Consider the following 110,692-nt stretch of genomic DNA (forward strand, 5'->3'; position numbering starts at 1 on the left):
TGGGACGGCACCAACCAGCCCAGCACCGTGACCGTGACCGCAATCATCACCAAGAGCTGCCTGATCAATACCGCCAACAACGTCAACTTCGGCAGTATGGCGCTGGTGGGGCAATTCAACCCGATCAACCAAAGCATCACCCTCACCTGCACCAAGTCGCAGGCGTACAGCTCCTACTTTACCAACGGCAACAACCCCATCACCGGTTGGCGGCAAATGCTCAGCGGCACCAGCAACTTCCTCCAGTATCAGATCTACCTACCCAATACCAGCACCGTGTGGAGCAGCACCAACGCGCAAAGCGGCACCGGCACCGGGTTGGCGCAAAGCATTCCCTTTACCGCCGCCATCAACCCGGCGCAGACCGAAGTGCCGGTCGGCACCTATCAGGATAACGTCAGCTATGTCGTGACCTATTAGGGCGGCCGCTAGCCGCTCAGGAAGAATGTTGCCAGAATGTATTTTTTATGTGGCATTTTTTGCTCATTTGGCTATGCTCATACCGATGACCTTACTGGTCTAACCTCCTACCACATCATTGAGCAAGGAGTTTCCATGAGCAAAACCGTCGTAAAAATTGGCAGCTTCGAGGTCGATGACGCCCATCTTCACGCCACCGCCGATCGCGCCGGCACCCTGAGCATCCCTTGCAAGTCCGATCCGGACCTGTGCATGCAGCTCGACGGCTGGGATGAACACACCAGCATTCCGGCGATCCTCAACGGCAAACGATCGCTGCTGTACAAGCAACACTACGATCGGCAGGCGGACGCCTGGGTAATGCGGCTGGCATGAAAATGCACCAGAGCTGCTGACGACGCGCTGCTTTCATCAGAAACAGCGCGTTTTTTTATGCGATGGCGATGCCGCGGCCGGCAAAGAAATGGGCGAAGCGGTTGAGGGGCAACCGTACCCGCTCCCGCGTCGCCGGGCTGTCGCCCGAAGGATTATGAAAGGTCACGCTCTGCGCGTCGGCGGCGGTGATCAGCACCAGATGCCCGCCCCGCTGCGGCGGTACGCTCTCAGGCCGACGAATCGAAGGATGCACCGAGGCGATAAAGTAGCGGCATTCGCTGAATAGTGCCGGTACCTCGGCGGCCTCCAGCCCTACCTTCACCGTCGCCCGCAGCGCGAACTGTTCGCGCACGTACTCGACGAACGGCGCGTAGATCAGCCCCTTTATCCGTTCGCCTTCGCGTACGTAGGCGCCATAGGGCAGGCTGCGGCGCGCCAGCTCCAGCAGCGACGGCGCTTCACCATCGCGATGGCCCAGCACCATTTTCAGGCACGCCATACCGCACACGTGGTTGGCCCACTCGACGTACTCCGCCCGATCGCGGGCGCCGCTGCGCGCCCAATTCTCGTCTTGCGCCAGCGTGGTGCGACCGGCGATCAGATCGGCGGCCAGCTCCGGGCTCGCCCACTGGCACTCGTAAGGAACGGCGCGCATGAGGTTAGAATTTGTCGACGACTTTGAAATTCATCAGCACCAGCGTCATATCCGGCGAGAACAGATCGTATTCTTCGAAGAAACGCTGCAGCTCTTTGCGCCAATGCGCCAGTGAACGGTCGCCCTCACCTTCAGCATAGGCGTGCGCCTCATCCACCTGATCGTAGGTTTTCATTTCTACCGCGGTCAGTTCAACCGCACAGACCGGCTCGCCCTTGCCGTCCACCACCAGGAACAGATCGCCGGCCTGCGGGATCCCCTCGCCATCCAGGTTGGAACAGGTGGCCGTTTTGGTGCCATTCAGGATCAATTGCACCACTTCATCGGCCTGCTGTTCGGTATCGCCGAACGCCCAGCGCTCAAGGTGCTCGTATTTCTGTGGAATTGCCGTCGCCATGATTATACCTTTTGGAAAAATGCCTTAATGCAGACAGGATAGTACAACGTATTGCCGGCCGTCTGCATCCGTCGCAAGCGCGACTGCGCGTTCCGCCACCGCCGCCTTTACGAGTTTTTACCGTTCTTCGCTGTGCCTGCCGCCCTGCCGGGCGCATACTGTGGTTATTATTCACCCAATGGCGACCCGGCAATGCGACAAGACGACATCGATGCTGACGATACCTTCAGCGATTTACTCAACGGCGTCGCCCTGGCGACGCTTTTTCTCATCGCGCTCGTCGGCGGCTGGTATTTCAGTTAAGGAGGCGTCGTGGCGACAAAACGCATGGGCCACAAGCTCAGTAAAATGGTGGTGGTACTGCTGTTGATCTGCCTGGCGTTGCTGCTGTTGCGCTGGGCGGCGATAGCCTTCGGTTAACTCAGCGAAACGACGCCGGCCAAGCGCCGGCGCCCTGTTCACCGCCGCTGCGGCGCCGCGGTCGGTTCCAGCAATTCTCGCAGATAGGCCAGCCGCGCTTCTCCCTGCGGCAACCAGCGGCGACACAGCCAATGCTGCGTTTCACCCGTGCGGCTGAGGCGGTAATACTCCGCCAAAGTTTCGACCCAGTTCATGATATGTCCTCCTGATTTCAACACCGTCAGTATTGGACGTAAAAACAAGAAGAAATACTGATGGCTTGTTTTTTATGCTTCCTGTTTTAGGCGGCCGGTAGCGAAGCCGCAGTTCAACTGCTACATTGGGCAAAAATCAACCAACCGAGGTAGACCATGACGTTCTCGGAACAGGAGATTAAACCCGTATGGGATGAGGTCGCCCGCCTGATCGGCGACGGCGTGATGCAGCTGCGCCATCGCGGCGAAGCGCTGTCGGTGGAAACGCTGGAAAAACATCTGGCGCGGCAGCTGGCGGACAGCAACGATATCGAACGGCGCATCCTGCTCGGCGCCGCCATCAACATGCTGAAAGGCGGAAAATGAATCGCCAACCGAAAAGGTTGGCGATCCGACAGAAGCCCGAGGTATGCAAGCCCGGCCTTCTGCGCGCTACTATGTCACGCTAATATGACGGAATTAATAGGAATTGTCGGGTTTTTGCCCAAAACGCCCTATTTTTGTTGCCCGATTTAGGCCAGTACAAAATCGCCGGCATCCAGCGGCTGCCCCACCACCTTCACCAGGAAATCGCTGCCGCCAAAAGCGCCGCCCAGGTTGATCGCCACATCGCTGACATGATTTTGCGCGTCATAGCTCAGCTTCGCCTCGCCCGCCTTACCGCTGAACTGATCGACGAAGCGGATGCCCTCGGCGCTGCCGGTGTTGAACAATGTCAGATCGATCTTGTCCTCGCCGCGTACGAAGTCGCGGATCCAGTCCGGCGCCGCCGCCGTCGACTCATCCGCCGCAAAGTAGACGAAGGTGTCCTTGCCAGCGCCGCCCCACAGCTGATCCGCCCCTTTGCCGCCGTACAGCACGTCATCACCGGCGCCGCCCTTGAGCACGTTATCGGCGGCGTTGCCCACCAGCACATCGTTGCCTGAACCGCCAATGGCGTTTTCAATCGTCACGCCCGCCGCGATCGACACGTTGCCTTTCAGGCCGCCGACGTCCGAGAACGCTTTTTCGTTCAGGTTGATGCGCTGATTCTGGCCGAAACCGGAGAAGTCAAAGGTATCGTTGCCGCCGGCATCCCAGGCGGTGAAGATTATTTTGTCCTGCGCGCCGGTGGCGGTAAGGAAGTCGCGGTCGGTGTTGGAGTTGAAACCGTAAACAGTATCACCGGTGCGGGTGTTCATGTTGGCGCCGTAGAAATGCTGGATCGCCGTGATGTCGTTGAGCAGCGGTCCGGACGAGTACGCGCCCTTAAAGTCTTGCCCGGTGTTGCTTTCGCTGAAATAGCTCATCAGGCTGTAGGCGCGGCTGTCCTCGAAATAGGTCGCGTCTTTGCCGTAGGTAATGCTGACGCCCGGCGCGGCGTTATAGTCGCCCGGATGCTGCAACCCCAGCGCATGGCCGATTTCATGGGTAAAGGTCTGGCGACCGTACTCGTTTTCATGTATCCGGTTGTTGACGAAGGTAGAGTTGGTGGCGTTATACCAGGTTTGGCCGGCGACCGAAGGCGAGGAATCCGGGTTATACGCAAAAGCATAGGAGCCACGCGAGCTGTAGTCGAACAGGCCGAATTTGATGTTGGCGGCGGCGGTGTTGCTGGTCTCGGTGAAGGTGATGCTGGCCACGTCAGACCATGACTGCAACGACAGCTTGGCCTGCTCGCGCTGTTCCGCGTTAAAGCTACTGAAGCCGCTGATGCTCATGCTCGACATGTTGCCCGGCGCCTTTTCCCAGAAGCTGTACGTCAGGGCAACCGGCTGGTCGGTCACGCCCTTGTCGTGCCAGCTGCGATCGCCGCGCACCAATTCCAGGCCGGCATTTTCGAACGTTTTCGACGGATGCAGCACGGTAATGGTGTCGTCTTCATCGGGTTTATAAGCGCCCAGCAGGGCTAATACGCCTTCGGCTTTAACGGAAGCATTACTTGATGACATAACCTTATCTCCATATTCGTCAATTCAATCGGGGGGATGCCCCAACTGGCGGATTGCCTGAACGGCAGCGGCCCGGTGTTGAATCAATACAGGGATATCGGTAATGCGCTGGCGCCTTCCCTCGGCACTCTGAATGAGAACGATAATCCCTTAAGAGAAAAGAATAGACACCTTTTCGCCGAGTACAGAATTTTCTTAGATAAAATACGGCTATGCATTTTCGCCACATGAATGATTTTCAAGGTAATAATCAGCATTATCACGATCGGCGAAAAAGACGCATAAAAAAACCGGGGCAATCCAACCCCGGTTATCCATAAGAAACTCTGGACTCAGACTAACCAACCGAGCAGCAGCGTCGCACCAATGACCGTGGAAGCGCCGCCGATACGCGTGGCGATTTGGGCAAACGGCATCAACCCCATACGGTTCGACGCCGACAGGATCGCCACATCGCCGGTGCCGCCCAGGCCGCTGTGGCAACAGGTGACGATCGCCGCTTCCACCGGGAACATCTTCAGATAAGGCGCGATCAGAAAACTGACCAGCCCCATCGACAGCACTACCGAGCCGCAGACCACCACATAACCGACAGAGAACACCGCCACCACGCTTTCCAGCGGCACGTAGAGCATGCCCAGGCCGATCATCAGCGGCCACACCAGCGCCGTGGAGACGAACTTGTAGAAACTGTGCGCGCCGGTCTCCATCGAGGCCGGGATCACCCGGCAGTATTTGCACAGCACCGCAAACAGGATCATCAGCACCGGGCCGGGGATATGCACGATGTGCTCGAACAGGCCGCCGACGATAAAGAAGGCGCAAATCACCAGCAGCCCGCCCCCCATCAGTTGAAAATCGACGTTGCCGCTTTGCTCCTTGATGGCGAACATCGCGTTCTCCTGCGCCGAACGGATCAGCATGCCGTCACCGCTCAGCGCCTTGCGTTGCATACCGATGCGCGCCAGCACCCCGGCGGTGACGATGGCGAAAATGTTGCCCAGCACCGCCGCCGGCGCCAACTGCGCGACATAGACGTCCGGCGTCGAGCCCAGGATCGCCGAATAGGCCAGCGACAGCGGTAAAATGCCCTCGCCGATGCCGCCGCCGATGATCGGCACAATGATGAAGAAGAAGGTGTGATAGAAGGTAAAGCCGAACAGTTTGCCTACCAGCAGCCCGGTGATCACCGCCGTGACCGTGCCCACCACCAGCGGCACGAACATGCGAATCATCCCCTGGATCAGGATCACCCGGTTCATGCCGAGAATGCTGCCAACCACCAGACTGGCGATAACGAAATAAAGCAGGTTGGCGTCTTTCATCAGCAGATGGACGGTGCCCATGACGTTGGGCTGGAACATGTTGAAATAGACCAGCACCGACGGCACCATCAAACACAGAATGGCCGGCCCGCCGATATCGCGCAGCACGGGAATGCTTTTACCCAACTGCGCCAATGCAAAGCCCAGCGTCATTATCACCGCCAGGCCGCCGATCATATTCTTCGGCAGGAAGTTGGCGTAGGCGGAAATCGCCACGATCGCACAAATGGTGATAAACAACGCGATCGGCACCGCACCGATATCTATTTGACGAATTTGATTAATTAACCCTGAAGATTCGGACGAGGCCGTATTTTTATCACAGGCCAGTTCTGCATTTATCTGTTTCATTATTCACCCTGCTGACAAGCGTACAGTACGGTTAGGTTCACCTGGCGCAACGACCCGCCATAGCCAAGCAAAAACAAATGATTACGAAAAATCCTATTGCGGACTTCGCCTTTTCTAATAAGAAATAAAACAGTAGACAGCCCTGACGATATGATAAAAAATAAAAATGCAAAACTAAATTACGCGGGTGGAATTCAATATTGTGACCCTCCGCCAAGGTTGGTTTTAATTAATTATCGTCAGCATTTTGTAATTAAAGTAATCAAGTTTAAATTCGCTGCTATGCTATAGGAGGGCAAAAAAGCCCTCTGTTTTATTAATAAAGAACCGGAAACGCCATTAGCTGAATCCGGTCAGCTTGATCCGATCCTTAATCCTGCGCGCGGCACCGCGCGGGAAAAAGGCATAATATGACTCATAAGGAAGTAGAATATGTCTTCACGCGCTGTTACCCCACAAACCCTCGCTGGTTACGGTATCCATCAGGCCGCCGACATCGTTTATAACCCCAGCTATGAATTGCTGTTCGCCGAAGAGACCCGCGCCGACCTGCCGCCGCTGGAGCGCGGCACCCTCACCCAACTGGGGGCGGTCAACGTCGCCACCGGCGAATTCACCGGCCGTTCGCCGAAAGACAAATACATCGTGCGCGACGACACCACGCGCGACACCGTCTGGTGGTCCGACAGCGGCACCGGCAAGAACGACAACCAGCCGCTCTCGCCGGAAGTCTGGCAGCATCTGAAGACGCTGGTGGGCAATCAGCTCTCCGGCAAGCGCCTGTTCGTGGTGGACGCGTTCTGCGGCGCCAACGCCGACACGCGCCTCAAGGTGCGCTTCATCACCGAGGTGGCCTGGCAGGCGCACTTCGTGAAAAACATGTTCATCCGCCCGACCGAAGCCGAACTGGCGGACTTTGAACCGGACTTCGTGGTAATGAACGGCGCCAAATGCACCAACCCGGACTGGCAGCAGCAGGGGCTGCACTCGGAAAACTTCGTCGCCTTCAACCTGACCGAGCGCATGCAGCTGATCGGCGGCACCTGGTACGGCGGCGAGATGAAGAAAGGCCTGTTTTCGATCATGAACTATCTGCTGCCGCTGCAGGGCATCGCCTCGATGCACTGCTCGGCCAACGTCGGCGAGCAAGGCGACGTGGCGGTGTTCTTCGGCCTGTCCGGCACCGGCAAAACCACCCTCTCCACCGATCCGAAACGCCAGCTGATCGGCGATGACGAGCACGGCTGGGACGACGACGGCGTGTTCAACTTCGAAGGCGGCTGCTACGCCAAAACCATCAAGCTGTCGCCGCAGGCGGAGCCGGAAATCTATCAGGCGATCCGCCGCGATGCGTTGTTGGAAAACGTCACCGTGCTGGCCGACGGCAGCATCGACTTCGACGACGCCAGCAAAACCGAGAACACCCGCGTCTCCTACCCGATTTATCACATCGAGAACATCGTCAAGCCGGTATCCAAGGCCGGTCATGCGCGCAAGATCATCTTCCTGACCGCCGACGCCTTCGGCGTGCTGCCGCCAGTGTCACGCCTGACGCCGGAACAGACCCAATATCACTTCCTGTCCGGCTTCACCGCCAAGCTGGCCGGCACCGAACGCGGCATCACCGCGCCGACGCCAACCTTCTCCGCCTGCTTCGGCGCCGCGTTCCTGACGCTGCACCCGACGCAGTACGCCGAAGTGCTGGTGAAACGCATGGAGGCCGCCGGCGCCCAAGCTTACCTGGTGAACACCGGCTGGAACGGCAGCGGCAAGCGCATTTCGATCAAAGATACGCGCGGCATCATCGACGCGATTTTGAATGGCGACATTGAACAGGCCGAGACCTTCACGCTGCCGATCTTCGGGCTGGAAGTGCCGACCGCGCTGCCGGGCGTCGATCCGTCCATCCTCGATCCGCGCAAAACCTACGCCGACGAATCGCTGTGGCGGGAGAAGGCGCAGGATCTGGCACAGCGCTTTATCGACAACTTCGCTAAATACACCGTCACCCAGGCGGGCGAAAAACTGGTGAACGCCGGGCCGAAGCTGTAACAGAAGCAGGGCGCCGCGGCGCCCTGCCATCAAGGGCCGAATTCTCGGCCCTTTTCTCACGCCGCCGATGGCACGAAGACACCGCGAAAACGCATGTTGCCGGAGGCAAGCCGTTCATAAGCCTCCTGGGCTTGTTCCAGCGCAAACGTCTCGACAATCGGCTTCACTTTGCCTTTCGCCGCCAGGTTCAGCACCTCACTCAGGTAGTGCTGCCCGCCATGGGTCGACCCGATCACCCGCTGACGCATCATATGGAACGGCACCCCTTCCGAAGAGATAGCGAACGGCTTGCTGAAGTCCAGCCCGCACAACACCACTCGGCCATCAACCCGCAAGCCGTTCATCGCTTCCTGCGCGGAGTCGAAGTCATTGGTGGTCACCAGCAGAATATCCGCGCCGCCGCTCTCCCGCAGCGCCTTGCCGGAGGCGACGATGCGATCGGCGCCCAACTGCTTCGCCAGCGCGTGCTTGTCCGGCGAATGAGTGATGGCAACGGTATCGAAACCGCAGGCTTTCGACAGCTGCAGCGCGACATGCCCCAGCCCGCCGATACCCAACACCGCGACCGTTTCATGCGGCAACGGCGCCGCGTCGCGCAGGCCGCTCCAGGTGGTATACCCCGCACACATCATTGGCGCGGCGTCGATATAAGACAGCCCGTCCGGCAGTAACACCGTGCCTTCCGCGGCGATGGCGATATACTCGGCGTGGCCGCCCTGGGCGGCAAAACCGGTGGTGCGCGGCGCCGGGCAGTTCATCGCCGTTTGCCCCGTCAGCGGCCGATTTTCACGGCAATACGGGCAGCGGCCGCAGGCCGATTGCACCCAGGTGGTGCCGACGCGATCGCCGATCTGCCGCGTATGCACGCCGGCGCCCACCTCAACCACTTCCCCCACCACTTCATGACCCGGCGTTTGCGGGTAAATATCGCCGCCGTATCCTTGCGTCGCCCACACGTCGGTGTAGCACATGCCCGAGGCGTGTACTTTGACCAGAACCTGACCCGGTTCTGCGCGGGGCATCGGTACCTGTCTGATTTCCCAGGGACGGTTGGCGCCGGTCATAACTACCGCTTTCATCTTCTTATCCATCATCGATTCCTCGCTGCATTGTGGTGCGGGTTCCGGACGATTGCCCGGCCTCTCCTCATGAGCGTAAGGCAGGCCCCACGCCGCAACAATGCAAGCGAACCTCACTGTCGAGATGAAGGCGGCTCACTAATTGGCGTAGCCGAAAGAAGAACGCATCAGGACTGCGCCGCGCGCAGATACTCGATCAACGCCTTCAGCGCGCCCGAAACGTGGCGATGGCCGGAGTAGTAGAGACACAGCCCCGGATAAGCCGGACACCACGCCTCCAGCACCCGTTCCAGTCGCTCGTCGTGCAACGCCTCTAGCGCCAAATGTTCGGGAACGAAAGCGATGCCGACACCGTCGATGGCGGCCTCCACCATCAGGGGTTGATCGGTCAGCGTCAACGCGCCGGTGACGCCGATCGACTCACTCAGGCCATCGCGTTCGAATTCCCAGCGATAAATCGTGCCGCTGTCGAAGCGAAAACGGATGCAGTTATGACGCAGCAAATCCTGTGGCGTCGCCGGGCGCCCATGGACGGCGAAATAGCCGGGCGCGGCGATGGCGGCGAAACGCACGGGCGGGCTGACGCGCATCGCGATCATGTCCTGCGGCACGGCTTCCGCCAGCCGAATGCCGGCATCAAACCCCTCGGCGACGATATCGCTCAGCTTGCCGTCGCAAACGATGTCCAGATGGATATGAGGGTACTCGCGCAGGAAATCGGCCAGCAACGGACGCAATACCAGCCTGACCGCCCCTTCGCTGGCGTTGATGCGCACAGTGCCGCTCGGCGTGGCGCGCCATTCATCCACTTCATGCAGCGCCTGCGAAATAGACGACAGCGCCGGGCGCAGCTGCGCCGCCAAACGCTCACCCGCCTCGGTCGGCGCCACGCTGCGCGTGGTGCGGTTGAACAGCCTCACCCCAAGCCGCTGTTCCAGGTTTTTTATCGAGTGGCTGACCGCCGACGGCGTCACCTCCAGCTCCACTGCCGCCGCGTGAAAGCTGCGATGGGTGGCAACAGCCAGAAAAACGGTCAAGGCGAACAGATCGCCCTGCTTGAACGGGTAAGCAGCATTCATGTGGGCATCGCGAAAAAGTGATATGGACTGAACAATCAACATGCCACAGATGAATACGGCTCACAATGTGGCGCACTCCGCGTTTTCGCCGCGCAGCAACCCCGGCATCACCAGCGCCACCGCCGCCGCGATGCGTTCGTCGATCGCGCTGCCCGGCGGCAGCAGCCCCAACGTCATCTGGCGCAGCGGTTCGGCGATGGTCATCGCCAGCAACAGGTCGCTGGTTTGCGCCCAGTCGCGCGCAAGCAACCAGCCGTATTGCTGCTGGCGCCGCAGCCAATCCGCCACCGTCGACCGCCCGCGCTGAATGCCGTTGCGCTGGTAGCTGTCCAGCAGCGCCTCACGCCCCGGGAAATCGCTCTGCAGCAGCCGAAACATGCCCACCGCTTCGGCGCTCAGCACCTGCTGCGCCACCGCCTTCAGTCCCGTTTCCAACAGCGGCGCTACCGCCTCCCGCCGCCCGGCATCCTGTGCGAAGGCCGGCTGAAACGCCTCGGTCCAGCCGCTCACCGCCTGCGCCACCAGCTCATCGCGATTAGCGGCAAAGCGATACAGGGTTTTTTTAGCCACTCCAGCGCGTTTCGCCACCGCATCCACCGTTGCCGCGGCGTATCCGCCGTCGAGCAGCAGCGCCAGCGTCGCCTGCGTCAGCGCGGCGCGCAGCGCCGTTTCCGGCGTGGCCGGTCGGCCACGAGCGCGCAGCGGTTCTTCATTCGGGTTCGCCATATTTGTTCCTCACAAGCGTTGACAGACTCAGCATAACGGCATAGCCTTATTTTGGAAACACATTTCGTTTCCAAAATAAAACAGGAACCCATTATGACACATCCTTCCCTGCTGGCGCCCTGGGGCGTCAACGATATCAACGAGTTGCTCAGGCCCGAGCCGCTGCGGCTGGAAATGGGGCTGAGCCGCAGCGCCGACGGCCTGCTCACCGTAGCGGTTCGAACCGATCTGCACGGTTGTAAAGGGCGCATGCTGGACTGGTGGTTCACCTTCTTCGAGAGCACCCAGCACATCAACTGGTGGCACCCGCACGATCACGTCGAACATCGCGGCTGGGATCGCCACTGGAAAAAAGGGGAAAGCTACGTCGGCGCCAGCATCGAAGCGGTCGAATGGCTGGCTGAGCTGCCGCCGGTCGCGGCGCGCCTCAAGTTTCACGCCGCCGAGGACTTCTTCGCGCCGCAGCCGCTGCGCCAGGCGCGCGACGCGCAGGCGCTCTCCGCCGCCGTTTGCGCGCGCATCGGCTTCGGCGATCAGGTGGCGCTGGATGACAACGGCGATCCCTGCGACGGCGAAATGCTGCATCTGGTGCGCGATACGCCCTATGGGTGCGTACTGCGCAGCCGCTTCCTGCTGGGTAAAGCCTGCGCCAACGCCCACGACGAACTGGCGGACGACATCGGGTTTAACCTGATGCGCCACTGCTACAACGAGTTCAGCTATCTGGCGCAGTTCCTGCCCTCGCTGTACTACGCCGAAAATGGCCGCGAGCCGGCGCCGTTGCTCTGGTAATCGCCCTGTGGAGGCCTGTTATTTTTTCGCGATATGGCTATAGTGATTTTCATCGTTTCCCCCGCGCTGATGACGGAGAAATCATGCAAAATCTACGCTATAGCGGCGGCTGCCTGTGCGGACATATTCGCTTTCAGGCACACGGCCTGCCAGGCAACCCGCACAGCTGTTCCTGCGATTTTTGCCGCCGCCACTCCGGCGCGCCAACGCTGTGCTGGGTCGAATTCCCGCGTCAGGCCGTCGAGTGGAACGGCCCTGGCGGCATGCCCGCGCTGTACCGCTCCTCCCCCTACTCCAGCCGCGCCTTTTGCCCGCGCTGCGGCAGCACGCTGGGAGCGGTAGACGACGAACCGACGGTGGCGCTGGCCACCGGCAGCTTCGACCGCGCCGATCTGCCGGAGCTGCGCCCGGTCTCACATGCTTTCGCCGATGTGTGCCCCGGATGGTGGCGCATCGACGGCATGCGCTGATCGCCTCACAGTTCCCGCTGAAATCAATTGATTGTTTTGTCGTATAAATTTAGAACAGACGAACAATAATTCAAAAGTATGGGAACGGGGATGAATCAACAGACTCTCGACGCGCGCCGCTCGCGTCAGGCATTGCTGGCCGGCTCGGTCGGCAACTTTATCGAATGGTATGAGTTCGGCGTATATGGCTTCCTGGCCACCGTTATCGCCGCCAATTTTTTCACCCTGCAGGGTGAAAATGAAATCACCAGCCTGATCCTCACCTACGCCGCCTTTGCGCTGGCGTTTTTCTGCCGACCGATCGGCGCGGTGATCTTCGGCCGCATCGGCGATCGCATCGGCCGCCGGCCGACGCTGATTGCGGTACTGCTGTTGATGACGCTGGCCACCGCGCTGATCGGCGTCATGCCGACCTACGCCTCTATCGGCGTCGCAGCCCCGCTGCTGCTGACGCTGCTGCGCATGTTTCAGGGGCTGTTCGCCGGCGGCGAATTCGGCGGCGCGGTGTCGCTGATGACCGAGTTTGCTCCCAAGGGCAAGCGCGGGCTGTTCGGCGCCTGGCAATCGCTGACCGTCGCGCTCGGCCTGTTGGCCGGCGCCGGACTGGTGGCGCTGCTGGCCGCGCTGCTCAGCGCGCAGCAGCTGCATGACTGGGGTTGGCGCATTCCGTTCTTGCTGGCGCTGCCGATGGGCGCCGTGGCGCTGTGGCTGCGGCTCAAGCTCGAGGAGACACCCACGTTCACCCAGGCGCAGCAACGCGTGGAACAGGCCGCCACACCGCAGGAAGCGAAACTGAGCGGCGTGGTGAAAACCATTCTGATCGGCATCGGTCGCATGATGGGCTGGTCAGCCGCCGGTTATACCTTCCTGGTGGTCATGCCTTCCTATTTGCAAACCTCGCTGCACGCCACCTTCCAGCAAGCGCTGGTGGCGACGGTGCTGGCCAACGTCGGCTTCGCCCTGACCATCCTGCCGGCGGGCATCATCAGCGACAGGCTGGGGCGTAAAACGGTGATGCTGACGGCGGTGGCGGCAGTGATCCTGTTCACCTTCCCGCTGCTGCATCTGTTGCAGGATGCGCAGAGCTCACTGTGGGTCAAAGGGCTGGCGGTGCTGATCGCCGGTGCGGTGGTCGGGCTGCTGGCCGGTCCCGGCCCAGCGATGCTGGCGGAGATGTTCCCGACCCGGGTGCGCTATACCGGTCTGGGGCTGGCTTACTCGCTGTCCAATGCGGTGTTTTCCGGCTCGGCCGGGCTGATTATCACCGGTCTCATCAAGCAGACCGGCAATATCGACATTCCCGCCTACTACGTGGTCGCCACCTCGGTGGTCAGCCTGTTTGCGCTGATGACGCTGCGCCGCGACGACCATCTGCGCTCGCTGAACGATCGTTAATCCTTCGGGGCGCTGACGCGCCCCGCTTATTGCCGTCAGCCGCAGGCGCTGATGTTCGCCCACAGGATAGCGCCGTCAGCCGTCAACGGCTTCACCTCGCCGCTCGCCGCCTGCGCCGCCCACCAGACGCCCTCGCGCGCGCTCAGTTCGCCGCCCCCCGGCAGCGACCAGACCCCGCTCAGCACATACAGCACGCCCGCCCGGTTGGGCGGCAGGGTGACGGGCGCCGTGCTGCGCCGCACCTCGGCCGCCTGCCGGCTGCGGCGCGTCATGATGTTGAAATCCTGACTGGCGCCGCCCAGCAGCGTCGCCTCCAGCGCCACGTCGCCCGAGAATGCGAACGGCTCCCCAACCTGCGCCAGCTGATGATCGATATGCCCGGCGCTGTACAACCGCACGCCGTCGCCTTCCAGCAGCGTAATCGAACGGTCGATGCCCGCAAAGGCGGAAAACGGCCCATCCTGCGCGATGGTGGCGATGCTGGCGCGCCAGTCGAAATTCTGCTCGCCCGGCGGCCAGCTGACGATTTCACGGGTTTCCCCGCCGCCGTTGCGCCATGGGCTGACCGGCAACGCGGCGAAGTTGAAACGGTTCAGGCTCATTACGCCTCCTGCTGGAAGGTTTTCAACACCTGCAGGAACTCGGCGCCGCTCTGCTGCTGCAACGCATGCCGCCCCTGCTCGATCACCTGTCGGCCGCCGACGAACACGTCGCGAATTTGTTCCTTGCCGCCGGCGAACAGCCAACGGTTGAGGATCGAGGCGTCAGGCGCCGCCGCCAGGTACGGATCGTCGCCATCCAGCACCAGCCAGTCGGCGCGATAACCGCTCTGCAATCGGCCGATCGGCGCGCCGCACGCCTGCGCGCCGCCCTGCAGCGCCTGGTGGTACAGCACATCGCCCACCGCCGGCTGCTGCGGCGTGGTCAGGCGGTTGCGGCGCTGATCGCGCAGCCGCTGGCCGTATTCAAACCAGCGCAGCTCTTCCACCACGTTGAGCGAAACATGGCTGTCGGAACCGATGCCCCAGCGCCCCTCCTGCTGCAGATAGGCGTCGCCGGGGAAAATGCCGTCGCCGAGGTTGGCTTCGGTGGTCGGGCACAGGCCGGCCACCGCGCGGCTGCGCGCCAACGCTTCCAACTCGCTGCGATCCAGATGAGTGGCGTGCACCAGGCACCAGCGCTGATCCACCGGCAGATGGTCATACAGCCAGGCCACCGGACGTTGTCCGCTCCACGCCAGGCAGTCATTCACCTCTTTTTGCTGTTCGGCGATATGAATATGCACCGGCAAGGTACGATCCGACGCGGACAAAATCTGCTGCATCTGGCCGAGCTCCACCGCGCGCAGCGAGTGGAAACACAGCCCCTGATTCTGCAGCGGGCGATCCGCCAGCTGGCGAGCAATCACCTGCTGCTGTTGCAGATAGCCTTCGGTATCCTGGATAAAACGTTTCTGCCCCGGCTGCGCCGGCTGCGCGCCGAAACCGGCGTAGCTGTACAGCACCGGCAGCATCGTCATGCCGATGCCGGCCTGATGCGCGGCCGCGCTGAGGCGCCCGGTCATCTCACCGCGATCGGCGTAAGGCTTGCCGTCGGCGTCGTGATGCAGGTAGTGGAATTCGGCCACCTGGGTGTATCCGCCCTTGAGCATTTCGATATACAGTTGACGGGCGACCACCTCCACCTGCTCCGGCGTCAGGCGCTGCACCAGGCGATACATCAAATCGCGCCAGGTCCAGAAGCTGTCCTGCGGGTTGCCCGCCACTTCCGCCAGCCCGGCCATCGCGCGCTGGAAAGCGTGCGAGTGCAGGTTCGGCATGCCCGGCACCGCGTCGCCGTGCAGCCGGATGCAGCCTTGCGGTTCTGCGTTGGCGGTGACTTGAGTCAGATAACCTTGCGCATCGACGTCCAGCCGGACGTTATGCGCCCAGCCCTCAGGGAGCAAAGCGCGTGGGGCAAAATAAGCAGGCATGGCAGTATTCCACTGTTGGTGTAACGGTGAATGAGGCGCGGCGATGGCGCGCATTCAGGAATTTTTTGTCGGTCGTCGGCAAGTTTCTGGCGCGACGGCCCCTAGTTGTATATACATATACATACGCCGACATCAACAGTAAACTGGTGTTATTATTTTTTTATTTGACGAGGTTAACGTCGTGGCTGAACAACAGACCGTGTTACAACTGGCGGCTGCAATGAGCGATGCCCCCGCCCCGATCTACCAACGGGTCAAACAGGCGATCGTGAATCAAATTCGTGCGGGGCATTGGCAACCGCACCAGCGCGTGCCCTCCGAAAGTGAACTGGTGGCGGAACTGGGCGTCAGCCGCATGACCATCAACCGCGCGCTGCGCGAGCTGACCAGCGAAGGTTTTTTGATCCGCATGCAGGGCGTCGGCACCTTCGTCGCCGAAGCCAAGGCGCATACCGCGCTGCTGGAAGTGCACAACATCGCCGACGAGATCGCCGCGCGCGGCCATCGCCACAGCAGCAAAATCCTCGAACTGAAGGCCCGGGCGGCCAGCGATGAAGAAGCGACGGCGCTGGGCATTCAGCCCGGCCAGCGGCTGTTCTATTCGCAGATCGTGCATTACGAAAACGACGTGCCGGTGCAGGTGGAAGACCGCTGCGTCAACCCGCTGGTGGCGCCGGATTACCTTAAACAGGATTTCGACCGCGTCACCCCTTACACCTACCTGACCCAGGCCGCGCCGCTGACCGCCGGCGAACACATCGTCGAAGCGGTGATCCCTACCCGGCGCGAGCGCGAGCTGCTGCAGCTGGAGGATCACGAACCCGGCCTGCTGATCCACCGCCGCACCTGGTCCGGTAAAACCGTGGTGACCTCGGCGCGATTGCTGTACCCCGGCAGCCGCTATCAGCTGTTCGGCCGCTTCACCAGCGAAGTCTGACCCCCGGCGGGCGCGCCCTGCGCCCGCATCTCCGCTGTCGATCACATCCTGATAACAAAATCTCGCCCGCCTCTTGTGGCATCCCGGTGAATGCGTTAGGTTGTTTTTAATTGTATATACAACCATGTGGGAGCTGCGGCTCCGGCGGAGGAAAGCAATGACGTCTGAGATTCACTGCGACAGCCTGTGGCACGGCGCCGATATCGTCACCATGCGCGACGGCAAATATCACACCCTGACCGACGGCGCGATCGCCGTGCGCGACGGCAAGATCGTCTGGATTGGCGAACATGCGGCGCTGCCGCCAGGCCTGATCGCGGACGAAACGGTGAAATTCGACGGCGGCATCATCACCCCCGGCTTTGTCGACTGCCACACGCACCTGGTGTTCGGCGGCAACCGCAGCGGCGAGTTCGAACAACGGTTGAACGGCGTAAGCTACGCCGACATCGCCGCGCAGGGCGGCGGCATCATCTCCACCGTCAAAGCCACCCGCGAAGCCGACGAAGCGCTGCTGCTGGAGCAGGCGCTGTTCCGCCTGCGGCCGCTGCTGGCGGAAGGCGTCACCTGCGTGGAAATCAAATCCGGCTACGGCCTCAGCCCGGAAAGCGAACTGAAAATGCTGCGGGTGGCGCGCAAATTGGGCGAGCTGCTGCCGGTCGAGGTGAAAACCACCTGTCTGGCGGCCCATGCGCTGCCGCCGGAGTACGCCAACCGCGCCGACGACTATATCGATCTGGTCTGCGACACCATCATTCCTCAGGCCGCGGCCGCCGGCCTGGCGGATGCGGTTGACGCCTTCTGCGAACATCTGGCGTTCTCGCCGGCGCAGGTGGAGCGCGTCTTCGCCGCCGCCGAAGCCGCCGGTCTGCCGGTCAAACTGCACGCCGAGCAGCTCTCCGCGCTCGGCGGCAGCACGCTGGCGGCGCGCCATCACGCGCTCTCCGCCGACCACCTCGAATACGCCACCGAACAAGACGCCCGCGCCATGGGCGACGCCGGCACCGTAGCGGTGCTGCTGCCCGGCGCCTATTACCTGCTGCGCGAAACCCAGTGCCCGCCGGTGGAGCTGTTCCGCCAGCACCGCGTGCCGATGGCGATCGCCAGCGACGCCAACCCCGGCACCTCGCCGGCGCTGTCGCTGCGCCTGATGATCAACATGGCCTGCACGCTGTTCCGCCTGACGCCGGAAGAAGCGCTGGCGGGCGTCACTACCCACGCCGCCAAAGCGCTGGGGCTGCAACACAGCCATGGCACGCTGGAAACCGGCAAGGTAGCCGACTTCGTTCACTGGCCGCTGTCGCGGCCGGCGGAACTGGCTTATTGGTTGGGCGGCCAGCTGCCCTGTACGGTGATTTTCCGAGGAGAAGTACGTCAATGACCATTTGCGATCCTTTTAGCTTCCAGACCGGCAGCCTGCCGCTGCTGATCAGCATCCCGCACGCCGGTACGCAACTCACGCCGGCGGTCGAGGCCGGGCTGACCGACGACGCCCGTCCGCTGCCCGATACCGACTGGCACATTCCGCAGCTGTACGATTTCGCCCGGGCAATGGGCGCCAGCGTGCTGGTCGGCAACTATTCGCGCTTCGTCATCGATCTGAACCGTCCGGCGGACGACAAGCCGCTGTACACCACCGCCACCACCGGCCTGTATCCCGACGTGCTGTTCGACGGCCGCCCAAGTTTCCTGCCGGGCCAAGCGCCGACGGACGAAGAACGCGCCGGCTATCTGCAGCAGATTTGGCAGCCTTACCATCAGCAGCTGCAAAACGAGCTGGCGCGCCTCAAAGCGCGGCACGGCTATGCGCTGCTGTTCGACGCGCACTCCATCGCCTCGGTGATCCCGCGGCTGTTCGACGGCCAGCTGCCGGATCTCAACCTCGGTACCAACGGCGGCGAAAGCTGCGCTCAGGCGCTGAGCGATCGACTGGTCGCCTGCTGTGAGCAACAACAACAGTACACCCACGTACTGAACGGCCGTTTCAAAGGCGGTTACATCACCCGTGCCTACGGTCAGCCGCAGCAGCAACAGCATGCGATCCAGCTTGAACTGGCGCAGGTGAACTACATGTCCGAACAGTATCCTTACGCGTTTGAACCGCAGCGCGCCGCCTCGCTGCAGCGTCTGCTCAAGCAGATGATTGAAAGCCTGTTGGACGGCGCCGCCAGACTGAATTAATCCCCCTTTTACAGGCGCCGCAGGGCGCCTGTTTTTCTCCCGCCTTAACCGCAACGCCGCCAGCAATCTGCGCTCTATATCAAAGTTTCGCGTGATTCCTCGCTAACTGGTCTAAACAGCGCACAAAACAGCGGCCGACGAAAAACGCACTGCGCCACAATCAGCCGAAAAGCCCGCGCTCTTCACCAGCACCGGGCGGCGTGTGGCCGAGCTGGCCCGTTTCGAACCATCACTCTGGAGGCCCTATGTCTGTAACACCGTTAAACTGGCGCTCTGCCGGCGCCGTCGCCGAACAACTGTTGGCCGGCTGGCAACGGCGTGGTGAACCCGGCGGCGCCATCGCCCTGTTTGACGCCGAACAACTCCGCGCCACCGCCTGCGCCGGCCTGGCCGATCTGGCGCAAAATACGCCCTTCACCGCCGACAGCGTGGTGCGTTATGCCTCAGTGACCAAGCACATCTTCGCCGCGCTGGCGCTGAACGCCACCGATCGCGCCATTCGGCTGGAGCAGCGTCTGGGTGAGCTGTTGCCCGCTCTGCAGCCCGCGTTGGCGGACGTCACCGTCGGCCAGGCGCTGGACATGACCGGCGGCCTGCCCGACGTGCGCGAAACACTCGGCTTGCTCGGCATATCGCTGCACGCCGTCAGCGAGGCGCAGCCGGTGATGCAGTTTGTCGAGGGGCTGGAAAAGCTGAATTATGAAGCCGGCAGCGAGATCGCCTACAGCAATACCGGCTATCGGCTGCTGGAAGCGGCGCTGCGCAGCAAGGGGTTTGATTTCGACCAGCTGGTGCAACAGCGCATCGCCCAACCGCTGCAGGTGCAAATGCGGGCGCCGGAAAGCTGGTTCGACGTGGTGCCGGGGCTGGTGCCGGGTTACTGGCGGGCGCCGCAGGGCTGGCAGCACGCCAGTGCCGGCCTGCACCTTTCCGCCTCCGGCAGCCTGACCGGCAGCGTCAACGCCCTCACCCGCTGGCTGCAGACGCTGCTGGCCGACGAAGGGCCCGGCCAGGGCGTGCTGGCGCAACTCAGCGCACCGCGCCGCCTCAATCAGGGCCAGCTCAGCGCCTATGGCTTGGGGCTGGCGCAGACGCCGCTGGGCCGCCGCCGCTTGCTGGGCCACGGCGGCTCCCACGCCGGTTACAAAACCTATTTCCTGCTGGCGCCCGACCGCCAGGCCGGCGTGGCGCTGGTGGCCAACCGCGAAGACTGCGACAGCTTCGGTATGGTCTTGCAGGTGATGGCGACGCTGCTGGGCGAACCTTTGCCGCAGCGCAGCGCGGCGATCCCCGATGGCCTCTACGCCACGCTGGCCGAGCCGCACTGGCTGGAGGTCAAAGACGGCAACCTGGCCTATCTGGGCAGCGGCGAACCGCTGTATCAGGGCGAGGACGGCTATGCGGTGTCGCTGTCCGCCCATATGCCAATCAAATTGAAGTGGACCGGCGAAGCGGTCGAGGGCGAGGTCGGCCACGTGGCACGCCGTTTCCTGCCGGTGACGGCCAACGGCGACTGCCTGAAGCATGTGCAGGGGCTGTGGTATCACCCGCACTATCGTACCGCCTTTGAAATTTGCGGCGATCGGGTGCATATCGGCGTCGGCCCGGCGGCACAGACCGGCACGCTCAGCCCGTTGGGCCAGGGGCGCATGCTGGTCGAGTGCCAGGACGGCCCGTGGTTGAAACGCTTTTGCCTCTATTTCCGCGGTTACAACGTGGATCTCATCGCCAACCGCAGCCGAATGCTGACCTTCCGTCGCAGCACCGTCGGCCGCGACTGACGCTCAGCGTGCGCGCGCGGCTTTGACCGCCAACAGCGCATCCGCCAGCCGCCGTTTGTCGGCGGCACTGAGATTCATCTGATCCACGGACGCCATAAACGCCGCCCGATCCGCCTCGTCGAGTGGGCCGGCGCGCAGCCGCTCCGCCAGACGCTGCAGTATCTGGCTGCTCAGCTGCGCGATCTGCGCGCGCACCTGAGCCAACGGGCGCGGTTGCCAACCGGTTTCCGGACTCGCCAGCCAGTCGGCACGATAGCGGTACTGAATCGCCTTGGCGGCATCCATCTGCGCGGCGATAAAAGGCCGCACCGACGCCGGCTCCAGCCCCAAACGCCCCGCCTCCTCCTGCGCGCTGGCCAACACCTTCGCCTCTTGCGCCAGGTCTTCGATCGGCAAATGCTGCTGCGCCTTGTAACCGGCGACGTCTTTCATCAGCGACAAACGTTGGTTCACCAGCTCGCCGAGAGCGGCGGCGCCGTCCGCCAACGCCGGAAAACTGGTCAAACAACAGGCTATCAACAACGCCCTGAACATGGCATCTCCTTATCATCATGTCATGCAGTGAAAACGTCAGGCACAAAGTTCACCACGTCAGCCCGACGCTGGCAAATAAAAAGGCCCCGCCGCAGCGAGGCCTGATCATGCTCCACAGGCGTTAGTTGAACACGCCATTGATCACGGAAGCCACAATCGCGGTGCTGAGCGCAACCAGCACCAGATCATCGCCGGCGATACGCCACTCATAACCCGGGTACTGCGGCAGTTCACGCAGCATCGAGTACGGCACCACTTTTTTGGCGATGCCCGGCGGCAGAGGCTTGCCGCGCGCCAGATTCTTGGCGATGCCCGGCGGCAACGAACGGTAGCCGGTCAGCCCATGGTTGTGCGCCAGCGAACGGGCGCGATCGCGCGAGAGGGTGACGGTGATCAGATTGTTGTCGTTGCGATAGACGCCGTTATCGTATTGGTCTTTATTGCCTTTGTTACCGTGATTGCCATTATTGCCGTGATTACCGTTATTGCCATGGTTACCGTTGTTACCGCTGTTGCCATGGCCGTTACCGTTGCCGTTACCGCCTTTGTCGGCCAAAGCCGGTGCGGATGACAATCCCAGCGATGCAATCAGCGCTAACACCGTAAGCGTCGTACGACCTTTGTTCATGTTATGTATTCCTGCATGGGTGACTCTGTTTACTATAGTTGGCCTTCTCCAGACAAAGTATAAGGAAAACTCCGAGATGGCGGTGCGGTTTTACGGCGATCGCGTCCAAAGCTTGCTCTGACGCAAAATCCCTCGAAAATTCCGAAACCAACTTCGGATTTTTCTTGAAGAAAAATAAGCCTTTCGTTAATTTGGCAGAGTAACAAGAAAGAGTTAGCGTGCTCTTTTTCGTCGCACCTCAAATCTTATTCTTATCATCCATAATGATAATAGCGAACACTTCCCGCCTCTCCGTGCGGGACTCTTTTTACCCTTTCCGCCGCACCAATGTGGTGCTTTATGTTGAGATTTAGTTGCCGATAATTTACATTCGCTGTCTGAGAAACCTCAACCTCCCGCGGTGGCCAGGCTGGCAACGGGTGGGCGTTCAGGAGCAAGAGACGTGCAAATGACCCTCATGGAATACATCACTCGGCACTTTAACGGCGATCTTCATCGTTATGCGCAGTCGGAAGGCGTCAGCCGTGAACAAATCATTAGTTGGATAAATAATGAATGTCACGTGATCAAAGGCAGACTGTTTATGCCGGTGAAGCATCTCCCGGTTGAACAAGCCCAGTGATGACGAAAAAAAACCCCGCCAGGCGGGGTTTTCTGTTTCTGATAACACGGAAAATCAGAAGTTATAGCCAACCACGAGGTAATAACCCCAACCGGTAGACTTGATCGGGCCCTGCGGCGTACCGATATCCGCGCCATCCTGCCACTGGCCGCCGTTATGGAAATAACGCGCCACGAAAGAATAGTGCCAATGATCGTAGTTCAGCGCCAAAATGTGGCTGGAGGCGATCGAGTTGCCGGTGCGCACCTGTTTGCCGGTGCCGTCAACCCAGTGGCTGTCCTTGCCCAGATCGGAGCCGAAGTCGAAGTTGGTGAAGCCGATGTAGCTCAGGTTGCCGCCCCACACCTGGGTCAGCGGCACGAAGTACTTCACCTTGAAGCGGTAACCGTCCCAGCTGTTCTCATTGGCAGCCTGGTAGTTTTCCCACTGGTATTTGGCATAGATGTTCATCGACAGGCTCATCGGCAGGCCGGTGTCGATATCGGTGCCCAGACCCATGTACCAGGTGTTCTGACGGCCGTCGGCGTTATGGCCCAGGTCATAGATGTAGTTGTTGGCGAAGTACCACTCTTTGAACGGACCGAAGCTCAGATCGGTGCCGGTCAGCTTGTCGATGGAGAAGCGCGGTTCGATCTCCATAAACAGCGGCGAACCTTTGTTCCAGATGCCGCGATCCGGCGTGTTGCCCACGCCGAAGAATTTCGGCACGTCAACGTAACCGTAGAAATCGAACCAGTCTTTCTTGGCGAAGGCTTCATATTCGAGATACACGTCGTTGTTCAGCTGCGGTCCGAAGCGGGTGTGGTAGCTGCCCACCACGTTAACGCTCTGGTGCCACCAGTCGGAGACATATTGACTGTCTTTGCTATCAGCCATTGATGATGCACTGTAAGACGCTGCGAGCAGTACACCTGCTGCGAGAGCTATTTTTTTCATTTTATTACCACATGCTTAAAGGGCCATTTCCTGCCCGTTTAGAAAAGATGACAATGAGTCTGCCGACACCTGGCGTTGTCTTCACACAGAAACTCGGATGACGCGCGCATTATAGAAACCACTGACTGTAAGAATCTGTGATCCAGTTACGCATTTCGCGAATAGGTAATCGATTGCGTTCACATTTGTCAAATTATGTTTCATGCAAATTCACATTCGCTGTGATTTTTGTCATGCACATCGATTTTTAGCGCAGTTTTTGAGCCAAATGTCATCAGGGCGTCACCCTGCTCGTCATCGCAGCGTGGAAAAGAAAAAGCCGACGTATAAACGTCGGCATTCATCAGAATCGGGGGAAAACGCGCACAGCGAAGTCAGTTCACCGCCGGCACCGCCTTGGCGATGTTTTCCTGGCGGAACGCCACCTCTTCGCCGTTTTTGACCTCCCAGCTGGCGACCGGAATATCGGTCTTGGGCGCCGCCGCGACGACCGAACCGTAAATCAGCTTGTCGTCGCGGCGCAAAATATACACATCGAGCTGATACTCGTGCCGCAGATTCGCCGTGGTCAGGCGCACGGTATCGCCGCGCTCATAGTGATGCGCGTCGATATCGGGTTGTTGAATAAATTGAATGTCGCTTCTCATCATCGTCGTTCCTTCAGGCAACATGGCTAGTTAAATTCTAGTCCAACATTGCGCTGACGGCAGATAATTTCCGTTAATTTCCGCGAGTTGCCCGCCAACAGATCAGTGAACCGAGGATGACCATCGCCACGCCCTGCCAGAAATTGACGGTCAGCGAGGTGTGCAACACCAGCGCGGCGAACACCGCTGACAGCACCGGGGTAAAATAGGAGACGGTGGCCAGCAGCGTCATGTTGCCGTGCAAAATGCCGACGTTCCAGGCGGCGTACCCCGCGCCCATCGCTACCCCGGCGCACAGCAGCGTTACGGTCACCCCGACGTTGAACTGCATGCCGCTCTCCGTGCTGAAGGCGTACTTCAGCCACAGCGCCAACGCGGTCAGCACGATAAACAGCACCACGCCGTTGCTGCCCTGAGCGATCTTCTTGGTCAGGTTGCAATACAGCGCCCAGATCACCGCGCCGCTGAACGCCAGCGCGTAGCTGAGCGGGTTGCTGCGCACGTTGACCAGCATCTGCGCCGGCGACCAGCCGCCCTCGCCGCTCATGATCCAACCGATGCCGAACAGCGACAGCAGCAGCCCCGGCAGCAGCCACCATTTCGCCCGTTGCCCGTTGAGCGCCAGCGCCATCAGCACGGTGAAACAGGGCCACAGGTAGTTGATCATGCCCACTTCTATCGCCTGCAGGCGGGTATTGGCATAGCCGAGCGACAGCGACAGGCAGATCTCGTAGCTGACGAACAGCAGGCTGCCGACGATCAGGTAAGGCCGAGGAAAGCTGCGCCATTTCGGTACGCCGAGCGCCACCAGCAAGAACGCCGCGCTGACGCTGTAGATCATCGCCGCGCCGCCGATCGGCCCCAGCCCTTCACTGACGCTGCGGATCAGGCCAACGACGCTGCTCCACAGCACGATAGCCAACAAACCGAACAGCGTGGCGCGGGTACGCGAGGGCAAAGCGGGCATAAGACAGGTCCAATGGGTTATTTTTTATCGAGTTTTTCACTCTACTGCCGCACGCGCCAAAAAGAAAGGCGGGAAATTCCCGCCTGTGATTTTATTGCTGCGGCTGCCGCTCGAGCTGCGGCGGCGGCTGGCGAAAACGCCGCGTCAGCCAGGCCAAATAGCCGAAGCCCAGCGTCGCCCAGATAAGCCCCATGGTCAGCGAGCTTTTCTCCAGATTCAGCCACAGCACCCCCACCGTCAGCGCCCCCACCAGCGGTAGGAACAGGAAGTTGAAGCGATCCTTCCAGCTTTTGTTGCGCCCTTCGCGGATAAAGAAGTGGCTGATCACCGACAGGTTGACGAAGGTGAAGGCCACCAGCGCACCAAAGTTGATCAGCGCCGTGGCGGTGACCAGATCGAACGACAGCGCCGACAACGCCACCAGCCCGACCATCAGCACGTTCAGCGCCGGCGTGCGCCATTTGGGGTGGATATAGCCGAAGAATTTCTCCGGGAACACGTTATCGCGCCCCATCACGTACAGCAGGCGCGACACGCTGGCATGCGACGCCAGGCCGGAAGCCAGCGTGTTGATGAAGGTCACGCACAGGAAGATCGACTGGAACAGCTTGCCGCCGACGTACAGCGCGATCTCCGGCAGCGCGGCGTCGGGCTGGTGGAAGCGTTGAATGGACGGGAAAAACAACTGAATGAAGAACGACACGCTGATAAAGATCACCCCGCCGTACAGCGCGGTCAGGAAGATGGCGCGCGGGATCACCTTGGCGGCGTCGGGCGTCTCTTCGCACAGCGTGGTGACCGCGTCGAAGCCGAGGAACGAGAAGCACAGAATGGTGGCGCCGGTAATGATCGGCAACAGGTGGGCGTTCTCGCTGAGGAACGGCCGCAGGCTCCACACCGTGCCCATCCCCTCGCCGTTGTGCAGGCCGCGCACCACCAGATAGATGAACACCAGAATGATCGCCACCTGCGCCAGCACGAACAGGGTATTGAAGTTGGCCACCAGATTGACGCTTTTCAGGTTGATGGCGGTAATCAGGATAACGAAGCCCACCACCCACACCCAGGGCGGCACTTCCGGGAACAGCGCGGTCAGGTAAATCTTCGCCAACAGCGTATTGATCATCGGCAGGAACAGATAATCCAGCAGCGACGACCACCCCACCAGAAAACCGACGTGCGGGTTGATCGCTTTCTGCGCATAGGTGTAGGCGGAGCCGGCGGTGGGAAACTGGCGCACCAATTTGCCGTAGCTGATGGCGGTGAACAGCACGCCGGCCAGCGCCAGCAGATAAGAGGTCGGCACATGGCCGTCGGTGAGGCCGGAGACAATGCCGAAGGTGTCGAACACCGTCATCGGCGTCAGATAGGCCAGGCCCATCATCACCACCTGCCACAGCTTAAGGGATTTGCGCAGCTGCGGTTTGCCCGCCGGGCCGCTGTCGATGGCTTTAATCGTCATGGCAGTTCCCCTCTTGGTCCTCTGCTGTCAACCGTGCAACGTGATTCAGAGAGGCCGCGGGGAAACTGCTGTTCAGGCGGCGGGAAAAACGGTTTGGGGTCACTGTCGGGCGGCCGGCGACCGGCCCGTAGGCACTGCGGCACAGGCAAACGCCTGCGCATGGGGATGACTGAGTCATGGTTATTTCCTCGTCGGCGTCCTGTACGCCGTGATAGAAGAAATTCTGTACCGCAGCGCGCAGCCTCACCGGCCACAGGAGAGCCGATGAAATGCGCCGGACGCGCGCGGTAGTGCCAGGTGAGCGGGATCAGGCGTTTTTCAGCATCCACTCGATTTCGGTTTCGGTGATCAGGCGCTCAAACTGCACCAGCTCATCGGTTTTGCAGGCCAGGTAGACGTGGCTGAAGCGTTCACCCAGCAGCGCATTGAGCACCGGCTGGTGTTCGAACTCGTACAGCGCGTCGCTCTGGCGGATCGGGAACGGCAGCCCGTCCTGTTCCAGACCGTTGCCGGTCACCGGTTCAGGCAGCGGCAGCGCGGTTTCCAGGCCGTAAACGATGCCGGCCAGAATGGTCGCCATCACCAGATACGGGTTGGCGTCGGCGCCCGCCACGCGGTACTCCACCCGGTGGTTGTCGCGATCGCCGCAGGGAATGCGCAGCGCCACGGTGCGGTTGTTATGCCCCCAGGAAGCCTGCGTCGGCACATACATGCCGGGCTGGAAGCGGCGATACGCGTTGACGTTCGGCGCCAGCAGCGCCATCGAGGACGGCATCAGGGCGATCATGCCCGCCAGCGCCTGTTTCAGCAGCGCCGAGTCTTCACCGTCGTCGTCGGCGAGCACGTTGTCGCCTTGCGCGTTCAGCATGCTGATGTGCACGTGCATGCCGCTGCCGGCGTGCTCCTCATACGGCTTGGCCATAAAGGTCGCCTGCATGTTGTGGTTCTCGGCCACCATGCGTACCAGCCGCTTCAGCGCCAGCGCGTGGTCGCAGGCTTGCAGCACGTCGTCGGTATGATGCAGATTGACCTCGAACTGCCCCGGCGACGCCTCCGCCACCGCGCCGTCCGCAGGAATGCCCTGCAAACGCGCCAGTTCGTCGATCTCGCTCAGTACGTCGGCGAAATGGTTCAGGTTATCGACGGAATAGACCTGGCTTTGGGTGTTGCGCTCTTGGGTGCCCGGCGCGCACGGCGGCTGCAGATAGCCCTCCGCATCGCGCTGACGATCGATGAGATAGAACTCCAACTCTACCGCTACCACGGGGGAGAGCCCGCGCTGACGCAAACGCTGCCATACTCGGTTCAGCACATTGCGCGGTTCAACGTCAAAGGGAGTGCCATCTTCATCCAGCATGGTGAGCAGCACCTGCGCAATATATTGCGGATCCGCCGCCGACGGCGTCAACGTGCCCGGCACCGGCACGCACACGTGATCCGGCTCGCCCAGCTCCTGCCCCAGCCCGGCTTCTTCCACCACGTTGCCGAGAATATCCATCGCAAATACCGACGCCGGGAAGTAACAGCCCTTCTCCAGCTTGCTCAGGCCGCCGACCGGGATGCGTTTGCCGCGGAAGCTGCCGTTCAGATCGGTCAACAGTACGTCGACATGTTGCGTTAATGGATAACGTTCCAGGTACTTCTTCACTTCGCGCTGGAACGCGCTACTTCGTCTCTCTTCACTGTGCTGAACAAAGTTTTCCACTTCTACGATGTTGGTCTGCATGGTTCACCCGCCGTTTGTGTTTTGCTGTCGTCGATGTTTATTGACCGTATTGTTCAATATAATGCCCACAAATGAAACGTAGATGAAACAAATTTGTTTTGCAAGTGTTACTTTTGGTTTGAATATTGGCCAATCGACTGCTAGATTTATAGAATATTGAACGAAATAGGCGGTATGGCAGCTTGTCGTTCATAATTTCGAACGTACCAAGGGGATAGCATGGACAATATATTTAACAGACCAGTCATCGGTGTCGTCATGTGCAGGTATAGGTTAAACGGGCACCTCACACAGACCTTGCAAGAAAAGTACCTGAATGCCGTTATCACCTCCGGCGGTTTGCCGATCGCCCTGCCGCACGCGCTGGCGGAGCCGGAAATGCTGGCGGAACTGTTGCCGCGCCTCGACGGCATTTTGCTGCCGGGCAGCCCCAGTAATGTGCAGCCGCACCTTTATGGTGAAAACGGCGATGAGCCTGACGCCGATCCTGGTCGAGACGCGTTGAGCCTGGCGCTGATCCGCCAGGCGTTCGACAGGCGCATTCCCCTTTTCGCCATTTGCCGCGGCATGCAAGAGATGGTGGTCGCCACTCAAGGCACCCTGCATCGCCGCCTGTATGAACTGCCCGAGCTGCTGGAGCATCGTGAAGATCACGACCTGCCGCTGGAACAGCAATACGCCCCCGCCCACGAAGTGATCGTTCAGGAAGGGGGGCTGCTTTCGCAACTGATACCGGATTGCAACAGATTCTGGGTGAACTCGCTGCATGGCCAGGGTGCCAAAACCCTGGGCGCCAGTATTCGCATCGAGGCGCACGCCGCCGACGGGCTGGTGGAGGCGATCAGCGTGCGCGATCAGCCCTTCGCGCTCGGCGTGCAGTGGCACCCGGAGTGGAACAGCGACGAGTACGCGCTGTCGCGCCTGTTGTTTGATGGTTTCATCACCGCCTGTCGGAACTATCAAAAGGAAAAACGCCCATGAGCGACGTCAGCTTGGCACCGGGAAAACGTCTGTCGCAGATCCGTCAACAATTGGGGTTGTCGCAGCGCCGGGTCGCCGAACTGTCTGGGTTAACCCACAGCGCCATCAGCACTATCGAGCAGGACAAGGTCAGCCCGGCCATCAGCACGCTGCAAAAGTTGCTGACGGTATACGGTCTGTCGCTGTCGGCGTTTTTCGCCGAGCCGGAAAAACCGGCAGAACCGCAGATCGTGATAAGCAGTGACGATCTGATCGAAATCGGCAGCCAGGGCGTTTCGATGAAGCTTATCCACAACGGCGACCCGAACCGCACGCTGGCGATGATGATCGAAACCTACGAACCGGGCACCACTACCGGTGAGCGCATCAAACACCAGGGGGAAGAGATCGGCACGCTGCTGGAAGGCGAAGTGGTGCTGCAGGTCAACGGCCAGAGCTATCACCTGCTGGCCGGGCAGAGCTACGCCATCAATACCGGCATCCCCCACAGTTTCAGCAACACGTCGGCGCGCATTTGCCGGATTATCAGCGCCCATACGCCGACGACATTCTGATCAACGGAGCCAGGCATGAACTTTCACCATTTGCAGTATTGGCAACAACGGGCGCAGGCCCTGAAGATTGAGCACCAGCTGTTTATCGACGGCCGCTACCAGCCGGCCGCCGCGGGGAAAAGTTTCGCCGTGGAAGATCCTGCCGGCCGCCGTGAGCTGGCGCAGGTCGCGCGCGGCGAAGCCGCCGACATCGATCGGGCGGTCAACGCAGCGCGCGCCGCCTTTGAGCGCGGCGACTGGGCCCAGGCCGCGCCGGCGCAGCGCAAGGCCACGCTGCTGCGCTTCGCCGAGCTGATGGAGCAGCATCACGAAGAGCTGGCGCTGCTGGAAACGCTGGACACCGGCAAACCGATTCGCCACAGCCTGCGCGACGACGTGCCGGGCGCCATCCGCTGCATCCGCTGGTACGCCGAAGCAATCGATAAGGTGTACGGTGAAATCGCCCCCACCGGTCGCGACGCGCTGGCGCTGATCGAGCGCGAGCCGATCGGCGTGGTCGGCGCCATCGTGCCCTGGAACTTCCCGCTGCTGCTGGCCTGCTGGAAGCTCGGCCCGGCGCTGGCCGCCGGCAACAGCGTGGTGCTCAAACCCTCCGAAAAATCGCCGCTGAGCGCCATCCTGCTCGGCAAACTGGCGCAGCAGGCCGGGCTGCCGGACGGCGTGCTGAACGTGGTACCCGGCTATGGGCACGACGCCGGCAAAGCGCTGGCGCTGCACCGCGACGTCGACGCCCTCACCTTCACCGGCTCCACGCTGGTGGCGAAGCAGCTGATGATCTACGCCGGCGAGTCGAACATGAAACGCGTCTGGCTGGAGGCCGGCGGCAAAAGCGCCAACATCGTCTTCGCCGACTGCCCGGATCTCGATCAGGCCGCCCGCAGCGCCGCCGCCGGCATCTTCTATAATCAGGGGCAGGTGTGCATCGCCGGCACTCGCCTGCTGGTCGAAGCGAGCATTCAGCAAGAATTCCTGCAAGCGCTGCGCAAACACGCGGCGGCCTTCATCCCCGGCGACCCGCTCGATCCCGCCACGGTGATGGGCACACTGATCGACAGCGGCCACTGCGAGAAAGTGGCCGGCTATATCGATCGGGGGCTGAGCCAGGGCGCCGCGCTGTTCCTCGACGGGCGCGACCATCCGCAGGGCGACCACGCCGGCTATCTGGGGCCGACCATCCTCACCCAGGTGAACAACGCCATGAGCGTGGCGCGCGATGAAATTTTCGGCCCGGTGCTGGCGGTGACGGCGTTCGACGACGAGCAACAGGCGCTGCAGCTGGCCAACGACAGCGACTACGGCCTCGGCGCCGCGGTCTGGACCCGCGATCTGGCGCGTGCGCACCGCATGGCGCGCCAACTGAAAGCCGGCACGGTGTTCGTCAACAACTACAACGACGGCGACATGACCGTGCCGTTCGGCGGCTATAAGCAGAGCGGCAACGGCCGCGACAAATCGCTGCATGCACTGGACAAATTCACCGAATTGAAAACCACCTGGATCTCGCTGGAATAAGGGCTTACATCATGACTGAACACGTAAAAAGCTACTATGCGGCCACGGCCAACGCTCATCAGCCCTATCCGCAATTGAAAGAATCGATCGAATGCGACGTCTGCGTGATCGGCGGCGGCTATACCGGCCTCTCGTCCGCGCTGTTCCTGGTAGAGGCCGGTTACGACGTGGTGGTGCTGGAAGCGGCGCGCATCGGTTTCGGCGCCAGCGGCCGCAACGGCGGCCAGTTGGTTAACTCTTACAGCCGCGACATCGATGTGATTGAAGAGCGCTACGGCGCGGAAAGCGCCCGCCTGCTCGGCAGCATGATGTTCGAAGGCGCGGAGATCATCCGCAGCCGCATCAGCCGCTACGCCATCGACTGCGACTATCGCCCCGGCGGCATCTTCGCCGCGCTGAACAACAAGCAGTTCCATGCGCTGATCGAGCAAAAGCGCAACTGGGAACGCTACGGCAATACTCAGCTCGAGCTGCTCGATGCGGATCGGCTGCGCCAGGAGGTCGCCAGCGATCGCTACGTCGGCGCGCTGCTCGATCACAGCGGCGGCCACATCCATCCGCTCAACCTGGCGCTGGGCGAGGCCGAGGCGATTCGCCTGCAGGGTGGGCGCATCTTCGAGCAATCGGCGGTGACGAACATCCGCCACGGCGAACCGGCGCTCATCAGCACCGCCAACGGCCAGGTGAAGGCGCGCTTCGTCATCGTCGCCGGCAACGCCTATCTGGGCGACAAGCTGGAGCCGCGGCTGGCCAAGCGCAGCATGCCGTGCGGCACCCAGGTGGTGGCCACCGAACCGCTGGCGCCGGAGATCGCGCAGGCGCTGATCCCGCAGAACTACTGCGTGGAGGACTGCAACTACCTGTTGGATTATTACCGCATCACCGCCGATCATCGCCTGCTGTACGGCGGCGGCGTGGTATATGGCGCGCGCGATCCGGACGACATCGACAACCTGATCCGGCCAAAGCTGCTGAAGACCTTCCCGCAGCTGAAAGGGGTGCGTATCGACTATCGCTGGACCGGCAACTTCCTGCTGACGCTGTCGCGCATGCCGCAGTTCGGCCGGTTGGAGAATAACGTATATTACATGCAGGGCTACAGCGGCCACGGCGTGACCTGCACCCATCTGGCGGGCAAGCTGATCGCCGAGCTGATGCGCGGCGACGCCGAACGCTTCGACGCCTTCGCCAAGCTGCCGCACCTGCCGTTCTTCGGCGGGCGCAATCTGCAGATCCCGTTCACCGCCATCGGCGCGGCCTACTACACGCTGCGCGATCGTATCGGCGTCTAAAATAGCAGGCCCGGTCATCCTGGCCGGGCCTGTGGGTTAACGCTTAGACGATCTTCGGTTGGCCGTCCGAGGCGGTCGCCCCGCCATCGACCGGAATGTTGGCGCCATTGATAAAGCTGGCGTCGTCGCTGGCCAGGAACGCCATCACCGCCGCCACTTCTTCCGGCTCCGCCGCACGGCCTAACGCGATGCGCTCATTGAACTTGTCGCGGATCTCCTGCGGCCAGCCGTTGGTCATGTTGGTTTTCACCAGGCTCGGGCAGACCGAGTTGATGCGCACGCCGTCACCACCGTGATCCAGCGCCATGGCGCGCGTCAGGTTGACCACCGCGCCTTTCGCCGCGCAGTAATAAGCCGCGCCCCAGTCGCCGCCCAGGCCGGACACCGACGCGGTATTGACGATGCAGCCTTTGGTTTTCAGCAGGTGCGGCAAGGCAAATTTGGAACAGAACACCACGCCGTCGATATCGACCCCGGCGATGCGACGCCAGTCGTCGATGCTGGTTTCCAGCACGCTGCCCGCCACATGCACGCCGGCGTTGTTCAGCAGGACGTCGATGCGGCCCAGCTTTTCCGCCACCTCATTCATCATTTTTTCAACCGCGACGTGATCGGATACGTCGATATGCACCGCCATCGCCCGGCCCTTCGGCAGTGAAGCGGCGACTTTGTCTACCGCTTCCTTGGCCCAGTCGGCCAGCACCACGATCGCGCCCTCGGCGGAGAAACGCCGCGCCGCCGCTTCCCCCATGCCATTGCCCGCACCGGTGATAACCACGACTTTATTGTCAAAACGCATGAGACCTCCTCCATGTGAACGTATTTATATAAGTCATACAAATCTCATGACCCGAGGATAAGTCGCAGTCCCCCTGAGAGCCAGTCAAAACGTGCGGTTTATTAACCAAAAGGAGGTATGTCAGCTATTTCAATGCGCTGGGTTAACCTTTATCGGATTTTGGCCAACATACTGATAGAGAAAATAAAATTACGGGCAGTCACTATTCACAAGCCGGATTGTCAGCCGGCGGAATTATTGCGAATCAGCGGTTATGGTCATACAGAGATAAGCGATGCGAATGAAAAACGGCAGCCGCCCAGAGGCGGCCGCGACTATTTTTTCTCGATGGGGACCACCAACAGATCGACGTTCAGCTCGTTGATCGCCTGGCGAGCCGAAGAGACCAGCCGGCTCCAGACATCGTGATGGTGGCCAAAAATCACCAGATCGAACCCTTTTTCCTGCGCCACCCGGTTCAGTTCTTCCGTCAACGCACCGCGGCTGACGATCACTTCTTCGACCGGATAAGACGACTGCCCTTTGATCGCATTGAGCATGTTCTTCACCCGCTCCGAAAAGGTGCGATCGGTGTAGTTATAATCTCCCACGCCCAGATCGACGTAATAACCGGCGCGATGAATGTCGATGTAGATCAGGGAGAGTTTGGCATTGAGCGCGGCGGCCAACCTGGCGCCCTTGCCCAGCAGGAACTCGGCGTCTTCGCTGAGATCCGTGGCGACAACGATATGCTGATAAGCCATAGTGGCGGCCCTCCGCATCAAAACCGTGAACAGGATGGCGCTCCTTGCCGCATGTTTCTTATGCACCTTAAGTTTAGCCCAGCGCCGGGTCGCTCGCCTGCCCCCTAGGCAAACGCTCGACGGGCGCTATCACCTCGGTGCCCCAGGCATGCGCCGCATGCGTAATTCTCCCCGGCCGCCATCGGGACGCCGGTGCAATTGGTCGAGTGGATTCTGTGCGGGATTCGTTATAAAACTAACGGTACTCTTGTTGTAACAGGCAATCTTTCATGGTCGATATGTCCGCCGTACTCGCCGTTTTCACCGTGTATATTGTCGGCGTGGTGATCCCCGGCCCTAATTTCGTCGCCGTCGCTCACAAAGCCGTTTCCGCACGCCGGGCAGAGGCGTTTGCCTTAGTGGCCGGCATTGTGCTGGTCAATCTGTTCTGGGCGAGCAGTGCCCTTCTGGGCATCGGCGTGGTTTTCGCCCTGTTCCCCTGGTTGGCGGTGGCGATTAAAGTCGCCGGCGCCGGCTATTTAATGTGGTTCGGCTATCGGCTTATCGCCCAGGCGGCGCCCTCTTCCGGCACCCCAGCGGCCGCCGGAAAAAGCGGTTTTCGCGCCGCCTTTTTGCAGGGTATCGCCACCAACATCGCCAACCCCAAATCCATTGCGTTTTACGCCGCCGTCTTCTCATCAGCGGCACCCAGCCATGTTTCTACGCCGACTTTTTTCGCCATGCTGCTGGAAGTCGCGGCGATAGCCAGCTTGTGGTACGGGCTGGTCGCCCTGGTGTTGTCGCACGCGCCTGTCGCCGGCGCCTACCGCCGCAGCAAGGCTTGGATCGATCGCGCCTGCGGCACCTTGATCATCGCACTGGGGCTGCGGCAGTTGCTCAGCCGATGATCGCGATCCCCAGCCGCTCCAGCAGCTGCGCGGCCTGGTGGCTGTCCATTTTGACGCCCTGCAGATCGGTGGTGCGCAAATCCAACTCGCCCAGTTCGGCATTGCTCAAATCGCATCCGGTAACGTCGGCGGCACGCCAGTCGAAACCAGAGAACTCGCCGCCGGACAGATCGGAGCCGCTGAAGTTGGCGCCGAGCACCTGCGCGCCGTGCCAACGGTTCTCCCACAGCTCGCACTTCTCCAGCACCACCTTGGCGAAGTTAGCGTAGCTCAGGTTGCTTTTGGTGATATAGGCGCTGCAAAACCAGGTGCGGCTGGTGATCATATTCATAAAGCTGGCGCCGCGAAAATCGGCGCCCTGCGCGCGGCACTCGCGGATCTCGACGCCCAACGCGTCGGCGTGACGGAAATCCGCCATCGATAAATCGCAGCTTTTAAAACTCGCGTCTTTCAGTATCGCGCGGCTGAAATTGCCCCCCTGCCGGCTGTCGCTATCGTAAAACTGGCAGCCGATAAACTCGGTGCCGGTCAGATCGGCGCCTGAAAAATCGCACAGCATAAAGCTACCGTTTTCAATCTTCGCGCCGGTAAAGCGGTTACGGTCAATCTTTTCACCCTTCAATATCAGACTCATCGCAGCACACCTGTTTATTTATACAGTCAGTGCGGCATTTAATCCTATTCCGGCAGGGTTGGCAACCGGCGTCGATCAGCGTGCCTTTGGCGCAGGCTGTTCTAACGCAACCTTGACGATGCTGAACGTTCTGGTTTTCTCCGCCTGAGCGACGTCGGCAAACAACCGGGGATAACGGGAATTGACCACCCACACCTCGCCATCGCGCAGCGCGGCGCCGGTCGGCCCATCCAATTCCGGCGGCGCGGCAACCGCGGCGGTACGCGCGCTAGCCCAGCCGTCGGACGAGGAGAGCAGCGTCACGTCACCGGACATGCTCCCCTTTTCCCCCGGAAAAGACTGTACGATCACCAGTTCGTTGGCGTTTTTGAGCCGCAACCCGTCCGGCCCTTTTAAGCGTTGCGGCAACCTGATTGCACTTACCGCAGGCGCGTTATCCAGCGTCACTTTCCACAGCAGCCCCCGGGTGTAGTCCGCCGCAATCAGGAAGCCGTCCGGGTGATAGACGATGCCATTGAGATAAGGCTGCGTACCCTGCGCTGCGGCGGGTGCGTCGGCCGGCATCAAACGCGCCGAACGCACCAGAATCGACACCTGGCGCGTTGCACGGTCAATCTTGTAAATCTGCGGCTGGAAGCTGTCGGTCACGTAGATATTACCCTGCGCGTCGAGCGTCAGATCGTTGGCCAACGTCGGGCCATGGCTTAGCGATGAAAGATCGTACCTCTGCTGCAGCACGCCGGTATCGAGGCTGAACTCCAACACCTGCGCTACGCGATTGCGCGTGCCGGCGGCAGAGTGGAGGGACACGCCCACGTCTTCGTTGCACACCAGCACCCGGTTGCGCTCGGCGTCCACCAGCATGCCGGAGGTAGTGATTAACCCCTTGCCGATGGAAAAACGCCGATAGCGACCATCCGGATAGACTAACCCAAGTTGGCCACCGCGCAGGGAGGACACCAGAAACGCGCCGGCGCGCGCATTCCAGGCGATGCCCTCAGGGTAGGCGCCGGCGGGATCCGGCGAAAACTCGATGCGTTGCGTCGCGTTTGCCGGCGGCACGCCGCTGAAAAACAGCGTTACGCCGGCCAGCAGGGTGACGCGCCGACTGAGCGGTAATAAGACAGAAAATAGGCTGAAGCGAAACATGGGCGGGCACCTGATGATGACTGGGATCTTCAGAGTAGAGCCGCGCCGGCAGCCGCACCAGCCGGTAAAAAGGCAATGCGCTACTAAAAAAATCGCAGTAATCAGCGCAAAAAAAACCGCCCGGTATGGACGGTTTAGCTGGCGACAAGCCGTTATTTCAGGGCTTCCTGAATGGCGTCGGCCATCGGACCGATATGCTTTTCCGCCGCCTTCAGCTGAAAGTCCACGCCGTTGCCGTCGTTGGTGTCCGACAGCGTGGCCTTGATCAATTCCAGCGCCGCCTGTACCGCCACCAGCCGTTTGTGCTGCTCGTCCGTGACCGGTTTGGCGCCCATATTCGCTGGGTAGTAATGTTCTAACATCGCGCTCTCCTTTTGATGACGTTAATCTCTAACCTAACAGAAAACCGCGCATTTACTAAGGAAACCGCGCCCGGCGCGGCCGAGTGGCGATAAATTGCACTATACTGGGCAAACACTCTCCCCTGTCACAGGATCATCGCCATGTCATTCCAGGGAAGCTGCCACTGCGGCGCCGTCACCTTCTCCGTCGACGCCGAACTGCCTACCGAAGCCCTCAGCTGCAACTGTTCGATCTGCCGCCGCAAAGGGCTGCTGCTGTCCTTCTTTCCCGTCGCCGCCTTCGCGCTGAACAGCGGCGAAGACCAGCTCAGCACCTACACCTTCAATCAGCACAAAATACGTCATCAGTTCTGCCGAGTCTGCGGCGCCCAGCCCTTCGCCTACGGCACCGCGCCGGACGGCGCCGCGATGTGCGCCGTTAACCTGCGCTGTGTGCCCGCCATTGCGTTGGATACGTTGCAGATCCACGCCTACGACGGCGCCAGCGTCTGAGATAGCGCGTTTTCAGCGATAGACGGAGAATTTCTTGGTCAGTGGCTTAAGTTGCTCGGTATCCCCGTAGAGCGCCACCGCCACGAAATCCAACTGCTCGTAAGGCGTGTTGGCGGTGTCGGCGATCTGCTGCTCGGCGGAATGCGACAGCATGGTGGTGGTGAAGAAGTTGGACAGCACGCCCTCTTCCTTGCACTTCAGGATCAGGTTGCTGAGCTGGCTGCTGTTCTTGGCCTGCAGGATCACGATCGGATAATGGCTCATGTTGGCGCTGACGCCGTCGAGGCTGCTCGGGTAGTGGTGAAACTCGCGCTGTTCGATCAGATCGGTGATGCCCGCCGTCAGATGGCAGGAGGCGTTAAACAGCGTGGCCGGTTCGTGATTGCGGTTGAGGATGATATAAAACTTTTTCTCGTTGTCGCTGTACATACTCTTCTCCTTGAATAGGCAGCCAGTTTTACCCAACCGGCGCACGGTTTCAAGGCGCGATAAGGGGCCGCGTCCGGCCCCGTGGTAGCACTGCCGGCTCAGACCGCGCCTTCGCCAGGCCCCAGCGGCTGGGCCACCTGATGCAGCACGGTGATGTTCTGCAAAATAGTGCCGCCGTCGATAGGCTTCATCTGGCCGTCGCGATCTTTATAGTGCGTCGGCTTGGCGCCGTGGAAGAACAGGCCGGCGTTGACCTGCACCCCCAGATAGCCCGCGCTGGCCGGCAGGCGCTGCACGTCGGTCCAGGGATTGGAAACCGGCACGAACTGGAAGCCCTCGCTGGTCTTGGCATACAGCGGGCGCAGCAGCGTGACAAAGGCCATGATCGGCGACAGCGCCTCTGTAAAGATCTGCACCGGCCGATCGACCGTCATCAGAAAGCCCTGCGGTTGCTCCTCAACCGTGTCGAGGCTCAGGCTGCTGCTGATATCATCGCCCCGGCCGCCATAGCTCCATTCAATGGCCGGCGCTCCACTCTCGTTCATCATCTCTGACATACACTGCTCCTTATAAAATGAATTCAACACGCCTGCTGCGTGCCGGAACAGTAAACCGCTGCAGGGGGGCGAGCGTCCACGCCGGGCGGCACGCTGGCGCACCAAACAACGAAGGCGTACCGTCAATAAAGCTCGAAATGAATAGTTTCCCCACGTGATAGCGCAGCATTTGAACGGCCTTTGCCGTAGCGCAGAGGCATAGTGATGACGTTGCCGCTACTGGAGAGTGTTATGACCGCGATTAAACCGGACGCCATCGACCGCGTTCTCCCCGCCGCCACGCCCTGGCTGGCCGTCATCAACGTGCTGTTCGCCGGCATCGCCGCGGCGCTGCACGTAGGCAAGGCCACCATCGCGCTGCCGGCGCTGCAGGACGAGTTCGGCCGCTCGCTGGCGGCGCTCAGCTGGGTCATCTCGGCCTTTCCCTTCGTTGGGGTGTTCGCCGGCATCGCCGCCGGGCTGCTGGTGCGCCGCTGGGGCGACCGGCGCCTGCTGGCGCTCGGGCTGCTGATCATCAGCGCCGCCAGCTTCGTTGGTGCCACGCTGCACGACTTCAGCGGGCTGATCGTCAGCCGCTTTGTCGAGGGGCTCGGCTTCGTGATCGTGGTGGTCGCTTCGCCGGCGGTACTGAACCGCATCGTCGCTCCGGCGCAGCGCAGCCTGGTATTCGGCATCTGGAGCACCTTTATGCCGGCGGGCATCGCCATTTCGCTGTTTTTCGGTCCGCATCTGGCCGACTGGCAGCAGAGCTGGCAGGCCGGTGCGGCGCTGACGCTGCTGGCCGCCCTGCTGCTGCCGCTGACCACATCCCGCCGCGCCGCCGACGCGCACTCGCCGTCTCTGCCGCTGCGGCAAGCGCTGGGAGCGATGCTGCGGGCGCGTCAGCCGCTGTTGCTGGCGCTGATGTTCACCACATACAACCTGCAGTTTTTCTCGGTGATGACCTTTCTGCCGATCTTCCTGATGCAGCGCATCGGCCTGTCACTGGCGGCCGCCGGCGGCATCAGCGCGGCGGCGGTGGCCGCCAACATCATCGGCAACCTCGCCGCCGGCGTGCTGCTGTCGCGCGGCCTGCCCGCCAGAACGCTGCTCGCCGCCACCAGCCTGTTGATCGGGGTCTTCGGCGTCGGCATTTTCCTGCCGATAACGCCCAACGGCCTGCTGATCCCGCTGTGTTTCCTGTTCTGCGCCATCGCCGGCATACTGCCCGCCACCATTCTGGCCGCCACGCCGGCGGCGACGCCGGAACCGACGCTGCTGCCGCTGAGCCTCGGGCTGGTGATGCAGGGAAACTACCTCGGCCAGGTGATCGGCCCGATCGCACTGAGCGCCATCGTGGCCGCGGCCGGTTGGGCGGCCCCGGCGTGGTTGGTGCTGGCGGCGGCGGCGTCAGGTGCTCTGTTGGCGCTGGCCTCCCGCGCGCAGCCTAAAGAAAGGCGGCATTAGCGGCGTACCGGCTGGGCCGCGCCCGGTTGAACGCTTGCGGAGTCCGTGTATAATCTGGCGCAATTATTAGCAATAAAATCAGAGTAAGCGCCACCACGGCAGCTTGTTTATTGTTCACATTTTTTGATTGTTTTTTCCGCCAAGGATTGCCCCGTGATTAGCGTTAAACTTCAGTTTAAAAAGTCCAACCATATAAATCAGTTTATTTATGGTTTCTCCATGCTCGAAAAAGCAGGGATACTCAAAATCACGGACATTTCAGTCCATGAAGAGATGAGAAAGAACCTGTTGCGCGCGGAAGTGGATGGAATGAAGTTCGTTTACGACGCCGAAGACGGCGATCATATTGAGCGCGGTTTTTTCTCACAGGACGATTATCACTGGTGCGATCATTACTTTAAACGCAGCCACTCTCAGACGTTGGCAAACCGCTATCCGAAATGCGCACCGCTCGGCCTGAACTACTGCCTGAGGCCGACTCGCGGATGGCTGGATGAAATGTCCTGCAAATTAAGAAGGCTATTAGGTAAAGAGGACGTTCTTCACTCCGATTTTGACATTGAGCCGGTTGCCGCTCGCGACCCTAAAATTCTTTTTATTACCGGGCTGTGGGATCCGCAAGAGTTTAATGATGCCGACGTTCGCGAAGAGGTTGAGAAAATTAACCTCACCCGCCTTTCGGTATTAAAACTGTTAAAACGCGAGTTCTCACACTGCGCCACCTTTGGCGTAAACGGCGACAGAGCATTCACCCGAAAAATAGCGGGCGAATTTATCCTGCCCAACACGAAAACTAACCGGCTGAAATTCATAGAAACCATGAAGGAGCACGACATTTGCCTCACTTCTACCGGTTTACACGATTCAACCGGTTGGCGGTTTGGGGAATATGTCGCCACCGCCAGGGCTATCATTTCCGAGCCCCTGCGCTATCAGCTGCCCGGCGGTTTCACCAAGGGGGAGCATTATCTGGAATTTACCGACGATGACTCGCTCTTCAACGCCATCAATCTGATGCTGCATAATGATTCGGCCAGGCAGCAAATGATGTCGGCCAATCGCGACTATTACCAATACTGGTTGCGCCCGGACAAACTGATCTTCAATACCCTGCTTGCCGCCGGCCTGGGGGCAAAGAACGCGACGGAAGCGGCCATCATCCCCGTTTAGCAACGCCGCACGGCCTATCAGCCAAGCCATGGGCGCTGCGCAGCCCGATCGTGACAGTATTTCTCGCGGCAGGCGCGCGCCTGCCGCGAAGGATAAGGCCTGTGAGGGTCAAGGCCCGATGAGGATAAGGCGCCGATCGCACCAAAATAATTCGTCAGGCCGGCGAACGCCTTCGACCATAGCTTATCGATAACGGCCAGCCGCCCGTGTTTGGCCAGTTGCCTCCTTCTTCCTGATATCGGGCAAACGGCGCCCCCTAACAACCACAGCCAGGAAAGCCAGGCGCCAACGTGGCACAGCATCAAACAACATCAATAAATTTTTTTAATTATTTAGCGCTCTTTCTTTCCTTGCGGCGCCCGCCTTGCCCTTAATAACCCTATGGAATACGCCACTAAAAATCCCCTACCGGTTAAGCAAAGGTGATGATAGTGTTGTTTTCATTCAGATCATCTATGCTGAAAATTCATCTTTTGAGGGACGACTATGATGTCTAAAGGCATTTCCAAAGGATTCTTTATTCTGATCCTGTTTATCGTTACCGCCGCCTTTCTCGACGTGCTGGGGCCCTACTACTCCTCGGTGCTGTGGGCGATTATTCTGGCGGTGATTTTCCACCCGGTGAAAAAGAAGCTGAAGCAGTACGTTGGCGAACGCAACGGCGTGGTGTCGCTGCTGACGGTGGCGCTGATCTGCCTGATCGTGTTCACGCCGCTGGCGATCATCGCCTCGTCGCTGGCGATGGAATTCAACGTGATCTACACCAAGCTGCAGACCAACAACAGCCAGTTGCCGACCATGCTGGCGGACTTTATGCGCCACCTGCCCGGCTGGGCGCAGCGCTTTCTGGCGGAGCATAACCTCAACAGCGCCGCCGAGATCCAAAAGCAGCTTTCTGACGTGGCGCTCAAGGGCGGGCAATACCTGGCGGGCAGCGTGTTCCTGATCGGCAAGGGCACCTTCAACTTCGTCGTCGGCTTCGGCGTGATGCTCTACCTGCTGTTCTTCCTGCTGAAAGACGGCCCCTATCTGGTGAACCTGGCGCTTGAAGCGCTGCCGCTCTCCCAGCACGTGAAACACCATCTGTTCGTCAAGTTCGCCGCCGTTTCCCGCGCCACCGTCAAGGGCACGGTGGTGGTCGCCGTGGTGCAAGGTGCGCTCGGCGGGCTGGCGTTTTACTTTACCGGCATCGACGGCAGCCTGCTGTGGGGCGCGCTGATGGCGTTCCTGTCGATCATCCCGGCGGTGGGCTCCGCCATCATCTGGGTGCCGGCGGTGATCTACTTCTTCGCCACCGGCATGCTGTGGAAAGCCATTTTCCTGGTGGTGTTCTTCGTGGTGGTGATCGGCCTGGTGGACAACATCCTGCGCCCGCTGCTGGTGGGCAAAGACACCAAAATGCCGGACTACCTGATCCTGATCTCCACCCTGGGCGGCATGGAGATCTACGGCATCAACGGCTTCGTCATAGGCCCCTTGATCGCCGCGCTGTTCATCGCCTGCTGGAACATCCTGTCCGGCCGCGACAGCGAGGAGAACATCGAAGAGATCGACGAAGCGTTTATCGAGGAAGGTAAAAACCATCCCGACGCGGCGGAGTAACGCTCTCGCGCCGTATCAGGCAGGGGCCCAGTTGGGCCCCTTTTTTTGTCTGTGGTATCCTTGCCCGGCTCACAAGGAAGAACGGGTTTCGTTATGCTTATTCTCTACGCCACGTTGGCCATCGCCTTCACCCTGCTGTGCCTGTTGGCCTTTATTTATTGCGCCTATCAGCTGTCGAAGCACGGCGACGTCAAGTTTTTGGCCTCGCTTTCCGTACTGCTCTTCGCGCTGCTGGCCTTCTATGCCGCTTACGGCTACGTCAGCACCTGGCTGCAACAACAGTCGGTGGATGTCAGGCTGTATTAACGCGCTGGGATAAAAACATCTATAGATGTGACTAAAACACACGCCAAGAAAGGAAAGTATGTCCCGATGAGATTACCGCCAACATCCGTTATTCCCCTGCTGTTTACCCTGCTGCTGGCGGGCTGCCAGTATCACAAAACCGTGTCCCCGCCGCCGTATATCGGCGCCCCGCAAGAGATCAGCACCTACGAAGTGAAAGGGCTGACGTTCGTCACCACCGTCACCTTCAGCGGCCTGTTCGCCGAAGACCTGGTGCGCGAATACGCACAGAAACATCACTATCGCTACTATGTGGTAACGATGCGCAGCAACGGTTTTAAAGATCGGGCCGAACGCGTGAGCGTGATGATGTATCGGTAACCCTGGCGATATATACCGTGAAATAGTGCCAAAAATCCAGGTTCAGCGTAGAAAAGCGCGATACGGAACGTGGCAAAGCCGCAAAGTCACGGGCCGCATGAAAGTGCGACCCGTGACTTTGGTTTAATTATCTAGCATCGCAGTTACCGCCCTTTATTTCACTGCGGGTGAAATTCCAATGTGATTATTTGGAACGCATTATGGATCTCTGGCGTTGGCGGCTTAGGCAGACGCGCATCGGTAACCGCCTTCATCGCCGCACGGCAAAGAGCCGGATCGCCACCTTCAGTTCGAACACCGATTGGCAGGCCGTCCGGCGCCAGCGTGATACGCAATGTACAGCGTTGGCCTGAGTAGATGGCGGCGTCTTTTAAATGACGTTGAATCTCAGCTTGCACCTGAGCCATGTAATGTAATTTCTCTTTTCCCGGCGCAGGCGTCTTTGGGTCGCCGAGGTTGGCGAAAAGATCGTCAACCTCTTTATTTACCGGATCGTTTTGGCTGGGGGTAGTATGCTTGGCACACCCCGTTAATGTCAGCGCGGTCATCGCCGCCAATAATGTGGCGACGCCGGTTTTGTAGCCTGAGTGCATTATTTTCATATCCCTGTCCTTATGGATAAATCGGTGGATAATTGGCCCGCCAGCGTTATCAGGTCAATCGAAATTATCGAATTGCCATAAGCCTTGATAAAGGTGTATCTGCGTCAACAATGCTTAAACATCCGTCATTTACTCCGAATTAACAGCAGCATATTTATCCCGACGTCAACATGGCTAATGTTAGAATAACCGCCAACATACCTATTTTGATGAGGCATTATGATCATCTCCCACACGCCGCGGCTCATCATCCGCACATTTCAGAGCAAAGACGCCAATGCGCTCTTTGACTATCTGTCATTACCCCGAACACCTTGTTTTCATGATGAGAAACTCGCGTCCCCCGCAGAGGCGGTCGAAGAAGTCAAAAAACGCGCTTTCGATGCCAGTCAATTCGCTGTCTGTCTTAAAGAAAACGATGAACTCATCGGTCATCTGTTCGCCGATAACAGCGAAGAACCGGACCCAAATACCTGGAGCGTTGGCTGGCACTTTAACTCGCGCTATGAAGGCCAAGGTTTTGCCACTGAAGCCGTCGCGGCGCTGTTTGATTATTTGTTTACGCAAAAAGATGCCAGACGCTTGTATGCTTACGTTGAAGACTACAACACGGCATCGCAAAGACTTTGCGATCGTCTTCATATGCGCCAGGAGGGCTGCTTCAGGGAGTTTGTCTCGTTTGCATCGGAAAATGACGGCGAAGAGAAATATGATAATACGTTCGTCTATGCGTTGCTTGAAAAAGAGTGGCGGGTTCACACTTAGTCACGGATGTTCAGGAACGCAAGTAAACGCGGCTGTAGTTTTCTGGGCGTTCCGGCTCGTGCTGGCCTTCCTGGCAACCCGACTTCTAACCTATTGCCACAACAACGATTTCCGCATACTTTACCTTTTGGCGGCCAGTTTCTTTGGTTCTGCCATACCGATCGCCGTTTTCCTGGCGTCGGGCAGCTATAATCTGAGAAGTGGAGTTATTTGAAAACGATAAGGAGGGAGTATGTACAAAACTATCTTGGTTCCCGTGGACATTACCGAGCCGGAATTAACGCAGCAGGTCATCCCACATGTCAACGCGCTCGCTAAGCTCGAAGACTCCCACGTCCATTTCCTGGCAGTGATCCCGTCACGCGCCACCTACGCCGCTTTCGGCTTTGCCGCCACGGCAGCGATAGAAACCAAAGATGAAACCATTGCGCTAGCGACCGAGGGGCTGGCAAAAGCGGCAAAACAATTCAGCGTGCCTGAAGATAGAGTGACCACGCATGTTGCCGTCGGCGATCCTAAAGATCAGATCCTGGAACTTGCTGATGCGCTTAACGCGGAGATTATCGTGATGGGTTCCAACCGCCCTTCGGCGATCACTTATCTCCTCGGTTCCAATGCCACCGCCGTTGTCCGCCACGCCAATTGCCCGGTGCTGGTGGTGCGTGAATCGGCTAACGCCGCTCAGTGAGCCTGCCCAATACCTCGCTCATATTTAAACAATAAAAAAACGGGAGCCCTAAGGCTCCCGCTCTCATTCAAACGCCAAACACCCTTACATGTGCTTAACGATAGCGTCGCCAAACTCTGAACATTTCAGCAGCTTAGCGCCTTCCATCAGGCGTTCGAAGTCATAGGTCACGGTCTTGGCGGCGATGGCGCCTTCCATGCCTTTAACGATCAGGTCAGCCGCTTCGAACCAGCCCATGTGGCGCAACATCATCTCTGCGGACAGGATGATAGAGCCTGGGTTCACTTTGTCCTGGCCGGCATACTTCGGCGCGGTGCCGTGAGTCGCTTCGAACAGCGCGCAGTCGGAGCCGATGTTGGCGCCCGGTGCGATACCGATGCCGCCTACCTGGGCCGCCAGGGCGTCGGAGATGTAGTCACCGTTCAGGTTCATACAGGCAATCACGTCGTACTCCGCCGGGCGCAGCAGGATCTGCTGCAGGAAGGCGTCGGCGATCACGTCTTTAACCACGATCTCTTTGCCGGTGTTCGGGTTCTTGATCTTCAGCCATGGGCCGCCATCGATCAGCTCGCCGCCGAACTCTTCGCGCGCCAGCTCATAGCCCCAATCCTTGAAGGCACCTTCGGTGAACTTCATGATGTTGCCTTTGTGAACCAGGGTCACGGAGTCGCGGTCGTTGGTGATGGCGTATTCGATCGCCGCACGCACCAGACGCTTGGTCCCTTCTTCGGAGCATGGCTTCACGCCGATACCGCACTGCTCTGGGAAGCGGATTTTCTTCACGCCCATTTCGTCGCGCAGGAATTTGATCACTTTGTCCGCTTCGGCGGAGCCGGCTTTCCACTCGATGCCGGCGTAGATGTCTTCGGCGTTTTCGCGGAAGATCACCATGTCGGTCAGCTCAGGCTGTTTCACCGGGCTTGGGGTGCCCTGGTAGTAACGCACCGGGCGCAGGCACACGTACAGGTCCAGCTGCTGGCGCAGGGCCACGTTCAGAGAACGGATGCCGCCGCCGACCGGGGTGGTCAGGGGGCCTTTGATGGCGACGCGGTAGTCGCGGATCAGGTCCAGAGTTTCGTCCGGCAGCCACACGTCTTTACCGTAAACGTGGGTAGATTTTTCGCCGGTGTAGATTTCCATCCAGGAGATTTTACGTTCGCCGTGGTAAGCCTTTTTAACGGCCGCATCAACCACGTGGATCATGGCAGGAGTCACGTCAACGCCGATGCCGTCGCCTTCGATGAACGGGATGATCGGGTTATGAGGAACAACCAGTTTACCCTGGGCGTCAACCGTGATTTTTTTACCTTCTGCCGGAACAACTACTTTGCTTTCCATCAACCTCTCCTTCAAGCGCAATTTTGTTAATGCTTTGTAAGATGCGTGTAGATACTACTTGAATATTCGGTCCGCGCCAATCCGAAACGGATTCGGTTATAATGCGCTTATCATCCGTAATCTCAACTGTTATGAAAAAATTCTCTGTTAGAAATCACAACGTTAAACGATTCAGCAAGCCGAATACCGCCAAACCCGCCGCGCCGAAGGGGCCGCGTCGAATTGTGTTATTCAACAAGCCCTTCGACGTGCTGCCGCAGTTCACCGACGAAGCCGGCCGCGCCACGTTGAAAGAATATATCCCCTTCCCCGACGTTTATGCCGCCGGGCGCCTGGATCGCGACAGCGAGGGGCTGCTGGTGCTGACCAACGACGGCCAGCTGCAGGCGCAGCTCACCCAGCCGGGCAAGCGCACTGGCAAAATCTACTATGTGCAGGTCGAGGGCGCGCCACAGGAGAGTGATTTGGCGCCGCTGCGCAGCGGTGTCACGCTGAAAGACGGGCCCACGCTGCCGGCCGGGGTGGAGTTGGTCGCCGAGCCGCAGTGGCTGTGGCCGCGCAATCCGCCGATCCGCGAACGCAAATCCATTCCCACCAGCTGGTTGAAAATCACTCTGTTCGAAGGGCGAAACCGTCAGGTGCGTCGCATGACGGCGCATATCGGGTTCCCTACCCTGCGCCTGATTCGCTACAGTATGGGTAATCTTTCGTTGGGTTCACTGCTGCCCGGTGAATGGAAAACCATCGATTCCCTGTAGACCGACAGTTGATGGAGGCGTTATGAAACACACTCCGATCGCGCTGCTGCTCGCCGCTCTGGCAGCCCCGCTCGCCGCCCAGGCCGCCAGCTTCGACTGCGCCAAGGCGGCCGGCGGCGATGAGCGCGCCATCTGCGCCAACCGCACGCTGAACGATCTGGACGTGCAAATGGCCACCAAATACCAGTTCCTGCGCGGGTTGTTCGCCATGGGCGCGCGCGGCGCGATGCAGGACAGCCAGCAGGCCTGGCTGACCAAGCGCCAGCGGTGCGGCAGTGACACCGCCTGCCTGCTGCAAAGTTACCGCACCCGCATCGCCGAGCTGGACGAGATCTACCGGCGCATCGACAAACCGCTGTAAGGAGACCGCATGTTCAAACCGCACGTCACCGTCGCCTGCGTGGTGCACGCCGCCGGCAAATTTTTAATTGTCGAAGAAACCATCAACGGCAAAGCGCTGTGGAATCAGCCGGCCGGCCATTTGGAGGCCGACGAGACGCTGGTGCAGGCCGCCGAGCGAGAGTTGTGGGAAGAGACCGGCATCCGCGCCACGCCGCAGGCGTTCCTGCGCCTGCACCAGTGGATCGCGCCCGATCGCACGCCGTTTCTGCGTTTTTGCTTCGTTATCGAGCTGGAACAACCGCTGCCGACCGAGCCACACGACAGCGACATCGATCGCTGCCTGTGGCTGAGCGCCGAAGAGATTTTGCAGGCGCCCAACCTGCGCTCCGCACTGGTGGCGGAGAGCATTCGCAGCTACCAGCAGCCGGAGCGCTACCCGCTGTCGCTGGTCGGCAGCTTCGCCTGGCCGCATTAAGCGCGCCGGGCAGCACAAGATGAACAGTGCGCCGGCGCGGCCAACGTGGTAAAATCCTGCGCTTGTTTTTATCAGCACGGTTCGTGTTCAAGTTCGTGAGATCCCCATGTCAGACAACAGCCAGAAAAAAGTAATCGTCGGTATGTCCGGCGGCGTCGACTCTTCCGTTACCGCCTATCTGTTACAGCAACAGGGCTATCAGGTCGCTGGGCTGTTCATGAAGAACTGGGAAGAAGACGACGACGAAGAGTACTGCTCCGCCGCGACCGATCTGGCCGACGCGCAAGCGGTCTGCGACAAGCTGGGCATCGAACTGCACACGGTGAACTTTGCGGCGGAATACTGGGACAACGTGTTTGAGCTGTTCCTGGAAGAGTACAAGGCCGGCCGCACGCCGAACCCGGACATCCTGTGCAATAAAGAGATCAAATTCAAAGCCTTCCTGGAGTTCGCCGCCGAAGATCTGGGGGCCGATTTCATCGCCACCGGTCACTACGTGCGCCGCCAGGACGTGGACGGCAAAAGCCGCCTGCTGCGCGGTGTCGACGGCAACAAAGACCAGAGCTACTTCCTCTACACCCTGAGCCACGAGCAGGTAGCGCAAAGCCTGTTCCCGGTCGGCGAGCTGGAGAAGCCGGAGGTGCGCCGCATCGCCGAGCAGCTGGAGCTGGTCACCGCCAAGAAGAAAGACTCCACCGGCATCTGCTTTATCGGCGAGCGCAAGTTCCGCGACTTCCTCGGCCGCTACCTGCCGGCGCAGCCGGGCCCAATCGTCAGCGTCGACGGCCAGACCGTCGGCGAACACCAGGGCCTGATGTATCACACCCTGGGCCAGCGCAAAGGGCTGGGCATCGGCGGTCTGAAAGACAGCAGCGAAGACCCGTGGTACGTGGTGGATAAAGACGTGGCCAACAACGTGCTGGTGGTCGCGCAGGGGCACGATCATCCGCGCCTGATGTCCACCGGCCTTATCGCGCAGCAGCTGCACTGGGTGGATCGTCTGCCGCTGAGCGGCCCGTTCCGCTGCACGGTGAAGACCCGCTATCGCCAGCAGGACATCCCTTGCACCGTGACCCCGCTCGACGATGAACGCATCGAAGTGCGTTTCGACGAGCCGGTTTCCGCCGTCACTCCGGGCCAATCGGCCGTGTTCTATCAGGGCGAAATCTGCCTCGGCGGCGGCATCATCGAACAGCGCCTGGCGTAATTGGCCGGCAACGAAAAACGCTGCGTTATCGCAGCGTTTTTTTTATTCAAAATTCCACCTGCGCCCCCAGTTCGATCACCCGGTTCGGCGGGATTTCGAACAGATCCGGCGCCCGCAGCGCGTTGCGCTGCAACAGCTGGAACACCTTGCCGCGAATGCGCAGATACCAGGGCCGTTTGCCCAGCACCAGCGTATCGCGCGACATGAAGAACGAGGTCTCGTTCATGGTGAAACTCATCCCTTCCAGCCCGCAGCGGTAAAGAATGTCCGTCACGTTGGGCGTCTCGCGCCAGCCGTAGCTCGCCACCACCCGCCAGAAGCTCGCCGACAGCTGTTCGATCGTCACCCGCTGCACGTTGTGTACGTACGGCATGTCGGTGGTGACGATGGTCAGCAGCACCACGCGCTCATGCAACACCTTGTTGTGCTTCAGGTTATGCAACAGCACCAGCGGCACCGCATGCGGCGTGCGCTCCATAAATACGGCGGTGCCCGGCACCCGTTTCGGCGGCGCCTTCTCCAGCGATTCGATCAGTGCGGTCAACCCCTCCTGATTGTCGCGCAGCCGGCGGATCAGGCGCGAACGCTCGGTCTTCCAGGTCAGCATGATCAGCAGAATGGTCAACCCCAGCGCCACCGGCAGCCAGCCGCCGGTCGCCAGCTTGATCAGGTTGGCGCCGAACAGCGGCACGTCGATGCACAGCATGACCAGCAGCATCAACCCGCCCAGATAGCGCGGCCAGCCCCAGTTTTTCACCGCCACGATGCTCAACAGAATCGACGACAGCAGCATGGTGCCGGTCACCACGATGCCGTAAGCCGAGGCCAGGTTGCTGGAGTGTTTGAAGCTGATAATCACGATCAACACCGCCGCGAACAGCAGCCAGTTCACCACCGGGATGTAGATCTGCCCGGACTCCTGATCGGAGGTATAGATGATGCGCATCGGCGGCAGATAGCCCAGCCGCACCGCCTGGCGCGTCAGCGAGAAGACGCCGGAGATCACCGCCTGCGAGGCGATCACCGTCGCCAGCGTGGCGATCACCAACAGCGGGATCAGCGCCCAGGTCGGCGCCAGCAGGAAGAACGGGTTGTTGATCGCCGCCGGATTGGCCAGCAGCAGCGCCCCCTGGCCGAAATAGTTAAGCACCAGCGCCGGCGCCACCAGCGTAAACCACGCCAGGCGGATCGGTTTTTTGCCGAAGTGGCCCATGTCGGCGTACAGCGCTTCGGCACCGGTGACCGACAGCACCACCATGCCCAGCGCGAAGAACGACACCGCCTTGTACTCGAGGAAGAAATTCACCGCCCAGTAAGGGTTCAGCGCCCGCAGCACGCCGGGGTGCTGCAGAATGCCGCCGATGCCCAGCAGCGCCAGCGTCAGGAACCAGATGACCATCGCCGGGGCGAACAGTTTGCCGACGCTGCCGGTGCCGTGCTTTTGGATCGCGAACAGCGCGGTCAACACCAGCAGCGACAGCGGCACGATGAAGCTGTCCAGCTCGGGGGCGATAATCTGCAGCCCTTCGATGGCCGAGAGCACCGAAATGGCCGGAGTGATGACCCCATCGCCGTAAAAGAAGCTGCCGCCCACCAGCCCGATCAGCACCGCCGCCGGTACCCAGCGCGCATCCAGCTTGCGGATCGCCAGCGACATCAGCGTCAGAATGCCCCCTTCGCCGTCGTTGTCGGCGCGCATCACGAAACAGATGTATTTAATCGACACCACCAGCGTCAGCAGCCAGAAAATCAGCGATAAAAAACCGTAGATCGAGGCCGGCGTCATGGTGATGCCCTCCTCTGCCGTCAGGCATTCGCGCAGGGTATACAACGGGCTGGTGCCGATATCGCCATACACCACGCCGATGGCCGCCAGCGTCACCGCCGGCAACGGCTGCTTGTTTTTCACGTGCATATAAAGGTCTTTATTTGAGGGTTCACGTTGGCAGTATAGATGCAGCCGCCGCACTTTATTTGCCGCCGCAACAATAAGTTCGCGCCGCCGCGCCGGCGATTTTCGCCGCCTATTTGCGCAGTTCTGCGCCGCATGGCGCATCCGCCTCATCGCAGGCGTATTAGACGCTGGGTTTACCCTCGATTTTATGGCATGATCCGCGGCATTCGTTGTCATCGTTGTTACAGCCACGCCCGATCGTTCCCGTTCGCGGCCGCCGCCGTTACCCTGGCGATACACACAACCTTATGCAGTAAGCCATGTACCGTTCACAGCGTTTACAGGAGTAATCGTGGCGAAGAATTATTATGACATCACGCTGGCCATGGCGGGTATCAGCCAGGCGGCGCGCTTGGTTCAGCAGCTGGCCCATGAAGGGCAATGCAACCGCGAAGCGTTTCAGACCTCGTTGAAAAGCCTGCTGCAGATGGACCCGCCCTCCACGCTGGCGGTGTTCGGCGGTGAAGAACGCCATTTGATGGTCGGCCTCGAAACCCTGATGGGCGTGCTTAACGCCAACAACAAAGGGCCGGGCGCGGAACTGACCCGCTATACCATCAGCCTGATGGTGCTGGAGCGCAAGCTCAACGCCAACAAACAGGCGATGAACACGCTCGGCGAACGCCTCGGCCAGCTCGAACGCCAACTGGCGCATTTCGATCTGGAGTCGGACACCATCATCAGCGCGCTGGCCGGCATTTACGTCGACGTGGTCAGCCCGCTCGGGCCGCGCATCCAGGTGACCGGCTCACCGGCCATCCTGCAGAACCCGCAGGTGCAGGCCAAGGTTCGCGCTGCACTGCTGGCCGGCATTCGCGCCGCCGTGCTGTGGCAACAGGTCGGCGGCAGCCGCCTGCAGTTAATGTTTTCCCGTAATCGTCTGTTCAAGCAGGCGCAAAATATCGTTGCTCATTGTTAATCGATCCCAGGAGTTGCTACCGATGGAATTATCCTCACTGACCGCCGTTTCCCCCGTTGATGGACGCTACGGTGATAAAGTCAGCGCACTGCGCCCCATTTTCAGCGAATACGGTCTGCTGAAATTCCGCGTACAGGTTGAAGTACGTTGGCTGCAAAAACTGGCGGCCTGCGCAGAAATCAAGGAAGTTCCCGCTTTTGACGCCGACGCAAACGCTTTCCTCGACAAAATCGTCGCGGAATTCAACGAAGAAGACGCTCAGCGCATCAAAACCATCGAGCGCACCACCAACCACGACGTGAAAGCGGTCGAGTATTTCCTGAAGGAAAAAGTGGCGGCGGTGCCTGCGCTGCACGCAGTGTCCGAGTTCATCCACTTCGCCTGCACCTCCGAAGACATCAACAACCTGTCGCATGCGCTGATGCTGCAAAGCGCCCGTCAGGACGTGGTGCTGCCTTACTGGCGCAAAATCATCGACGCGCTGAAAGGGCTGGCGCTGGAATATCGCGATATCCCGCTGCTGTCGCGCACCCACGGCCAACCGGCGACCCCGTCGACCGTCGGCAAAGAGTTCGCCAACGTGGCTTACCGCATGGAGCGCCAGTACCGCCAGCTGGAGCGCGTGGAGATCATGGGTAAAATCAACGGCGCGGTCGGCAACTACAACGCCCACATCGTCGCTTACCCGGAAGTGGACTGGCACCAGTTCAGCGAGGCGTTCGTCACCTCGCTCGGCATCACCTGGAACCCGTACACCACTCAGATCGAGCCGCATGACTACATCGCCGAACTGTTCGACTGCGTGGCGCGTTTCAACACCATCCTGATCGACTTCGACCGCGACATCTGGGGCTACATCGCCCTGAACCACTTCAAGCAGAAGACCATCGCCGGCGAAATCGGCTCCTCCACCATGCCGCACAAGGTCAACCCGATCGACTTCGAAAACTCCGAAGGCAACCTGGGCCTGGCCAACGCCGTGCTGGGCCATCTGGCGGGCAAACTGCCGGTTTCCCGCTGGCAGCGCGACCTGACCGACTCCACCGTGCTGCGTAACCTGGGCGTGGGCCTGGGCTATGCGCTGATCGCCTATCAGTCCACCCTGAAGGGCATCAGCAAGCTGGAAGTGAACCAGGCGCACCTGCTGGACGAACTGGATCACAACTGGGAAGTGCTGGCCGAGCCGATCCAGACCGTGATGCGCCGCTACGGCATCGAGAAGCCTTACGAGAAGCTGAAAGAGCTGACCCGCGGCAAGCGCGTGGACGCCGCCGGCATGCAGGCGTTCATCGACGGCCTGGCGCTGCCGGAAGAAGAGAAAACCCGTCTGAAGGCGATGACCCCGGCCAACTACATCGGCCGCGCCACCACCATGGTCGACGAGCTGAAGTAAGCGCTTCAGCCCGATAAAAAGGCGGCCCGCGGGCCGCCTTTTTGCTTATTATTCGCCGCGCAGCACCTGCAACCGGGCGATCTGCTGCCCCTGCGCATCGAAGTTGTCCGCGCTCAGCCAACGCGCCAGCGCCTGCCGCACCACCGGCCAACGGTCAGCGGTGATAGCGAACCAGTCGGTATCCCGGCTGCGCCCTTTGACGATCACCGCAAAACGGAAATTGCCCTCATAACGGAAGCCGAAGCGCAGCGCGGCCTGGCGGGACGGCGCGTTGTGGCTGTCGCACTTCCACTCGCAGCGGCGGTAGCCCAGCGTGTCGAAGGCGTAGCGCAGCAGCAGCGCGATGGCCTCGGTGGCGCTGGAGCGTTGTTTCATCAACGGCGACCAGCTGACGTGGCCAATCTCCAGCACGCCGTTGGCCTCGTCGATGCGCATCAGCGCCACCGTCCCCACCGGCGCGTCGCTGGCGGCGTCGAACACCGTCAGATTGACCAGCGTCGGGTTGGCCTGCAGCGTCTCCAGATGCTGCAGCATCGCCGCCGGCGTGTCGGGCCGTTCGATAGACAGATAGGTCCAGTCACGGCCGTCCGGCGCCTGCTGAAACGCCTCAAACAGCGCGGCGTAATCCCGCTGCGGCTCGAGCGGCGCCAGCGAGCAGAAACGCCCGCCGAGCGTCGCGCCGCCCGGGCGGCGAGCCGGTTGCCAATCCGGCATCGGTTCGCCAACCGGCTGACCATAACGATTCATTGCCATACACGCCTCCTGCGGTTAACGGGTATACACGATAAACGAGCTTCTTCTGCCGATTTTGTCGTACAGCGAGCGCGCCGGCGCGTTGTACTCCTGGGTCATCCAATACACCCGATCGCTGCCGCGCGCCTCCGCCAGCCGATACGCCTGCTCGAACAGTTTTTCCGACACCTTATGGCCGCGCGCCTGCGGCGACACATAGAGATCTTCGATATAACAATAGCCGACCGCGCTCCAGGTGGACGGGTGGAACACCAGATTCATCAGCCCCAACAGCCGGCCTTCGGCATCCTCCGCCACCAGCCCGAACACCTGTTCATCCTGCCCCAGACGTTCAAAGGTGCGATCGGTCACCTGCGGCGCCACGTCGGCGCGGTAAAAGTCGAGATAGCCCTGCCACAGCGCCAGCCATTGCGCTTTGTCATCGCCATTGATTCTGCGGATAGTCACTTCAGGGTTTGATGGATTCATAGCGCCTCACGGGGTTAAGATATTATTTCCATTAGGGAAACAATCGGATAGCGGCAGAATACACCGCGCGACGGCGGCGCAACACGGACCAATTCAAAACAAAGAGCAGACCAATGCTAGCCGTCGCTTTCCACCGGCAGCGCGTTGAACACCTGCGCCAGCGCGGCGATAAAGCGCACGATCTCATCCGGCGTATAGGCCGAGAAACCGAGCACCAGCGCCCCGCGCTGCGGCGCACCGGTGTAAAAGTCCGCCAGGCCGTACAGCCGCATTCCCCGTTCGGCAGCGGCCGCCACCAGCCGTCGCTCCGTCGCCGCATCCGCCAACGGGCAAACCAGCTGCAGGCCGCCCTGCGGCAGCGCCGGGCGCGTCCAGGCCGCGAGATACCGGAGTACCGCGCCGTACAACACATCCAACCTTGCCTTGTACAGCGTGCGCATATTGCGCAGATGCTCGGCGTAACCACCCTCATGCAGAAAGTGGAATAGCGTCATCTGCGCCAGCGCCGACGTGTAGCCGTCCTGAAACTGCCTGGCGGCGACCAGCGGGCGCACCAGCTGCGGCGGCGCGATCATGAAACCGATGCGCAGCCCCGGAAACAACGTCTTGCTGAAGGTGCCGATGTACAGCGTGCGCCCGCCGCTGTCCAGCCCCTGCAGCGCCGCCTTGGTTTGTCGGTCGTAGTTGAACTCGGCGTCGTAATCGTCTTCGATGATCCAGGCCCGCCGGCGCTGCGCCCACTGCAACAGCGCCAGACGCCGCTCGAGACTCAGCGAATACCCCAGCGGATAGTGATGGGACGGCGTGATGTAAACGCCTCGCCCGCCGCCTGGCGCGCGCGTCAATTGCCCGACATCCAGCCCCTGTTCATCGATGCCGATCGGCCGCGCCTGCAGACCCGCCGACTGCACCAGCTTTTTCGCCCCCTGGTAACCCGGCTCTTCGACGAACACCGCATCGCCGGGATCGAACAGCACCTGGGTGCACAGCGCCAGCGCCTGCTGCGAGCTGGTCACCACGATCACCTGCTCCGCCGACGCCTTGACGCCCCGCTCCCGCTGCAAATAGAGCGCGATCTCCGCGCGCAGCTCCGGCAGCCCCTGCGGATCGGCATAGCCCAACAGCCGCTCGCCGTGCCGCCGCAGCGCCTGCTTTTCCCACTGCAGCCACGCGTCGATGGGAAACGCCCGCAGATCCGCCAGCGAAGGCGTCAGCGACGCCTGGCGGTTGGTATGCGGCGTATGGCTGACCGCCAGCAGCGCCCGGCCGCGATCGCTCAGCTCGCGCTCCGCCAGCTGCGCCTCTTGCCCCGCCGCCGTCGCCAACAGTTCACGGCCGAGCAGCGTGTCGCAACGGTAGCGAACAAAGCTGCCGCGCCCCACCGCCCGGCTGATGTAGCCCTCCGCCTCCAGCCGCGCGTAGGTCTGCTCCACCGTATCGCGCGCCACCGCCAGCCGGGCCGCCAACGCGCGGCTCGGCGGCAACTGGGTTCGCCAGGCCAGCTCCCCGGCGGCGATCAGTTGCAGCAGGGCCTGATGCAGCGCCGAACGCCGGGTCAGGCCCTGCTGACGCTGCTGCGCGAAGGCGGCCAGGATCGCCGCGTCGTGCATGTAGGATGGGTTGTCGCTCATGGGCAATCTGTTTCTCCGAACTCGGGGCGATGGCACTCTACTCTACCTCATTTCACACCCTCGGCGGCGGCGGTTGCGCTGCCCGGCGAAATCCCCTTAAATAAGCCATCGCATTGAGGCTACAGGACGGCTATGAGCAAGGAGACCAACCAGCGCCTGCTGGACAAACTGCAGCGAGATCTGGCCAGCGCGGGCGCGATGCCGCTGTATCTGCGCTTCAACGCCTCGGTGCGCCAGGCCATCGAGCAAGGATTGCTGAACGCGGGGGACTTCCTGCCCAGCGAGCGCCTGTTCACCGAACAGCTCGGCATCTCGCGCATCACGGTGCGCAAAGCGCTGGCTTGTCTGGAGCAGGACGGCATCATCGGCCGTTCGCGCGGTTACGGCACCTTTATTCAACCGCAGCGGCCCGAGCCGAAGCTGTGCTATTCGTTGGCGGACGTCAAAGGATTCTCGGGCGAGGTGATATCGCAGGGGCGCCGGCCGGATACGCAATGGATCAGCCGCGAACGGGTTCCGGCCAGCGTCGAACTGGCGGAAAAGCTCCAACTGGCGGCCGGAACGCCGATCTACCAACTCAAACGCATTCACTTTATCGATCGACGGCCGATGTCGGTGGCGGTGTCCTACGTGGTGACGGCGGCGATTGCCAACGTCGACGAGATCGGCATCTCGCTGTACGACTACTTCCGGCGCAATAACGTGGGGATGGGATCGCTGCGCAGCCAGGTCAGCGCGGCGATGGCCGACGACGAGACCCGTCAGGCGCTGCTGTTGTCAGAACCGATGCCGCTGCTGATCGTGCGCCAGACGCTGTTCGACCACCATAAAAAGCCGATCGAATACAGCGAGAGCTTCTGCCGCAGCGACATGTACGAGTTTACCAGCGAAAGTTAGCTCGTTGACGCTTCGCCCTGCCGCCGACGGCGAAAACGCACCAACGCCTGGGCATAAGCCTCGACGTCCAGCGGGTTCACCCGCCGCAACTCGGCCAGCAGCGCAGGGTCCATCGCTTCGGCGCCGTGCAGCGCGCCGCAAATCGCCGTGGCCATCGCGCCAATGGTGTCGGTATCGCCGCCCAGGTTGGCGCACAGCATGGCGCAACGGGTAGGATCGGTGTGCGCCAGCTGCACCATCGCCAGCGCCGCCGGCACCGACTCGATGGTGCTCACCCCGGCGCCGATCAGCTGATACACCCGCTCGGAGGCCTGCTCGGGATCGCCTGCCTCATCCACCACCTGAAACGCCAGCTCAATGCGTGCCGCCAGCGAGGGGCTGAAGGTCGTTTCTTCGCGGCGCTGGGCATATTCCGCTACGTCCGGCAACGCCTGGCGAATCGAGGCCCAATCCGCGCCCTCTACCGCCCGCGCAACCGCCCAGGCGATCGCCACCGCACCGGCGACGGCGATGTCGGATTTGTGCGTCGGGCTGGAGGCCAGCCACACCTGCCGGCAGAAATCCTCCAGCGGTGCGGACGGCAGCACGCAGCCCAACGGCGAAATGCGCATCGCCGCGCCGTTGGTGACGCCGTTGTTTTCCAACTCGGCGATCGGCGTTCCCGCTTTCTGCTCGCTCAACGCCAGTTTGGAACTGGGGCCGAGAATGTTCTTGTTGAAAGCATCAAAACTGTCCACCCAGCGGATTACGTTGCGGGCGATCAGCGCCGGCACGACCTCACCTTCCGCTTCCAGCAGCGCATCGGCCAGCGCCAACGCCATCGCGGTATCGTCGGTATATTGCCCGGCCTTGAAGTAACAGGCGGCCGAGTTCTCCGCCGGCCCATCGAGAAAGCCGTCTATCCAGCCGAAGTGGCGCTTAACCCGCTCGCGCGGCCACAGCTCGGAAGGCATGCCGAGCGCGTCGCCCAGCATCTGTCCGTAAAGTGCGCCCGCTACGCGTTCTGCCTGGGTTAACTGCTTCATCCTTCGCTCCTGAAAAGTGTGCCGACACATTAATAATACCTTATTAGTACCTTTAAAGCTTTTCAAGCGCGCCGGTTCATACTTTCTCCTGTCGATAATGCCCGACGTGTTTAAGTTGCGTTTAACGTTGCCCCGCCGCTGTTTATCCGACGTTTATCAGAACTTGTCGATAATGGCGGCGAACAAATTGATAGCGCTTATTTTAATACATTGCTTCGGCTCTCTTGCGGGCCGGGCGGGTTATACCTACCATAGCCTCAGCACTTTTTGCCAAAATGGTTCAGGTGACCGCGCGCTATCCCCTGACACGCCGCAGAGCGTGTTCCTTTTTATCGCGTGGGTGACAGGATGTTCACCCGCATAGTCTCAGGAGTTCGCCATGCGAGTACTGGTTGTTGAAGATAATGGTTTGCTGCGCCACCACCTTTCCGTTCAGATGCGCGAGATGGGTCACCAGGTTGACGCGGCGGAAGACGCCAAAGAAGCCGATTATTTCCTGCAGGAGCATGCGCCGGATATCGCCATCGTCGATCTCGGCCTGCCGGGTGAAGATGGCCTGAGCCTGATCCGCCGCTGGCGCGCGCACCAGACCAAGCTGCCGATCCTGGTGCTGACCGCCCGCGAAAGCTGGCAGGACAAAGTGGCGGTGCTGGAAGCCGGCGCCGACGACTATGTCACCAAGCCGTTCCACCTGGAAGAAGTGATCGCCCGCATGCAGGCGCTGATGCGCCGCAACAGCGGCCTGGCCTCGCAGGTGATCGTGCTGCCGCCGTTCCAGATCGATCTGTCGCGCCGCGAACTGAGCGTCAACGATCAGCAAATCAAGCTGACCGCTTTTGAATACACCATCATCGAGACCCTGATTCGCAACGCCGGCAAGGTGGTGAGCAAGGATTCGTTGATGCTGCAGCTCTACCCTGACGCCGAACTGCGCGAAAGCCACACCATCGACGTGCTGATGGGCCGCTTGCGCAAGAAGGTGCAGGCGGAATACCCGCATGAAGTGATCACCACGGTACGTGGCCAGGGCTATCGTTTTGACGCGAAGTGAACATGATGTTCAACAAGAATAAAAAACCGTTTTCGCTACGCGCCCGTTTCCTGATGGCGACCGCCGGGGTGATCCTGGCGCTGTCGCTCTCTTACGGTTTGGTAGCGGTCGTCGGCTATATCGTCAGCTTCGATAAAACCGCCTTCCGCCTGCTGCGCGGCGAAAGCAACCTGTTCTTCAGCCTGGCGCAGTGGAAAGACAACAAGCTCACCATCGCCATTCCCCCCGACATCGATCTCAACTTCCCCACGCTGGTGTTTATCTACGACGATAAAGGCAACCTGCTGTGGAGCCAGCGCAAGGTGCCGGAGCTGGAGAAGCTGATCAACAAAGAGTGGCTGGAGGAGTCCGGCTTCTACGAAATTGACACCGATACCCGCATCAGTAGCGAAGTGCTGGGGGACAACCCCAAAGCGCAGGATCAGCTGAAGAATTATGATGATACCGATCAGAATGCGCTGACCCACTCGGTGGCGGTCAACACCTATGCCGCGACGGCACGGCTGCCGGCGCTGACCATCGTGGTGGTCGACAGCATTCCGCAAGAGCTGCAGCGCTCCGACGTGGTGTGGGAGTGGTTCAGCTATGTGCTGCTGGCCAACCTGCTGCTGGTGGTGCCGCTGCTGTGGCTGGCGGCCTATTGGAGCCTGCGGCCGATCAAGGCGCTGGTCAATCAGGTGGGCGAGCTGGAGAACGGCGAGCGCGATCAGTTGGATGAGAATCCGCCCAGCGAGCTGCGCGGGCTGGTGCGCAATCTGAACATTCTGGTGCGCAACGAACGCCAGCGTTACACCAAATATCGCACCACCCTGTCGGATCTGACCCACAGCCTGAAAACGCCGCTGGCGGTGCTGCAAAGCACCCTGCGTTCACTGCGCAGCGGCAAGCAGACCACCATCGAAGAAGCCGAGCCGATCATGCTGGATCAGATCGGGCGCATCTCGCAGCAGATCGGTTACTACCTGCACCGGGCCAGCATCAACTCCGGCCAGACGGTGTTGACGCGCGAGATCCACTCGGTGCCGGCGCTGCTCGACAGCCTGGTGGTGGCGCTGAACAAGGTTTATCAGCGCAAAGGGGTGGTGATCACGCTGGACATCTCGCCGGAAGTGACCTTTATGGGCGAGAAGAACGACTTTATGGAAGTGATGGGCAACGTGTTGGAAAACGCCTGCAAATACTGCCTGGAGTTCGTGGAAATCACCTCGCTGCACTCCGAGAAAAACCTCACCATCGTTATCGACGATGACGGCCCGGGCATCCCGGAAAGCAAGCGCCAGCTGATCTTCCAGCGCGGCCAGCGGGTGGATACCCTGCGGCCCGGCCAGGGCCTTGGCCTGTCGGTGGCGGCGGAGATCATCGAGCAATACGACGGCGAAATCGTCATCAGCGACAGCCCGCTCGGCGGCGCGCGCATGCAGGTTACCTTCGCCCGCCAGCACGACACCCACCACAACGAGTAAATTATGCCTCTGCGGCCCCGATCCACGGGGCCAAACTTCCGTTATAATCGCACTCAGGCTCACTCCTCTATCCTGGAATAGAACATGGATTATCAATTAGATCTGGACTGGAACGATTTTTTGCAACGTTATTGGCAAAAGCGTCCGGTGATTCTGAAGCGCGGCTTCAAAAACTTTATCGATCCGATCTCCCCGGATGAGCTGGCCGGGCTGGCGATGGAAAACGAAGTGGACAGCCGTCTGGTCAGCCACCAGGACGGCCGTTGGCAGGTTGCGCACGGCCCCTTCGAGAGCTTCGACCACCTGAGCGAAAACAACTGGTCGCTGCTGGTGCAGGCGGTGGACCACTGGCATGAGCCTTCCGCCGCGCTGATGCGCCCGTTCCGCCAACTGCCGGACTGGCGGATGGATGACCTGATGATCTCCTTCTCGGTGCCGGGCGGCGGCGTCGGCCCGCACCTCGATCAGTACGACGTGTTCATCATTCAGGGTACCGGCCGCCGTCGCTGGCGCGTTGGGGAAAAAACGCCGCTGAAACAGCACTGCCCGCACCCGGATCTGCTGCAGGTGGAGCCGTTCGACGCCATCATCGACGAAGAGATGGAGCCGGGCGACATTCTCTACATTCCGCCGGGCTTCCCGCATGAAGGCTACGCGCTGGAAAACGCGCTCAACTACTCGGTGGGCTTCCGCGCGCCGAACGGCCGCGAGCTGGTGAGCGGCTTCGCCGACTACGTGCTGGCACGCGAGCTGGGCAGCAAGCGCTACGGCGATCCGGACGTTACACTGCGCGAACACCCGGCGGAGATCCTGCCGCAGGAAGTGGACGCCTTACGGCAGATGATGCTGGATCTGGTGCAACAGCCGGAACACTTCCAGCACTGGTTCGGCGAGTTTATCTCCCAGTCGCGCCACGAGCTGGATCTGGCGCCGCCGGAGCCACCGTATCAGGCCGGGGAAATCTACGAACTGCTGCAACAGGGTGAAGCCCTGCAGCGCCTGGGCGGGTTGCGCGTGCTGCGCATCGGCGATCGCTGCTTCGTCAACGGCGAGCTGATCGACACCGACCAGCTGCAGGCCGCAGACGCCCTGTGCCAGCACTTCAGCGTCGACGCCGCCCTGCTCGGCGACGCGGTGGACGATCCGTCGTTCCTGGCACTGCTGACCGCGCTGGTCAACAGCGGCTATTGGTACTTTAACGACTGATTGCCGTCACGCGAACAAGCCACCCTTCGGGTGGCTTTTTTTATGCCTGCCGCGCCTGCGCGCGATAATCCGCCAGTTCCCCCGCCGTCATGCCGGCCTGCGCCGCCGCAGCGCAAATCTGCTGCCAGGTCGTGGCGTCGATCGGAATGCCCCGCTCCAGCCGCGCCGCGCGGTTGGCCTCCTCCCACTCTCCCGGCACCGCAATCGGCTGTTCGCCGCTCGGCGGCGAAGCTTTGACCCAGCCGATAAACGCTTCGGCTTCGGCCTGCATTTGCGGGGCGTCGAAAGCCTGAGGATCGAGGATCAGGGTCGTCATGCAGTTGAAGATGGCGTCGCTGTCGGCTTTCAGCGTAGCGTCATGGGTGGTGCGGCCGCCGGAGAGCGCGCCGCCGAGGATTTCGCACATCGCCGCCAGCGCGTAGCCTTTGTGCAAACCGAACGGCAGCAGCGAACCGAACGGCGCTTCGTGCATCACTTTCGGCTCGGTGGTCGGCTGACCGTGTTCGTCGATCAGATAGCCCGGCGCCACCGCCAACCCTTTGTTATAGGCCACCCGCGTCTTGCCGAAAGCGATGCCGCTGGTGGCGAAGTCCAACAGCAGCGGCGTGCGGCCCGGCCGCGGGAAAATGGCGCAGAACGGGTTGGTGCCGAAGCGGCGATCGCTGCCGCCAAACGGCGCCACCATCGGATCGCCCACCACGTTGACGAAGTGAATCGAGATGAAACCGGCGCGGGCGCACTGTTCCGCCCAATGGCCGATGCGGCCGATATGGTGTGCGTTGTGTAGCGCCACCGCCGCCAGACCCAGCTCGCCGGCGCGCTCAATGCCCAGCGCCATCGCTTCGCTGGCCACCACCTGACCGAAGCCGCGTGCGCCGTCGAGCGTCAGCACTGCGCCGGCGTCGCGCACCACCTCGGCATGTTGATTAAGCTGCAATTGCCCCTGCGCCAACGACGCCATGTAGCTGGGGATCATGCCGACGCCGTGCGAGTCGTGCCCGGCCAGATTGGCCTGCACCAGATGGTCGGCCACCAGCTCGGCTTCACGCGCCGTGCTGCCGGCCTGGCGCCAAATCGCCTGAACGAACTGCGCCAAATGCGGGCTGGCGATGCGGTATTCGGTGCTCATCATGCGGTCCTTATGCGTGGGGAATAGGCTTCCACACTATGAGCAACGCCTTGTTGCGGCAAGCGATTATGCCGATCGCAAGCGTCCCGTTTTACCTACAGTATCCGCACGTTAACCCAGGCGACAAAAAAGCGAGGGCCGCTACTTTAGCCACCCGGCATAAAGGCTTGCGTTATGGCGCCCCCACCAGCCAAAAAAGAAACCCCCAACAAAATTTCGTTTGCCGGGGGTTAAAGAAGCACGAATCAGACCATAACCACGGCTATTCGATACCGTATTTTTTCTCGGCTACGAATTTCGGCTCTTTCCAATTGGGACCTTTTTTAACAAGCATTTTGTCACCCCATTCAATCACGCCATTCTGACGTAACTGTTCGAACACCCGCCTGAATTCACCATTCCCAATTACTGTAAAATTATGGCGGCTAAAGAATCGATCCATTTGGGGATAACCAAACCCATCCTCATTTCTCACCAAAAAGGCAATGACGTCAGAAATTTTTTCTTCTTTTGCCAAGCGTTCTAAATCAATCATTTTAGCATCCTCAACTCTTGTTGTTCAGCAGCGTCTAAAGCCTCCTGCGTATAGAGCAAAGCCTCGCTGTTGCCTAATTGATAATCTTCCAACGTCGCAGTATGCGTATTATTCCACACTTCCCCTTGATTATCTGGCACCGAGCCATCTCTAATACCCAAATTGCGATAACGCTCCAATTCTCTGATCTCATGTGTATAAAACCGCCTGTCAGTATCGGTGGGGTGCAGTTCTCCCTTCAGGATCTTTTCCAGGCGGCCGATCATCACTTTGTTAGCGTCTGACTCTGTAAAACGCCCAGTATGCAGTTTTACTTTATCCACGCCGGCACGGTCGATGCTGGCCCCTTTCCAATCCAGATTCTGAATGGGGCCTCCAGCGTTATTGGTGTTGTATTCACGACCGCTGTATTTGCCCCTGGCGTTGGTTTCACCCTAGGGCTTACTCACCATCACATAGATGGCCTCTACGCCAATCTCCGTCGCAACCGGCTGCCACAGGATAAAGTCTTGCCGATCCTGCACCACATCCGCCGGGAAGGTGGTGACCACAATGCTGTCCGCCTGCCTGATGCTGGACCTTGCTGGGCAACCGAGCAACCGGCATTGAATTAGCTCTTCACTTCCTTATCACCGTGAAAAAAAGAAAATGCCCAATAGACTCTCGTCTATTGGGCATCGGTTTTATTTTCACTAAAAATTCTGACAGATCTTTTTACTATTCGTTAAACCCATATTCAGATAAAATAAAATTTATTAAGAACAGTAATTACTTCTTTCTTCAATTCAATTTCGTCCAGTTCAGACTCCGCTCGATCAGGCGCAGGATTATAGCAGTCAGCAAGAATGAAGTCTCACTCCGCTCATAAAACCACCGCATCCAGATATATCTCCCCATTTTCTTCTGTTGGATCCATCTTCCATTCGGAGATTAAAGCACCATCGATATAAAACTGCTTAGCGTATATCGCTAATCTTAGAATTAAAAATCAAAGAAGGTGGAAACGCTCCAGAGTATCCTTCACTTCCTTTTTTAATCCATCAGCGTCTAGCTCACTTTCTCTACGATTCGGCTGAGCTGTATAACAGTCAGCAAGAATGAAAAGCTCTGACGCGCATTCGCCAACACGCTGGCTATCCTTCGCTAGCTGTCCTGAGTTGCTTTCCTCCTTCCATATTGTGAAGAATTGCGACTCAAAATCATCGGCAGTTAACTTTGAGCTTACAAGCTCCCTTGCTATTTCTATTAATTTCATACTCATCATAAAACTCCTGTATTTATATAGCCATTATACTGTGGGGTTCTTGGCGTTAAATGCCATCCTGATATAAACACCCCATCTTTATCAAGCACAACGACATTATTTGTTCTTGAGTTGAAAAACACCTTAGCCCCTTTCTCTCGTCTATAAGTCCCTTTCTCTACCGTATCCTTATCATTCAAATGGGCCTCGAGCGCATCGCGATATTGAGTCAGAGTCTCTCTGTTTTTTCTGGTGTCCGCAATACCAAAATCACTCGCGTGCTTGTACTTTTTATCCAGTTGCTGACGCGTAAAACGCCCCGAGTCCAACGGATCACTGACCATCACATAGACAGCTTCAACCCCGGTTTCCAGCGCATCCAGCTGCCTAATGCCGGTGCCGACCCGGTCGGTACTAGGTTTATTAGTATCGTTCTGCCCGGTACATCACCAAAAGAAAACCCCCAACAAACTTTCGTTTGCTGGGGGTTAAAAATACACTAATCAGACCATAACTATAGCTATTCGATACCGTATTTTTTCTCGGCTACGAATTTCGGCTCTTTCCAATTGGGGCCTTTCACTACTTTTCCATTTTGATCTTGAAGCACCCCTTTTTGGAATAATGCATCGTAAGTAGAAGAGAGCTCCCCACTGGAAATTGCATCAAAGCGATTATAGGTATATAGCCGATCCAATTTACGGTAATCAGAGGTCGGCCCCAAAAAAGTTAGTACATCTTCTACACTTTCATTTTTAACCATATCTTTTAAAGGCATTATTTCTTTCCTCCCATAGCATCTTTCATCGCCTGTTCATATGCGGCTTGTAGGGCCCCATCTGTATAAAGCGCCTGTTCCTTTTCATTTATTCTATAGTCTTCAAGCGTAGCAGTATGAGTATTATTCCATACGGCCTTCTGTGTAAGGGTCACTTTTGTTAACTATTCTGTCACTATGTAGACGGTTCTTTCTAGCGTCCCTAATACTCAGATAAGTTCAAATCTACGAGAGCACCTATTCTAATAATTGTTCAGATAAAATTGAATTTTTCCAGTGCCGTTATAACTGCAACACGCAATCCGGCATCATCAAGTTCATAGTCAGTACGTTCTGAATCAGGGTTGTAAACTTCAGCTATCATAAACAGCTCTTCCCCACAATTCATAACGTCTCTATCCTGATCCTTAACCCCATAGAGCATACGTCTTTCTACACATATTTTTTCGGAGAACTCCAATGCCCCGATCTCTTTACTTAGAAAACTCTTAGCCAGATCAATAATTGCCATCCGATTCATAAATCCCCCGTATCTAAATATATCCTACCGTTATCTGCGTCTGGATTTATCTTCCACCCTGATAAGAAATCGCCGTTTTCTTTTAAAACAACAACGTTCATTGTGTTAGGATTGAAAAACACCTTAGATCCTTTTTCTCGTCTATAAGTCCCTTTCTCTACCGTATCCCTATCATTCAAATGAGCCTCGATCGCATCGCGATATTGAGTCAGAGTCTCTCTGTTTTTTCTGGTGTCCGCAATACCAAAATCACTCGCGTGCTTGTACTTTTTATCCAGTTGCTGACGCGTAAAACGCCCCGAGTCCAGCGGATCACTGACCATCACATAGACAGCTTCAACCCCGGTTTCCAGCGCATCCGGCTGCCACAGGATAAAGTCTTGCAGATCCTGCACCACATCCGCCGGGAAGGTGGTGACCACGATGCTGTCCGCCTGCCTGATGCCGGTGCCGGTATGCACTGGCGATTTGGCTTGGAGCCAGAGAAACCAGTTCCAGATCAGCTTTATGCAACCAGCCATCCGTCCCTTGCCACTCACTTTACCCGGTGTTTACTTTAGACTGCGCAGCACCTTCAAATAGTTAATCGAGCTGATTAAATACGAAAAACGCCCAACAAACGCTAGTTTGCTGGGCGCAGCTGAAATGCTCATTGCAGTTTAATCATCATAAGACGATTAGACACGGTTACCCTTGTTTGAAGCAAGGCTTCCCGTTCTTGGCACGCCATTCCTTAACTGTCTTAGTTACCCCTTCCGCTGAGTTATCCGCACCAGAAACCGGATGATAGATGAGATCCCAGCCATCGGGGTGTTCCGTTAACTGGCTAAATTGATAAATAGCATCATCATGCTCTGCTTCTGTAGGAAAATCGGCTTCTTTTATCCTCCTTACAAAATCAATAAATTGATTCTCTGTAAAGTCAGAAATATTTTTAATCGTCATCTTACTTTCCTTTATGAATTTCGATATGTCGCTTAGGTGTCACCACATTAAGGTTATCGACATTGTAAACTTCCCCACCTTTCGCCACTTCGTCCCAGTGATGAATCTCATACTTAACTCTTTTACCTACTGAATCTTTAAACCTGACTGTTGGGGCTCGACCCAGTTTCAAACGCTCCATGTCATCAGAACCAAACTGTTTACTTAACTCAGGATCTGCGGCCACTGCTTTCCAGAAAGCACTTCTGAAAGAATCAAAGCTCGCAAACTCCCGCCCACGCAGTTTGTCCGCAATCTGACGGGGAACCGGGGAACCCAGTTCCTGACCTGCTGAATTCAACCAGCCGTCTCCCACTTGCTGTCCTTTGCCGCTCACTTTACCCGGAGTATATCTCGGACTGCGCACCATCACATAGACAGCTTCAACCCCGGTTTCCAGCGCATCCGGCTGCCACAAGATAAAGTCTTGCAGATCCTGCACCACATCCGCCGGGAAGGTGGTGACCACGATGCTGTCCGCCTGCCTGATGCCGGTGCCGGTATGCACTGGCGATTTGGGCCCCGGTGAGCCGTTGCCGGTATGCGCCGGCGCAGCCGGCCCAGTCGGCACCGGGTTGATCAGTATCGTTCTGGCCGGTGCGCCCGCCACTGCTGGCAGCGTGATTTTGTCCAGCCCTGTCAGCTCATCGCGAACGGGTCTGAATACCGGCACGCTCGGCGATACGCCGCCAACCCCCGTCCTGACAAAGTTGACGCTCTGTCTCCCGTCGTCGTCGGTGGTGATAAACCCGCGCACCGGCAAATCGACCGAGGTCATGCCGGGCTGAATGGTCGCCCGGCCCGCTGCAGCCAGGCTCGCCTGGAGGGCAAACAAATTGACATCCCGCCCGGGTACCCGGTCGCTCCCTGCACCGACCTCCGTCGGGTAGAAACCAAGGGCAAAAGCCCCCAGCACCGATCCGGCGGCGACCACAGTGCCGGCGCGTATACTGCCAATTTCGTAGGCTGCCCGCCACGACGCGCTCGCTGCCCAACCGGCCAGTTCGCTCGTGGTCGTCATCACGCCTTGCCCGATTACCGACGTCTGCAGCATCGCGGGCGCACGGTTGAGCACCATGGCGCCTGCCGCCGCCAGCGCCGCATTGGCCGCTTTTAGCTTTTCCGGCGTATACGCCGGAGCGTCCATAATACCCGCTTTGGCGAACAACGCTTTTCTGGCGGCTTCCACCTTGCGGGCCTCTTCAGCCTTACGGGCTTCCTCGGCTTTGCGAGCCTCTTCGGCCTTGCGAGCTTCTTCGGCTTTGCGGGCCTCTTCAGTCTTACGAGCTTCCTCAGCTTTACGGGCCTCTTCGGCCACTTCTCGTTCTACCTGTTTAAATTGTTGGTAGGCCGAGGTCAAAGAAGACACTTCGACATTACGTTGCCGGTAACCTGTGCGATCGCTCCCTTTTCCGCCTCCGTTGATCTCATACCGTTCTGTAATTTCAGTCATCACCCTATTATTATCAAGCCAGAAACCCGGTGGGATTTTTCCATTAAGCATCTCGGAATAGGTGGCTAATGACACCTTATCTTCAGCGGTAGAATTGTTACCATTATTGTTCCCGTTGGGTGCGCTCTGATAATTACCGATCTTATGGCCAGTATCAATATGACCGACAAAACCGGTCACTCCAGATTTATTAAAATCAAAACCAATGACATTTTTTAATTGTGGCTCAGACTTTAATGCGTTACGCACACCTATTTCATCAACAGCGCGAACGTCACTTACCTGAATCTGCAATCTGCCACTATCATCCAACCCCGTCAAAGATACTGAGGCATAAGGTGCAAGGGCTCGTCTTATTTTCAGCAAACTACCCAGTATACTCTTGACGCTAGGGTCATTTTTGATGGCATTGACCTGTCGTTGCTTCGCAGCCTCTCGGGAGTTCCCGCTGCTGCTACTGTCTCTGCCGCCATTACCGTTCGAGCCGCCTGGCGTCGAACCATCAGGTCGAGCATTGAGATTATCGCCGCTGCCGCCCATATAATCTCCGGCGGTAGGACCATGGCCATTCAGTTCCTGTGGCATATTATTTTCTCCTGGATATTACTATTCCATCAGATGCACTGAAGGCGATTTATTCCCGGTCTGGCAAACGTCGACACGCAAAAATATTTCCGAGTCGCTGAGTTCTCAATTTGATTCCCGGCTTGGAGAGATTGAATAAATCGCCGTTTTATTATCGTTATTGGCTGGAAATCATGCCTTCCAACGCCGCCAACCGCGATTCCAGCCTTTCTCGGGCCGCTCGCTCTTCCTTAAGCGCCTCAACCAGCAGCGCCACCACACCGTTGATATTGATGCCCCGCGCATCCTTCAGCACGCTGCCGTCGTTGAGCTTCAATTCGGTTTGGGTTACCGACTGCGGCAATACGCTCTCTACTTCCTGTGCAATCACCCCGGCTTCCGGCACGCCCTGTTTGAGGTAGGTGTAACCACCGATATTGGCCAGCTTGTCCAATGCGCCTTCGATTTGGGTGATGTCCGTTTTCATGCGGGCGTCGGAGCTGCTGTTCCAGGCGCCGTTGGCGTAGGCGTGGCCGTCGTTGCGGAATTCATACCATCCTTGCGCCCCGCCGTTAGCCACATGCAGCCCCACAAAGTGGTGCTGACCGATGCGTTCATAATGATAAAAGTCGGCAAACAGATCGCCCTTGCCCTGTATACGCATCGCGTTAGTAATACGATCGGCATTATTGTTAGTGTCGAAATTACCTGCGGCCACGATCCAACCGTGGGCGTTGCGCTTTACCAACTGCCCGACAGAAAGCTCGCTATTCGCTCTCACTTGCAGCTCGTTCCAGTTCCCTTGCCAATCCCGGTAAGAAAGTAAACCGTAGTCTTCTTTACCGGCGACAACCCGTGAGCCCATCATCATGGTGGTGGTTGTGTTACCGCTGGTGAAATCGGTATATACCGGAGGCGCAGAGTACATTTGCCCATTAATCAGCGGCGCTGGCCCAGTTATAACCGCCCGAATACCCGCATTATGCGATACCATCGCACCACCGGAAATATCAACGCCGTTGCCGAGTGCAACCCTGCCGGAAGCCAGGCTGAAAGCGAAAGGGCGCAAGGTGTTCCATTGCCCGTTTTGAGCTTGCCCAGCCGGGGTTGTCAGTAAGTAGAAGGCCTCACCATCGTTACGCAGCATCACGCCGGTGTTGCCATTTGCCAGCCGAAAACCGTTGGCCGATTTGGAGACGATTTCACCGTCGCTGATCACGCGCTGGCGCAGCGTAGACAGCGATTTCAGTTCGGCAATATCTTCGTTAACGCCGTTAATCACCTGAGCATTTTTCTTTTCTTCTGCCATGATTGTTACCCTCTTACGTCCTGTTTGATGGCGGTTAACAGCGCTCATTCCCCCAGCATTCCCTGGCCACTGGGCTCACCGCACCGAAGCTGTAAACCGATTGAGCACACAGAAGACTGTATGCATAACCAGCATTCTATATCGAAGGATAACGGGATTCCCTCACCACGGGTTGTATGGTGAAGGGGACAACAATGAGGCAGGGAACGACAAGAGAACGGCGGGCACGCTGAGCCCGCCGGGCGTATCAGAAAAGGGAATGCGGGCCGGCGCAAGCCGGCCGGGGAACGAAGGCGTTTACCGCGCCCGCTCGGCGGCCAGCGCCGCGATGCGCATGATTACCGCTACCGCTTGCTCCATGCCCTCCAGCGTCACGAACTCGTGCTTGCCGTGGTAGTTGTAGCCGCCGGTGAACAGGTTCGGGCACGGCAGGCCGCGGAACGACAGCTGCGCGCCGTCGGTGCCGCCGCGGATCGGTTTCATCACCGGTTCGATGTCGCAATCGCGCATCGCCTGCTGCGCCAGCGCGATCACGTGCGGGTGCTCCGCCACCTGTTCGCGCATGTTGTAATAGCTGTCTTCGATGCTCACTTCTATATAGCAATCGCGCGGCAGGCCTTTGCCGACCTCGCGGGCGATGTCCACCATCTTGCGCTTGCGCGCCTCGAACCCTTCACGCTCGAAGTCGCGCAGGATGTAGTGCATTTCGGCACGCTCTACGCTGCCCTTGATGCTGCTGAGGTGATAAAAGCCCTGGTAACCTTCGGTGGTTTCCGGCGCTTCGTCCGCCGGCAGCGCCTGATGAATGCGGGTGGCCAACGACAGCGCGTTGACCATCACGCCCTTGGCGCTGCCGGGGTGCACGCTGTTGCCAAGGATTTTGATCGTCACCGAGGCGGCGTTGAAGTTTTCGCACTCCAGCTCACCGACGCCGCCGCCGTCCACGGTATAGGCCCATTCGGCATTGAAGGCCGCGACGTCGAACAGCTGCGCCCCCTTGCCCACCTCTTCATCCGGGGTAAAGGCCACGCGAATGTCGCCGTGCGGGATTTTGCGCGCGCGCAAGCGCGCCATGGCGGTGAGGATCTCGGCGATGCCGGCCTTGTCATCGGCACCCAACAACGTTTTGCCGTCGGTGGTGATCAGCGTCTGCCCCAGCATCTGATGCAGGATCGGGAACATCACCGGCGACAACACCTCATCGCCGATGCCCAGCGCAATGTCGCCGCCGCGATAGTTCTCGACGATCTGCGGATTAACGTGCTTGCCGCTGAAATCCGGCGAGGTATCCAGATGGGCGATAAAGCCGACCGCCGGCACCGGCCAGGCGACGTTGCCCGGCCAGGTGCCCATCACGCAGCCGTGTTCGCTGAGCGACACCCGCTCGAAACCGAGCGCGATCATTTCCTGCTGCAACGCGCGCGCCAGCTTCAACTGCCCGTCGGTGCTCGGCACATGCTTTACGTTCGCTTTGGACTGGGTGTCGAAAGAGACGTAGTTGAAAAAGCGGTCAAGTAATTTGTCCATGGTAGCGGCCCCTCAGAATATCGCGTTTCATTATGCGGAACCGATCAGGATCAAATATTGCGTCAGGTCATTTTTAACCAGAATTCGCCAATATCATTAATCTTTGTGATGATTTCAGAGGGAAATAACACTGTCATCACAGGGTCATTTGTCGCTATCATGATGAAAAACGCGGCATCTGGGCCGGATCGGCTTTCAATTCCGGCATTCAGCGTCTATCATGCGCGCTCGAAAAATTTCCATTGGCGCAACTGGTTTGAGCTTCATTTGATCAGCGGGCATTCCCGCAAGCTCCGGCAGTCTTTTCCAGTTGCGGTTCTATCTGCATTAGCCCACGGGATAGAGTAAGACGATAAATGACTGAGACATCCTCTCGCGCACCCCTTGTTGAACTGCATGCCCTGAGCAAAGCGTTCGATGGCAAAACCATCATTGCCGATCTCGGACTGACCATTAACCACGGCGAATTCCTCACTATTCTCGGCCCCTCCGGCTGTGGCAAAACCACGGTGCTGCGCCTGATCGCCGGGCTGGAAGACGCCGATCGGGGCCGCATCGTGCTCGACGGCCAGGACATCACCGCAATCCCGGCCGAACATCGCCACGTCAACACCGTGTTTCAGAGCTATGCCCTGTTTCCGCACATGTCGGTGTTCGATAACGTCGCCTTCGGCCTGCGCATGCAAAAGGTGCCGGCGGCCGAACTGACGCCGCGCGTCGAAGAAGCGCTGCGTATGGTGCAGCTGGACGACTTCGCCCAACGGCGGCCGGGCCAGCTCTCCGGCGGCCAACAGCAGCGCGTGGCCATCGCCCGCGCGGTGGTCAACAAGCCGAAGGTGCTGCTGCTGGACGAATCGCTGTCGGCGCTGGACTACAAGCTGCGCAAGCAGATGCAGAACGAACTCAAGGCGCTGCAGCGCAAGCTGGGCATCACCTTCGTGTTCGTCACCCACGATCAGGAAGAAGCGCTGACCATGTCGGATCGCATCGTGGTGATGCGCGAAGGCCGCATCGAGCAAGACGGCACGCCGCGTGAGATCTACGAAGAGCCGAAGAACCTGTTCGTCGCCAGCTTCATCGGCGAGATCAACATCTTCGACGCGGTGGTCCTGCAACGCCTCGATCCGCAGCGGGTGCGCGCCAACGTCGAGGGCCGCGAGTGCGACATCTACGCCGATCTGCCGGTAGAACCGGGCCAAAAGCTGAAGGTGCTGCTGCGTCCGGAGGATCTGCGGGTGGAAGAAGTGAACGACAGCGCGCAACACGACGGGCTGATCGGCTACGTGCGCGAGCGCAACTACAAAGGCATGACGCTGGAATCGGTGGTCGAGCTGGAGAGCGGCAAGACGGTGATGGTCAGCGAGTTCTTCAACGAAGACGATCCGGACGTCGATCACTCGCTCAATCAGAAGATGGCGGTGACCTGGGTCGAAAGCTGGGAGGTGGTGCTGGCCGATGAAGAAATCGCGTAAAGTCTTCCAGAATGTGGTGATCGTCGGCGTCGTCGCCTGGCTGCTGCTGTTCGTCTTCATGCCGAACCTGATGATCATCGGCGCCAGCTTCCTGACCCGCGACGACGCCAATCTGGTGCAGATGGTGTTCACGCTGGACAACTACCGCCGCTTGTTCGATCCGCTGTATGCCCAGGTGCTGCTGCACTCGCTGAACATGGCGCTGATCGCCACCCTGTGCTGCCTGGTGATCGGCTACCCGTTCGCCTTTATCCTGGCGCGGTTGCCGCAGAAGATGCGGCCGCTGCTGCTGTTTCTGCTGATCGTCCCCTTCTGGACCAACTCGCTGATCCGCATCTACGGCCTGAAGCTGTTTCTCAGCACCCGCGGCTATCTCAACGACGCGCTGCTGTGGATCGGCGTCATCGACAAGCCGCTGCGCATCATGTACACCTCGGAAGCGGTGATCCTCGGCCTGGTGTATATCCTGCTGCCGTTTATGGTGATGCCGCTCTACTCCAGCATCGAAAAGCTCGATAAATCCTGCCTTGAGGCGGCGCGCGATCTCGGCGCCAGCAAGCTGCAAACCTTTGTCCGCATCATCGTGCCACTGACCATGCCGGGCATTATCGCCGGCTGCCTACTGGTGGTGCTGCCGGCGATGGGGCTGTTCTTCGTCGCCGATCTGATGGGCGGCGCCAAGAATCTGCTGATCGGCAACGTGATTAAAAGCCAGTTCCTCAATATCCGCGACTGGCCGTTCGGCGCGGCCACCAGCATCTGCCTGACGCTGGTGATGGGGCTGTTGCTGCTGGTTTATTACCGGGCCGCACGCCTGCTGAACAAGAAGGAGGATCTGGCATGATCGGACGTCTGCTGCGCGGCGGCTTTATGACGCTGGTATACGCCTATCTGTATATCCCGATCGTCATTCTGATCGTCAACTCTTTCAACGCCTCGCGCTTCGGTATCAGTTGGCAAGGGTTCACCACCCAGTGGTACAGCACGCTGCTGAATAACGACAGCCTGCTGCAGGCGGCGGGCCACTCGCTGACCATGGCGGTGCTCTCCGCCACCTTCGCCACGCTGATCGGCTCGCTGACCGCGGTGGCGCTGTACCGCTACCGCTTTCGCGGCAAACCGTTCGTCGGCGGCATGCTGTTCGTGGTCATGATGTCGCCGGATATCGTGATGGCGATTTCGCTGCTGGTGCTGTTCATGCTGCTCGGCATTTCGCTCGGCTTCTGGTCGCTGCTGTTCTCGCACATCACCTTCTGCCTGCCGTTTGTGGTGGTGACCGTTTACGCGCGCCTGAAAGGCTTCGACGTGAAGATGCTGGAGGCCGCGCGCGATCTCGGCGCAAGCGAGTTCACCATTCTGCGCAAGATCATCCTGCCGCTGGCATTGCCGGCGGTAGCGGCCGGCTGGTTGCTGAGCTTCACCCTGTCGATGGACGACGTGGTGGTCTCCTCCTTCGTCACCGGGCCAAGCTACGAGATCTTGCCGCTGAAGATCTATTCGATGGTGAAAGTCGGCGTTTCGCCGGAGGTCAATGCGCTGGCCACCATTTTGCTGTTGCTGTCGCTGGTGCTGGTGATCGCCAGCCAGTGGGTGATGCGCGATCGATCGCCCAAGGCCGAGTAATCGTTCCCGCCGGGCGCTGCGGCGCCCGTCTCTTTCATTGGCCACAGTGATATGCCAGCGGCCGTTTTTGCTCGCCCCGACTCGGTTAACCCGCTGATTTGCCGCTGGGATAACCGCCTTTACCCACCCCGCCCCGGCCCCTATAATGGCCCCTTTCTGGGGTATGGCGCAGCCGACAAACGGCGGCTCATACGGGTTCGGCTCACTACTGCTGAAGGATACGCTGCATGAAAAAGTGGTCACATCTGCTCGCAGCCGGGATGATGGCGCTGAGTATCTGCTCTGCAAACGCCTCTGACGGCAAAACACTGTACTTCTATAACTGGACTGAATACGTCCCGCCGGGGCTGCTGGAGCAGTTCACCAAGGAAACCGGCATCAAGGTGATCTATTCCACCTATGAATCCAACGAAAGCATGTACGCCAAGCTGAAGACCTACAAGGACGGCGCGTACGATCTGGTGGTGCCCTCCACCTACTTCATCGCCAAGATGAGCAAGGAAGGCATGCTGCAAAAAATCGACAAGAGCAAGCTCAGCCACTTCAAGGATCTCGATCCTACCCTGCTGAACAAGCCGTTCGATCCCAACAACGACTACTCCATCCCTTACATCTGGGGCGCCACCGCCATCGGCGTCAACAGCGACGCGCAGGATCCGTCCACCGTCACCGCCTGGGCCGATCTTTGGCAACCGCAGTACAAAGGCCGCCTGCTGCTGACCGACGACGCGCGTGAAGTGTTCCAGATGGCGCTGCTCAAGCTGGGCTATTCCGGCAACACCACCGATCCGAAAGAGATCGAAGCCGCCTACCACGAGCTGCAGAAATTGATGCCGAACGTGCTGGCCTTCAACTCCGATAACCCGGGCAATCCGTTTATGGAAGGGGAAGTCAACGTCGGCATGGTATGGAACGGTTCTGCCTTCGTGGCACGCCAGGCCGGCACGCCGCTGGAGATCGTCTGGCCGAAGGAAGGCGGCATCTTCTGGATGGATAGCCTGGCCATTCCGGCCAACGCGCGCAACGTAGAAGGGGCGCTGAAGCTGATCGACTTCCTGCTGCGGCCGGAAATCGCGGTGCAGGTAGCGGAAACCATCGGTTACCCGACGCCGAACCTGGCGGCGAAGAAGCTGCTGTCGCCGGAGATCGCCAACGACCCGTCACTCTACCCGGATAAAGCGGTGATTGAGCACGGCGAGTGGCAAAACGACGTCGGCGACGCCAGCACGCTGTACGAGAGCTACTTCCAAAAGCTGAAAGCCGGGCGCTAACACGCCCCGCCATCCCATCAGGGCGCGCATTGCGCCCTGATGCCTTTCTCAGGGCCGGTCGGCCCGCGCCACCTTGCCCACCAGGAACTTGTGCACAAAACGCGGCACCACTTCGCTGGCCAGGCCGTAGTGTTTCTCGTCGAACTGGCTCTCCACCTGGCTCGGTTCCAGGTTCAGCTCCATGGCGTAAGCGCCGCCCAGCCGCGCCTCATGCACGAAGCCGGCCGCCGGATAGACGTGGCCGGAGGTGCCGATGGCGACGAAGAAATCGGCCTTGCTCAGCGCCTGGTAGATGTCGTCCATGCCCAGTGGCATCTCGCCGAACCACACCACGTGCGGCCGCAGTGGCGCCGGGAACTGGCAGCAGTGGCAGCGATCGTCGACGCTGAGATCGCCGGGCCATTCGAACACCTGGCCCGACTGGGTGCAGCGCACCTTCAGCAATTCGCCGTGCATGTGCAGCACCCGCTTGCTGCCGGCGCGCTCATGCAGGTTATCGATGTTTTGCGTGACCAGCAGGAAGTTGTCCCCCAGCCACTCTTCCAGATCCGCCAGCGCGCGGTGCGCGGCGTTCGGGGCGATCTCTTCCGTCTGCAGCTGGCGGCGGCGTTCGTTGTAAAACGCCTGCACCAGCGCCGGATCGCGCTGAAACCCTTCCGGCGTGGCGACATCCTCCACCCGGTGCTCTTCCCACAGCCCATCCGCGGCGCGGAAGGTGCGAATGCCCGACTCGGCCGAGATGCCGGCCCCGGTCAACACCACCACAAACGGCTTTTTCAGCTCGGCCGCCGCCATGGTGTCACGGTGAAAAATGCGTGAACGAAAGCGCTGATGCAGCACATGCTTACTCTTGCGAAACTGACACAGCCGATGGCGAGTGTGCATTAACTCTCTCCTTACTTTTCCCTGTTTACCCTTCTTACTGGACGTTGAGGCGTTGTTGGCTGCATACATTCACGCCTGGCCTCAATGCCCATTACGTTGGGCGAGCCAAATTGAGGAACGCCGCGCCGCGCACGCCGCCGGCGTCGCCATAGCGCGCCTTCTCGATGCGCGGCAGCCGGGCCACCCGCAGCAGGTGCGCCGGCAGCCGCTGCGGCAACGCCTGGTAGATGGCGTCGAAGTTCGACAACCCGCCGCCGATCACCACCAGGTGCGGATCCAGCACCGTCAGCAGGTTACCCAGGCAGATCGCCAGCACGTCCATAAAGCGGTCTACATGAGCCACCGCCTGCGGCTCACCCGCCTGATAATGCGCAATGATCTCGGTGGCGGGCAAGCGCCGGCCGTAGAAATGAGCGTACATCCATTCGAAACCGCGGCCCGATATGTAGTTTTCAATGCAACCCTGATGGCCGCATCCGCAGGCAACGCGAGGCACATCACGCCCCAGTACCTCAAGCGCGTCCACCGGCAGGCGCAAATGACCGAACTCGCCGGCGATATAGTTGCGCCCCGGCACCGTCTTGCCGTCGACGATCAGGCCGCCGCCTACGCCGGTACCGAGGATGATGCCCAACACCGTCGGGTAGCGGCGGAACTCCTCGTCCCAGGCCTCCGACAGCGCAAAACAGTTGGCGTCGTTGTCGACCCGCACCTCGCGCCCGATCAGCGCCGCCAGAGCGCGCGGCAGCGGCCGCCCCATCGCCGCCGGCACGTTGGCGGTAAACAGCGTGCCGTCATCGTCGTTGGGCAAGCCCGGTATGCCGATGCCGACGCTGCCGCGCCGGCCGCAAAACGCATCCGCCTCAAGGGTCAGATCGCACAGCGTGGCCAGCAGCTGCCGGTAATCTTCACGCGGCGTCGGCACCCGCTTTTGCCAAATGCGCTGCAGGTTATCGTCGAACACCCCCAGCTCAATCTTGGTGCCGCCCATATCGAAACCGTAGTACATAACCGATCCCCCGGCTAAAAAAACGGGGCGGCATCGCTGCCTCCCCGTGGGTTTTATTGTCCGCTCAGCACCCGCGCCGGATCGATGCGGCTGGCGCGCCTGGCCGGATACCAACTGGCCAACAGGCTGAGCACGATGGCGGTCGCCAGCACGATCAGCACGTCCAGCCAATGCAGCTCCGAAGGCAGGAAGTCGATGAAGTAGATATCGCCCGACAGGAAGGAATGGCCGACCAGCGTCTCGATGCCGCGGATAATGTTGGTCAGCTGCAGCGAAGCGATCACCCCGATCACCACGCCGCTCAGGCTGCCCAGCAGCCCGGCCAACAGCCCGTACCAGATGAAGATGGCGCGGATAAAGCCGTCTTTGGCGCCCAGGGTGCGCAGCACTGCGATGTCGGCGCTTTTGTCTTTTACCGCCATCACCAGCGTGGAAACGATGTTGAAGCAGGCCACGCCGATCACCAGCACCATCGCCAGATACATGATGGCGCGGATCATCTGGATATCGCGGTACATGTAGCCGTACTTGCCGATCCAACTTTTGATGTAGATATAAGAATTGGTCACTTCGCCGGCGTCGCGCACCAGTTTATTGGCGGCGAATACGTCGTTCACCTTGATGGCGATACCCGTGACGCTGTCACCCATGTCGAGATACTGCTGCGCGTCGGCCAGCGGCACCAGCGCCAGGCTGTGATCGAGCTGGCCGCTGAGCTGCAGAATGCCGGTCACGTGCAGGCGAATGCGCTTCGGCTGCAGCAGCTTCATCTCCGGGTCGCTGTTGGGAATCATGACCGTCACATAAGCGCCCTGCTTGACGCCCAGCGCGTCGGCCACGCCTTTGCCGAGGATCACCTGCTGCTCGCCAGGTTTGAAGTTGGCCCAGGCGTCGCCCTGCACATACTGCGGCAGCGCGCTCAGCCGGCTCTCCTGCTGCGGATCAACGCCTTTGACTTCCACCGCGCGCAGTTGCGCGCCGTTTTCCATCAGGCCGGTGAAATTGATGTAAGGCGCGGCGGCCAAAATGCCCGGCACCTTTTCCACCCGCTGCAGAATCGACGGCCAGCCGCTGAACGGCTGATTGACCGGCTCCAGCTCGCCGTGCGGTACCACCGCCAGAATGCGGTTCTTCAGCTCGCGCTCAAAACCGTTCATCGCGCTCAGCCCGACGATCAGCACCGCCACCCCCAGCGCAATGCCGATGGTGGAGATAACCGAGATCAGCGACACCATGCCGCCGCGTTTACGGCCGCGGCTGAAACGCAGGGCCGTCAGGAAGGACAGTGAGGCTCCCGCCATTACTCGGCCCCCATCAGGGTCAGCTGCGCCTGCAGGTGGCCGTCGGCCATTTCCAGCTGGCGGCTCAGGCGCTTGGCCAGCTGCAGATCGTGCGTCACCACCAGAAATGCGGTGCCCTGGCGCACGTTCAGCTCGCCCAGCAGATCGAAGATGCTGTCCGCGGTGCGTTTGTCCAGGTTACCGGTCGGTTCGTCCGCCAGCACCAGCGCCGGGTTGTTGACCAGCGCACGCGCGATCGCCACGCGCTGACGCTCGCCGCCGGAGAGCTCTGACGGGCGGTGTTTGCTGCGTTTTTCCAGCCCGACCGCCGCTAGCATCTCCCGCGCCTTCTCCTGCGCCTGCGCCGGTTTGGCCCCACCGATCAGCAGCGGCATGGCGGCGTTTTCCAGCGCGGTGAAATCCGGCAACAGATGGTGGAACTGATAGATGAAGCCCAGCTGGCGGTTGCGCAGCTCGGCCTTGGCCGCCGAAGACATGGCGTTCAGCGATTCGCCCTTGAAAATCACCTCGCCGGAGGTCGGCGAGTCCAGCCCGCCCAGCAGGTGCAACAGGGTGCTCTTGCCGGAACCCGAGCTGCCGACGATCGCCATCATCTCGCCCTGCTGCATGGCAAAGCTGACATTGCGCAGCACATCGGTGTGCAGATTGCCTTCCTGATAGGTCTTGCACAGGTTGTCACACTGCAGCAAAAGATGGTTACTCATAACGTAAAGCCTCAGCGGGTTGTACGGCGGCAGCGCGCCATGAAGGATAAAGCGTGGACAACAGGGAAACCGCCATCGCCACTACGGCGATGATCGTCACCTGCAGCGGATCGACCGCCACCGGCAGCGAAGCGCCGTCGATCAAGGCGCCGAGGATCGGCATCAGATTGTTCAGATTGGTAGCCAGCAGCACGCCGAGCAGCGTGCCGAGCAGCGAACCGATGATGCCGGCGCTGGCGCCCTGCACCATAAATACCGACATAATCTGGCGGCGGGTCAGCCCCTGGGTCTGCAGAATGGCGACTTCGCCCTGCTTCTCCATCACCAGCAGGCCGAGCGAGGTAATGATGTTAAACGCTGCCACCGCCACGATCAGGCTGAGCAGCAGCCCCATCATGTTCTTCTCCATGCGCACCGCCTGGAACAGCTCGCCCTTGCGATCGCGCCAGTCTTTCCAGACGGTGCCCGGCGGCAGCGCCTGTTGGCTGAGCGTATCGACCGCCAACGGCTGTTGCAGGAACAGGCGCCAGCCGGTGATGTTGCCGGCCGGGTAGCGCATCAGGCGCGAAGCGTCCTGTTGGTTGACCAGCAGCTGATAGCCGTCCACTTCGCTATTGGCGTGGAAGGTGCCGATAAGGGTGAACAGACGCTGGCTGGGAATGCGGCCCATCGGCGTGAACTGACTGGCACTCGGCACCATCACGCGCAGCGAGTCGCCGCGCTTGACGCCGAGTTGCCCCGCCAGCTGTTCGCCGATGATGATGTTGTATTGGCCCGGCTGCAGCTGCTGCTGCTTGACGTTGACCAGATACGGCGTCAGCGGATCGGTTTCGTCAGGATTGACGCCGAGCATCACGCCGACCGCCACGCTGCGGGCGCTTTGCAGCACCACGTCACCGGTGGTCAGCGGCGCGACGCGCGTGACGCCCTGCAGCTTCTGCACCTCGGAGGCCGGCAGCTGCTGCGGGTTGACCGATCCTTGCGGACTGGTGACCAGCGCCTGCGGCATCAGGCCGAGGATGTTGTTCTCCAGATCCTTTTCGAAACCGTTCATCACCGACAGCACGGTGACCAACGCCATCACCCCCAGCGTAATGCCGATGGTGGAAAGCCAGGAAACAAACCGCCCGAAGCGGTCTGAGGCTCGCCCGCGCATGTAGCGCAGGCCAATGAATAACGCGACAGGTTGATACATGAAATCCGTTTGATAGCCGTGGCTTAAGCAAAGTGATCATGGATAATAAAGGCTCTCCCTCGTTTAGGGAACACCCGACGGCCTTTTATTGCGTGGCGGCGAAGAGGGAGACGGCGGCAGCTTCGCGCGTTCTTTATCCTCAGCCGCAAAAAACCGGTGGCATTAACCGGTTAAATAACAGGCAGAAAATTGATGGGCAGCGCTTTTTGCTGTGTCAGTTTGCCGGCCGCTGGGCTACTATAAACAGCATAAAGGCGCTGGGTTATCCGTGCCGGGACGCCATCCAACACATTGATTAAAGATACCTGAATGAGCACTTCCGATAGCCGTAACCGTTCCTCATCCCCCCGTTATTCTCTGCCCGATCGCGCGGGCGATCTGCGCCAACTGGGGCAACTGACCGGCGCGGCCTGCGCCGTGGAGTGCGCCGAGATCGTCGAACGCCACAATGGCCCGGTGATGCTGATCGCGCCGGACATGCAAAACGCCCTGCGGCTGCGCGACGAGATCCAGCAGTTCACCGACCAGATGGTGACCACCCTGTCCGACTGGGAGACCCTGCCGTACGACAGCTTCTCGCCGCACCAAGAGATCATCTCCGACCGTTTGTCGAGCCTGTATCATCTGCCGACCATGGCGCGCGGGGTGATCATTCTGCCGGTCAACACCCTGATGCAGCGCGTCTGTCCACACGAGTTCCTGCACGGCCATGCGCTGGTGATGAAGAAAGGCCAGCGCCTGTCGCGCGACAAGCTGCGCGCGCAGCTGGAACAGGCCGGATACCGCAGCGTCGATCAGGTGATGGAGCACGGCGAATTCGCCACCCGCGGCGCGCTGCTCGATCTTTACCCGATGGGCAGCGACGAGCCTTACCGTATCGACTTCTTCGATGACGAAATCGACAGCCTGCGCATCTTCGACGTCGACACCCAGCGCACGCTGAGCGAAGTCGAAGCCATCAATCTGTTGCCGGCCCACGAGTTCCCCACTGACAAGAACGCCATCGAGCTGTTCCGCAGTCAGTGGCGCGAACAGTTTGAGGTGCGCCGCGACGCCGAACATATCTATCAGCAGGTCAGCAAAAGCGCCTGGCCCGCCGGTATCGAATACTGGCAACCGCTGTTCTTCAGCCAGCCGCTGCCCTCGCTGTTCAGCTACCTGCCGGCCAATACGCTGATCGTCAACACCGGCGATCTGGAGAGCGCCGCCGAGCGCTTCTGGCAGGACGTCAACCAGCGTTACGAAAGCCGCCGCGTCGATCCGATGCGCCCGCTGCTGGCGCCGGATACGCTGTGGCTGCGCGTCGATGCGCTGTTCGGCGAGCTGAAGGCCTGGCCGCGCATCGCGCTGAAAACCGATGAGCTGCCGGCCAAGGCCGGCAATACCAATCTGGATTACCATGCCCTGCCCGATCTGGCGGTGCAAGCGCAGCATAAATCCCCGCTGGATAACCTGCGCCGCTTTATCGAAGGCTTCGACGGCAGCGTGATCTTCTCCGTCGAAAGCGAGGGGCGGCGTGAAACGCTGCAGGATCTGCTCGGCCGCATCAAGCTGGCGCCGGCGCTGATCCAGCGTCTCGATCAGGCGGAAACCGCGGGCCGTTACATGATGGTCGGCGCCGCCGAACACGGTTTCCTCGACGGCCTGCGCCAGCGGGCACTGATCTGCGAAAGCGATCTGCTCGGCGAACGCGTCAGTCGCCGCCGACAGGACAACCGGCGCACCATCAACACCGATACCCTGATCCGCAACCTGGCGGAACTGCATCCCGGCCAGCCGGTGGTGCACCTGGAGCACGGCGTCGGCCGCTACGTCGGCCTGACCACGCTGGAAGCCGGCGGCATCAAGGCCGAGTACCTGATCCTCTCCTACGCCGGCGAGGACAAGCTGTATGTGCCGGTCTCATCGCTGCACCTGATCAGCCGTTACGCCGGCGGCGCAGACGAAAACGCCCCGCTGCACAAGCTGGGCGGCGACGCCTGGACGCGCGCGCGGCAGAAAGCGGCCGAACGGGTGCGCGACGTGGCGGCGGAGCTGCTGGATATTTACGCCCAGCGCGCCGCCAAGGCCGGTTTCGCCTTCAAGCATAACCGCGAACAGTACCAGCTGTTCTGCCAGACCTTCCCGTTCGAAACCACGCCGGACCAGGAACAGGCGATCAACGCGGTGCTGAGCGACATGTGCCAGCCGCTGGCGATGGACCGCCTGGTGTGCGGCGACGTCGGCTTCGGTAAAACCGAAGTGGCGATGCGCGCCGCCTTCCTGGCGGTGGAAAACGGCAAACAGGTGGCGGTGCTGGTGCCGACCACCCTGCTGGCGCAGCAGCACTTCGACAACTTCCGCGATCGCTTCGCCACCTGGCCGATCCGCATCGAGATGATGTCGCGCTTCCGCAGCGCCAAAGAGCAGCAGCAGGTGCTGGACGACGCGGCCGAAGGCAAGGTAGACATCATTATTGGCACCCACAAACTGCTGCAGAGCGATCTGCGCTGGAAAGATTTGGGGCTGCTGATCGTCGATGAAGAGCACCGCTTTGGCGTGCGCCACAAGGAGCGCATCAAGGCGATGCGCGCCGACGTCGATATCCTGACGCTGACCGCCACGCCGATCCCGCGTACGCTGAACATGGCGATGAGCGGCATGCGCGATCTGTCGATCATCGCCACTCCGCCGGCGCGCCGGCTGGCGGTGAAGACCTTCGTGCGCGAATACGACAGCTTGGTGGTGCGCGAAGCGATCCTGCGCGAAGTGCTGCGCGGCGGCCAGGTTTACTACCTCTACAACGACGTGGAGAACATCGAAAAAGCGGCGCAGCGCCTGGCGGAGCTGGTGCCGGAGGCGCGCATCGCCATCGGCCACGGCCAGATGCGCGAGCGCGATCTGGAACGGGTGATGAACGATTTCCACCACCAGCGGTTCAACGTGCTGGTGTGCACCACCATCATCGAAACCGGCATCGACATCCCCAGCGCCAACACCATCATCATCGAGCGGGCCGATCGCTTCGGCCTGGCGCAGCTGCATCAGCTGCGCGGCCGCGTCGGGCGTTCGCACCACCAGGCTTATGCCTATCTGTTGACGCCAAACCCGAAAGCCATGGGCACCGACGCCCATAAACGGCTCGAAGCCATCGCGTCGCTGGAAGATCTCGGCGCCGGTTTTGCGCTGGCGACTCACGATCTGGAGATCCGCGGCGCCGGCGAACTGCTGGGCGAAGACCAGAGCGGCCAGATGACCACCGTCGGCTTCTCGCTCTACATGGAATTGCTGGAAAGCGCCGTCGATGCGTTGAAAAACGGCCGCGAACCGTCGCTGGAAGATCTCACCAGCAACCAAACCGAAGTGGAGCTGCGCATGCCGGCGTTGCTGCCGGAAGACTTCATTCCCGACGTCAATACCCGCCTGTCGCTGTACAAGCGCATCGCCAGCGCGAAGAACGAGGGTGAACTGGATGAGCTGAAGGTCGAGCTGATCGACCGCTTCGGTCAGTTGCCGGATGCAGCGCGCAACCTGTTGCAGTGCGCGGCGCTGCGCCTGCATGCGCAGAAGCTGGGGATCAAGCGCATCGAGAGCAACGAGCGCGGCGGCTTTATCGAGTTCGGCGATAACAACCGCGTCGATCCCGGCTATCTGATCGGTCTGCTGCAGGGCAATCCGCAGGTTTACCGCCTGGACGGCCCAAGCAAGCTGAAGTTCACGCTCGATCTGGCCGACCGTCAGAAGCGCCTGACGTTCACCGAAGAGCTGCTGAACGCCTTCCGCGAACACACGCTGGCGGCCTGAGGCAACGCCCCCGCCATCACGGTGGGGGCGGCTTATTCGCGCGGGAAACCGGCGCCCAGCGGCGCCAGCTGCATCACCCGGCTGGTCACCACCCGGTTTTTACCGCCGCGTTTCGCCTCATACAAGGCTTCATCGGTCATGGCGATCGCTTTGTCCACCGTCATGCCGGGCAAATACAGCGACACGCCGATGGATATCGTGATGTGCGCCTCGTCGTGCGCATTCAGCAAGAACGTCGAACTTTCCACCGCGCTGCGAATGCGCTCCGCCACCCCGCCGATGACCTGCGGATCGTAGCTGGCGGTGATCACCATAAATTCCTCGCCGCCGTAGCGCCCGACGAAGTCCTCGTTGCGCACGCTGTTTTGCAGCAGCCGGCCGACGCTGGCCAGCAGCACGTCGCCTGCCGGGTGGCCGTAGGTATCGTTAACCTTTTTAAAGTCATCCAGATCGAGGATCATCAGCCCGCACGGGCGGCGCTCGACGCGCTGCAGCATCAGCTGGTAATCGACGCTGGCGCGGTTGTTGATATGGGTCAGGCTGTCGGTGGTGGCGCGTGCGCGCATCGCGAAATAGGCGTAAATATGACGCTCTTTGAAATTCAGCGCATGGTAACAAATCGCCAGACAGAGCGCGGACATCGCCTGATACAGCAGCACGTCCAGCCACAGCCCGCTCATATCCATCAATAACCACACCACGGCAATACGATACAGTGCAATGGCACCGATCGTCAGATAAAACGTCCAGTGGGATTTCTTCAGCCACACCCGCGACAGCAGCAGCGGCACCAGAATCGAGGCGATAAACAGATTATCGACGGTGAAACCGCCGGTCAGCGCCATGGCGAACAGAAAGCTCACCAACCCGCTGACGCCGCCGCCGAAGAAGGTCACCAGCACCATCGGGATCATCGCAAAGCTGTAGTGCACCTTATCGTTCAGCAGCAGCCGGTCCTGGCTTAAATAGAGCACCGCCACTCCGGCCAGCAGGCCGAAAACGATGCGTTTCCACAGTGCGGAACGGTAGGAGAAAGGGGCGTTTTTACTGAGGACGAAATAGCTTATCGACAACGTGGCGTAGGTAATGCAAGCGTCGCTGTAAATGGCGGGAATAGACACAATGTAAGTCATAAAGAATCAGCGCGCTCCTCGGGATCGCCAGGGGGGTAATGTACAGACGTTGAATAACGCATCCCTGTCGTTTCCGCTTCGGCGGCGGGTATTTTACACAGTCTAATAATAGAGTAGCAGTTCTATCTTATCACCAAGCCGTCTATCTCACGGCGAACGCTTCGGGCTACTCTGTGCAGGGTGTAATCAGGGGAGAACCGCATGAATATCGACGATGAACTGCACGCGCTAAGCGAACAGGAAGCGACGCTGGCCTTTACGCATTTTGACGCCGCTACCGCCTGGGAGCTGGGCGCCGCGCTGAAAACCGCCGCCGAACGGCGCGGCCTGAGCATCGCCATCGAGATCCAACTCGCCGGGCAGACGCTGTTTTATTACGCCATGCCGGGCGCAACGCCGGACATCGCCGACTGGGTGCGGCGCAAACGCAATCTGGTGAACCATTTTCACAAAAGCTCTTACGCCATCGGCCTGCGCCTGCAGCAGCGGCAAACGTCGCTGGAGGAGCGTTACGGGCTGAACGTGCGCGACTATTCGGTACACGGCGGCGCCTTCCCGCTCAATCTCGCCGGCCTCGGCTGCGTCGGCAGCATCAGCATTTCCGGCGCGCCGCAGAAAGAAGATCACCAGCTGCTGGTGAGCACTTTAGCCGATTTTCTCGGCTTACCCTTGCCCGCCCTTCACTAACCGTTAAAACCTCGCGTATTCCTGTACTGCACAGCCGCAGATTCTGCGGCTGACTTACCCGACAACGGTATTTAGCGCCGGATAAAACGGCGACTCTCTGATTTCCTGCCCCAAATTGACACAGGTCTGGTAATCCGCTGAACAAAAGGCGTATGGTATCTGTCACGTGACAAGACGGACCTCATCGGGCCCGCCATTCCTTTCACTTTTGAAGATTTGGTACGCACCGTAGATGAAAACGCATGAAATAAACAGAATCCGCCCCTTCAGCGCGCTGATAGACGCCTGCTGGCGGGAACCTTATAGCCTGGCGCGGTTGCTGAAAGACGCCATCGCCGGGGTGACGGTCGGCATTATTGCCATCCCACTGGCGATGGCACTGGCGATCGCCAGCGGCGTGCCGCCGCAGTACGGCCTGTATACCGCCGCCATCGCCGGCATCGTCATCGCCGTCAGCGGCGGTTCGCGCTACAGCGTCTCTGGCCCCACCGCCGCCTTCGTGGTGATCCTCTATCCGGTCTCGCAGCAGTTCGGCCTGGCCGGTCTGCTGGTCGCCACGCTGATCTCCGGCATATTTCTGCTGCTGATGGGGCTGGCGCGTTTTGGTCGGCTGATCGAGTACATTCCGCTGCCGGTGACGCTCGGCTTTACCTCCGGCATCGCCATCACCATCGCTACCATGCAGATCAAGGACTTCTTTGGCCTGCAGTTGGCGCACACGCCGGAAAATTACGTCGGCAAGCTGTACGCCTTGCTGCAAGCGCTGCCAACGTTGGATCTCGGCGATACGCTGATCGGTGCAGTGACCCTGCTGATCCTGATCTTTTGGCCCAAACTCGGCCTGCGCGTGCCCGGCCACCTGCCGGCGCTGCTGGCGGGCACTGCGCTGATGGGGTTGCTGACCCTGTTTGACCACCCGGTGGCGACCATCGGCTCCCGCTTCAGCTACCTGCTGGCCGACGGCAGCAGCGGTCAGGGCATTCCGCCAATTCTGCCGCAGCTGCTGCTGCCCTGGCATCTGCCGGGCGGCGGCGGGCAACCGTTCAACCTGAGCTGGCAAACCGTTTCCGCGCTGCTGCCGGCGGCATTTTCAATGGCGATGCTCGGCGCGATTGAATCACTGCTGTGCGCGGTGGTGCTCGACGGCATGACCGGCAAGAAGCATAACTCCAACAGTGAACTGATAGGCCAGGGCGCGGGCAACATCATTGCGCCGTTCTTCGGCGGCATCACCGCAACCGCCGCGATTGCCCGTTCGGCGGCCAACGTGCGCGCCGGCGCCACCTCGCCGGTGTCCGCCATCATCCACGCGCTGCTGGTGCTGTTGGCGCTGCTGGTGTTGGCGCCGTGGCTCTCGTATCTGCCGCTGGCGGCGATGGCGGCGTTGCTGCTGATGGTCGCCTGGAACATGAGCGAAGCGCACAAGGTGGTTTATCTGCTGCGCCGGGCGCCGAAGGACGACATTTTGGTGCTGCTGCTGTGCATGTCGCTGACGGTGCTGTTCGACATGGTGATCGCCATTACCGTCGGCATCGTGCTAGCGTCGCTGCTGTTCATGCGCCGCATCGCCCGCATGACGCGGCTGAGCGAGCTGAGCGCCGGCGACGGCCGTCTGGTGCTGCGGGTGAATGGCCCGCTGTTCTTCGCCGCCGCCGAGCGCATCTTCACCGAACTGCTGGCGCGCAGTGAGGGCTACCGGACGATCGTGCTGCAGTGGGATGCGGTGCCGGTGCTCGACGCCGGCGGCCTGAGCGCCCTGCGGCGCTTTATTGACGTGCTGCCGGCGGACAAGAAACTGGTGATCACCGACGTGCCGTTCCAGCCGCTGAAAACCCTGGCGCGCGCGCGGGTGCAGCCGATCGAGGGCCGCCTGCAGTTCTACCCGACGCTGCCGGAAGCGCTGGCGGCCACCGAGGCCTAAACGTAAAAAAGCCCGACTAGTCGGGCTTTTTTTATGGCGCGGAGCGCTTAGTTGCTGGTATCCAGCTCCGGGAAGCTCTTCACCAGGTCGTCGATGGCTTTCATCTGCGCCAGGAACGGTTCCAGCTTGTCCAACGGCAGCGCGGACGGGCCGTCGCACTTGGCGTTGTTCGGATCCGGGTGCGCTTCGAGGAACAGGCCGGCCAGGCCGACCGCCATACCGGCGCGCGCCAGCTCGGCCACCTGAGCACGACGGCCGCCGGACGCGGCGCCGAACGGATCGCGAGTCTGCAATGCGTGGGTCACGTCGAAGATCACCGGATGACCGCCTGTCACGTTCTTCATCACGTTGATGCCGAGCATGTCGACCACCAGGTTGTCATAGCCAAAGTTGCTGCCGCGATCGCACAGGATCACCTGATCGTTGCCGCCTTCTTTGAACTTGTCGACGATATTGCCCATCTGCCCCGGGCTGACGAACTGCGGCTTCTTGACGTTGATCACCGCGCCGGTTTTCGCCATCGCTTCCACCAGATCGGTCTGACGCGCCAGGAAGGCCGGCAGCTGGATCACGTCAACCACCTCGGAAACCGGCTGCGCCTGCGCCGCTTCGTGCACGTCGGTGATGATTTTCACGCCGAAGGTTTTTTTCAGCTCTTCGAAGATCTTCATCCCTTCTTCCAGGCCCGGACCGCGGTACGAGTGAATGGAAGAACGGTTGGCCTTGTCGAAAGAGGCTTTGAATACGTAAGGAATGCCCAGTTTTTGCGTCACGGTGACGTAGTGCTCGCAGATGCTCATCGCCAGATCGCGCGATTCCAGCACGTTCATACCGCCAAACAGCACAAACGGCAGGTCGTTTGCTACGTCGATGTCGCCAATGCTAACCACTTTCTGTTTCATGCTTTCGCCTTTGTTAAGGTTGTAACCGTCGCCTTGCAAACTGCACGGAGTCATTGAATTAATGCAGCGTCACCTGTTTCGGCTCAATCGAGTGGATCTGTACTTTGATCACTTCGCTGACCGGGTCTTCAGGACACTGCTCGACAAAATAGTTGAGATCGGAAATCGCGATGTGGTTGCACTCCAGCTGGGCGTAAATCAGCCCACGATCGCGGATCTCGTAGGGATCTTCCGGATCGAAGCACAGCACCGTTTCGCTGGTGCGCAGCGCCATTTCCAGCTGTTTTTCCTCCATCAGGGCAGCCTTCAGCGTATCCAGCATCTTGCGCACCACCATGATGTTCTCCGACTCGTCGAGATCGTCGTCTTCCAGTTCGGCGCCCAAGCCCAGGTTGCCCTTGATCCACACCTCCAGCTGGTGCTCGCTCAGGGTTTCGCCGTTCAGCGGGTTGATCAGCCACAGCTCTTCGTCCAGCCAGTCGGCGCGCAGGATCAGCTGAGTGGGGAAAATCACCGGCAGCAGCGGCAGATCCAGCGCGTTGGCGATGTGCAGGAAAATGGTGCCCAGCGAGACCGGCGTACCCTGCCGCCCTTCCAGCACCTTGTCCAGCCAGATGGCGTCCGACAGGCGGTACACGCCGCTGGCGCCGCCGAATCCCCAGGTCTTGTAGAACAATTCAATGAGCGCATCCAGTTGCTGCTCCTGAGTGATGTCGGCCGGCACCGCCGCGCGCGCTTCGTCCACCAGCTGTTGCAGCTTGCGCTCCACGTCGGCGGCGGGGAAATCACGCCTTACCGACTGCGACACCAGGATCACCCCTTCGCTCAGCGGCGAGGTGTTAAATTCAAAATCAGCAATGCTACTCATAGGTATCCCATCAGAAACGGTATTTTCGTCGTGGCAAGTTTAATTATCAGATACAGACAGCCCAACGCCAGCACGAACGCCACGGTTCGCAGCCGCTGACTTTTGGTCTTCTTGCCCAATGCGACGTAGCCAAGCAGGATATAGATAATAACGCCAAACAGCTTCTCGGTCAGCCATGAGTCCATACCCAGCAGCGGATAAAACCCGAACGTCACCACCAGCGCGATGCCGCTGACGAACAGCAGCGTGTCGTTCAGGTGCGGCGCTATCTTGACCCAGCGGCGGCCCATGATCGGCGAGCGGCGCCACTGCCAAAAGAAACGCAGCACAAACAAGGTAATACTGATGGCGACCGTCAGCAAATGGAAATGTTTCAACGCGGTGTATGCAGTCATGATGCTCCCTTAAATGGCTCGGGCGTCGTTATTATCAGAGGCGCTTATCCCGGCCATTGGCCGAGCGTCACACGGTCGTTGTCGCCGTAATCACGGTGGGTGGCGACAGCGGAAAATCCGGCAGTCTGCAGCAGCATGCGCACGCTCTCACCCTGCTGCCAGCCATGTTCCAACAGCAGCCAGCCCTGCGGCTGCAGATAGTGCGGCGCCTGGCGCACGATGGCGGCCAGATCCGCCAAGCCATGCTCGGCGGCGACCAGCGCACTGCCCGGCTCGAAGCGCACGTCGCCCTGCGACAAATGCGGATCGGCGGCGTCGATATAGGGCGGATTGCTGGCGATCAGCGCGAAGCGTTGCCCCGCGACGGGCGTAAACCAGCTGCCCTGCAAGAACCGGACGTTATCGATCTTCAGCTTGTGCGCGTTGTGCTGCGCCAGCGCAACCGCATCCGGCTGCACATCGACGCCGACTGCCGAACAATCCGGGCGCTCGCTGGCCAGCGCCAGCGCAATGGCGCCGGTGCCGGTGCCGAGATCGAGGAAATGACAGGGTTGCGGCGGCAGGCGCGCCAGCGCCAGCTCCACCAGGCATTCGGTATCCGGGCGCGGGATCAACGTTGCGGGCGAGACCGACAGCGGCAGCGACCAAAACTCGCGCTCGCCCACCAGATAGGCCACCGGCTCACCGCGTTCGCGGCGCGCCAGCAGCGTTTCCAACTGCTGTTGCTGCGGCGGCGTCAGCAAGGTTTCACCGAACGCCATCAGGAAGGTTCTGGCCTTGCCGGTCACGAAACCCAACAGGATTTCCGCGTCGCGCCGGGCGCTGTCGCTGTGGGTCAAACGCGCGGCGGCGGCTTGCAGCCAGTGTTGATAATCCATCACTCTTGCTCGGCGGACAGCGCAGCCAGCTGATCGGCCTGATACTCCTGCACGATCGGCTGGATCAGCATGTCCAGTTTGCCTTCCATCACTTCGTCCAGGCGGTAAAGCGTCAGGTTGATGCGGTGGTCGGTCACCCGCCCCTGCGGGAAGTTGTAGGTGCGGTTGCGATCGGAACGATCGCCGCTGCCCAGCAGGTTGCGGCGAGTGGACGCCTCGGCCTGCTGGCGCTTGGCCATCTCGGCGGCGCGAATGCGCGCGCCCAGCACCGACATCGCCTTGGCTTTGTTTTTGTGCTGTGAACGTTCGTCCTGACACTCCACCACGATGCCAGTCGGCAGGTGGGTAATGCGGATCGCCGAGTCGGTGGTGTTAACGTGCTGGCCGCCGGCGCCGGAGGAGCGGAAGGTGTCGATTTTCAGATCGCCCGGGTTGATGTCCGGCAGCTCGGCCTCCGGCACTTCCGGCATCACCGCTACGGTGCAGGCGGAGGTGTGGATGCGCCCCTGGGATTCGGTTTCCGGCACGCGCTGCACGCGATGGCCGCCGGATTCAAACTTCAGCTGGCCGTACACGCCGTCGCCGGAAACTTTGGCGATCACTTCTTTGAAGCCGCCATGCTCGCCTTCGTTGGCGCTCATCACCTCGACGCGCCAGCGGCGGCCTTCGGCGTAACGGCTATACATGCGGAACAGATCGCCGGCGAAGATCGCCGCCTCATCGCCGCCGGTACCGGCGCGCACTTCAAGGAAGCAGCTGCGCTCATCATCCGGATCTTTCGGCAGCAGCAACACCTGCAGCTGCTGTTCCAGCTCTTCGCTGGTCGCCCGCGCCTGTTTCAGCTCTTCCTGCGCCATCTCGCGCATCTCCGGATCGTCCAGCATCATTTCCGCCGTCTCCAGATCCTCCTGCACCTGACGCCATTCCAGGAAGCAGCGGCTGACGTCGGTCAGCTGCGCGTATTCTCGCGACAGCGCGCGGAACCGGTCTTGATCGGCGATGACGCCGGCATCGCCGAGCAGCGCCTGCACTTCTTCATGGCGCTCTTGTAACGCTTCCAGTTTGGCAACAATAGAAGGCTTCATGCGTGGTAATAAACCCTGTTAATAGAGAAAACTAATGCTGATCCAGCCCGAGGCTGTCGCGTAATAACTGCAACCGCTCCACGTCGCCGTCGCCGGCGGCCTGCTGGAGGGATTTGGTGGGGGCATGAATAAGACGGTTGGTCAGTTTATGGGCCAGCTCGTGAATAACCTGCTCCACGTTAGCGCCCTGCGCGATGGCGGCCAGCGCTTTGGCCTCCATTTCTGCGCGGATCTGGTCGGCCTGCGAGCGGTAGTCGCGGATGGTTTCCACCGCGCCCTGCGAACGCAGCCAGGCCATAAAGTTGATGCTTTCCTGCTGCACGATCGACTCCGCCTGCACCGCCGCCGCTTTGCGCTGCGCCAGGTTGCTTTGAATGATGGCGTGCAGATCGTCCACGCTGTACAGATAAGCGTTGGCCAGCTTGCCGACCTCCGGCTCGATATCGCGCGGTACGGCGATATCCACCAGCAGCATCGGCTGGTTGCGGCGCGCCTTCAGCGCGCGCTCCACCATCCCCTTGCCGATGATCGGCAGCGGGCTGGCGGTGGAACTGATGATGATGTCGGCGTCCGCCAGGCGTTCGTCGATCTCCGGCAGGGTGATCACTTCCGCGCCAACTTCGTCCGCCAGCAGCTGCGCGCGCTCGCGGGTGCGGTTGGCGATGATCATGTGCCGCACTTTGTGTTCGCGCAGGTGGCGCGCCACCAGCTCGATGGTTTCACCGGCGCCCACCAGCAAGACGTTGAGATCGGCCAGCGATTCGAAAATCTGCCGCGCCAGCGTACAGGCGGCGAAAGCAACGGAAACTGCGCTGGCGCCGATTTCGGTTTCGGTGCGCACGCGCTTGGCGACGGAGAAGGATTTCTGGAACAGGCGCTCCAGCTCGCCGGACAGCGACTGGCCGCGTTGCGACTCGGCGAAGGCCTTTTTCACCTGGCCGAGGATCTGCGGTTCGCCCAGCACCAGCGAGTCCAACCCGCTGGCCACCCGCATCAGATGGCTGACCGCGTCGTTGCCCTGATGCCAGTACAGGCTTTTCTTCACCTCTTCCGGGCGCAGGTTGTGGTAGGCGCACAGCCAGGCGACCAGTTGCTCGTGCATGTGTTCCTGCTGCTCCACGCTGAGATACAGCTCGGTGCGGTTGCAGGTGGACAACACGACGCCGCCCTGCACCAACGGTTGTTGGAGCAAGCTGGTCAGCGCCTCATCGATGGACTCTGGCGAGAAGGTCACCCTTTCACGCAGAGAAACCGGAGCGGTTTTGTGATTTATACCTAACGCCAGCAGGGTCATTGCTTCGAGTAATACTTCTGTTGGTACGGGTTCTCGTTGAACGGCATTCTACTTGATGCGCGGGATCAATAAAAGTAACAACCGCATCTTCCGTTCAATCGTTGCTATCAATGAAATCAATCAATGAAAATTAATAAATTCATAACGTTGTAAAAATAACGGACGCTTTATGTTCACTGCTCGCAAGAGGACGTCGCACGAATCGTTGACAAAACGGCATGTCATAGCAAAATTATGAACTAAAAACTCCGCTGTGCGGGATTGAAAATGCGTTCGACCGGACGGCTGTCGAGCTCTCAGCAGAGCGGCCCGACGCACGCCGTGAATTACTCCGTTCTCCTGATCATCCGCAGCCCGGTGATTTTATTGTACACGCGCTTCGAGAAGCTGATGGAAAAATCATCTACCGGCACCACAAACCGCGCTAACAATACGGTGCTTAGCAGAGAAATAGCTGATACGGTCAACATGCTGACAACAGACGTCGTGGCCAAATCACGAGTTAAATAGATTGTAAGCATGATCACAGGAATATGAATGACATAAATAGGGAAAGAAAGTTTCCCCAGATAAACCAACAGATTATTCTCCAAAGCCCGGCTAATTAAATTACTGGTGAGTACACCATAAACAATCATTATGCCAGAAATAAAATTGAAGAGTAGATATGAACGTCCTTTAACCACATTGGTTAACCAACGATAACTTTCACTATCGTTATGAATCCCAGCCAAATACAGCCCAACAATAACCAAAATAGCACCCAGCAGATTATTTTTGTAATTTACATCAAACGCTGAATAAACAAACCCGCAAAAGAAACAAACCATACTTAAAGCAATGAGAGTACTAAACGGTAAGATTGCTATTGATAAAACGAAAAAAACAGCAAGTGACAAAAATTTACTTCTTTTGAAAAGCACACAGGCGACATAGACAAATAATGAACCAATCAACTCAATTTTCATAGTCCATAACACAGGATTATATATGTGCCCACTCCAAACAGGCGGGCCTATAAAGGCACCCGCTGCACCATACGAAAAGGCATCAATCAAAGATGGATACTTAATAAAGAATGGTTCAAGCCAGTCGGAAACCCCAGGAATGGGTTGATCATTAGCAGAAATAAAAAATAAAACAACAAACATCAACAAACACGAAAATGTGGCGGGTATAGCCAGTCTGAAATACCGGGTGAATGATGTTATGAAGTAGTATTCATCATTTCTTTTTTCAATACCCCGTGATAAAACGATCCCGCTCATAACAAAAAATACAAAAACAGCGGATGTTCCAGAGTAGAGAAAACCCAAAATAGAGTGATGAAGAAACTTTTGGACAGGAAAGCTTTCAGGAATACTCTCCCCAGAGAAATTATGCAGATAGACGAAATAAATCAAAGACAAATGAGAAAGCACAACAACCAAACTCGCCAACCCTCTAACCGAGTCAAGACAAATTAGCTTTGTTTCCTTATTTGAAACCCTCACAAATGACCCCCAACCATTAAATTAGGAATATTAGTACAAGAGCTCAATAAGACAACCACACAAAGCCTGTAATTCACAAACTTGAATTTATCTAAATCATCACCTTGACTTTTATAAAAAAACAAAAATAAAATAAAAACAACAATTTAAATGCGTTACCATCTTAAAAAAAGTAAAAAAGAAACGTAAAAAAACTAAGGTATTTCCTAATATTCACTCTACTCTTTCGGAATTAACTCAGGCTTTCAACCTCAGCAGTGGATAGAACATCAACATTTGCACAGTTATTCATTGAAGTGCCAAAGCATTCAAAAAGAGATCAGACATATTCATATATTAAAGGAGAAAATTGGCTAGAACGCCTACGATTGTGTCATCATCTATACTATCATCGCCGCCCCGTTAGCGTGAGCGCTGAATCCGGGGTTCGTCGCGCATGCCCGCAAGGACAAAAGGACAAGAGAAAGTTATGCCAATACGCAAAGTTAGTTTGCTCCGTCTGATCCCGCTGGCCAGCCTGGTGTTGGCCGCCTGTACCACCACCAAGCCGAGCGGCCCGGCCACCAGCCCGACCTCACCGCAGTGGCGCGCCCATGAGCAGGCGGTGCAGCAGCTCAGCACCTATCAGACCCGCGGCTCCTTCGCCTACTTGTCTGATCAGAAAAAAGTCTACGCCCGCTTCTTCTGGCAGCAGTTCTCGCCGGAGCGCTACCGCCTGTTGCTGACCAACCCGCTGGGCAGTACGGAAATGGATCTCAACGTGCAGAAAAACGTGGTGCAGTTGACCGATAACCAGGGCAAACGCTACGTCAGCGATAACCCGGACGAGATGATCCGCAAGCTGACCGGCATGGCGATCCCGCTGAACAACCTGCGTCAATGGATGCTCGGTCTGCCGGGCGAAGCCAACGATTTTGCGCTGGATGACCAATATCGTCTGAGCAAGCTGACCTACCAGCAGGGCGGCCAGACGTGGAAAGTGGATTACCAGGGCTACAGCACCGAGGTGCAGCCGACGCTGCCGAACCGCCTGGAGCTGCAGCAGGGCGACCAGCGCATCAAGCTGAAAATGGATAACTGGACGCTCAAATGATCCGCCAGTGGCCCTCCCCCGCGAAGCTCAACCTGTTTCTGTACATCACCGGCCGTCGTGAAGACGGCTATCACCTGCTGCAGACGCTGTTCCAGTTTTTGGATTACGGCGACACCCTGACCATTGACCCGCGCCAGGACGATCGCATCAACCTGCTGACGCCGGTCGACGGCGTGCCGGACGAGCAGAACCTGATCGTGCGCGCCGCCCGCCTGCTGCAGCGCTATTGCGATGAGCGCGGCCTGCAGACCGCTGCGCGCGGCGCCGACATCAGCATCGACAAGCGTCTGCCGATGGGCGGCGGTTTGGGCGGCGGCTCCTCCAACGCCGCCACCGTGCTGGTGGCGCTCAACGAACTGTGGCGCTGCGGCCTTGGCGACGACCAACTGGCAGAGCTGGGGCTCAGCCTCGGCGCCGACGTGCCGGTGTTCGTGCGCGGCCACGCCGCTTTCGCCGAAGGCATCGGCGAGCGCCTGCAGCCGGCCGAACCGCAGGAAAAATGGTATCTGGTGGCCCATCCCGGCGTCGGCATCCCGACGCCGGTTATCTTCGGCGACGCCGAATTGAAAAGGGATACCCCGGTTCGCTCCTTAAATGAGCTGTTGCAGGCGCCGTACGCAAATGATTGCGAACCGATCGCAAGAAAACGTTTTCGCGAGGTTGAACAGCTTCTTTCATGGCTGTTAGAATACGCCCCGTCACGCCTGACTGGCACAGGTGCTTGTGTGTTTGCTGAATTCGACACAGAAATCGCCGCCCGTCAGGTGTTAAATCAAGCCCCGGAGTGGTTGCGTGGTTTTGTAGCGCGCGGCGTTAACGTCTCCCCACTACATCGCATTCGTTCCGGGCGGTTTGAGTCGTAGCTCAACGTTTCGCTGCGCAGGGTCATGCACACCTGGCCCTGTTATCCCTGCGCTGCCTGCGGTCTCAATTTTAGTTTTACATACCCGTATGTATATTGCGCCGGCGTCGCCGACTGCCCCTTGGCGATGTCGTATGACAATATCTTCTCTGGACGCAAGCCTGAGGTTCTTCTCGTGCCTGATATGAAGCTTTTTGCTGGTAACGCCACCCCGGAACTAGCACAACGTATTGCCAACCGTTTGTACACCAGCCTTGGTGACGCCGCTGTAGGTCGTTTTAGCGACGGCGAAGTGAGCGTGCAAATCAACGAAAATGTACGCGGCGGTGATATTTTCATCATCCAGTCCACCTGTGCCCCGACCAACGACAACCTGATGGAACTGGTTGTGATGGTCGACGCCCTGCGTCGCGCCTCCGCAGGTCGTATTACCGCCGTTATCCCTTACTTCGGCTATGCCCGCCAGGATCGCCGCGTGCGTTCCGCGCGTGTGCCAATCACCGCCAAGGTTGTCGCCGATTTCCTCTCCAGCGTAGGGGTTGACCGCGTTCTGACGGTGGATCTGCATGCTGAGCAGATTCAAGGCTTCTTCGACGTACCGGTAGACAACGTGTTCGGCAGCCCGATCCTGTTGGAAGACATGCTGCAGCAGAACCTGGAAAACCCGATCGTGGTTTCTCCGGACATCGGCGGCGTCGTGCGCGCCCGCGCCATCGCCAAACTGCTGAACGACACCGACATGGCCATCATCGACAAACGCCGCCCGCGCGCGAACGTTTCTCAGGTGATGCACATCATCGGTGACGTGGCAGGCCGCGACTGCGTGCTGGTCGACGACATGATCGACACCGGCGGCACCTTGTGTAAAGCGGCTGAAGCGTTGAAAGAACGCGGTGCCAAGCGCGTATTCGCCTACGCGACGCACCCGATCTTCTCCGGCAACGCCGTGGACAACATCAAGAACTCGGTGATTGATGAAGTGATCGTCTGCGACACCATTCCGCTGTCGCCGGAAATCAAGGCACTGAAAAACGTTCGCACTCTGACCCTGTCCGGCATGCTGGCTGAAGCCATCCGCCGCATCAGCAACGAAGAGTCGATCTCTGCGATGTTCGAGCATTGATGCGTCGTCTTTCCGGTGCGGCGCCCACCGTGCCGGAAAGATAACGTGCCCGACAGCAGAAAAAGAAAAACCCGTTGGTGCGTACGCAACAACGGGTTTTCTACTCGTAGTCCAACATGACCTCAGACCTTAATGCACGGCAGATATTCCCTTGCCCTGCTCTCGCTTCCCTTCTGATTTTTTAATCAATGCGACGAACGATGTTGGTCGTTACGGCACCGTTTATCAAAGTGTTTTACCCACCAGTAGCGATCCGCCACCTGCTCGCGGCCGCCGATACGCGCGCCCACCAGCCACAACAGCGCGCCGACGAAGATGCTCATGATGGCGCCGTGGGCGAAAAATTGCGGTAAATCGAACTGGGATACTTCAGCAATAATGGAGTATCCGACGCCGCCGATCATCACGACCAGCCCCAGCCCCATAAAAAAGTTGCCCATTCTGTCCGCGTTTCTACGTTTCATATGCCACCTCCATGATTGCCATGTGCCAACCGGGATAACGCTGCAACTTGTTAACCCACTTTGATAAGTTAAGTATAGTCCTTGTGGCGGCAAGGGGATTGCGGGGGCGATCACAAATGGTAAAGAATTATTGACACTTCTTAACACGGCGCTGAAAATTAGCGGACAAATTGAATTATTCAGCTAATGAATCATTCGTCTTTCTTACCTAAGACGATGGCGGAGATCGGATTTTGTCATTCGCCGCCCCGACAGGTAGACTAAGGCCCTTTCCATTACCCTGATCATAGCGAATCTCCCAGTGAGCAGTATTAAATTGATAGTCGGCCTGGCCAACCCGGGCGCGGAATACGCCCAGACGCGCCACAACGCCGGCGCCTGGTACGTCGATCTGCTGGCCCAGCGCCACAATCAGCAGTTGAAAGAAGAGAGCAAGTTCTTCGGCTACACCGCCCGCTTGAACCTGGCAGGCAACGACGTGCGCCTGCTGGTGCCGACCACCTTCATGAACCTGAGCGGCAAAGCGGTGCTGGCGATGGCCAACTTCTACCGCATCGAACCGAACGAGATCCTGGTGGCGCACGACGAGCTGGATCTGCCGCCCGGCGTGGCCAAAATCAAGCTCGGCGGTGGCAACGGCGGCCACAACGGCCTGAAGGACATCCAGAACAAGTTCGGCAACAACCCGAACTTCTATCGCCTGCGCATCGGCATCGGCCATCCGGGTGACAAGAACAAGGTGGTGGGCTTCGTGCTCGGCAAGCCGCCGGCCAGCGAGCAGAAGATGATTGACGAAGCGATCGACGAGTCGCTGCGCTGCACCGAAATGCTGATGAAGGACGGGCTGGAAAAAACCGTTCAGCGCCTGCACAGCTTCAAGGCGCAGGCCTGAACCTTGCCGCAGCGGGCGCCCTGCCCGCTGCCTGCTTTTAGCCGCGCGGGTTGAAGGTTTCCTCTCCCACCCGGCGATCGTCGGCGGTGAAACCCTCTTCCGCCACGTAATACTGCGGATCGTCCAGCTCATGGCTGCAGAACGGCCCGGCGCGCTTAAGCAAGCGCACGCAGTCACCGCTCAGGTGGCGCAGGCGGATGCTTTTTCCCGCCGCCAGATAACGCGCCGTCAGCTTATCGATAGCCTCTACGCCGCTGGAATCCATCACCCGGGTGCCGGCAAAATCCAGCACCACATTCTGCGCATCGCTCTGCGGATCGAACAACTCGGCGAAAGCGGCGGCGGAGCCGAAGAACAGCGGGCCATCCAGTTGATACACCGCCACGTCGCCCGCCACCTGCCGCTGGCGCACGCGGATGCGCGCTTGCTGCCAGGCGAACACCAGCGCCGAGATAATCACCCCGCTGATCACCGCCACCGCCAGATCGGTAAAGATGGTGATCAGCGTGACGATGATCATTACCAGCGCATCGGCTTTCGGCATGCGGCGCAAACGGCGCAGCGAGCTCCACTCGAAGGTGTTGTAACACACCACCAGCATCACCCCCGCCAGCGCCGCCACCGGCAACAGGCCGATATAGCGCGACAGGCTGACCACGAACAGAATCAACAGAATGGCGCCCACCGTGCCGGAAATGCGCCCGCGCCCGCCCGAGGTGAAGTTGATGATCGACTGGCCGATCATCGCGCAGCCGGCGAAGCAGCCGAACAGGCCGCATACCGCGTTACCGGCGCCCTGTGCGATGCTCTCGCGGTTGCCGTTCCCCTTCTTGCCGCCCATTTCATCCAGCACCGTCATGGTCAGCAGCGATTCAATCAAACCGACCAGGGCGATCACCACCGCGTAGGGCAGCACTACCCGCACCATCTCCAGGGTGAACGGCGCCGTCGGCAGGCTGAAGTGCGGCAGCGCGCCGGAAATGTCCGCCAGATCGCCCACCCGCAGCATGTGCAGATTGAGACCGATTGCCAACGCCGAGACCACCAGCAGCGCCGCCAGCGAAGACGGAATGGCTTTGGTCAGGCGCGGGAACAGCACCACCACCGCAATTGCCAGCGCCACCAGGCCGTACATCAGCGGCCCCTGCCCGGCGATCATCTTCAGCTGCGCCAACATGATGACGATCGCCAGACCGTTGACGAAGCCGTGGATCGCCGGCAGCGGCACCAGACGAATGAACTTGCCCAGCCGGAAGGCGCCGATCAGGATTTGAATCGCCCCGGCGAACAGCGTGGCCCACAGCACGTAACCCATGCCGTACTGCGCCGCCAGACTCATCAGCACCACCACAATGGAGCCGGCGGCACCGGAGACCATGCCCGGCTTGCCGCCGAACAGCGCCGTGACCAGGCCGATAATAAACGCGGTGTGCAAACCGACGATCGGCGAAAGACCGGCGACCAGCGAAAAGCCGACCGCCTCGGGGATCATCGAAACCGCCACCACAAAGCCCGCCAGGACTTCATTTTTAACGTCCGCGATCCTGACGTTACTCAGATTAAACATGCATTATTCACTTATGACAGATGACATCATCTCCCCGCGTAGCGGGTATGGAGAGCCGCAAGGGGCGGCAGACTGCAGGCGGGCACAACTCAGGGTGGCGTAGGCAAGAAATACATCCGGCGCGTTTCCTGTCGGTTAATCGGAATGGCCAGTATGGGTAAATGTGATCCAAATCTCAAATAAAAACCGGCCGCCCGCGCTGCGTTCGCCCCGGCCAAGCAAGTCTGATCGAGATAAACGCCCATTACGTGTATAATGGCGGCATTATTTTGCCCTTTATGCAGTCGATTAAACCTAACCGACTGATAGTTAAGATATTTAAGGTGATTACAACATGGGATTCAAATGCGGTATCGTCGGCCTGCCTAACGTAGGCAAATCCACCCTGTTCAACGCGTTGACCAAAGCGGGCATTGAAGCAGCCAACTTCCCGTTCTGCACCATTGAACCGAACACCGGTGTGGTGCCGATGCCCGATCCGCGTCTGGATAAGCTGGCCGAGATCGTCAAGCCGCAGCGCATTCTGCCAACCACCATGGAATTCGTTGACATCGCCGGCCTGGTGAAAGGCGCGTCTAAAGGTGAAGGCCTGGGCAACCAGTTCCTGACCAACATCCGCGAAACCGAAGCCATCGGCCACGTGGTGCGCTGCTTCGAGAACGACAACATCATCCACGTCAACAACAAGGTCGATCCGGCCGAAGATATCGACGTGATCAACACCGAGCTGGCGCTGTCTGACCTGGACACCTGCGAGCGCGCCATCCACCGCGTGCAGAAGAAAGCCAAAGGCGGCGACAAAGACGCCAAGGCCGAGCTGGCGGCGCTGGAGAAATGCCTGCCGCACCTGGAAAACGCCGGCATGCTGCGCGCGCTGGATCTGACTGCGGAAGACAAAGCGGCGATCAAATACCTGAGCTTCCTGACGCTGAAGCCGACCATGTACATCGCCAACGTCAACGAAGACGGCTTCGAGAACAACCCGTACCTGGACACCGTGCGTAAAATCGCCGACGCCGAAGGTTCCGTGGTAGTTGCCGTGTGCGCCGCCGTGGAATCCGACATCGCCGAGCTGGAAGACGAAGAGCGCGACGAGTTCATGGCCGAGCTGGGCCTGGAAGAGCCGGGCCTAAACCGCGTGATCCGCGCCGGTTACGAGCTGCTGAACCTGCAGACCTACTTCACCGCCGGCGTGAAAGAAGTGCGCGCCTGGACCATCCCGGTCGGCGCCACCGCCCCGCAGGCGGCCGGCAAGATCCACACCGACTTCGAGAAAGGCTTTATCCGCGCGCAAACCATCGCTTTTGACGACTTCATCACCTACAAGGGTGAGCAAGGCGCCAAAGAAGCCGGCAAAATGCGCTCCGAAGGTAAAGACTACATCGTCAAAGACGGCGACGTGATGAACTTCCTGTTCAACGTCTAAGCCCTTCCCCGCAGCGTTTCTCTCCGCTGCCGGAAACGGAAAAATCCACGCTTCGGCGTGGATTTTTTTGTCTCTACTGCTGGTCGATTATGCGATCGAGTCACGGCGCGGCCATTACGGCCCGAATGGCGAAGTGCTCAATAAACCCATGAGCCGGACAGAGGCGCTGATTGATGCCTGCCACAAACGTTCCCGCCCCGTCATCATGACGATGTTAGCGATGGGGGCGGGCATGCTTATCGTAGTTCTGCTGTATTGGCTGGCATTTCCTGTCATTCCGTTCCTCGACATCCCCTACAAGATTGTCGTTGTCTCTACGCTTGTCGTGGTCGGTGAAACCTTGTTTGTCATTGCCATCGCCCTGCTGGGCAAAGCGTATTGGGGCCAGATCAAACACTGGCTGCGGCAGAAGGTCTTTAAGCGAAAAGGCTAAGCGCTGATAACGGTTCGCGGTGGCGAATAGCGTTTTGCAGCCGCCGCTCCCCCATCAACTTCCCTCCCACACCGAAGGCCGGTTCTCCTTGCGCCACCTCTCCCCGCCGCCGTCCCCGGCGGTTTCAATCCATCTATCATCTACAGCGAGAACGGCGTTTCGTCGACGTGCAATTCCCAGCGCAGCCCACGGGCGGCGATGTAGGGGGGCAGGATGCGGGTGCAGGCCGCCAGGAATTGCTGCTGCTCTGCGTCGTTGTCCATGGCGCGCGCGATATGATCGATGGTCACCCGCACGAAATCATCACTTAGCATAGCCTCCGACGTGAAAGCCCCCGCAAGGGCGATAGCCCCTTGCGGGAGGGAGGGGAGGTGTTACGTCAGTGCTACGGATACTATCGTTGGAACCTTCTCAAGTAGCTCATCAACCTGCACCAGCGTGCGCTCATCATTCAGGCGATTGAGAAACTCCACTTTACCTTCTGAGAAATCACGGCCGATCACGATCCGCAAAGGCAGACCGAGGATATCAGAATCTTTCAGCAGCTCCCCAGCCGAGCCTTTGCGGTCGTCAACCAGCACTTCAACGCCTTTTTCAGCAAGTGACGCCGCGAGTTTCAATGCTTCCGGCTGCAACACGGCTTTCAGAGCGACCAAATGAACATGGAACGGCGCAACCTGCAATGGCCAAATCAGCCCCGTTTGCGGATCGCTGTTCTGATCGACCAATGCGGCGATGACCCGCGTAGTGCCGATGCCATAGCACCCCATCTGGAAAGGACGGAAGGTCTGCGTGCTGTCATTGACGCCAGCGTTAAGCGCCCTGGAGTACTTATCGCCGAGTTTGAAAATATGTCCGATTTCAACTCCGCGGCACTGTTTAAGCGGGCGGCCATCCGGCCCCAGTTCTCCCACTTTCGCTTCGCGGATATCAACGTACTCGGGTAAAGGAAAATCTCGGCCCGGCTTGACAGACAATGCGAATTTGTTTGGCTCCCCGGCTCCGGTCAGTAACGACGTCAGCCCCTCAAGACTTTTGTCGGCCACCATTTTCAGATCCTTGACCACACCGAACGGTCCAAGAAAAGCAGGTTTAGCCGCAATGAGGCGATTGATTTCAGCATCATCGACCAGCACCGCTTCCAGGCCGCCAAACGCGTTCGCCAGTTTGACAATATTCACTTCGCCATCACCACGCATTAATACGGCGACGCGCTCTTTGCTACCCGCATGGTGAATATCATACAATGCCGTTTTCATCGTCGATGACGGAGAAAATCCATACTCCGCCGAGACGGCTTCCAGCGTGCGATGATTCGCTTCAACAATGCGTTTTTCCGCCTCCGGTACGCGGATCGGTTCAGCCGGCAGGGAGGTCGCCTTTTCCAAATTGGCTGCATAGGTATCATTGAACAGCAGCGTGTCTTCGCCCGCTTCGCTGATCGACATGAACTCTTCCGAGCTGGCTCCGCCTATCGCGCCGCTGTCCGCCTGAACGGTAATGTAATTAAGTCCTAACCGTTCAAAAATAGCCTGGTACGCTTGACGCATCTTCTGATAAGAAACGTCCAACCCCGCTTCATCGATGTCGAAACTATAGGAATCCATCATGATGAATTCACGGGTTCGCAACAAGCCGGAGCGCGGACGCAGCTCATCCCGAAACTTCATATTTTGCTGGAACAAAATAAGCGGCAGCTGCGCTGAAGAGACGATCATTTTCTTCGCCATATCGCACACCGCTTCCTCCGCCGTAGGCGACAAACCGAACTCTCTTTCTTTGCGATCGGTCAGCTGGAACATCAACTTTTCGTGGCGATACACGTCCCAACGACCCGACTGTTTCCAAAGCTCGGCGTTCTGAAGAATTGGCAGCCGCACTTGGCAGCCCCCTTCCTTAGTGATCTCTTCGGCAATCAGCGCGGAAACTTTTTGCTCGACGCGATACAACAGGGGAGAAAAGTAAAAAATGCCTGCCGCATGCTGGAAAAGATAACCGCCTCGAAGCAACCAAGCGTGAGAAATTGAATCGACGCCAGCTGGCATCTCTCGCGCCACACGGATCCCCATTTGAGACGCCAAAAGCACAGAGGCCATGTTTTCTCCTTTACTCAATTAATTAATATATATAATGTTTCAAGCTAACATATTACTCGTCAGCAAGCCACCTGTACCGTTCCAGTATGGCCTGCAGCCAATCTGGTGAATACAGACTCTTTCGTCCCCAAAGATTGAGGGAAAGGCTACCGTCGTCGCGCTCAAAGACGATCAGCTCAAGATGACGCATCAATATTTCCTCTTTGCTCACGAAAGGCATCAAGTCTGAATTTTCCGTGTTGTCTTCCGGCTCACCTATTTCATATTCAATACCTTTCCATTTCGACGGCTTTTTAAAGTTCTGATAGAGGAAATAAGACATAAACGCGTCATTAAGACCTCGCTGAGTGAAGGGGTCAACATGCGCCACCAACTCGGTAATCGGAAAACGCATCCCCGCCTGCACCATGAATGTCGCCTCACGCGCCGCCTTTAAAGCGCTGCGTTGCATATTATCCGCATCCAATTTCATTCTTACCGGCAGAGGATTGACAAACACGCCCACGGTACGATCTGCCCCCGAAGCCATTCTGCCACTGCTGGTCGTACCGAAGATCAGATCATATTCACCTGAAAACTCGGATAACAACCGAGCGAAAGCGGCCATCATGGCAGTAAACAACGTCACGCCGTTGGCCGCGGCTTTGCCACGCATCCTCTCGACCGTTTGGGGTGACAGCGTGCTGCTCACCTTGTGTGCAGCGCGTTCAGCGCCGCTCCCGTTACGGTCCGGCCTAGGTCTGACGGGCAACGGCGCCCCTTTGAACAACGAGCGAAAACGCGCCAATTGTTCTCTGCCCTGGGCGCCCTCCAGCCACGAGTACGCCTCCGCTGCCGCCAGGCTATAGGGCTTAATGTCCGACGGCCCTATATTGTCTTCATAATAAGAGCGAATGGCATCCGAAAGCAGCGCCGTGGTCCATCCATCAAAGCAAATATGATGGGTATGAATAATGATCAACACGCTGGTTGCCGATGTTCGCAGGATCCAGCTTCTTATCGGCGGCGCTGTAAGAGGCAACGGCGAAGCCTGCAATGCATTAATCAGGTCGTCGAGTTGCCCCGATGCCTGGGCCTCTTCCGGCAAGATCTGCGTGGGCATCAGTTTTTCTCTGGAAAGAACATCCGCCCGAATAATGCCCGTACTTTCTTCATGATACACTGTGCGTAAAGCGTCAAAGTCGCCAATCGCACCATCAATGGCTTCGCGCAAGGCGGCCACATTGATATCGCCCTTAAGGCTGGCGGGCATGATCAGATTCCCATAACCTTCCCTATGCATATAGAACCATCGAGTCTGCAAAGGAGACGCGCGATACGACAACGGCTTTTGAGCCATCGGGCGTTGTGGTTCAGGCGAGGACAGTGCGGTCAATGCGGCCACTTTATCGATAAAGACATCCAACCCTGTATGCTGTAGCAAGACATCAGGCGTGACATCTATACCAAGCTTCTCTCGTATATCCATCGTCACGCCAATCGCAGACACGGAGTCGCCCCCCGCCGCAAGAAAATCCGCTTTACGGTCCGTAATCCGCACCTCCAGATTATCCTCCCATATTTTCCGAATCACTTCGGCCAAGCCGCTGTCCGCGTCTGCAACGCGCTGTTCAGCAATATCCCTGACTGCCCGGCAAAATGTGTCCAAGCGAGGATGTCGCAATAGCAGATCGGGATCGATGTCGATGCCCAACTGATGCCGAATATCGAGCGCCACACCGATCGCCGATACCGAGTCACCGCCCGCCGAGAGAAAATCCGTGTCTGCGGCAAGATGCTCTTGCTCCAACTGCTCCTCCCAAATAAGGCGTATCGATTTATCCAGCGCATCCTCATGCGATGCGCCACCGTTCGCCTGCCGTACAAGTTCAGCGATGCTGTGGGCAAACGCATCAAATTCAGTATTGTTGAGCAGTAGCTCGGGCGGGACCTCGATAGCCAAACTGCTGCGAATGTCCATCGTGATGCCGATAGCCGCCATTGAATCACCGCCCAGCGCGAGGAAATCCGCATGCTCAGGCAGCGCATCCAGTTCGAGATTATCTGCCCATAGCCGGCTCAGACGCTCTCTCAATGCGTCGCTCTCTTGCGCCGAATGCGGCTCAAGCGTCGCGACTTTCTTTCTGGCGCTGGTTGGCCGGTTAAACGGCGAAAACTTGAATACGGCGGTTTCTCTTGCCGAGGTTGCCAAAACGTGCGTCAGAGCATGCCAGGCATCCTCCCCCGTCAGGCCTGCGCCTTTCAGGCTGGAGCCGAGAGCAATGCGGCCGTCGCCCCCTGACTGCGCCGTTTTCTCAAACACATCCCAATGGATAAGACGCCACCCTGCCGCGAGCCCTTCGCGCAACATCAGTCTATTCGCGAGGGTGTATGGCGCATAGCCTGCGCCGCCCAACGTGACCGAAATGGAAGAGAACGCGATCCGTTCCGGCGCCAACGCTAATGCTTTCAGCCCGTTGTCCAGCGCGTACATCCCTCTGATTTTTGGATCAATTTGCTCTTGCAGTTTGTCTTCGGAAAGATCTGCGAGGAAACAAAGGAAACGCTCTTCATTGATTGACGCGGCAAGATGGAACACCAAATCAAGCCTGCCGAATTTCTTGACGGTCAGATCGAGCGCCTGATAGACCTGTTGCTCGTCATTCACATCGCATGGTATATAGATCGCCTCACTCCCTTGCTCCTGAAGCGATCTCAGTTGCGACTGGACGCCCGGCTCCGCCACCGGCCTGCGACCGGTTAACACCAAACGACACCGCAGTTTCACCGCCAGCATGTCAGAGATAACCTGCCCAACATTCCCTGTGCCGCCTGTAATGAAAATCACGCTGTTTTTATCGAGATTAGGCATATTTATGGCAAAGGCCGCGCGAGCGGAATAGGTTTCTGCAAAACGCCCACCCTCGCGCCATACAATCGTCGATGCTTGCGGTCTCTCGGCAAGCCCCCCCATTTCTGTTGCCAGTTGAACATCCATCACATCAAGCGAGGCCACGGCATCAAAAGTCACGAAACGACATTTGATACCGGGATATTCAATCGCCGCGACGGCGGCGGCTGTAGCTAACGCGGCGTCGGGAATAAAATTGGGCGATGTCGTATCTTCATGGCGGACGATGAGTAGCTCCGCCTCTCTCACTGATTTCATGGCCTTCAAACACCGGGCAACGAGCAATAATCGCTGCTCCGCCGTCTCATCCGTCGCGCTGATGATGACCGAACCGGCAGGCAGTCCGTTAACCAGGTTTTGTGGCTCGACGTAATGAATGACGAGCCCCGCCCGCCGCATTCGCTCGGCCAGCGCTTTGCTCTGGCGATCGTTGCCGACAACACTCCAGGCTGGCGAGCGCTGAGCAAGCGCCGCCCAGTCGAATAAACGTGCGGGCGGTTCGCTCCTCAACTCTCTGTGCCAGAGCTGCTGAGCCAGTGGCAAAACGGCAGGCGTAGGCTGAGCCTGTGCACTCGTCGGGCATTCAAGGGGCAACATGTACTCGTGCTTCTCGAAGACGGTGCCAGGCAAACCGTTGATGCGCAGCGCCCATTTCGCCACCAGTTTGGCGCGTTCCACATGTCCGCCGGAACACCAATGCTTGCCGATGAGGCGGGCAAAAGAGGCCATTTCATCACCCGCCGTTGCCGAGAAGAGAAATCCCTCACGTTTTTCCGGCCCAAGCGGCGGAACAGCTGCACTCAAAGAAGCGCCGCCCAAGATGACGATCTCCTCCTTTTCAACCGCCGGGGGCGGACACAACCCGCCGGTGTCTGCACTCTCCCGGTTCAACGTTGCGCATAGCGTTTCTTTCTCGCAGAGCGCGTTCACCGACAGGGACTGGCCCGTGGACGATGGCAGGAAGTGGAAATCTAATTTGGCATCGGCGGGATCAAGCACAGCGCTGAAATCCTCGATGAGCGCGCCGATCTCTTGTGTCTCGCCCGCCTCACTCAGCCGGACCATCAATGTCAGCGCCGCTTCGAGCGTGCAGACCTGTGACAAAACCAGATAGGCCAATGCGCTCTCGCGCCCGCCGACAATCGCGTCCGGCTGTACGCCCAGAGCCATCAGTGCGCGCGCCGCCGCCACCTGAACTATAAAACTCAACGGCCGCCAAACCGCGCTCTGCTTATACTCAACAGCTGAAGGCGCGTCGCCGAACCACTCGCTGAACACCTTGCCGCTCTCGTTCTCATCCATAGCGGCAATGGTGCTGTCGATGACCTGGCGGAAGGTGGGATTTCGGTCATAAAACGCTTTGCCGGCCCCTAAGTAGGGTAATGGCGCGTCGGTAAAGAGCCAGATTGATTTCGTGCGTTTGCTCTCATCGCCCTGCGCGGCGTAAAGATCGCCGTCAAGACGCGCGCATAAATCGGCCGAACTATCGGCGACAAATGCAGCTCGGTGCTTAAAAGCCGGCCTGCCGATGTTCAACGTGTTGACAACCTGAGAAAGGGAATAAGGCCGTTTTCTTAATTCATGAACAAGCGAACGTTTAAGCGCGTCCAATTTCTCGGCAGTCGACGCTGAAAGCAACAG

The 110,692-nt window shown here is 59.4% G+C and carries 115 protein-coding genes (2 of these 115 only partly in view); 52 read left to right on the plus strand and 63 right to left on the minus strand.

Going from position 1 to position 110,692, the window contains the following annotated elements:
• Together AC6BYQ_RS12135 and AC6BYQ_RS12140 are read left to right on the plus strand one after the other, a co-directional pair.
• Positions 1–420: the 3' portion of a Csu type fimbrial protein gene (locus AC6BYQ_RS12135; protein WP_177342836.1), read on the plus strand. 516 nt of this gene lie to the left of the window's left edge; 420 of the gene's 936 nt are visible here — the last part of the coding sequence; its start codon lies off the left edge, out of view; the stop codon is at positions 418–420.
• A 135-nt stretch (positions 421–555) separates the two neighbouring features.
• Positions 556–795 (plus strand): YebV family protein, encoded by a 240-nt coding sequence (locus AC6BYQ_RS12140; protein WP_019454865.1) that lies wholly within the window; start codon positions 556–558, stop codon positions 793–795.
• Between the two features lie 55 nt (positions 796–850).
• Here AC6BYQ_RS12140 and AC6BYQ_RS12145 read toward each other — a convergent pair whose 3' ends face one another.
• A complete protein-coding gene (locus tag AC6BYQ_RS12145) occupies positions 851–1,450 on the minus strand; it encodes a C39 family peptidase (protein WP_063919288.1) in 600 nt (199 codons plus the stop codon).
• Between the two features lie 4 nt (positions 1,451–1,454).
• The gene (locus tag AC6BYQ_RS12150) at positions 1,455–1,847 is read right to left on the minus strand and encodes an ASCH domain-containing protein (protein ID WP_019454863.1); all 393 of its coding nucleotides are present in this window, start codon (positions 1,845–1,847) and stop codon (positions 1,455–1,457) included.
• A 51-nt stretch (positions 1,848–1,898) separates the two neighbouring features.
• Here AC6BYQ_RS12150 and AC6BYQ_RS12155 point away from each other — a divergent pair, with 51 nt between their 5' ends.
• On the plus strand, positions 1,899–2,150 hold the full coding sequence (locus tag AC6BYQ_RS12155) for a hypothetical protein (protein ID WP_154747905.1): 252 nt from the start codon (positions 1,899–1,901) through the stop codon (positions 2,148–2,150).
• Between the two features lie 24 nt (positions 2,151–2,174).
• Positions 2,175–2,267: a small membrane protein YniD gene (gene yniD / locus AC6BYQ_RS12160; protein WP_019454861.1), complete on the plus strand. Its 93-nt coding sequence runs from the start codon at positions 2,175–2,177 to the stop codon at positions 2,265–2,267.
• A gap of 38 nt (positions 2,268–2,305) precedes the next feature.
• Here yniD and AC6BYQ_RS12165 read toward each other — a convergent pair whose 3' ends face one another.
• Positions 2,306–2,461, minus strand: a complete 156-nt coding sequence (locus AC6BYQ_RS12165) for a hypothetical protein (protein WP_019454860.1) — start codon at positions 2,459–2,461, stop codon at positions 2,306–2,308.
• 156 nt (positions 2,462–2,617) lie between these two features.
• On the opposite strand from AC6BYQ_RS12165, the gene AC6BYQ_RS12170 reads away from it, so the two are divergent.
• Positions 2,618–2,827: a hypothetical protein gene (locus AC6BYQ_RS12170; protein WP_004931526.1), complete on the plus strand. Its 210-nt coding sequence runs from the start codon at positions 2,618–2,620 to the stop codon at positions 2,825–2,827.
• Between the two features lie 146 nt (positions 2,828–2,973).
• Here AC6BYQ_RS12170 and AC6BYQ_RS12175 read toward each other — a convergent pair whose 3' ends face one another.
• Together AC6BYQ_RS12175 and AC6BYQ_RS12180 are read right to left on the minus strand one after the other, a co-directional pair.
• The gene (locus tag AC6BYQ_RS12175; protein WP_498056916.1) at positions 2,974–4,392 is read right to left on the minus strand and encodes a serralysin family metalloprotease; all 1,419 of its coding nucleotides are present in this window, start codon (positions 4,390–4,392) and stop codon (positions 2,974–2,976) included.
• Positions 4,393–4,724: 332 nt separating this feature from the next.
• The gene (locus tag AC6BYQ_RS12180; RefSeq protein ID WP_498056917.1) at positions 4,725–6,068 is read right to left on the minus strand and encodes a 2-hydroxycarboxylate transporter family protein; all 1,344 of its coding nucleotides are present in this window, start codon (positions 6,066–6,068) and stop codon (positions 4,725–4,727) included.
• Between the two features lie 432 nt (positions 6,069–6,500).
• On the opposite strand from AC6BYQ_RS12180, the gene pckA reads away from it, so the two are divergent.
• Positions 6,501–8,120, plus strand: a complete 1,620-nt coding sequence (gene pckA, locus AC6BYQ_RS12185; RefSeq protein ID WP_198636480.1) for a phosphoenolpyruvate carboxykinase (ATP) — start codon at positions 6,501–6,503, stop codon at positions 8,118–8,120.
• Between the two features lie 56 nt (positions 8,121–8,176).
• Here the strand turns inward: pckA and AC6BYQ_RS12190 are convergent, their stop codons facing one another.
• From AC6BYQ_RS12190 to AC6BYQ_RS12200, 3 genes are all read right to left on the minus strand, one after another.
• Positions 8,177–9,199 (minus strand): alcohol dehydrogenase catalytic domain-containing protein, encoded by a 1,023-nt coding sequence (locus AC6BYQ_RS12190; protein ID WP_026036133.1) that lies wholly within the window; start codon positions 9,197–9,199, stop codon positions 8,177–8,179.
• Between the two features lie 167 nt (positions 9,200–9,366).
• Positions 9,367–10,278 (minus strand): LysR family transcriptional regulator, encoded by a 912-nt coding sequence (locus tag AC6BYQ_RS12195; protein WP_498056918.1) that lies wholly within the window; start codon positions 10,276–10,278, stop codon positions 9,367–9,369.
• A 60-nt stretch (positions 10,279–10,338) separates the two neighbouring features.
• Positions 10,339–11,004 (minus strand): TetR/AcrR family transcriptional regulator, encoded by a 666-nt coding sequence (locus AC6BYQ_RS12200; RefSeq protein WP_498056919.1) that lies wholly within the window; start codon positions 11,002–11,004, stop codon positions 10,339–10,341.
• A 93-nt stretch (positions 11,005–11,097) separates the two neighbouring features.
• On the opposite strand from AC6BYQ_RS12200, the gene AC6BYQ_RS12205 reads away from it, so the two are divergent.
• The 3 genes from AC6BYQ_RS12205 (at position 11,098) to AC6BYQ_RS12215 (ending at position 13,661) form a co-directional block, all read left to right on the plus strand.
• Positions 11,098–11,796: a DAPG hydrolase family protein gene (locus AC6BYQ_RS12205; protein WP_019454853.1), complete on the plus strand. Its 699-nt coding sequence runs from the start codon at positions 11,098–11,100 to the stop codon at positions 11,794–11,796.
• 83 nt (positions 11,797–11,879) lie between these two features.
• Positions 11,880–12,266, plus strand: coding sequence for a GFA family protein (locus AC6BYQ_RS12210; protein ID WP_498056920.1), 387 nt, complete (start codon positions 11,880–11,882; stop codon positions 12,264–12,266).
• Between the two features lie 90 nt (positions 12,267–12,356).
• Positions 12,357–13,661, plus strand: coding sequence for an MFS transporter (locus AC6BYQ_RS12215; protein WP_063919283.1), 1,305 nt, complete (start codon positions 12,357–12,359; stop codon positions 13,659–13,661).
• A 35-nt stretch (positions 13,662–13,696) separates the two neighbouring features.
• Here AC6BYQ_RS12215 and AC6BYQ_RS12220 read toward each other — a convergent pair whose 3' ends face one another.
• Together AC6BYQ_RS12220 and AC6BYQ_RS12225 are read right to left on the minus strand one after the other, a co-directional pair.
• On the minus strand, positions 13,697–14,263 hold the full coding sequence (locus AC6BYQ_RS12220; RefSeq protein WP_498056921.1) for a HutD/Ves family protein: 567 nt from the start codon (positions 14,261–14,263) through the stop codon (positions 13,697–13,699).
• Complete coding sequence (locus AC6BYQ_RS12225) at positions 14,263–15,633, minus strand: formimidoylglutamate deiminase (RefSeq protein ID WP_498056922.1); 1,371 nt, start codon at positions 15,631–15,633, stop codon at positions 14,263–14,265. The genes AC6BYQ_RS12220 and AC6BYQ_RS12225 overlap by 1 nt, the downstream gene beginning before the upstream one ends.
• A 181-nt stretch (positions 15,634–15,814) precedes the next feature.
• Here AC6BYQ_RS12225 and hutC point away from each other — a divergent pair, with 181 nt between their 5' ends.
• The 4 genes from hutC to AC6BYQ_RS12245 all read left to right on the plus strand — a co-directional run bounded on the left by hutC (position 15,815) and on the right by AC6BYQ_RS12245 (position 20,532).
• A complete protein-coding gene (hutC, locus tag AC6BYQ_RS12230) occupies positions 15,815–16,570 on the plus strand; it encodes a histidine utilization transcriptional repressor HutC (protein WP_025160260.1) in 756 nt (251 codons plus the stop codon).
• A 157-nt stretch (positions 16,571–16,727) separates the two neighbouring features.
• The gene (hutI, locus tag AC6BYQ_RS12235; RefSeq protein ID WP_498056923.1) at positions 16,728–17,951 is read left to right on the plus strand and encodes an imidazolonepropionase; all 1,224 of its coding nucleotides are present in this window, start codon (positions 16,728–16,730) and stop codon (positions 17,949–17,951) included.
• A complete protein-coding gene (gene hutG / locus AC6BYQ_RS12240; RefSeq protein ID WP_498056924.1) occupies positions 17,948–18,751 on the plus strand; it encodes an N-formylglutamate deformylase in 804 nt (267 codons plus the stop codon). The genes hutI and hutG overlap by 4 nt, the downstream gene beginning before the upstream one ends.
• A 245-nt stretch (positions 18,752–18,996) precedes the next feature.
• On the plus strand, positions 18,997–20,532 hold the full coding sequence (locus tag AC6BYQ_RS12245) for a serine hydrolase domain-containing protein (protein WP_498056925.1): 1,536 nt from the start codon (positions 18,997–18,999) through the stop codon (positions 20,530–20,532).
• 3 nt (positions 20,533–20,535) lie between these two features.
• Here AC6BYQ_RS12245 and AC6BYQ_RS12250 read toward each other — a convergent pair whose 3' ends face one another.
• Together AC6BYQ_RS12250 and AC6BYQ_RS12255 are read right to left on the minus strand one after the other, a co-directional pair.
• The gene (locus AC6BYQ_RS12250; RefSeq protein WP_498056926.1) at positions 20,536–21,066 is read right to left on the minus strand and encodes a chorismate mutase; all 531 of its coding nucleotides are present in this window, start codon (positions 21,064–21,066) and stop codon (positions 20,536–20,538) included.
• A 121-nt stretch (positions 21,067–21,187) separates the two neighbouring features.
• Positions 21,188–21,694 (minus strand): anti-virulence regulator CigR family protein, encoded by a 507-nt coding sequence (locus tag AC6BYQ_RS12255; RefSeq protein ID WP_019454842.1) that lies wholly within the window; start codon positions 21,692–21,694, stop codon positions 21,188–21,190.
• A gap of 442 nt (positions 21,695–22,136) precedes the next feature.
• Here AC6BYQ_RS12255 and AC6BYQ_RS12260 point away from each other — a divergent pair, with 442 nt between their 5' ends.
• The gene (locus AC6BYQ_RS12260) at positions 22,137–22,316 is read left to right on the plus strand and encodes a hypothetical protein (RefSeq protein WP_025160261.1); all 180 of its coding nucleotides are present in this window, start codon (positions 22,137–22,139) and stop codon (positions 22,314–22,316) included.
• A 54-nt stretch (positions 22,317–22,370) separates the two neighbouring features.
• Here AC6BYQ_RS12260 and AC6BYQ_RS12265 read toward each other — a convergent pair whose 3' ends face one another.
• From AC6BYQ_RS12265 to AC6BYQ_RS12285, 5 genes are all read right to left on the minus strand, one after another.
• Complete coding sequence (locus AC6BYQ_RS12265; RefSeq protein WP_025160262.1) at positions 22,371–23,252, minus strand: nucleoside-specific channel-forming protein Tsx; 882 nt, start codon at positions 23,250–23,252, stop codon at positions 22,371–22,373.
• Positions 23,253–23,626: 374 nt separating this feature from the next.
• On the minus strand, positions 23,627–23,899 hold the full coding sequence (locus AC6BYQ_RS12270; RefSeq protein WP_025160263.1) for a hypothetical protein: 273 nt from the start codon (positions 23,897–23,899) through the stop codon (positions 23,627–23,629).
• Between the two features lie 73 nt (positions 23,900–23,972).
• Positions 23,973–24,866 carry an aromatic amino acid DMT transporter YddG gene (gene yddG / locus AC6BYQ_RS12275; protein WP_154747030.1) on the minus strand — a complete coding sequence of 298 codons (894 nt, stop codon included), beginning with the start codon at positions 24,864–24,866 and terminating at the stop codon, positions 23,973–23,975.
• Between the two features lie 91 nt (positions 24,867–24,957).
• The gene (locus tag AC6BYQ_RS12280; protein ID WP_019454837.1) at positions 24,958–26,328 is read right to left on the minus strand and encodes an APC family permease; all 1,371 of its coding nucleotides are present in this window, start codon (positions 26,326–26,328) and stop codon (positions 24,958–24,960) included.
• A 307-nt stretch (positions 26,329–26,635) separates the two neighbouring features.
• Complete coding sequence (locus AC6BYQ_RS12285) at positions 26,636–28,054, minus strand: glutamine synthetase family protein (protein WP_019454836.1); 1,419 nt, start codon at positions 28,052–28,054, stop codon at positions 26,636–26,638.
• 219 nt (positions 28,055–28,273) lie between these two features.
• Between AC6BYQ_RS12285 and puuD the strand changes: the two genes are divergently transcribed.
• From puuD to AC6BYQ_RS12305, 4 genes are read left to right on the plus strand one after another with little or no spacing between them, the layout of a single operon-like run.
• Positions 28,274–29,035 (plus strand): gamma-glutamyl-gamma-aminobutyrate hydrolase, encoded by a 762-nt coding sequence (gene puuD / locus AC6BYQ_RS12290; RefSeq protein WP_498056927.1) that lies wholly within the window; start codon positions 28,274–28,276, stop codon positions 29,033–29,035.
• Positions 29,032–29,589, plus strand: coding sequence for an HTH-type transcriptional regulator PuuR (puuR, locus tag AC6BYQ_RS12295; protein ID WP_019454834.1), 558 nt, complete (start codon positions 29,032–29,034; stop codon positions 29,587–29,589). The genes puuD and puuR overlap by 4 nt, the downstream gene beginning before the upstream one ends.
• Positions 29,590–29,604: 15 nt before the next feature.
• The gene (gene puuC, locus AC6BYQ_RS12300) at positions 29,605–31,101 is read left to right on the plus strand and encodes an aldehyde dehydrogenase PuuC (protein WP_019454833.1); all 1,497 of its coding nucleotides are present in this window, start codon (positions 29,605–29,607) and stop codon (positions 31,099–31,101) included.
• An 11-nt stretch (positions 31,102–31,112) separates the two neighbouring features.
• A complete protein-coding gene (locus tag AC6BYQ_RS12305; protein WP_498056928.1) occupies positions 31,113–32,393 on the plus strand; it encodes an NAD(P)/FAD-dependent oxidoreductase in 1,281 nt (426 codons plus the stop codon).
• A gap of 43 nt (positions 32,394–32,436) precedes the next feature.
• On the opposite strand, the gene budC is transcribed toward AC6BYQ_RS12305, so the two are convergent.
• Both budC and AC6BYQ_RS12315 read right to left on the minus strand, forming a co-directional pair.
• Positions 32,437–33,192: a meso-2,3-butanediol dehydrogenase gene (gene budC / locus AC6BYQ_RS12310; protein WP_016928044.1), complete on the minus strand. Its 756-nt coding sequence runs from the start codon at positions 33,190–33,192 to the stop codon at positions 32,437–32,439.
• 314 nt (positions 33,193–33,506) lie between these two features.
• Positions 33,507–33,935 (minus strand): universal stress protein, encoded by a 429-nt coding sequence (locus AC6BYQ_RS12315; protein WP_019454831.1) that lies wholly within the window; start codon positions 33,933–33,935, stop codon positions 33,507–33,509.
• 269 nt (positions 33,936–34,204) lie between these two features.
• Here AC6BYQ_RS12315 and AC6BYQ_RS12320 point away from each other — a divergent pair, with 269 nt between their 5' ends.
• Complete coding sequence (locus tag AC6BYQ_RS12320) at positions 34,205–34,822, plus strand: LysE family translocator (RefSeq protein WP_498056929.1); 618 nt, start codon at positions 34,205–34,207, stop codon at positions 34,820–34,822.
• On the opposite strand, the gene AC6BYQ_RS12325 is transcribed toward AC6BYQ_RS12320, so the two are convergent.
• The 3 genes from AC6BYQ_RS12325 to AC6BYQ_RS12335 form a co-directional block, all read right to left on the minus strand.
• On the minus strand, positions 34,812–35,456 hold the full coding sequence (locus AC6BYQ_RS12325; protein ID WP_025160265.1) for a Qnr family pentapeptide repeat protein: 645 nt from the start codon (positions 35,454–35,456) through the stop codon (positions 34,812–34,814). The two genes, AC6BYQ_RS12320 and AC6BYQ_RS12325, sit on opposite strands and share 11 nt — an antisense overlap.
• 75 nt (positions 35,457–35,531) lie before the next feature.
• Entirely contained in the window at positions 35,532–36,605 is a 1,074-nt protein-coding gene (locus tag AC6BYQ_RS12330; protein WP_019454828.1) for an SMP-30/gluconolactonase/LRE family protein, read from the minus strand.
• Between the two features lie 152 nt (positions 36,606–36,757).
• The gene (locus tag AC6BYQ_RS12335) at positions 36,758–36,967 is read right to left on the minus strand and encodes a hypothetical protein (RefSeq protein WP_025160266.1); all 210 of its coding nucleotides are present in this window, start codon (positions 36,965–36,967) and stop codon (positions 36,758–36,760) included.
• Positions 36,968–37,108: 141 nt separating this feature from the next.
• On the opposite strand from AC6BYQ_RS12335, the gene AC6BYQ_RS12340 reads away from it, so the two are divergent.
• Positions 37,109–37,459 (plus strand): GFA family protein, encoded by a 351-nt coding sequence (locus AC6BYQ_RS12340; RefSeq protein WP_498056930.1) that lies wholly within the window; start codon positions 37,109–37,111, stop codon positions 37,457–37,459.
• 12 nt (positions 37,460–37,471) lie between these two features.
• Here the strand turns inward: AC6BYQ_RS12340 and AC6BYQ_RS12345 are convergent, their stop codons facing one another.
• Positions 37,472–37,888 carry a DUF2000 domain-containing protein gene (locus AC6BYQ_RS12345; RefSeq protein WP_004941246.1) on the minus strand — a complete coding sequence of 139 codons (417 nt, stop codon included), beginning with the start codon at positions 37,886–37,888 and terminating at the stop codon, positions 37,472–37,474.
• A gap of 98 nt (positions 37,889–37,986) precedes the next feature.
• Complete coding sequence (locus tag AC6BYQ_RS12350) at positions 37,987–38,445, minus strand: hypothetical protein (protein ID WP_019454825.1); 459 nt, start codon at positions 38,443–38,445, stop codon at positions 37,987–37,989.
• Between the two features lie 231 nt (positions 38,446–38,676).
• On the opposite strand from AC6BYQ_RS12350, the gene AC6BYQ_RS12355 reads away from it, so the two are divergent.
• The 5 genes from AC6BYQ_RS12355 to AC6BYQ_RS12375 all read left to right on the plus strand — a co-directional run bounded on the left by AC6BYQ_RS12355 (position 38,677) and on the right by AC6BYQ_RS12375 (position 43,329).
• Positions 38,677–39,891, plus strand: a complete 1,215-nt coding sequence (locus tag AC6BYQ_RS12355) for an MFS transporter (protein ID WP_498056931.1) — start codon at positions 38,677–38,679, stop codon at positions 39,889–39,891.
• A gap of 153 nt (positions 39,892–40,044) precedes the next feature.
• Positions 40,045–41,061, plus strand: a complete 1,017-nt coding sequence (locus AC6BYQ_RS12360) for a hypothetical protein (protein WP_498056932.1) — start codon at positions 40,045–40,047, stop codon at positions 41,059–41,061.
• 486 nt (positions 41,062–41,547) lie between these two features.
• Positions 41,548–42,663, plus strand: a complete 1,116-nt coding sequence (locus AC6BYQ_RS12365) for an AI-2E family transporter (RefSeq protein WP_060440110.1) — start codon at positions 41,548–41,550, stop codon at positions 42,661–42,663.
• Positions 42,664–42,756: 93 nt separating this feature from the next.
• Entirely contained in the window at positions 42,757–42,969 is a 213-nt protein-coding gene (locus AC6BYQ_RS12370) for a hypothetical protein (protein WP_063919264.1), read from the plus strand.
• Between the two features lie 66 nt (positions 42,970–43,035).
• Complete coding sequence (locus AC6BYQ_RS12375) at positions 43,036–43,329, plus strand: YdgH/BhsA/McbA family protein (RefSeq protein WP_498056933.1); 294 nt, start codon at positions 43,036–43,038, stop codon at positions 43,327–43,329.
• A 158-nt stretch (positions 43,330–43,487) separates the two neighbouring features.
• Here the strand turns inward: AC6BYQ_RS12375 and tolA are convergent, their stop codons facing one another.
• Entirely contained in the window at positions 43,488–43,931 is a 444-nt protein-coding gene (gene tolA / locus AC6BYQ_RS12380; protein WP_498056934.1) for a cell envelope integrity protein TolA, read from the minus strand.
• A 219-nt stretch (positions 43,932–44,150) separates the two neighbouring features.
• Between tolA and AC6BYQ_RS12385 the strand changes: the two genes are divergently transcribed.
• Both AC6BYQ_RS12385 and uspF read left to right on the plus strand, forming a co-directional pair.
• Positions 44,151–44,696 (plus strand): GNAT family N-acetyltransferase, encoded by a 546-nt coding sequence (locus AC6BYQ_RS12385; protein WP_063919261.1) that lies wholly within the window; start codon positions 44,151–44,153, stop codon positions 44,694–44,696.
• Positions 44,697–44,928: 232 nt separating this feature from the next.
• On the plus strand, positions 44,929–45,384 hold the full coding sequence (gene uspF / locus AC6BYQ_RS12390; protein ID WP_063919260.1) for a universal stress protein UspF: 456 nt from the start codon (positions 44,929–44,931) through the stop codon (positions 45,382–45,384).
• A gap of 84 nt (positions 45,385–45,468) precedes the next feature.
• On the opposite strand, the gene icd is transcribed toward uspF, so the two are convergent.
• Entirely contained in the window at positions 45,469–46,722 is a 1,254-nt protein-coding gene (gene icd, locus AC6BYQ_RS12395) for an NADP-dependent isocitrate dehydrogenase (protein ID WP_015377612.1), read from the minus strand.
• 131 nt (positions 46,723–46,853) lie between these two features.
• Between icd and rluE the strand changes: the two genes are divergently transcribed.
• From rluE to mnmA, 4 genes are all read left to right on the plus strand, one after another.
• Positions 46,854–47,480, plus strand: a complete 627-nt coding sequence (rluE, locus tag AC6BYQ_RS12400) for a 23S rRNA pseudouridine(2457) synthase RluE (RefSeq protein ID WP_025160268.1) — start codon at positions 46,854–46,856, stop codon at positions 47,478–47,480.
• A gap of 22 nt (positions 47,481–47,502) precedes the next feature.
• Positions 47,503–47,841, plus strand: coding sequence for a lysozyme inhibitor LprI family protein (locus AC6BYQ_RS12405; protein ID WP_498056935.1), 339 nt, complete (start codon positions 47,503–47,505; stop codon positions 47,839–47,841).
• 9 nt (positions 47,842–47,850) lie between these two features.
• The gene (locus tag AC6BYQ_RS12410; RefSeq protein ID WP_275095774.1) at positions 47,851–48,297 is read left to right on the plus strand and encodes an NUDIX hydrolase; all 447 of its coding nucleotides are present in this window, start codon (positions 47,851–47,853) and stop codon (positions 48,295–48,297) included.
• A 106-nt stretch (positions 48,298–48,403) separates the two neighbouring features.
• On the plus strand, positions 48,404–49,504 hold the full coding sequence (mnmA, locus tag AC6BYQ_RS12415; RefSeq protein ID WP_019454808.1) for a tRNA 2-thiouridine(34) synthase MnmA: 1,101 nt from the start codon (positions 48,404–48,406) through the stop codon (positions 49,502–49,504).
• Between the two features lie 46 nt (positions 49,505–49,550).
• Here mnmA and kup read toward each other — a convergent pair whose 3' ends face one another.
• Positions 49,551–51,419: a low affinity potassium transporter Kup gene (gene kup, locus AC6BYQ_RS12420; RefSeq protein WP_019454807.1), complete on the minus strand. Its 1,869-nt coding sequence runs from the start codon at positions 51,417–51,419 to the stop codon at positions 49,551–49,553.
• 331 nt (positions 51,420–51,750) lie between these two features.
• Between kup and hflD the strand changes: the two genes are divergently transcribed.
• Together hflD and purB are read left to right on the plus strand one after the other, a co-directional pair.
• Positions 51,751–52,377 carry a high frequency lysogenization protein HflD gene (gene hflD, locus AC6BYQ_RS12425; protein ID WP_019454806.1) on the plus strand — a complete coding sequence of 209 codons (627 nt, stop codon included), beginning with the start codon at positions 51,751–51,753 and terminating at the stop codon, positions 52,375–52,377.
• A gap of 22 nt (positions 52,378–52,399) precedes the next feature.
• A complete protein-coding gene (gene purB / locus AC6BYQ_RS12430; RefSeq protein ID WP_019454805.1) occupies positions 52,400–53,770 on the plus strand; it encodes an adenylosuccinate lyase in 1,371 nt (456 codons plus the stop codon).
• A gap of 48 nt (positions 53,771–53,818) precedes the next feature.
• Here the strand turns inward: purB and AC6BYQ_RS12435 are convergent, their stop codons facing one another.
• From AC6BYQ_RS12435 to pdxR, 3 genes are all read right to left on the minus strand, one after another.
• Complete coding sequence (locus AC6BYQ_RS12435; RefSeq protein ID WP_498056936.1) at positions 53,819–54,523, minus strand: GNAT family N-acetyltransferase; 705 nt, start codon at positions 54,521–54,523, stop codon at positions 53,819–53,821.
• A gap of 15 nt (positions 54,524–54,538) precedes the next feature.
• Positions 54,539–54,991 carry a GNAT family N-acetyltransferase gene (locus tag AC6BYQ_RS12440; RefSeq protein WP_154747009.1) on the minus strand — a complete coding sequence of 151 codons (453 nt, stop codon included), beginning with the start codon at positions 54,989–54,991 and terminating at the stop codon, positions 54,539–54,541.
• Between the two features lie 116 nt (positions 54,992–55,107).
• Positions 55,108–56,622 (minus strand): MocR-like pyridoxine biosynthesis transcription factor PdxR, encoded by a 1,515-nt coding sequence (gene pdxR, locus AC6BYQ_RS12445; protein WP_498056937.1) that lies wholly within the window; start codon positions 56,620–56,622, stop codon positions 55,108–55,110.
• Between the two features lie 132 nt (positions 56,623–56,754).
• Between pdxR and AC6BYQ_RS12450 the strand changes: the two genes are divergently transcribed.
• Complete coding sequence (locus AC6BYQ_RS12450) at positions 56,755–57,519, plus strand: GntR family transcriptional regulator (RefSeq protein WP_063919253.1); 765 nt, start codon at positions 56,755–56,757, stop codon at positions 57,517–57,519.
• Here AC6BYQ_RS12450 and AC6BYQ_RS12455 read toward each other — a convergent pair.
• A complete protein-coding gene (locus AC6BYQ_RS12455; protein WP_498056938.1) occupies positions 57,516–58,544 on the minus strand; it encodes an ADP-ribosylglycohydrolase family protein in 1,029 nt (342 codons plus the stop codon). The genes AC6BYQ_RS12450 and AC6BYQ_RS12455 overlap by 4 nt on opposite strands.
• A gap of 379 nt (positions 58,545–58,923) precedes the next feature.
• Between AC6BYQ_RS12455 and phoP the strand changes: the two genes are divergently transcribed.
• From phoP to AC6BYQ_RS12470, 3 genes are all read left to right on the plus strand, one after another.
• Positions 58,924–59,595: a two-component system response regulator PhoP gene (gene phoP, locus AC6BYQ_RS12460; RefSeq protein WP_004941169.1), complete on the plus strand. Its 672-nt coding sequence runs from the start codon at positions 58,924–58,926 to the stop codon at positions 59,593–59,595.
• A gap of 5 nt (positions 59,596–59,600) precedes the next feature.
• A complete protein-coding gene (gene phoQ, locus AC6BYQ_RS12465; RefSeq protein ID WP_025160271.1) occupies positions 59,601–61,058 on the plus strand; it encodes a two-component system sensor histidine kinase PhoQ in 1,458 nt (485 codons plus the stop codon).
• An 84-nt stretch (positions 61,059–61,142) separates the two neighbouring features.
• The gene (locus AC6BYQ_RS12470) at positions 61,143–62,264 is read left to right on the plus strand and encodes a ribosomal protein uL16 3-hydroxylase (protein WP_046899336.1); all 1,122 of its coding nucleotides are present in this window, start codon (positions 61,143–61,145) and stop codon (positions 62,262–62,264) included.
• A 40-nt stretch (positions 62,265–62,304) separates the two neighbouring features.
• Here AC6BYQ_RS12470 and AC6BYQ_RS12475 read toward each other — a convergent pair whose 3' ends face one another.
• The 14 genes from AC6BYQ_RS12475 to pepT form a co-directional block, all read right to left on the minus strand.
• Positions 62,305–63,393: a malate/lactate/ureidoglycolate dehydrogenase gene (locus AC6BYQ_RS12475; RefSeq protein WP_498057023.1), complete on the minus strand. Its 1,089-nt coding sequence runs from the start codon at positions 63,391–63,393 to the stop codon at positions 62,305–62,307.
• Between the two features lie 262 nt (positions 63,394–63,655).
• Positions 63,656–63,928: a hypothetical protein gene (locus tag AC6BYQ_RS12480; RefSeq protein WP_154747006.1), complete on the minus strand. Its 273-nt coding sequence runs from the start codon at positions 63,926–63,928 to the stop codon at positions 63,656–63,658.
• Complete coding sequence (locus AC6BYQ_RS12485) at positions 63,925–64,251, minus strand: pyocin (protein ID WP_498056939.1); 327 nt, start codon at positions 64,249–64,251, stop codon at positions 63,925–63,927. The genes AC6BYQ_RS12480 and AC6BYQ_RS12485 overlap by 4 nt, the downstream gene beginning before the upstream one ends.
• Positions 64,252–64,362: 111 nt before the next feature.
• Positions 64,363–64,527 carry an S-type pyocin domain-containing protein gene (locus AC6BYQ_RS12490; RefSeq protein ID WP_498056940.1) on the minus strand — a complete coding sequence of 55 codons (165 nt, stop codon included), beginning with the start codon at positions 64,525–64,527 and terminating at the stop codon, positions 64,363–64,365.
• Positions 64,528–64,664: 137 nt separating this feature from the next.
• Entirely contained in the window at positions 64,665–64,775 is a 111-nt protein-coding gene (locus AC6BYQ_RS12495; protein WP_498057024.1) for a hypothetical protein, read from the minus strand.
• Between the two features lie 141 nt (positions 64,776–64,916).
• Positions 64,917–65,192, minus strand: coding sequence for a colicin immunity domain-containing protein (locus AC6BYQ_RS12500; protein ID WP_498056941.1), 276 nt, complete (start codon positions 65,190–65,192; stop codon positions 64,917–64,919).
• Positions 65,189–65,515: a colicin D domain-containing protein gene (locus tag AC6BYQ_RS12505; protein ID WP_498057025.1), complete on the minus strand. Its 327-nt coding sequence runs from the start codon at positions 65,513–65,515 to the stop codon at positions 65,189–65,191. Before AC6BYQ_RS12505 ends, AC6BYQ_RS12500 begins: the two co-directional genes overlap by 4 nt.
• 176 nt (positions 65,516–65,691) lie before the next feature.
• Positions 65,692–65,949, minus strand: coding sequence for an immunity protein (locus tag AC6BYQ_RS12510; protein ID WP_498056942.1), 258 nt, complete (start codon positions 65,947–65,949; stop codon positions 65,692–65,694).
• A 253-nt stretch (positions 65,950–66,202) separates the two neighbouring features.
• Positions 66,203–66,460, minus strand: a complete 258-nt coding sequence (locus tag AC6BYQ_RS12515) for a colicin immunity domain-containing protein (RefSeq protein WP_498056943.1) — start codon at positions 66,458–66,460, stop codon at positions 66,203–66,205.
• Positions 66,461–66,465: 5 nt separating this feature from the next.
• Positions 66,466–66,990 (minus strand): colicin D domain-containing protein, encoded by a 525-nt coding sequence (locus AC6BYQ_RS12520; RefSeq protein WP_498056944.1) that lies wholly within the window; start codon positions 66,988–66,990, stop codon positions 66,466–66,468.
• Between the two features lie 166 nt (positions 66,991–67,156).
• Positions 67,157–67,414: a bacteriocin immunity protein gene (locus AC6BYQ_RS12525; protein ID WP_498056945.1), complete on the minus strand. Its 258-nt coding sequence runs from the start codon at positions 67,412–67,414 to the stop codon at positions 67,157–67,159.
• 1 nt (position 67,415) lies between these two features.
• Entirely contained in the window at positions 67,416–69,491 is a 2,076-nt protein-coding gene (locus tag AC6BYQ_RS12530; protein ID WP_498056946.1) for an S-type pyocin domain-containing protein, read from the minus strand.
• Positions 69,492–69,648: 157 nt separating this feature from the next.
• On the minus strand, positions 69,649–70,779 hold the full coding sequence (locus AC6BYQ_RS12535; RefSeq protein ID WP_498056947.1) for a tail fiber domain-containing protein: 1,131 nt from the start codon (positions 70,777–70,779) through the stop codon (positions 69,649–69,651).
• A 297-nt stretch (positions 70,780–71,076) separates the two neighbouring features.
• The gene (gene pepT, locus AC6BYQ_RS12540) at positions 71,077–72,306 is read right to left on the minus strand and encodes a peptidase T (RefSeq protein WP_019454794.1); all 1,230 of its coding nucleotides are present in this window, start codon (positions 72,304–72,306) and stop codon (positions 71,077–71,079) included.
• A gap of 57 nt (positions 72,307–72,363) precedes the next feature.
• On the opposite strand from pepT, the gene AC6BYQ_RS12545 reads away from it, so the two are divergent.
• The 5 genes from AC6BYQ_RS12545 to potD all read left to right on the plus strand — a co-directional run bounded on the left by AC6BYQ_RS12545 (position 72,364) and on the right by potD (position 76,672).
• Positions 72,364–72,654 (plus strand): hypothetical protein, encoded by a 291-nt coding sequence (locus AC6BYQ_RS12545; RefSeq protein WP_139285533.1) that lies wholly within the window; start codon positions 72,364–72,366, stop codon positions 72,652–72,654.
• An 8-nt stretch (positions 72,655–72,662) separates the two neighbouring features.
• Positions 72,663–73,778: a spermidine/putrescine ABC transporter ATP-binding protein PotA gene (potA, locus tag AC6BYQ_RS12550; protein ID WP_019454793.1), complete on the plus strand. Its 1,116-nt coding sequence runs from the start codon at positions 72,663–72,665 to the stop codon at positions 73,776–73,778.
• The gene (gene potB / locus AC6BYQ_RS12555; RefSeq protein WP_019454792.1) at positions 73,762–74,622 is read left to right on the plus strand and encodes a spermidine/putrescine ABC transporter permease PotB; all 861 of its coding nucleotides are present in this window, start codon (positions 73,762–73,764) and stop codon (positions 74,620–74,622) included. Before potA ends, potB begins: the two co-directional genes overlap by 17 nt.
• Positions 74,619–75,401 (plus strand): spermidine/putrescine ABC transporter permease PotC, encoded by a 783-nt coding sequence (gene potC, locus AC6BYQ_RS12560; RefSeq protein ID WP_498056948.1) that lies wholly within the window; start codon positions 74,619–74,621, stop codon positions 75,399–75,401. The genes potB and potC overlap by 4 nt, the downstream gene beginning before the upstream one ends.
• 227 nt (positions 75,402–75,628) lie before the next feature.
• Positions 75,629–76,672: a spermidine/putrescine ABC transporter substrate-binding protein PotD gene (gene potD / locus AC6BYQ_RS12565; protein ID WP_019454790.1), complete on the plus strand. Its 1,044-nt coding sequence runs from the start codon at positions 75,629–75,631 to the stop codon at positions 76,670–76,672.
• Positions 76,673–76,720: 48 nt separating this feature from the next.
• Here the strand turns inward: potD and cobB are convergent, their stop codons facing one another.
• The 5 genes from cobB to lolC all read right to left on the minus strand — a co-directional run bounded on the left by cobB (position 76,721) and on the right by lolC (position 81,766).
• Complete coding sequence (cobB, locus tag AC6BYQ_RS12570; protein ID WP_015377583.1) at positions 76,721–77,557, minus strand: Sir2 family NAD+-dependent deacetylase; 837 nt, start codon at positions 77,555–77,557, stop codon at positions 76,721–76,723.
• A gap of 91 nt (positions 77,558–77,648) precedes the next feature.
• Complete coding sequence (gene nagK, locus AC6BYQ_RS12575) at positions 77,649–78,566, minus strand: N-acetylglucosamine kinase (RefSeq protein ID WP_498056949.1); 918 nt, start codon at positions 78,564–78,566, stop codon at positions 77,649–77,651.
• Between the two features lie 53 nt (positions 78,567–78,619).
• On the minus strand, positions 78,620–79,867 hold the full coding sequence (gene lolE, locus AC6BYQ_RS12580) for a lipoprotein-releasing ABC transporter permease subunit LolE (protein WP_211129523.1): 1,248 nt from the start codon (positions 79,865–79,867) through the stop codon (positions 78,620–78,622).
• Entirely contained in the window at positions 79,867–80,571 is a 705-nt protein-coding gene (gene lolD, locus AC6BYQ_RS12585; protein WP_004941120.1) for a lipoprotein-releasing ABC transporter ATP-binding protein LolD, read from the minus strand. Before lolD ends, lolE begins: the two co-directional genes overlap by 1 nt.
• The gene (gene lolC / locus AC6BYQ_RS12590; RefSeq protein ID WP_198636519.1) at positions 80,564–81,766 is read right to left on the minus strand and encodes a lipoprotein-releasing ABC transporter permease subunit LolC; all 1,203 of its coding nucleotides are present in this window, start codon (positions 81,764–81,766) and stop codon (positions 80,564–80,566) included. Before lolC ends, lolD begins: the two co-directional genes overlap by 8 nt.
• A 38-nt stretch (positions 81,767–81,804) precedes the next feature.
• Between lolC and AC6BYQ_RS12595 the strand changes: the two genes are divergently transcribed.
• Entirely contained in the window at positions 81,805–82,065 is a 261-nt protein-coding gene (locus tag AC6BYQ_RS12595; protein WP_019454785.1) for a hypothetical protein, read from the plus strand.
• A gap of 10 nt (positions 82,066–82,075) precedes the next feature.
• A complete protein-coding gene (gene mfd / locus AC6BYQ_RS12600) occupies positions 82,076–85,549 on the plus strand; it encodes a transcription-repair coupling factor (RefSeq protein ID WP_019454784.1) in 3,474 nt (1,157 codons plus the stop codon).
• Between the two features lie 32 nt (positions 85,550–85,581).
• Here mfd and AC6BYQ_RS12605 read toward each other — a convergent pair whose 3' ends face one another.
• Complete coding sequence (locus tag AC6BYQ_RS12605; RefSeq protein ID WP_154746998.1) at positions 85,582–86,682, minus strand: GGDEF domain-containing protein; 1,101 nt, start codon at positions 86,680–86,682, stop codon at positions 85,582–85,584.
• A gap of 201 nt (positions 86,683–86,883) precedes the next feature.
• Here AC6BYQ_RS12605 and AC6BYQ_RS12610 point away from each other — a divergent pair, with 201 nt between their 5' ends.
• Positions 86,884–87,369, plus strand: a complete 486-nt coding sequence (locus AC6BYQ_RS12610) for a heme-degrading domain-containing protein (protein ID WP_154746997.1) — start codon at positions 86,884–86,886, stop codon at positions 87,367–87,369.
• A 232-nt stretch (positions 87,370–87,601) separates the two neighbouring features.
• Positions 87,602–89,290: a C4-dicarboxylic acid transporter DauA gene (gene dauA, locus AC6BYQ_RS12615; protein ID WP_074054455.1), complete on the plus strand. Its 1,689-nt coding sequence runs from the start codon at positions 87,602–87,604 to the stop codon at positions 89,288–89,290.
• Between the two features lie 47 nt (positions 89,291–89,337).
• On the opposite strand, the gene kdsA is transcribed toward dauA, so the two are convergent.
• From kdsA to AC6BYQ_RS12650, 7 genes are all read right to left on the minus strand, one after another.
• Positions 89,338–90,192: a 3-deoxy-8-phosphooctulonate synthase gene (gene kdsA / locus AC6BYQ_RS12620; protein ID WP_004941087.1), complete on the minus strand. Its 855-nt coding sequence runs from the start codon at positions 90,190–90,192 to the stop codon at positions 89,338–89,340.
• Between the two features lie 58 nt (positions 90,193–90,250).
• On the minus strand, positions 90,251–91,060 hold the full coding sequence (gene sirB1, locus AC6BYQ_RS12625) for an invasion regulator SirB1 (protein ID WP_033642759.1): 810 nt from the start codon (positions 91,058–91,060) through the stop codon (positions 90,251–90,253).
• Entirely contained in the window at positions 91,057–91,458 is a 402-nt protein-coding gene (locus tag AC6BYQ_RS12630) for a SirB2 family protein (RefSeq protein WP_171455054.1), read from the minus strand. The genes sirB1 and AC6BYQ_RS12630 overlap by 4 nt, the downstream gene beginning before the upstream one ends.
• 41 nt (positions 91,459–91,499) lie before the next feature.
• Complete coding sequence (prmC, locus tag AC6BYQ_RS12635) at positions 91,500–92,333, minus strand: peptide chain release factor N(5)-glutamine methyltransferase (protein WP_498056950.1); 834 nt, start codon at positions 92,331–92,333, stop codon at positions 91,500–91,502.
• Positions 92,333–93,418: a peptide chain release factor 1 gene (gene prfA, locus AC6BYQ_RS12640; RefSeq protein ID WP_498056951.1), complete on the minus strand. Its 1,086-nt coding sequence runs from the start codon at positions 93,416–93,418 to the stop codon at positions 92,333–92,335. The genes prmC and prfA overlap by 1 nt, the downstream gene beginning before the upstream one ends.
• Positions 93,419–93,449: 31 nt before the next feature.
• Positions 93,450–94,712 carry a glutamyl-tRNA reductase gene (hemA, locus tag AC6BYQ_RS12645; RefSeq protein WP_025302494.1) on the minus strand — a complete coding sequence of 421 codons (1,263 nt, stop codon included), beginning with the start codon at positions 94,710–94,712 and terminating at the stop codon, positions 93,450–93,452.
• A gap of 326 nt (positions 94,713–95,038) precedes the next feature.
• On the minus strand, positions 95,039–96,205 hold the full coding sequence (locus AC6BYQ_RS12650; RefSeq protein WP_498056952.1) for an acyltransferase family protein: 1,167 nt from the start codon (positions 96,203–96,205) through the stop codon (positions 95,039–95,041).
• Positions 96,206–96,674: 469 nt separating this feature from the next.
• Between AC6BYQ_RS12650 and lolB the strand changes: the two genes are divergently transcribed.
• From lolB to prs, 3 genes are all read left to right on the plus strand, one after another.
• Positions 96,675–97,298, plus strand: a complete 624-nt coding sequence (gene lolB, locus AC6BYQ_RS12655; protein ID WP_025160275.1) for a lipoprotein insertase outer membrane protein LolB — start codon at positions 96,675–96,677, stop codon at positions 97,296–97,298.
• Positions 97,295–98,161, plus strand: a complete 867-nt coding sequence (ispE, locus tag AC6BYQ_RS12660; protein ID WP_198636523.1) for a 4-(cytidine 5'-diphospho)-2-C-methyl-D-erythritol kinase — start codon at positions 97,295–97,297, stop codon at positions 98,159–98,161. Before lolB ends, ispE begins: the two co-directional genes overlap by 4 nt.
• A 174-nt stretch (positions 98,162–98,335) precedes the next feature.
• Positions 98,336–99,283 carry a ribose-phosphate diphosphokinase gene (prs, locus tag AC6BYQ_RS12665; RefSeq protein ID WP_004941061.1) on the plus strand — a complete coding sequence of 316 codons (948 nt, stop codon included), beginning with the start codon at positions 98,336–98,338 and terminating at the stop codon, positions 99,281–99,283.
• 185 nt (positions 99,284–99,468) lie between these two features.
• Here prs and ychH read toward each other — a convergent pair whose 3' ends face one another.
• The gene (ychH, locus tag AC6BYQ_RS12670; RefSeq protein WP_025160276.1) at positions 99,469–99,747 is read right to left on the minus strand and encodes a stress-induced protein YchH; all 279 of its coding nucleotides are present in this window, start codon (positions 99,745–99,747) and stop codon (positions 99,469–99,471) included.
• Between the two features lie 301 nt (positions 99,748–100,048).
• Here ychH and pth point away from each other — a divergent pair, with 301 nt between their 5' ends.
• The gene (pth, locus tag AC6BYQ_RS12675; protein ID WP_004941053.1) at positions 100,049–100,639 is read left to right on the plus strand and encodes an aminoacyl-tRNA hydrolase; all 591 of its coding nucleotides are present in this window, start codon (positions 100,049–100,051) and stop codon (positions 100,637–100,639) included.
• A 37-nt stretch (positions 100,640–100,676) separates the two neighbouring features.
• On the opposite strand, the gene AC6BYQ_RS12680 is transcribed toward pth, so the two are convergent.
• On the minus strand, positions 100,677–102,206 hold the full coding sequence (locus AC6BYQ_RS12680; RefSeq protein WP_498056953.1) for a SulP family inorganic anion transporter: 1,530 nt from the start codon (positions 102,204–102,206) through the stop codon (positions 100,677–100,679).
• 334 nt (positions 102,207–102,540) lie between these two features.
• On the opposite strand from AC6BYQ_RS12680, the gene ychF reads away from it, so the two are divergent.
• Both ychF and AC6BYQ_RS12690 read left to right on the plus strand, forming a co-directional pair.
• A complete protein-coding gene (ychF, locus tag AC6BYQ_RS12685) occupies positions 102,541–103,632 on the plus strand; it encodes a redox-regulated ATPase YchF (RefSeq protein ID WP_004941048.1) in 1,092 nt (363 codons plus the stop codon).
• Positions 103,633–103,699: 67 nt separating this feature from the next.
• Complete coding sequence (locus AC6BYQ_RS12690) at positions 103,700–104,065, plus strand: transporter suffix domain-containing protein (protein WP_498056954.1); 366 nt, start codon at positions 103,700–103,702, stop codon at positions 104,063–104,065.
• Positions 104,066–104,205: 140 nt separating this feature from the next.
• On the opposite strand, the gene AC6BYQ_RS12695 is transcribed toward AC6BYQ_RS12690, so the two are convergent.
• The 3 genes in view from AC6BYQ_RS12695 to AC6BYQ_RS12705 are tightly spaced (at most 60 nt apart) and all read right to left on the minus strand, a layout consistent with a single transcriptional unit that may run on beyond the window.
• Positions 104,206–104,379 carry a tautomerase family protein gene (locus tag AC6BYQ_RS12695; protein WP_498056955.1) on the minus strand — a complete coding sequence of 58 codons (174 nt, stop codon included), beginning with the start codon at positions 104,377–104,379 and terminating at the stop codon, positions 104,206–104,208.
• Between the two features lie 60 nt (positions 104,380–104,439).
• Positions 104,440–106,161, minus strand: a complete 1,722-nt coding sequence (locus tag AC6BYQ_RS12700) for a proline--tRNA ligase (protein ID WP_498056956.1) — start codon at positions 106,159–106,161, stop codon at positions 104,440–104,442.
• A gap of 52 nt (positions 106,162–106,213) precedes the next feature.
• Positions 106,214–110,692: the 3' portion of an amino acid adenylation domain-containing protein gene (locus tag AC6BYQ_RS12705; protein ID WP_498056957.1), read on the minus strand. The gene runs 3,141 nt beyond the window's last position; 4,479 of the gene's 7,620 nt are visible here — the last part of the coding sequence; its start codon lies off the right edge, out of view; it ends in the stop codon at positions 106,214–106,216.

The organism is Serratia sp. LTN-2, assembly GCF_059740205.1.

What these genes read in the sequence shown, in the direction of transcription:
- AC6BYQ_RS12140 (WP_019454865.1), top strand. Translation starts at nt 556, where the DNA reads ATGAGCAAAACCGTCGTAAAAATTGGCAGCTTCGAGGTCGATGACGCC.
- AC6BYQ_RS12145 (WP_063919288.1), bottom strand. Translation starts at nt 1,450, where the DNA reads ATGCGCGCCGTTCCTTACGAGTGCCAGTGGGCGAGCCCGGAGCTGGCC.
- AC6BYQ_RS12150 (WP_019454863.1), bottom strand. Translation starts at nt 1,847, where the DNA reads ATGGCGACGGCAATTCCACAGAAATACGAGCACCTTGAGCGCTGGGCG.
- yniD (WP_019454861.1), top strand. Translation starts at nt 2,175, where the DNA reads ATGGGCCACAAGCTCAGTAAAATGGTGGTGGTACTGCTGTTGATCTGC.
- AC6BYQ_RS12165 (WP_019454860.1), bottom strand. Translation starts at nt 2,461, where the DNA reads ATGAACTGGGTCGAAACTTTGGCGGAGTATTACCGCCTCAGCCGCACG.
- AC6BYQ_RS12170 (WP_004931526.1), top strand. Translation starts at nt 2,618, where the DNA reads ATGACGTTCTCGGAACAGGAGATTAAACCCGTATGGGATGAGGTCGCC.
- AC6BYQ_RS12175 (WP_498056916.1), bottom strand. Translation starts at nt 4,392, where the DNA reads ATGTCATCAAGTAATGCTTCCGTTAAAGCCGAAGGCGTATTAGCCCTG.
- AC6BYQ_RS12180 (WP_498056917.1), bottom strand. Translation starts at nt 6,068, where the DNA reads ATGAAACAGATAAATGCAGAACTGGCCTGTGATAAAAATACGGCCTCG.
- pckA (WP_198636480.1), top strand. Translation starts at nt 6,501, where the DNA reads ATGTCTTCACGCGCTGTTACCCCACAAACCCTCGCTGGTTACGGTATC.
- AC6BYQ_RS12190 (WP_026036133.1), bottom strand. Translation starts at nt 9,199, where the DNA reads ATGAAAGCGGTAGTTATGACCGGCGCCAACCGTCCCTGGGAAATCAGA.
- AC6BYQ_RS12195 (WP_498056918.1), bottom strand. Translation starts at nt 10,278, where the DNA reads ATGAATGCTGCTTACCCGTTCAAGCAGGGCGATCTGTTCGCCTTGACC.
- AC6BYQ_RS12200 (WP_498056919.1), bottom strand. Translation starts at nt 11,004, where the DNA reads ATGGCGAACCCGAATGAAGAACCGCTGCGCGCTCGTGGCCGACCGGCC.
- AC6BYQ_RS12205 (WP_019454853.1), top strand. Translation starts at nt 11,098, where the DNA reads ATGACACATCCTTCCCTGCTGGCGCCCTGGGGCGTCAACGATATCAAC.
- AC6BYQ_RS12210 (WP_498056920.1), top strand. Translation starts at nt 11,880, where the DNA reads ATGCAAAATCTACGCTATAGCGGCGGCTGCCTGTGCGGACATATTCGC.
- AC6BYQ_RS12215 (WP_063919283.1), top strand. Translation starts at nt 12,357, where the DNA reads ATGAATCAACAGACTCTCGACGCGCGCCGCTCGCGTCAGGCATTGCTG.
- AC6BYQ_RS12220 (WP_498056921.1), bottom strand. Translation starts at nt 14,263, where the DNA reads ATGAGCCTGAACCGTTTCAACTTCGCCGCGTTGCCGGTCAGCCCATGG.
- AC6BYQ_RS12225 (WP_498056922.1), bottom strand. Translation starts at nt 15,633, where the DNA reads ATGCCTGCTTATTTTGCCCCACGCGCTTTGCTCCCTGAGGGCTGGGCG.
- hutI (WP_498056923.1), top strand. Translation starts at nt 16,728, where the DNA reads ATGACGTCTGAGATTCACTGCGACAGCCTGTGGCACGGCGCCGATATC.
- hutG (WP_498056924.1), top strand. Translation starts at nt 17,948, where the DNA reads ATGACCATTTGCGATCCTTTTAGCTTCCAGACCGGCAGCCTGCCGCTG.
- AC6BYQ_RS12245 (WP_498056925.1), top strand. Translation starts at nt 18,997, where the DNA reads ATGTCTGTAACACCGTTAAACTGGCGCTCTGCCGGCGCCGTCGCCGAA.
- AC6BYQ_RS12250 (WP_498056926.1), bottom strand. Translation starts at nt 21,066, where the DNA reads ATGTTCAGGGCGTTGTTGATAGCCTGTTGTTTGACCAGTTTTCCGGCG.
- AC6BYQ_RS12255 (WP_019454842.1), bottom strand. Translation starts at nt 21,694, where the DNA reads ATGAACAAAGGTCGTACGACGCTTACGGTGTTAGCGCTGATTGCATCG.
- AC6BYQ_RS12265 (WP_025160262.1), bottom strand. Translation starts at nt 23,252, where the DNA reads ATGAAAAAAATAGCTCTCGCAGCAGGTGTACTGCTCGCAGCGTCTTAC.
- AC6BYQ_RS12270 (WP_025160263.1), bottom strand. Translation starts at nt 23,899, where the DNA reads ATGAGAAGCGACATTCAATTTATTCAACAACCCGATATCGACGCGCAT.
- yddG (WP_154747030.1), bottom strand. Translation starts at nt 24,866, where the DNA reads ATGCCCGCTTTGCCCTCGCGTACCCGCGCCACGCTGTTCGGTTTGTTG.
- AC6BYQ_RS12280 (WP_019454837.1), bottom strand. Translation starts at nt 26,328, where the DNA reads ATGACGATTAAAGCCATCGACAGCGGCCCGGCGGGCAAACCGCAGCTG.
- AC6BYQ_RS12285 (WP_019454836.1), bottom strand. Translation starts at nt 28,054, where the DNA reads ATGCAGACCAACATCGTAGAAGTGGAAAACTTTGTTCAGCACAGTGAA.
- puuD (WP_498056927.1), top strand. Translation starts at nt 28,274, where the DNA reads ATGGACAATATATTTAACAGACCAGTCATCGGTGTCGTCATGTGCAGG.
- puuR (WP_019454834.1), top strand. Translation starts at nt 29,032, where the DNA reads ATGAGCGACGTCAGCTTGGCACCGGGAAAACGTCTGTCGCAGATCCGT.
- puuC (WP_019454833.1), top strand. Translation starts at nt 29,605, where the DNA reads ATGAACTTTCACCATTTGCAGTATTGGCAACAACGGGCGCAGGCCCTG.
- AC6BYQ_RS12305 (WP_498056928.1), top strand. Translation starts at nt 31,113, where the DNA reads ATGACTGAACACGTAAAAAGCTACTATGCGGCCACGGCCAACGCTCAT.
- budC (WP_016928044.1), bottom strand. Translation starts at nt 33,192, where the DNA reads ATGCGTTTTGACAATAAAGTCGTGGTTATCACCGGTGCGGGCAATGGC.
- AC6BYQ_RS12315 (WP_019454831.1), bottom strand. Translation starts at nt 33,935, where the DNA reads ATGGCTTATCAGCATATCGTTGTCGCCACGGATCTCAGCGAAGACGCC.
- AC6BYQ_RS12320 (WP_498056929.1), top strand. Translation starts at nt 34,205, where the DNA reads ATGGTCGATATGTCCGCCGTACTCGCCGTTTTCACCGTGTATATTGTC.
- AC6BYQ_RS12325 (WP_025160265.1), bottom strand. Translation starts at nt 35,456, where the DNA reads ATGAGTCTGATATTGAAGGGTGAAAAGATTGACCGTAACCGCTTTACC.
- AC6BYQ_RS12330 (WP_019454828.1), bottom strand. Translation starts at nt 36,605, where the DNA reads ATGTTTCGCTTCAGCCTATTTTCTGTCTTATTACCGCTCAGTCGGCGC.
- AC6BYQ_RS12335 (WP_025160266.1), bottom strand. Translation starts at nt 36,967, where the DNA reads ATGTTAGAACATTACTACCCAGCGAATATGGGCGCCAAACCGGTCACG.
- AC6BYQ_RS12340 (WP_498056930.1), top strand. Translation starts at nt 37,109, where the DNA reads ATGTCATTCCAGGGAAGCTGCCACTGCGGCGCCGTCACCTTCTCCGTC.
- AC6BYQ_RS12345 (WP_004941246.1), bottom strand. Translation starts at nt 37,888, where the DNA reads ATGTACAGCGACAACGAGAAAAAGTTTTATATCATCCTCAACCGCAAT.
- AC6BYQ_RS12350 (WP_019454825.1), bottom strand. Translation starts at nt 38,445, where the DNA reads ATGTCAGAGATGATGAACGAGAGTGGAGCGCCGGCCATTGAATGGAGC.
- AC6BYQ_RS12355 (WP_498056931.1), top strand. Translation starts at nt 38,677, where the DNA reads ATGACCGCGATTAAACCGGACGCCATCGACCGCGTTCTCCCCGCCGCC.
- AC6BYQ_RS12365 (WP_060440110.1), top strand. Translation starts at nt 41,548, where the DNA reads ATGATGTCTAAAGGCATTTCCAAAGGATTCTTTATTCTGATCCTGTTT.
- AC6BYQ_RS12370 (WP_063919264.1), top strand. Translation starts at nt 42,757, where the DNA reads ATGCTTATTCTCTACGCCACGTTGGCCATCGCCTTCACCCTGCTGTGC.
- AC6BYQ_RS12375 (WP_498056933.1), top strand. Translation starts at nt 43,036, where the DNA reads ATGAGATTACCGCCAACATCCGTTATTCCCCTGCTGTTTACCCTGCTG.
- tolA (WP_498056934.1), bottom strand. Translation starts at nt 43,931, where the DNA reads ATGAAAATAATGCACTCAGGCTACAAAACCGGCGTCGCCACATTATTG.
- AC6BYQ_RS12385 (WP_063919261.1), top strand. Translation starts at nt 44,151, where the DNA reads ATGATCATCTCCCACACGCCGCGGCTCATCATCCGCACATTTCAGAGC.
- uspF (WP_063919260.1), top strand. Translation starts at nt 44,929, where the DNA reads ATGTACAAAACTATCTTGGTTCCCGTGGACATTACCGAGCCGGAATTA.
- icd (WP_015377612.1), bottom strand. Translation starts at nt 46,722, where the DNA reads ATGGAAAGCAAAGTAGTTGTTCCGGCAGAAGGTAAAAAAATCACGGTT.
- rluE (WP_025160268.1), top strand. Translation starts at nt 46,854, where the DNA reads ATGAAAAAATTCTCTGTTAGAAATCACAACGTTAAACGATTCAGCAAG.
- AC6BYQ_RS12405 (WP_498056935.1), top strand. Translation starts at nt 47,503, where the DNA reads ATGAAACACACTCCGATCGCGCTGCTGCTCGCCGCTCTGGCAGCCCCG.
- AC6BYQ_RS12410 (WP_275095774.1), top strand. Translation starts at nt 47,851, where the DNA reads ATGTTCAAACCGCACGTCACCGTCGCCTGCGTGGTGCACGCCGCCGGC.
- mnmA (WP_019454808.1), top strand. Translation starts at nt 48,404, where the DNA reads ATGTCAGACAACAGCCAGAAAAAAGTAATCGTCGGTATGTCCGGCGGC.
- kup (WP_019454807.1), bottom strand. Translation starts at nt 51,419, where the DNA reads ATGCACGTGAAAAACAAGCAGCCGTTGCCGGCGGTGACGCTGGCGGCC.
- purB (WP_019454805.1), top strand. Translation starts at nt 52,400, where the DNA reads ATGGAATTATCCTCACTGACCGCCGTTTCCCCCGTTGATGGACGCTAC.
- AC6BYQ_RS12435 (WP_498056936.1), bottom strand. Translation starts at nt 54,523, where the DNA reads ATGGCAATGAATCGTTATGGTCAGCCGGTTGGCGAACCGATGCCGGAT.
- AC6BYQ_RS12440 (WP_154747009.1), bottom strand. Translation starts at nt 54,991, where the DNA reads ATGAATCCATCAAACCCTGAAGTGACTATCCGCAGAATCAATGGCGAT.
- pdxR (WP_498056937.1), bottom strand. Translation starts at nt 56,622, where the DNA reads ATGAGCGACAACCCATCCTACATGCACGACGCGGCGATCCTGGCCGCC.
- AC6BYQ_RS12450 (WP_063919253.1), top strand. Translation starts at nt 56,755, where the DNA reads ATGAGCAAGGAGACCAACCAGCGCCTGCTGGACAAACTGCAGCGAGAT.
- AC6BYQ_RS12455 (WP_498056938.1), bottom strand. Translation starts at nt 58,544, where the DNA reads ATGAAGCAGTTAACCCAGGCAGAACGCGTAGCGGGCGCACTTTACGGA.
- phoP (WP_004941169.1), top strand. Translation starts at nt 58,924, where the DNA reads ATGCGAGTACTGGTTGTTGAAGATAATGGTTTGCTGCGCCACCACCTT.
- phoQ (WP_025160271.1), top strand. Translation starts at nt 59,601, where the DNA reads ATGTTCAACAAGAATAAAAAACCGTTTTCGCTACGCGCCCGTTTCCTG.
- AC6BYQ_RS12470 (WP_046899336.1), top strand. Translation starts at nt 61,143, where the DNA reads ATGGATTATCAATTAGATCTGGACTGGAACGATTTTTTGCAACGTTAT.
- AC6BYQ_RS12475 (WP_498057023.1), bottom strand. Translation starts at nt 63,393, where the DNA reads ATGAGCACCGAATACCGCATCGCCAGCCCGCATTTGGCGCAGTTCGTT.
- AC6BYQ_RS12480 (WP_154747006.1), bottom strand. Translation starts at nt 63,928, where the DNA reads ATGATTGATTTAGAACGCTTGGCAAAAGAAGAAAAAATTTCTGACGTC.
- AC6BYQ_RS12500 (WP_498056941.1), bottom strand. Translation starts at nt 65,192, where the DNA reads ATGATGAGTATGAAATTAATAGAAATAGCAAGGGAGCTTGTAAGCTCA.
- AC6BYQ_RS12505 (WP_498057025.1), bottom strand. Translation starts at nt 65,515, where the DNA reads ATGGTCAGTGATCCGTTGGACTCGGGGCGTTTTACGCGTCAGCAACTG.
- AC6BYQ_RS12510 (WP_498056942.1), bottom strand. Translation starts at nt 65,949, where the DNA reads ATGCCTTTAAAAGATATGGTTAAAAATGAAAGTGTAGAAGATGTACTA.
- AC6BYQ_RS12515 (WP_498056943.1), bottom strand. Translation starts at nt 66,460, where the DNA reads ATGGCAATTATTGATCTGGCTAAGAGTTTTCTAAGTAAAGAGATCGGG.
- AC6BYQ_RS12520 (WP_498056944.1), bottom strand. Translation starts at nt 66,990, where the DNA reads ATGGCTGGTTGCATAAAGCTGATCTGGAACTGGTTTCTCTGGCTCCAA.
- AC6BYQ_RS12525 (WP_498056945.1), bottom strand. Translation starts at nt 67,414, where the DNA reads ATGACGATTAAAAATATTTCTGACTTTACAGAGAATCAATTTATTGAT.
- AC6BYQ_RS12530 (WP_498056946.1), bottom strand. Translation starts at nt 69,491, where the DNA reads ATGCCACAGGAACTGAATGGCCATGGTCCTACCGCCGGAGATTATATG.
- AC6BYQ_RS12535 (WP_498056947.1), bottom strand. Translation starts at nt 70,779, where the DNA reads ATGGCAGAAGAAAAGAAAAATGCTCAGGTGATTAACGGCGTTAACGAA.
- pepT (WP_019454794.1), bottom strand. Translation starts at nt 72,306, where the DNA reads ATGGACAAATTACTTGACCGCTTTTTCAACTACGTCTCTTTCGACACC.
- potA (WP_019454793.1), top strand. Translation starts at nt 72,663, where the DNA reads ATGACTGAGACATCCTCTCGCGCACCCCTTGTTGAACTGCATGCCCTG.
- potB (WP_019454792.1), top strand. Translation starts at nt 73,762, where the DNA reads ATGAAGAAATCGCGTAAAGTCTTCCAGAATGTGGTGATCGTCGGCGTC.
- potC (WP_498056948.1), top strand. Translation starts at nt 74,619, where the DNA reads ATGATCGGACGTCTGCTGCGCGGCGGCTTTATGACGCTGGTATACGCC.
- potD (WP_019454790.1), top strand. Translation starts at nt 75,629, where the DNA reads ATGAAAAAGTGGTCACATCTGCTCGCAGCCGGGATGATGGCGCTGAGT.
- cobB (WP_015377583.1), bottom strand. Translation starts at nt 77,557, where the DNA reads ATGCACACTCGCCATCGGCTGTGTCAGTTTCGCAAGAGTAAGCATGTG.
- nagK (WP_498056949.1), bottom strand. Translation starts at nt 78,566, where the DNA reads ATGTACTACGGTTTCGATATGGGCGGCACCAAGATTGAGCTGGGGGTG.
- lolE (WP_211129523.1), bottom strand. Translation starts at nt 79,867, where the DNA reads ATGGCGGGAGCCTCACTGTCCTTCCTGACGGCCCTGCGTTTCAGCCGC.
- lolD (WP_004941120.1), bottom strand. Translation starts at nt 80,571, where the DNA reads ATGAGTAACCATCTTTTGCTGCAGTGTGACAACCTGTGCAAGACCTAT.
- lolC (WP_198636519.1), bottom strand. Translation starts at nt 81,766, where the DNA reads ATGTATCAACCTGTCGCGTTATTCATTGGCCTGCGCTACATGCGCGGG.
- AC6BYQ_RS12595 (WP_019454785.1), top strand. Translation starts at nt 81,805, where the DNA reads ATGGATAATAAAGGCTCTCCCTCGTTTAGGGAACACCCGACGGCCTTT.
- mfd (WP_019454784.1), top strand. Translation starts at nt 82,076, where the DNA reads ATGAGCACTTCCGATAGCCGTAACCGTTCCTCATCCCCCCGTTATTCT.
- AC6BYQ_RS12605 (WP_154746998.1), bottom strand. Translation starts at nt 86,682, where the DNA reads ATGACTTACATTGTGTCTATTCCCGCCATTTACAGCGACGCTTGCATT.
- AC6BYQ_RS12610 (WP_154746997.1), top strand. Translation starts at nt 86,884, where the DNA reads ATGAATATCGACGATGAACTGCACGCGCTAAGCGAACAGGAAGCGACG.
- dauA (WP_074054455.1), top strand. Translation starts at nt 87,602, where the DNA reads ATGAAAACGCATGAAATAAACAGAATCCGCCCCTTCAGCGCGCTGATA.
- kdsA (WP_004941087.1), bottom strand. Translation starts at nt 90,192, where the DNA reads ATGAAACAGAAAGTGGTTAGCATTGGCGACATCGACGTAGCAAACGAC.
- sirB1 (WP_033642759.1), bottom strand. Translation starts at nt 91,060, where the DNA reads ATGAGTAGCATTGCTGATTTTGAATTTAACACCTCGCCGCTGAGCGAA.
- prmC (WP_498056950.1), bottom strand. Translation starts at nt 92,333, where the DNA reads ATGGATTATCAACACTGGCTGCAAGCCGCCGCCGCGCGTTTGACCCAC.
- prfA (WP_498056951.1), bottom strand. Translation starts at nt 93,418, where the DNA reads ATGAAGCCTTCTATTGTTGCCAAACTGGAAGCGTTACAAGAGCGCCAT.
- hemA (WP_025302494.1), bottom strand. Translation starts at nt 94,712, where the DNA reads ATGACCCTGCTGGCGTTAGGTATAAATCACAAAACCGCTCCGGTTTCT.
- lolB (WP_025160275.1), top strand. Translation starts at nt 96,675, where the DNA reads ATGCCAATACGCAAAGTTAGTTTGCTCCGTCTGATCCCGCTGGCCAGC.
- ispE (WP_198636523.1), top strand. Translation starts at nt 97,295, where the DNA reads ATGATCCGCCAGTGGCCCTCCCCCGCGAAGCTCAACCTGTTTCTGTAC.
- ychH (WP_025160276.1), bottom strand. Translation starts at nt 99,747, where the DNA reads ATGAAACGTAGAAACGCGGACAGAATGGGCAACTTTTTTATGGGGCTG.
- AC6BYQ_RS12680 (WP_498056953.1), bottom strand. Translation starts at nt 102,206, where the DNA reads ATGTTTAATCTGAGTAACGTCAGGATCGCGGACGTTAAAAATGAAGTC.
- ychF (WP_004941048.1), top strand. Translation starts at nt 102,541, where the DNA reads ATGGGATTCAAATGCGGTATCGTCGGCCTGCCTAACGTAGGCAAATCC.
- AC6BYQ_RS12695 (WP_498056955.1), bottom strand. Translation starts at nt 104,379, where the DNA reads ATGCTAAGTGATGATTTCGTGCGGGTGACCATCGATCATATCGCGCGC.
- AC6BYQ_RS12700 (WP_498056956.1), bottom strand. Translation starts at nt 106,161, where the DNA reads ATGGCCTCTGTGCTTTTGGCGTCTCAAATGGGGATCCGTGTGGCGCGA.